The organism is Micromonospora sp. WMMD558 (assembly GCF_049315255.1).
Lineage (GTDB): Bacteria > Actinomycetota > Actinomycetes > Mycobacteriales > Micromonosporaceae > Micromonospora.
The window spans coordinates 2,144,545-2,257,839 of sequence record NZ_CP186061.1 but is presented as its reverse complement, the minus strand read 5'-3'; the positions used below and the strand labels follow the sequence as shown (position 1 = coordinate 2,257,839).

Sequence of the window (113,295 nt, the reverse complement as noted above, 5' to 3'; positions counted from 1 at the left end):
GAACATTGGCGGAGTGGCGATGTAGACGGCATCGACGCTCGAAGACTCCACAACCTCCTGTGCGCTGGCGGCAAACGAAACGTCCGGGTGCCTCGTCCGCGCACGGTCAACGGCGGCAGGGCTAACGTCGTACGCGCACACAACTGCGAAATCGGGAAGCGTGACCGCCGAGGCCATCATTTCGGTGCCCATCGCACCCAGTCCTAAGATACCGAGGCGGATCGCAGGTCGCTCGCCTGCCCAAGATTGCATGAATCTAGCCTCGACAGCATTACGCGTAACGTCAAGCTAAACTCTGCGAATGAAACCGTTAAGCGTCAACTTCATGGATGACCTGCGGCGACTTCGCGTACTACGAGAGTTCCGGGAACGCGGAAGCATCGCCGCCACCGCCGAAGCACTGCACCTCACCCCGTCCGCGGTGTCCCAGCAGGTCGCCAGGATCGCCCGAGACGTCGGCTTCGACGTACTCCAACCCGTCGGCCGGCGGGTGGTACTCACCCCGCGGGGGCAAGCGCTACTCGCTCACGCCGACACCGTCTTCGCTGCGATCGAGCGTGCACGCCACGAACTCGATTCGTGGAACGACAGCGATCGCGGCACCATCACGATCGGCGCGTTCTCCACCGCAATCACCGGACTTCTCCCATTCCTCCTCGACCGCGCCCGCCACGAGATTCCCAACGTCAGAATCCTGTTGTGCGAAGCCGAACCGCCGGCGCTGTTCGACGGGCTCGACGCGGGGCGCTACGACGTCGCGCTCGCCGTCAACTTCACCGGTTCTCCGGCCGCGGGCGACCCGCGCTACCACCGCATCGACCTCGGCCCAGACGAACTCGACCTCGCGCTCCCGCGGAACCACCCCATGTGCGCAGCGGAAACGCTGACGCTGAAGGACGTCGAAGAGGACGTCTGGATCACCGGTAACGGAGAAGGCTGCTGCGGCGCCATCACCACCACGGCCTGCGCGGCGGCGGGGTTCACCCCGAACGTCGCGCACCGGACGAATGACTGGCAGGCACTCGCTCAGCTGGTCGCGCACGGGCACGGCGTAGCGCTGATCCCCAGGCTCGCCCAGCGGGACCTGCCGGCCGCGGTCACCATCCGTGCACTCAGCGAGCCAAGGCCGCAACGACAAATCTTCGCCGCTGTACCCGAAGGCGCCCAGCATTCGCCTCTCCTCGTCACGATCCTCAGGCTCCTGACGACCTGTATCGATGAACAACGCCGCGACCGCCGCTGAGGACGCAACTATCACATTTCATCCTCCAGCCACCGCCAGTGCCGACCATCGCACTGAAATCACGTCGCCTTTGCTGCGTTGACCAACGGGGCCGGCGCGCCCACATCGCCAGAAGCGGATGCGCCGGGCCTCTCCGGCCGCTTCGCGACAGTGGGTAGCCATCGAGCCAGGGCATCGTGTCACGCATCAAGTGAAGCCCCGATGTGACGCATCAAGCGGAGTACGACACCGGCTGCCGGACACCATAGCCAGGTAGGTGTGCCCGGCCCCGGCCTGCTGGCGACCTTCGGCCGGCATCGGCCGGGCCGGCCGGCCACACTGGCGAGCGATCAGGACCAAGAAGACCTCGGGGGCTCCGCCCCGAACCCGGCCCTCCTCAGAGATCAGCCGCGGATCTCCTCGCCGGGCACCACAAGGGCTACCAGCCTCACCTGACGGGGCCAAGGTCGTTCGTCCAGCCGGACGCTCCACCTTGTCCCCGCCAGGGGAGGCTGGACGGTCTACGACTGCCCGACGAGGAGATCCGCTCAGGTGTCAGTCGCCAATCATCAAGTCATTGCGAATCGCCTTCACCAGCAACTCACTCGCACGCCCTACCTCGGCCTGTGACGATTCCAGGTGAGCCTTGCGCAACGCCGCAGCCGCCTCTGTGACCGGCCGAGGCGCCCAGATTCGGAGTGCGTCGACCAGCCGGACTAACTCCGCCGACAGCTCATACGCCTCGCGTGATTCCCGCGCAGCCCTGTCGAACGCTGCTTGGGCAGCGCGGCGTTCGTCGGGATCTTGAAGCCCTGCGACGTCCACGTCGTCGTACTGCTCAGCCGCTTTGATGGCAGCAGTAGCGGTGAGCTCCACGGCGGCGAGTTCCCCCTGCAAGGTCAGAACCCGGCTGTATACCCGTAGCTTCTCATCCACGAAGCGCATCGCTCGCTCGTGCCGCTCCTGCCGCCTCCGCAGGAGTAGCTGCGAACCAGAGCCAACGGCCGCGCCCAGCAGGGTACCGGCGACTGGGATTGCCAGTTCCCACCACTTCGCCAAGATGACCTCCAGGCCGTGCCCGTTGCGTGCCCGATCTGTCAGTCGATCAGGGGTAGGGGCGGTCAACTGCGACGGGAGACGACGAAGGCCCCTGACCTACGTTTCCGCAGGTCAAGGGCCTTGCCGTTCCCTGGTGGCGGGTAGAGGATTCGAACCTCTGTAGCTTTCGCGACGGATTTACAGTCCGCTCCCATTGGCCGCTCGGGCAACCCGCCAGGGCACCCGCCGCGTCGTGACGCGGCAGCGGAAGCAAGGATAGCGGCTCCCCCCGGCGCTGGTGCAACCGGGTACCGTCAGGGGTCGTACCGCTGGTCAGTGGTACACGGAACAGGACAGACCGCCCGGACAACAGGAGCATCAGCATGGCAGCCAACCCGTCGTTCGACATCGTGAGCAAGGTCGACCGCCAGGAGGTCGACAACGCCCTCCGGCAGGCCGAGAAGGAGCTCGCGACGCGGTTCGACTTCCGGGGCACCGGCGCCGAGATCTCCTGGTCGGGTGAGGAGGCGGTCAGTCTCCAGGCGGAGACCGAGGAGCGCGTGCGGGCGGCGCTCGACGTCTTCAAGGAGAAGCTGGTCAAGCGGAACATCTCGCTCAAGTCACTGGACGCCGGCGACCCGCGGCCGTCGGGCAAGGTCTTCAAGATCGACGCGAAGGTCATCCAGGGCATCGACTCGGACAAGGCCAAGGCGATCAGCAAGAAGATCCGCGACGAGGGCCCGAAGGGCGTGCAGGCGCAGATCCAGGGTGACCAGCTCCGGGTCACCGGAAAGAAGAAGGACGACCTGCAGGCGGTCATCGCCATGCTGAAGGGCGAGGACTTCGGAGTTGCGCTCCAGTTCACCAACTACCGGTAAGGACACTTCGCCAGCCTGGTGGTCTGGTCGAACACGCCTGGCCACCTGAGCAGATGTCGTCAGCTGTGGTCGTTGTTGGTCGTCACGACGGGCCTCTGCCGGCCTGGTGACGGCCAGCGCGACCGACTGCCGGGTGGGCTTGACGAGCAACCTCCGCTTTCCATCTTTCGAGATCGGCAAACAGCTCTTCGTAGCGTTCAGACGCGAGAGCCGTGCCGCCGTCGCGAAGGCGGTAGACGGTGGTGCGGCGTCTCCGAACCGGCGTCCGAACCTTGGTTCCGTCGCGGAGCCGCAGCCAGAGCCGTTCCGGAACCAGCCAATCGGGACCGCTGTGGAACCCTCGAATCTGCTCCCACGGGACGGTGCGCGTTCGCCACAGCCAGCGCACCCGAACCCCCGATCGGCTCACCACGAGGGCGGTGCGGTGAAGCCGCCATGCGAAGGTGAGCCATACCGCCGCAAATCCGGTGAAGGCCAACGCCACATCCGACGGAACCTGCCGCCAGCGGGCGGCCATCCCGAAGGCGATGAACGCGAAGAGCACCGTACCGAGCACCGCGAGTGTGCCGGTGAAGAGACGCATCCGATCGTCGTACGGCCGGGTCCAGGACAGCACATGACCATGATCGCAGCCCGGATCCAGCCGCCGACGCCCCGAGCTCAGTGGGCCTGACCTCGCCGCACGGGTCAGCGCTCACCACGCATGAGGTTTGTCCTTTTCGATCCAGGATCCGGCTGCGACTACCCCTTCCCGCATTACCCAGGCCGGGTGTGGAGTTGCCGCCACTCGGGGAGCAGCCCGCCGAGGACGACGACACCCACCCCCCACCCCGGGGGGCGCACCTGTCCGACCTCACGCGAGCCGCGGACGGCACAGCGCCCCCTACGGCCCGGCGCCCGGACGGCACGGCAATGGTCCCGCGCCCCCAGCCTGCAATGGGCGCCATACCGAGCGATCGCCCTGCGCTACGTCATCGGACCGGCAGCCGCGCTCGCACGGTTGCCGGGTGGCGTCGGTGCGGGGCCGGAGATGACCGGAGCCGGCTGAGCGGTCAGGCGCCGTCCGCGTGGCGGAGCCAGACGTACGGGACCGGCTGCCCGGCGTTCCACTCCGCGGCCTGCTCGGCGGGCACCGGCACGAACCCCGCGCCGGCGTAGCAGCGCAGCGCCGGCTCGTTGTCCGGGTGCACCCTCATGAACACGGCCGGGTGGTGGCGGAGGGCCGCCGCGGTCAGGCGGCCGACCAGTTCCCGGCCGAGCCCCCGACCGCGGTACGCGGGCGCGACGATCAGGCGCGCCAACTCGACCTCGGCCTCCTCGTCGTCGAGCCACAGCTCGCCGTACGCGACCGGCTCACCGTCGACGACGGCGACGTACGCGACCACGTCGGGGGCGGCGGACCAGCCGGCGACCACCTCGGGTGTCACCTCGTCCCGGGAGCACCAGCGCCGTGTCTCCTCGGCCGACCGGGCCCAGCCGGCCACGCTCGCCGCATGCGGCGATCCGAACGCCATCAGTTCCACCGCGCACCGCCTCCGCCGCCGTACCGGCGGTCGATGCTAATCGGGCCGGGCGGGGGTGCGCTCACATTTCCACCCGCACCTGTCAACACGGCCGGCCGTCACGGCGTCCTATGGGTGTGACGTTCGAGGAGTACGTGGCCAGCCGCGGGTCTGCGCTGGTCCGACTGGCCCGGTTGCTGACCGGCGACCCGCACCGGGCTGAAGACCTGGTTCAGGAGGTGCTGGCCAGGGCGTGGGCCCGCTGGCGTCGGATAAACCGTGTCGACGATCCGGACGTCTACATCCGCCGAATGCTGGTCAATGCGAACATCAGCTGGTGGCGCCGCCGGGCCAGCCACGAGGTCAGCGTCGCCGCTGTCACCGAGACGGCTCGGCGGGAGGACATCGGTGGCGACACCGCCGCCCGGGACGAGATCTGGCGACTGATCGTGGCGCTGCCCGACCGCCAGCGGGCTGTGCTGGTGCTGCGGTACTACGAGGACCTGGACGACACCCGGATCGCCGACATCCTCGACTGCTCGCCGGTGACCGTACGCACCCACGCCATGCGAGGAATCGCCAGCCTCCGCGCCCGCTTCGACGCCCTCCAGATCCCGAGGAGCCGGCCATGACCGACATCGAACAGCGCATCAGCGAGACCCTGCGGGAGCGCGCCACGGGGGAGGTGGACGTGGCGTCGTTGACCGCTAACGCGGTCGCTCGGGGACACGCCCGCCGTGCCCGCCGACGGGCCGCCGCCGGCGTGGGTTTGGCGGTGGCCGCGCTGGGGACGACCCTCGTCGCCGGACTCCGGCCGGACCGGTCCCCCGGGGTGCCCGCCACAACGCCTCCCGCGACACCGGCGGTGGCAGTGGACTGCGGCACGTTCGACCTCGGCCAGGGTGAGCACCTACCGGTGTCCGCCCTCAACTGTCTACGCGAGGCCGTCCTGGACGGGCGGCCGGCAAGGCTCGCCGAGACCCGTCCCACCACCGAAGGCGACCCCATCCGCAAGTCGTACACGACGGGCGGGGACGAGCATGTCACTGTCGTCGTCGACACGCGAGAGGACGATTTCGGCCCACGCGAGGTGTACCGCTTGGTTTGCACGGACCCGGTTCTCTCCGTTGCGGTCGTGATGTTCGACGAGTGCACCGAGCCGGAGGTCATCCAGGACTGACCGCTCAGGTGGCGAAGACGAGCAGCAGGATCACCGTGAGGACCGCGCTGATGAGCAGCGAGCCCAGGCAGCCGATCCGGTTCGAGAAGAAGACGAACATCCGGATGGTGTACCCGTACCGGCGCGGGTCACGCGGGGACGGGCTGCTCGGTGCGTACCGCGTCGGCCTCCGCGCGGGCGACGGGGCCGGCGGGCAGGCCCGCGACCACGGCCCCGACGGCGACGGCCGCCCCCGCGAACAGGAACGCCCAGGGCACGCCGCCGGCGTGGTCGACGATCAGGCCGGCGACCGCGCCACCGGCCGCGCTCGCGCCGACCGACATGGTCACCACCCAGGTGTACGCCTCGTTCAGCATGCTGGTCGGCGAGATCCGCCCGACCAGGGTGTTCTCCAGGGTGAGCGCGGGCGCGATGGTGGCCCCGCCGATCACCAGGGCGGTGCCCAGCGCGGCCGGGGTGGGCATCACCGCGAACACGGCGAAGCTGGCCGCGACGGCCGCGAGGAGCAGGGCGAACTGCCGGCTCATGGCGCTCGCCGGGCGGCGCGTGCCGAACCACAGGCCGCCGAGGGCGCTGCCGATGCCCCAGACGGCCAGGAGGAGGCCGGCGAGGCTGTCCGGGTCGTCGGCGGTGTAGTCGGTGGCGAAGGCCGGCACGATGACGCCCGCCGCGCCGAAGGCGATGCCGAGGCTCGCCACGCAGACCAGCAGGGCGGGGAAGCCGGCGACGCGCAGCGGGCCGAGCCCTCTGGTGCGGTGCTCGCTCGGGTGCGGCCGCCAGCCGCGCATGACCCGGCCGAGTGCCACGGCGGTGGTGCCGGCGAAGGTCACCACGGCAGCGCCGATCAGGGCGGCGCCGGCGTCGGCGAGCAGCACGAACCCGGCGACCAGCAGCGGGCCGAGCACGAAGACCAGCTCGAACAGGGTGGTCTCGGCCGCTAGGGCGGTGTTGCGCAGGTGCCACCGGCCGGTGGCCGGTGCGGTCAGGTCGTTCCAGGCGCCCCGGATCGCGGCCGTCAACGGGGGGTAGGTGGCGCCCGCCAGGCCGGCGGCGACGAAGACGACGGCGAGGCCGACCGACTCGGTGCGGGCCGCCCAGAGCAGCGCGAGCAGGGCCAGCGGGTGGGCGACGGCGGTACCGAGCAGCACCGGGCCCGGGCCGACCCGGTCGGCGATCCGCCCGGCGACCGGACTGAGCGCGGCACCGGACAGGGCGTAGATGCCGCCGGCGACGGCGGCGAGGGAGTAGCGGCCGGTGACCTGCTCGACGACGAGCAGCAGCGCCAGCGGCGTCATGCCGATCCCGAGCCGACCGAGGATGCCGGTGACCAGCAGCATCGGCGCACCGGGGATCCGCCAGACGCCCAGGTACTGGCGCAGTGCGGCCACGGTCGACCTCCGGAATGTAATGAGTGGGAGCCGTCTCGACCCTAACGCCGGCGAGCCTGACGAGAAACGTGTTATCGCCTACCCCGGACCCGGCCGCACCCCGCGCCCGGTGCGGACGCGGGGTGCGGAATGTCGGTGGATCAGCGGTACTGGACCGGGCCCGAACTGGCGGCCATCCGCTCCAGCCGGGCGACCCGCTCCTCCATCCGGGGGTGGGTGGAGAAGAGCGCCGCCACACCCCCGCCCTTGAACGGGTTGTCGATCATCAGGTGGGCGGTGCTGGTGAGCTGACCCTGCGGCGGCAGCGGTCGCAGCTGCGTCCCCCGGTGGATCTTCTTGAGGGCGCTGGCCAGCGCCAGGGGGTCCCGGGTGAGCTGGGCGCCGGAGGCGTCCGCCTGGAACTCCCGGCTGCGGCTGATCGCGAGCTGGATCAGCGTGGCCGCGATCGGGCCCAGGATGATGGTCAGCAGCAGGACCGCCGGGTTCGGGGCGTCCTCGTCGTCCCCGCCGCCGAGGGGGATGAAGAACGCCAGGTTCGCCAGCGCGGTGATGATGCCGGCCAGGCCGGCCGCCACGCTGGAGATGAGGATGTCGCGGTTGTAGACGTGCGACAGTTCGTGCCCGATCACACCGCGCAGCTCGCGGTAGTCGAGGATCTCGACGATCCCCTGCGTGACGCAGACAGCGGCGTTCTGCGGGTTACGACCGGTCGCGAACGCGTTGGGCTGGGACGTCGGGCTCACGTACAGGCGCGGCATCGGCTGCCGGGCCTCGGTGGCCAGTTCCCGCACCATCCGGTACAGCTCGGGGAACTGTGCCTCGCTGACCGGTTGCGCCCGCATCGCGCGCAACGCGAGCTTGTCGGAGAAGAAGTAGCTGACGCCGTTCATCACCAGCGAGAGGACGACGGCGATGACCAGGCCGCCACTGCCGCCGAACCAGTAGCCCACCGCCAGGATCAACGCGGTGAGCAGGCCGAGCAGCGCGGCGGTCTTCAGACGGTTGTGGTGCACGATCACTCCTTCGGTGCGCGGATCGAGGGGATCCGCTGACCGGTTCAACACCACCGGTACCCGTCAACCATCCGTCGTATGGCTGTGAAATGGCTGGGAGCGCGCCCGGTGCGGCCGCCGGCCGCGCCGGGTCAGCGGGCGGCGAGGTCGAGGACGAGCTGCGGCGCGACGCCGAGCACCAGGGCCGCCGCCGTCGCTACCGCCAGCACCGCCGCCACCGCCCAGGCCCGCCCGGCCGGTGCCGAATCGGCCGGCGAGGGGTCGGGCGTCACCCGCTCGCCGGGCGCCGACCCGGCCGACGGACCGGCGACGGGCACCGGCTCGGCCCAGAGCGCGGCGGCAACCTTCAGGTAGTAGGCGAGACCGATCACCGCGTTGACCGCCACCACCAGGGCGAGCCAGCCGGCGCCGCCGTCGAGCAGCGACCGGACCACGGTCACCTTCGCGAACAGCCCCGCCAGCCCCGGCGGCAGCCCGGCGAGGCCGACCAGCGCCAGCGCAAGCGCCACCGCCGGCCAGGGCCGCCGGCGGGCCGCGCCACGCAGGTCGTCGAGCGTGCCGCCGTCCGCGCCGGACGGGCGCAGCGCCACGACGGCCGCGAAGGCCCCCAGCTCCAGGACCACGAAGAAGACGGCGTACGCGACGGCGGCCGCGTACGCGACGGCCCGGGCGTCGTCGGTGCGGCCCGCGGCCAGGGCCAGCGCGCCGAGCGGGGCGAGGACGTAACCGGCCTGGGCCACCGACGACCAGGCGAGCAGCCGGACGGTGCGCCGCTGACGCAGCGCCACCAGGTTGCCCACGGTCATCGTGAGCACCGCGAGCAGGGCGAGCACCGGGCCGGTGACCTCCGCCGGCAGCGCGCGCTGCACCACGGCCAGCAGGGCCACCACCCCGCCGAGCTTCGAGGCCGTCGACAGGTACGCGGCCACCGGCAGCGGCGCGCCGTCGTACGTGGCGGGCGCCCAGGCGTGGAACGGCACCGCCGCCACCTTGAACGCCAGCCCCAGCACGACCAGGGCGACGGCGGCGGTGGTCAGCGGCAGGTCCAGCAGCTCCGGCCGCTCCGCGAACAGCGCCCCGAGCCGCCCGAGGTGCAGCGCCCCGGTGGCCGCGTAGAGCAGGGCCGCGCCGAGCAGCGTGAGCGTGGTCGCCACCACGCTCACCACGAAGAACGTCACCGCCGCCTCGATGCTGGCCAGGCTCCCCCACCGCAGCCCGACCAGGACGTACAGCGGCAGGGTCAGGGTCTCCAGGGCCACGACCAGGGTGATCAGGTCACCCGCCGCCCCGAGCACCACGCCCCCGGTCATCGACGCGGCGAGCAGGAAACAGTACTCCCCGGCCGGCGACGTCCCGGCCCGCAGCAGCGGCCCGGACAAGCCGAGCACCCCGAGGGTGAGCAGCGCGACGACCACGGCGACCAGGGCGGCCCGGCCGCCGAAGACGTACGAGCAGTCGGAGCCCACGCAGAACGTGCGGCGCTCACCACCGGACCCGACGAGCACGGCACCGACCACCGTGGCGGTGGCGCCCAGCGCGGCGGCCGCCACGGTGACCCGCGTGCGGGCGACCAGCAGGTCGGCGAGCAGCACCAGCACGGCGGTGCCGGCGGCCAGGTACGCCGGGAGCAGCGCCACGTTGTCGACGCTCTGCACCACGCTCACGGTCTCCGCGATGTTCGCCACCGCGGGGCTCGCGAGCTCAATCCTCGCGCTCACGGTGTCCGCGATGTTCGCGACTGCGGGGCTCGCGAGCTCACTCCTCGCGCTCACGGTGTCCGCGATGTTCGCGACTGCGGGGCTCGCGAGCTCACTCCTCGCGCTCACGGTGTCCGCGATGTTCGCGACTGCGGGGCTCGCGAGCTCACTCCTCGCGCTCACGGAAGGACCTCCAACAGGGCGGTGACCGGGGCCTCGGCGACGCCGAGCACCAGCGTCGGGGCGAGGCCGACGGCGAGCGCGAGAAGCACCAGCGGCGCCCAGGCGGCCAGCTCCGCGCCGGCCAGGCCCGGGGTGAGCCGCGCGACGGCGGGACTGGGCCGCCCGTGGGTGACCTGACGCAGCAACCGGAGGAAGTACGCGGCGGTGAGCGCCCCGCCGACCGCCGCGAGAGCGGCGAGCGTGGTCCACAGCGCCCCACCGACCTGCACCGCGGCCACCACGGCGAACGCCTCCCCCCAGAAGCCGGCGAGCCCGGGCAGCCCGAGCGAGGCGACGGCGGCGAAGCCGAGCAGCCCGGCCAGCCGGGGAGCGGTCTCCCGCAGCCCGGACAGGTCGCCCAGGTCGCCGGTGTGCGTACGGTCCTTGACGGCACCGGCCAGGAAGAACAACAGGCCGGTGATCACGCCGTGCGCGACGTTGCCGATCAGGGCCGCCTGGAGACCGGTGGCGGTGAGCGTGGCGATCCCGAGCAGCACGAAGCCCATGTGCCCGACGCTGGAGTACGCGATCAGCCGCTTCAGCTCGGTCTGCGCCAGGCAGACCAGCCCGCCGACCAGGATCGCCGCGACGGCGAGCACCCCGAGCACCGGCGCGGCCCAGCGGGCGCCCTCGGGCGCGACACCGACCGCGATGCGGATCAGCCCGTACGTGCCCATCTTCAGCAGGACCCCGGCGAGGATGACGCTGCCGACGGTGGGTGCCTGGGTGTGCGCGTCGGGCAGCCAGGAGTGCAGCGGCCACAGCGGACTCTTCACCGCGAAGGCGAGCGCCAGCAGCGTGAACGCGGCGAGCTGCGTGCCCCGGGACATCCCGGCGCTGCCGGTGAGCGCCAGGAGGTCCGCCGTGCCGGTGGCGGCGACCACCACGAAGACGCCGACCAGCAGCAGTACCGAACCGAACAGGGTGTAGAGGGCAAACTTCCGCGCCGCCCGCCGCCGGTCCGGCCCGCCCCAGCCGGCGATGACCGCGTACATGGGCAGGAGGACGACCTCGAAGAAGACGAAGAACAGCACCAGGTCGAAGGCGAGGAAGGTGCCGAGGATGCCGACCTCGATCACCAGCAGCAGCGCGACCAGGGCCCGGCCGCTGCCGCCCTCCGGCACCTTCCAGAGGGTGTAGTAGCAGCAGAGCAGGGTGAGCAGCGCGGTCAGCACCACCAGTGGCCAGGAGATCCCGTCGACGCCGAGGTGAAAGCGCAGGTCCAGACCGGGCACCCAGGGCGCGTCGACCTGGTGCCACGGGTGGATGGCCACCGCGGCCTCCGGCGAGGGCGGCAGCGGCGCGTAGGCGAACCAGCCGCGTTCGCGGCCGACGGGCAGCGGCACCGCCGCGAGCAGGGTCAGCGCGGCGGCCACCACGCCGACCACCCGGGCCGCCCGGTCGTGCGGGATCGCCGCCACCGCGGCCGCGCCGAGCGCCGGCACCGCCAGCACCGCGACCAGCAGGAACTCACCGAGGATCACCGCGCCACCTTCGTTCGCGACTGCGGGGCCCGCAACCCCGGCTCACTCCTCGCGCTCACGGTGCCACCTCAGTTCGCGACTGCGGGGCTCGCAACCCCGGCTCACTCCTCGCGCTCACGGTGCCACCTCAGTTCGCGACTGCGGGGCTCGCAACCCCGGCTCACTCCTCGCGCTCACGGTGCCACCTCAGTTCGCGACTGCGGGGCTCGCAACCCCGGCTCACTCCTCGCGCTCACGCCACGCCTCCGATCAGGGCGGCGGCCAGCCCGATCAGCAGCGCGCCGGCGAGCACGCCGGCGGCGGCCCGCGGCAGCGCGGCCCGGTGCAGCGCGGCCAGCCCGCCGCCGAGGCCGAGCACGGCCCGGCCGCTGCCGGTGACCGCGCCGTCCACCACCACCTCGTCGGCGGTACGCGTGGCCACGGCGAGCGCGGTCGCCGGCCGTACGACGAGGGTGTGCTGGACGTCGTCGAGCCGGAACGCGCGGGCGAACAGCGGCCGGAGCGGACCCAGCGTGGCGGCCGGGTCGCCGGCCGGGTTCCGCCGCCAGCGCGCCCAGGCGAGCCCCGCACCGAGCACCAGCAGGGCGAGCGGAAGCAGCACCGCCGGGCTGAAATGAACCAGCGGCTCGGCCGGCAGCAGGTCGGACGGCTCCCGGGTGGCCGGCGGCACCGGCCGGAGCCGCTCGGCGAACGCCCCGGCGAACCCGGCCAGGCCGAGCAGGGCGGCCGGGACGGCGAGCAGCAGCACCGGCCAGCGCATCACCGCGGGCGGGTCGTGCGGCTCGACCAGCGGGGTGCGGGCCTCGCCGAGGAACGTGCGCAGCAGGAGCCGCGTGGCGTACCAGGCGGTGACCGCGACGCCGACCAGCCCGGCGAGCCAGACCAGCCAGCCGACCCAAGCGGCGGTCGGGCCGGCGCCGTGCAGGGCGGCCTGCTCCGCCGCGTACAGGACGCCGTCCTTGCTGAAGAAACCGGCGAGCGGCGGCAGCCCGGCCAGCGCGCCCAGGCCGATCACCGTGCACCAGAAGGTCACCGGCGTCGTGCGCCGGAGGCCGCCCATCCGGGACATCAGGGTGGTGCCGACCGCGTGGATCACGGCGCCGGCGGCGAGGAAGAGCAGCGCCTTGAAGGCGGCGTGGGTGAGCAGGTGGAACAGCGCCGCCTCGGGCGCGCCGACCGCGAGGGCGCCGGTCATGTAGCCGATCTGGGAGACCGTCGACCAGGCGAGCACGCGTTTCAGGTCGTCCTGCGCGGTGGCGGCGAGCGCGCCGAGCAGGAGGGTCACCGAGGCCAGGACGCCGAGAACGGCCAGCGTGACCGGCGCCTGCGCGAAGAGCGGGTACAGGCGGGCGACCACGTACACGCCGGCCGCCACCATCGTCGCGGCGTGGATCAGCGCGGAGATCGGGGTGGGGCCGGCCATCGCGTCCGGCAACCAGGTGTGCAGCGGGAACTGGGCGCTCTTGCCGGCCACCCCGGCGAGCAGGAGCAGGCAGGCGGCGGTGAGCGTCCCGGTGGGGTGGTCGTGGTTGAGCACGTCGGCGATCCGGAAGCTGCCGGCGGAGACGCCGAGCAGCGCGATGCCGAGCAGAAAGCCGACGTCACCCACCCGGGTGACCAGGAACGCCTTCATCGCGGCGGCGGGCGCCTCCGGCAGCCGGCGGTCGTGGGCGATCAGCAGGTACGAGCAGATGCCCATCACCTCCCAGCCCACCAGCAGCAGGATCAGGTCGCCGGAGACCACCACCAGCAGCATCGCGGCGGTGAAGAGGCTGACCTGCGCCGCGTACGGCGGGTAGCGGTGGTCGACGTCGACGTCGTCGTGCGGGCCGCGCTTGAGGTAGCCGATCGAGTAGACCTGCACCGCGAGGGCCACGGCGGCGACCGCGACCGCCACCAGCGCCACCGCCCCGTCGAGCCGGACGCCCAGGGAGACGGTCAGCCCGCCGAGGTCGACCCAGGTCCAGGAGGCCTCGGTCTGCCGGTCGAGGGTGGCCAGCAGCGCCAGCGCCAGCAGCAGGGAGGTCGCGGCGCCGGCCACGCCGAGCGCGACGGCGACCCGCCGCGCCGGCGCCTCACCGGCCGCCACGCGACGCGGCGCGGGTGGGAGAAGCAGGCCGAGCAGGCCGGCCACCAGGGGTACGGCGGGCAGCAGCGCGCCGAGCAGGACGGGTGTGCTCACCGCTGCGCCCCGATCCGGCCGGCGCCGGCCGGGGCCGGCGGCTCGGTCAGCGGCACCTCGTCCACGGCGACGCTGGCCCGCAGCCGGTACAGCTGGAGCACGATGGCCAGCCCGACGCCCACCTCGGCGGCGGCCAGCACGATCACGAACAGCGCGAAGACCTGACCGCCGTGCGGCAGCTCCGACCGGACCGTGGTGTCGGCGGTGACCAGGACCAGGTTCACCGCGTTGAGCATCAGCTCGACCGCCATCAGCACCAGGACCGCGTTGCGGCGGCGGAGCACGCCGTACACGCCGAGACCGAACAGCAGCGCGGCGGTGACGTACGGGATGACCGGCCTCATCGCGACCGCCCGTCCCCGACGGCCGGTGCGGCGTCGGTGCGGCCGGACGGGACGCCGGAGCGGCCGCTGCCGGCGGCCCGGTCGCCCGGCGGGCGGCCGATGTCCGGCCGGGACAGGATGATCGCCCCCACCAGGGCCGCGAGCAGCAGCACCGACAGCACCTCGAACGGCAGCACCCAGCTGCGGAAGATCTGGTCGCCGATGCGGCCCGCGGTGCCCGGCGCGGGCAGCTCCACCGACGACCACCGGTACGCGTCGACCAGCAGCGCGGCGAGCCCGAGCCCGGTGCCGCCGCCGATCAGGGCGGCCGGCCAGCCCGGGCGGTCCAGGTCGTCGGAGGCGCCGATCGGGGCGCGGGTCAGCATCACCGCGAACAGCAGCAGCACCACCACGGCACCGACGTAGATCAGCACCTGCACCCAGGCCACCAGCTCGGCGGTGAGCACCAGGTAGATCCCGGCCACCGCACCGAGGCAGACCACCAGGTAGAGGCCGGCTCGGACCAGGTGTTTCGTGGCGACCACCAGGACACCGGAGCCGACCGCCACCGCGCCCAGGGCGAGCAGCAGCACGTCCGCGGCGGTCACGACGCGGCGCCTTCCCCGTCGCCGGTGGCGTCTCCGGCGGGACCGGGCTCGGGGCGTACCGCCGGGACGGCCGGACGGGCGGCGGGGCTCGCCGGGACCGCGGCCTTGCGCGCGGCGGCGCTCTCCTCCTTGGCCGGCTCACCGTTCGGATCGTGCGCGGGCGGCGGCGGCACGCTGCCCATCCACTGCCCGAGGTGGTCCTTGTCGTGCAGGAGATCCTTGATGTCGTACTCGGCGTACTCGAACTCCGGCGACCAGTAGAGCGCGTCGAACGGGCAGACCTCGACGCAGATGCCGCAGTACATGCAGAGCGAGAAGTCGATGTCGAACCGGTCGAGCACGTTGCGCTGGCGGGGGCGGGCGGCGCCGGGCACCGACACCTCCTCCTTGTGCGAGTCGATGTAGATGCACCAGTCCGGACACTCGCGCGCGCAGAGCATGCAGACCGTGCAGTTCTCCTCGAGCAGTGCGATCACCCCGCGGGAACGCGGCGGCAGCTCGGGGGCGACATCCGGGTACTGCTGGGTGGTCGAGCGGCGGGTCATCGTCTTCAACGTGACCGCGAGCCCCTTGACCAGGCCCGCCCCGGGCAGGCCGCGCTCGCCGGCGTCAGTGCGCTCGCTGGGGTCGCTCATGCCGACCATCCTGCCCTGTGCCCCCGGCGCGCGCGACCACCACCCGGGGGTCGGTGCCGTGATCCGGGGCGGGCGATCCGCGCGGTCGGCGCGCCCGCCGGCCCGGCGGCGGCCATGATGGGACGAGGACTCGCGGACATCGGAGGAGACGGCGTGACCGAGGGTACGGCGGCGGCCAGCAACGAAGAGGTGCTCATGCGCACCGGCGGGAAGTACGTCGAGCCGGGCGGCGAGTTCACCCGGGACCAGCGCTACATCGCCACCCGGATCACCGCCGACGGGCGCGACGGCTGGCCGGTGGAGCCGGGACGGTACCGGCTGGCCGCCAGCCGCGCCTGCCCGTGGGCCAACCGGCTGGTCATCGTCCGGCGGCTGCTCGGCCTCGAGGACGCCATCTCCCTGGCGCTGGCCGGCCCGACGCACGACAAGCGGAGCTGGACGTTCGACCTGGACCCGGGTGGGCGGGACCCGGTGCTCGGCATCGAACGGCTGGCGGACGCGTACTTCAAGCGCTTCCCCGGGTACGACCGGGGCATCACCGTGCCGGCGCTGGTCGACGTGCCGACCGGGCAGGTGGTGACCAACGACTACGCGCAGATGAGCCTGGACCTGTCGACGGAGTGGACGGCGTACCACCGTGACGGGGCACCCGCCCTCTACCCGGAGCGGCTGCGGGACGAGATCGACGAGGTCAACAAGGTGGTCTTCGCCGACGTCAACAACGGCGTCTACCGCTGCGGCTTCGCCGGCAGTCAGGAGGCGTACGACAAGGCGTACCGACGGCTGTTCGACCGGCTGGACTGGCTGAGCGACCGGCTGGCCGGGCAGCGCTACCTGGTGGGGGACACGATCACCGAGGCGGACGTGCGGCTGTTCACGACGCTGGCGCGCTTCGACCCGGTGTACCACGGCCACTTCAAGTGCAACCGGAGCAAGCTGACCGAGATGCCGGTGCTGTGGGCGTACGCGCGGGACCTGTTCCAGACGCCCGGCTTCGGCGACACGATCGACTTCGACGAGATCAAGCGGCACTACTACGAGGTGCACCGCGACATCAACCCGACCGGTGTGGTCCCGCTCGGCCCCGACCTGTCGAACTGGCTGACGCCGCACAACCGCGAGGAACTCGGCGGTCGCCCCTTCGGCGACGGCACTCCCCCGCCCCCGCCGCCGGTGACGGAACGCGTCGACCCCGCCCACACCCCGCTGCGCTGAGGTGTTGGGAAGGGACCCTTTCCCTACCGCAGGCGTTAACAGGGGGCCCTTCCTTACAGGGCGACGCGGACCGCCGCCGTCAGGACCAGCTGGGCCAGGGACGCGGGGACCAGGACCAGCCAGCACAGGCGCTGGAGCTGGTCCTCGCGCAGGCGCGGGTAGCTCACCCGGAGCCAGATGATGACGAAGCTGACGGCGAAGACCTTCAGCAGCGTCCAGAGCCAGCCGAGCTGCGCGTCGGCGAACGGGCCCTGCCAGCCGCCGAGGAACAGCACCGTGGTCAACGCGGCGATCACCACGATCCCCACGTACTCGGCGAGCAGGAAGAACGCGAACCGCAGCCCGGTGTACTCGGTCAGGTAGCCGAAGACCAGCTCCGAGTCGGCGATCGGCATGTCGAAGGGCGGCCGCCGGATCTCGGCGAGCCCGGCCACGAAGAAGATGATCATGGCGGGGGCCTGCCAGAGCAGCCACCACGGCTGCCACGCCTCGACGATGCCGGGCAGGCTGAGCGTGCCGGCCGCCATCGCCACCGACGCGGCGGCGAGCACCAGCGGCAGCTCGTAGCCGAGCAGCTGGGCGGCACCGCGCAGCCCGCCGAGCAGGCTGTACTTGTTGGCCGACGCCCACGCGGACATCAGCACCGCCACCACGCCGACGCCGACCACGGCCAGGACGAAGAAGAGCCCGATGTCCAGCGGCTGCCCGACCAGGTCGCCCGGCCCGAGCGGGATGACCAGCAGCACCAGCAGGTACGGCACCAGGGCGACGACCGGGGCGAGCCGGAACACCGGCCGGTCCGCCTCGCGGGGCGTCACGTCCTCCTTCTGCACGAACTTCACGCCGTCGGCGACGAGCTGCGCCCAGCCGTGGAAGGCGCCGGCGTACATCGGGCCGAGGCGCCCCTGCATGTGGGCCATCACCTTGTGCTCGGCCTGACCGACGAGCAGCGGCAGGGTGAGGAAGGCGACCACCACCCCGCCCACCCGTAGCAGCAGCTCAACCCAGAGCGGCATCAGGTCGTACCTCCGTCGTCGTCGGCCCGCTCGGTCGCCGCCGGTCCGCTCGGCGACGGGCGGTCGGCCGGCGGGCCCGAGCGCGCCGGACCGTCGCCGGGCCCACCCGTGGCGCCGGGCAGCGGACCGGTGTCGGTCCCGGCCGGCCGGTCACCCCGCGCGGCCGGGGAAGCGCCGGCCTCGGCGGGTGGCTCCGCGGCGGCGCCGGGCGCGCGCGGGTCGGCGGGCGCCGGGCCGTCGGGCCGAGGGGTACGCGCCGGGCGGGCGCCCGGCGCGGGTCGCGCGGGTCGTTCCCGGGCCGGCCGGGCCGGCACCCCGCCGCGCGGCCCCTCACCGACGCCGGCCGCCCCGGCGGGCGCGGGCGTGGTGCCCCACTCGCCCGGGGCGGGTACGCCCGGCGGGCGGATCGGGCGGCGGCCCCCGCCGGCCTCCGACTCGCCCGGTTCCTTCGCACCCGGCCAGGGCTTGGCGACCCGGGAGGCGAGGACGAACTCCTTGCGCAGCGGGTGCCCCTCGAACTCCGGCGGCAGCAGCAGCGGCTTCAGATCGGCATGGCCCCCGAAGTCGATGCCGAACATCTCGTGCGTCTCGCGCTCGTGCCAGGCCGCCCCCGGGTAGACGGGGACCACCGAGGGGACCGCCGGCGCGTCCCGGGGCACCCGGGTGCGCAGCAGGAGGCCGTGCCGGCGGGTGGTGGACCACAGGTGGGCGACCACGTCGAACCCGCCCGCGAGCTCGTCAACGGCGGAGAGCCAGTCGAAGAAGTCGCAGGCCAGTTCGGTGTCGTCGCGGGCCGCGCGCAGCGCGTCGGGCCAGCTCGCCGGCGGCACGTCGACCGTGGCACGGGCGTGCTCCTGGCCGCCGGAGACCGACGTGGTGACCTCGGCCGGCGCGAGCAGCGCGGCCAGCCGCTGGCCGACCTCCTCCGGAGTCATGCCGCTGATCCTATGACCGGAGCCGACGCGGCGCGTCGGGCCGCCCGCCCCGGCGGCTTCTGCCGCATTCCGGAGGCGCACCGCCGCCGCCCGGGGAAAGATGAGGGCCGTGCGCGCTGTGACTGTGGCTCCCGGGGTCCCCGACTCGCTGCGCCTCCTGGACGACTGGCCCGAGCCGGCCCCCGAGGAGGGAGCGATCCTGGTCGAGGCGCTCGCGGTGGGCATCTGCGGCACCGACCTGGAGATCATCGCCGGGCACTACGGCGAGGCCCCACCGGGCCAGGAACGGCTGGTCATCGGGCACGAGGCGCTGGGCCGGGTGCTGGAGGACCCGACGGGTTCCCTGGAACCCGGCGACCTGGTGGCCGGCGTGGTGCGGCACCCCGACCCGGTGCCCTGCCCCAACTGCGCGGTCGACGAGTGGGACATGTGCCGCAACGGGCGGTACACCGAGCACGGCATCAAGGGGCTGCCCGGCTTCGCCCGGGAGCGGTGGCGGGTGCAGCCGAAGTTCGCCGTGGGGCTCGACCCCGTCCTCGCTCCGGTGGGGATGCTCCTGGAGCCGGCCAGCGTGGTCGCCAAGGCGTGGGACCACATCGAACGGATCGGCAACCGCGCCGAGTGGAACCCGCAGACCGTGCTGATCACCGGCGCCGGACCGATCGGCCTGCTGGCGGCGCTGCTCGGGACCCAACGCGGACTGACCGTGCACGTGCTCGACCGGAACACCACGGGACCGAAGCCGGACCTGGTCCGGGCGCTGGGCGCCACGTACCACACGACGCCCGTGAACGAGCTGGACTTCAACCCGGACGTGCTGGTGGAGTGCACCGGCGCGCCCGTGGTGGTGCTGGACGCGATGTGCAAGGTCGGACCGAACGGCATCGTGTGCCTGACCGGCGTCTCCAGCGGCGGCCGCACCATCGACTTCGACGCCGGCGCCCTGAACCGGGAGCTGGTGCTGGAGAACAACGTCGTCTTCGGCTCGGTCAACGCCAACCGCCGGCACTGGGACCAGGCCGCCGAGGCGTTGGCCCGGGCCGACCAGTCGTGGCTCAACTCGCTGATCACCCGCCGGGTGCCGATGTCCGACTTCGCCGTGGCGTACGAGCACACCGGTGAGGACATCAAGGTGATGCTGGACTTCACCTCCTGAGCGGCGCCGGCCGGCCGCGCCGGACGGCCGGCACGCCCCCGCTCAGATGCCGGGCAGCCGGCCGTTGCGGAACACGTCCACGAAGAGCTGGTGGTCCTGCCGCGTGCGGACGCCGTACCGGTGGGCGAACTCGACCAGGTGCGCGACGAACCCGTCGGTGTCGTCACCCACCGCGGCCACGATCGCCTCCTCGGTGGAGTAGTCGACCAGGTCGTGGCTGGACTCGTCGTCGGCGACCGAGTGCATCCGGGCGACCGCGTGGCCCAGGTGACCGAGGACGTTGGCCAGTTCCTCCGGCTCGTTGACGTCGGCCCAGTCGAGGTCCGCCGCGTACGGGGAGACCTCGGCGACGAGCTGACCGACCCCGTCCAGCTCGGTGAAGCCCAGCCACGGGTCCGCGTACGCCTGCAGGGCCCGCTGGGACTCGGCCGTGCGGTGCCCCTGGTGCCGGAAGTAGCCGCGCACCGTCTCGTCGGTGATGTGCCGCGCCACCGCCGGCACCTGCGCCTGCTTCATGTAGAGGACGACGTCGTTCTCCAGAGCCTGGGTGTGCCCCTCCAGCAGCAGGTTGTACGACGGCAGCCCGGCCGACCCGATGCCCACCCCCTTGCGCAGCACCACGTCCTTGATCTGCGCGGCGACCGGCCGCAGCTTCGCCGCCGACGGCGGCCGGGTGTCCAGGTAGTCCTCGTAGGCGGCGCAGACCTTGTCCCGGGTGTCCCGGTCGATCTCGAAGACCCCGTCGCCGAGGGAGAACCGCCGCTCGTAGTTGTCGATGGTGGTCTGCCCGGCCAGCAGCTCGACCCGGGTGTTGAGCCGGGCCTGCTGGAGCACCCGCAGCAGCACCCCGTCGGCGGTGGCCAGGGTGATCGAGCCGATCGCGTCGTCCCCGCCGGTGGCGATGCCGCGCAGCTCGGCGAGGTACGACCGGGCGAAGACGCCGACCAGGTCGCTGATCACGTCGTCGGAGAGCGCCTTGGCGTACCCGAGGAGCGCCACGCTCGCCGCGAAGCGCTTCACGTCCCAGGAGAAGGGCCCGACGTACGCCTCGTCGAAGTCGTTGACGTTGAACACGAGCTGCCCGGAGGCGTTCATGTACGTGCCGAAGTTCTCCGCGTGCAGGTCGCCGTGGATCCACACCCGGCTGGTCCGCCCGTCCAGGAACGCGTCGTCGGCGAAGTCGCCACGCTGGTCGGCGTAGAAGAGGGCGGCGCTGCCCCGGTAGAAGGCGAACGGCGAGGCCGCCATCTTGCGGAACTTGCGGCGGAACGCCGCCGGGTCGAGCGCCATCGACTCCCCGAACTCCTCGGTGAGCACGTCGACGATGAAGGCGGAACGCCGGTCCGCGGAGTCGGTCATGGTGCGCACGCTAGCGCCCACCGACCACCCCGAGCCGTCGGCCGACCGCCCAGTCCGCCTCACCGGATCGGTCACCGGCCTTCCCGCTGCGGCCGGCGCGGGCTCCGGGCCGCCAGGGCCGGTGTCGACGTTGTCGGTCGAGCCGGGCGGAGCCGCAGGCCCGCCCGGGACTCGACGCGGGGCCTGGGGCGTCAGGCCGACGCGGGCGGGCGGACCGGCGGGGCGGTGAGGGACTCGGCCGAGCGCGGCCCGGTGCCGTCGCGGGGCGGGGCGGGGACCGGCGGGGCGAGCGCGTCCGGGCGGGCGACACCGCCCACGCCGGAACTCTCGGCGGCGATCTTCTCCTGGAGGCGCAGGATGCCGTGCAGCAGCGCCTCCGGCCGGGGCGGGCAGCCCGGCACGTAGACGTCGACCGGGATGAGCTGGTCGACACCCTTGGTCACCGAGTACGAGTCCCAGTACGGCCCGCCGCAGTTCGAGCAGGCGCCGAACGAGATGACGTACTTCGGCTCGGGCATCTGGTCGTACAGCCGCTTGATCGCGGGCGCCATCTTGTCGGTGACGGTGCCGGAGACCACCATGAGATCCGCCTGGCGGGGACCGTGGGCGAACGGGATCACCCCGAGGCGCATGAAGTCGTGCCGGCTCATGCTGGTGGCGATGAACTCGATGGCGCAGCAGGCGAGGCCGAAGTTGAAGACCCAGAGCGAGTAGCGGCGGCCCCAGTTCAGGACGAACCGGATCGGCTCCCCGAGCACCGCCGGCAACTGCACCTCGGGCCTCCCCTCGCCTGTCCCCGATCTGACAGTCAACCACAACTGGCCGGCGGCAACCGACGCAACCGGCGCCGGCGTCGAGGCGTGTGACGAGCGTGCCGCGACGCGGCCGCCACACGGGGAGGACCAGGTGACGGTGACGAGGGAGCAACGGGTCGACGAGCCACCCCCCGACCGGACGACCATCCGGCCGCCGCGCGGTGGACGACGTGACGGCGTCGACTTCGACGAGCTGTACCACGCCCACTTCCGGTCGCTGACGGTTCAGCTCGCCGCGTACTGCGGCGACCTGCAACAGGCTCAGGACGTCGTGCAGGAGGCCTTCTGCCGGGCCTTCGCCCGGTGGTCCCGGGTCGCCCGCTACGACGACCCGGTCGCCTGGGTACGCCGGGTCGCCTGGAACCTCGCGACCAGCCGGTGGCGCCGGTTGCGGACGGCCCAGTCCTGGCTGCGGCGCCAGCGGGAGGAACACGTGGCCGGGCCGAGCCCGGACCGGGTCGCGTTGACCGCCGCGCTTGCGCACCTGCCCCCCGCCCAACGCCGGGCGGTGGTGCTGCACTACCTGGCGGACCTGTCGGTGACGCAGATCGCCCAGCAGGAGGAGGTGCCCGAGGGCACCGTCAAGTCGTGGCTGCACCGGGGCCGGGCGGCGCTGGCCGCACAGCTGAGTGGCGTCGGAGGTGGCGACGATGAGTGAGGTCGAGGACATCCTGCTCGGCGCGGAGTTCGCGACGTACCGGGAGGCCGCCGTGACGGCGGTGCACCCGGCGGGCCCGCAGGCGGTACGGGAGACGGTCCGCCGACGGCACCGGCGGGCGGCGGTCACCGTCGCGGCGGCCGTGGCGCTCGCGGTGGCGGTCCCGGTAGCCGCGCACGCCACGCTGGACCGCCGCGGCGGCGCGCCGCCCGTGCCCGGAGAGACACCGGCGCCCACCTCGTCCGCGCCAGGTCCCTCGCCGATTGCGCCCACGCCGACGCCGAGCACCGCCGGCCCGCCCCTCGGGCCTCCGGACGGTCGGATCACACGTCCCCAGCTGCTGGCCGCGAAGCTGAGCCTGCCCGCCTGGCGGGCCGGCCCCGGCTGTCCGACCGAGGGGATCCGGCTGACCGCCGACGCCCGCGAGGAGACCAACACGCTGCTGGCACTGGACCACGGCGACGCCGACGGTGACGGCGCGCCGGAGACCGTGGCGCTGGTGCAGTGCGTGCTCGGTACCGGCGGCCCGATGCAGGTGGTGGCGTTCGACCGGGACGAGCGCGGCGAGATCGTCACCGTCGGCCAGGTCACCCGCACCGTACGCTCGGGTCCGCAATGGATCCTGGGGCTCGAGGTGACCGGCGCCGGGGTCGTCCGGGTGGAGGTGGCGGACCTGGCGCCCGGCGGTGGCTGGCCGCTGGACTGGTCGCAGCGCCAGTGGCGGGGCTACCGCTGGACCGGTGACCGCTTCACGCAGGTGGCCGGTCCCACGTCCTTCGGGCCGAACCCGCACCTCTCCGAGGCCCCGGCCGAGCGCGCCGACGCGTCGATCACCACGCCCGCCACGGCGACGCTGATCCGGCAGGACGACGGCAGCTTTCTCGGGCGGCTGACGGTGACGGTCCGGTGGAACGGCGACGCCGCGCACGAGTACCTCTACGTCGAGGCCATCAACCTGCCGAAGGGGGTGGTGATCCGGGGAGTCGAGCCGCCAGACCTGCCCAGCTTCCACACCTGGTTCACGGTGCCGGGTGGCGCGTTCCGGAAGGGCGAGGAGCGGACGGTCGACGTGCTGCTGCGGGCCGAGCCGGGAACCGCGCCGGGGGCGCTGGGAGTGACGACGGTCCAGGTAGCCACCCGACAGGGCGGGGAACTCGTCGCCGATGCCCACCCCACGGACAACACCGCGTCGTTCTCCATGTCCGCCGTGGACGGCGGCTGAGACCGCCTGACCTTCCCGGGTACGGCCCGTCGGACAGCACCGACGGGCCGTACCGCATTCCGGGTGGGCCTGCCGGGCGAAAGTGTCGGATCGCGGACCGTCAGGCGTGCAACCGGCGTCCCGGGCTGAGCGTGCTACCGGCGATGCGCGACGGGAACACACCCGCGCGCCAACGGGGATCACGGGAGGATTTCATGACCACACGCACGGGCCACCGCGCGGCGATCGCCCTGCTCGGTGCGGCGACCGCGCTGTTCGCCCTCGCCGCGCCCGCCGTCGCGGCACCCGACCGGAAGGCCGCCTCGCTGGACGTGGGCCGGCTGGTACTCGACCCGACCGACCGCGGTTACCGGGGCAGCCTGCCGGTCACCGTGACCAACCTCGGCACCACCGCGACCTACTACAGCGTCACGTTCGTCGAGCCGGTCGGCGGCTCGTTCGAGGGGCTGACGCCGGAGGAGGCCTGCGTCTTCAACGGGCTGGTGGACAACCGGCGGCAGATCAACTGCATGGTGCCGGGGTCGCTCCTCGAGCCGGGTGAGCGGCGGAGGTTCACGGTGAACTTCCACGCGCTCACCCCCACCCGGGACGTCGCGATGACCATCAAGGGTGGCCTGATCTCGGTGAACAGCGGCGACGGTCGTGACGACGTCGCCGACCGGGAGCGGTTCACCACGTTGTTCCGGTCCACCACCGGTTCGCTGCGCAACCCGGTCCCGTACGTCCAGGACCAGCAGGCCGACGTGTCGATCACCACGGCCGGCGCGGTCACCCTGACCCCGCAGGAGGACGGCAGCTACCTCGGGCGGCTGCCGGTCACCGTCACCTGGGACGGGGACGCGGCGCACGAGCACCTCTCGGTCGAGGCCATCGGCCTGCCCGCGGGGGTCATGATCTGGGGGACCGACCCGCAGGACCTGCCGAGCTTCTTCACCTGGTTCGCGGTACCGGGTGAGCAGTTCATCGACGGTGAGACCCGCACCTTCGACGTGCTCCTGCGCGCCGAGCCGGGGACCGCGCCCGGCGCGCTGGGCACGGTGACGTTCGACCTCGACACGATGTGGGACGGGAACGTCGTCCCCGACCCGGACCCGGCGGACAACACGGCCTCGTTCACCGTGACGGTGGCCGCCGCGAGCTGAGACCGCGATGGTGGAGCCGGGGGGCCGTGCGGCCACCCCGGCTCCGTCCTGTCGGGGTATCCCCCAGCCTCGACGGTGTCACCAGGTCGGCCGCTGGAGCAGCCCGACGAACTCCACCAGCAGCCGCTCACGCAGCGCCGGCGGTGCGGCGTCGAGCAGGGTGTTCACGGTCGCCATCCGGTCCGGCACCGGAGCGGCGCCGGCCCCGAGTCCGAGCCCGGCCGCCAGGCCGGCCACCAGGTCCGCCGTGAGTGTCTCCGGCGTCAGCGCCCCGGCGAGGGCGAGCAGCTCCGACGGGAGCCGGACCGGCCCGGCCGCTCGGGTCGCCGCCACGGCGTCGGCCAGGTCCGGGCCGAAGCCGGCCACCTGCGGCGCCACCGACGCGGTCACCGTGAGGTGCACGCTCACCGGCAGCCCGGCGTACGACAGCTGCGGCTGGGTGTGCCAGCCCCGGGCGGCCAGCTCGTCGACGAGCACGAAGAGGTCCAGCTCCGGCCCGGTGCTGGTGAAGCACACGACGGTGGACTCGGGCTCGGCCATCAGCCGCAGCCCCTCGACCCCGCGCACGGCGTCGGCCAGGCCGGCGACCGCGTCCCGGGTCAGCGACGCGAGCCGCAGGTACCCGTCCTCCCCCAGGTGCCGGAGGGTGGCGTACGCGGCGGCGATCGGCCCGCCGGAGCGGGTGGAGGCGATCACCGGGTTGACCATCGTGTAGCCGGGCCAGTCGGCGTACGCGAAGTACTGCGGTGCCCGCAGCGCCGCCTCCCGGTGCAGCAGCACCGACACGCCCTTCGGGGTGTACGCGTACTTGTGCAGGTCGACGGAGATCGAGGTGACGCCCGGCACGGTGAAGTCGAACGGCGGCACCGGCTCGCCGAGACGGCGCAGCCAGGGCAGGGTCCAGCCGCCGAAGCACGCGTCCACGTGGCAACGCACCCCGGCGCGGGCGGCGGTCTCCGCGACCTCGGCGACCGGGTCGACGACGCCGTGCGCGTACGACGGCGCGGAGGCGGCGACCAGCACGGTCTCCGGCCGGATCGCGGCGGCGACGGCGGCCGGGTCGGGACGCAGCGTCTCCGCCGGCACCGGCACGATGTCCAGGGCCACCCGCAGGTAGTGGGCCGCCTTGGCGAAGGCGGCGTGGGCGGTGGCCGGAACCACGATCCGGGGCTCGGTGAGGTCCGGGCGGGCGTCCCGCGCGGCCTTCACCGCCAGGATCAGCGACTCGGTGCCGCCGCTGGTCACGTTGCCGACGACGTCCGGCGCGCCGGCGCCCGGGCCGCCGCCGAGCAGCCGGGCCGCCGCGCCGACCAGCGCGTTCTCCATCGCGAGCAGGGACGGGAACGCGGTCGGGTCGAGCCCGTTGACGTGGGCGCTCTCGGCGTGCGCGGCGGCGGTCAGGGCTTCCAGCCCGTCCACCGCCGGGTCGTAGACGTACGCGAACAGCCGCCCTCCGTGCGTCGGCCGGTCGGCGTCGCGCAGTGCCCGGATCTCCTGGAGAACCCGCTCGGCGGGCAACCCGCGCGCGGGCAGCCCGCTCTCGTCGATCATAGAGTTGTGGTGCCCTCTCTGTGGTGGTGAGCGGCCTCCGTCGCCAGCACGACTCCGCGATCGCCGGAGTCGGGCGCGGCGGCGGCGAGCGCTGCCGGAGTCAGGTCGTAGGGGCGCAGGAGGAGGGTGGCCGCCGCCACCAGGAGCGCGGGGAGGACCGTGAAGCCGAGGAGGATGCCCAGGCGGGCGCTGTCCGGCTGGGCGGCCGCCGCGCCGGTGTCCGAGGGAACGTAGCCGGAGAACTCCAGCACCAGCCCGAAGATGCCCGGACCGAGCGCCAGGCCGAAGGTCTCCCCCGCGGTCCACAGGCCGGTGAACACGCCCGCCTGCCGCCGCCCCGTGCGCGCCTCGTCGTACGCGATGCAGTCCGGCAGCATGGCGAGCGCGAAGACCTGCTGGCCCGCGTACCCGACGCCGATCAGCGCGACCAGCAGGTAGATGCCGACGACCGGGAGCACAGGAGCGGCGACGAGCGCCAGCGCGCCGGCGGCGAAGATCAGGGACGCGGCGACCAGCCCGGCGAGCTTGCCGAACCGCCGCCCGACCCGGCTCCACAGCGGCATCACCAGCAGGGCCGGCCCGACGAAGCAGACGAACAGGACCGTCGGCCCGCCCTCCGGGTCGCGCAGGATCTGCGTGGCGAAGTAGTCCACGCCGGCCAGGATCGTCGCCACCCCGGCGGACTGGATCACGAAGCAGACCAGCAGTGCCCGGAACGCCCGGTTGCGACCGGCCACCGCGAGCTGCGCGCGCAGCGTCGGCTCGCTTCCCGCGGCCGTGCCGGCGGGCGCGGAACGGGTGCCGAGGAAGGCGCCGACCGCACCGAGCACGATCAGGCCGGCGACGAAGACTCCCATCCAGCGGTGCCCGGCCAGGCCGCCGCCGCCCGCGTCCCGGACCAGCGGCGCCACCGCGCCGGAGACCAGGATGGCCAGCGCCAGCACCGCGATCCGCCAGGTCATCAGCCGGGTACGTTCGGTGTAGTCGCCGGTCAGCTCGGCCGGCATCGCCACGTACGGCACCTGGAAGAAGGCGAACGCGGTGGCGGTGGCGAGGAAGGCGAGAGCCACGTACGGGCCGGCCGCCGCCCCGGTCCCGAACGGCGCGGCGAAGATCGCGGCGAAGAGCACGCCGAGGGCGATGCCGGCGCCCAGCAGGTACGGCCGGCGGGGGCCCCACCGGGAGCGGGTGCGGTCGGAGATCCGCCCGGCGACCGGGTTGACCAGCACGTCCCACGCCTTCGGCAGCAGCACGAGCAGGGCGGCCACGCCCGCCGCGACGCCGAGCGTGTCGGTCAGGTACGGCAGCAGGAGCAGCCCGGGCACCGTGCCGAACGCGCCGGTGGCGAGCGAGCCGAGCGCGTACCCGGCGTGCACCCGCCGCGGCAGCACCCCGCCGGCGGGCGAGCCTGTCCCAGCCGGCGGCGCGTCCATGACGCCGAATGTTACTCACGTTATGACGGCGGTCACATCCCCTCTTCCGGGGACCAGCTCGCCGCCCGCATGTCCACGCCGGCACCCCGCAGCGGCGCCCCCTCGGCGAGCAGCCGGGCCCGCGCCTCCCGCTCGTGACCGGGCGGCAGCCGCCCGGACGAGGTCACGACCCGGTGCCACGGCACCCCACCACCGTGCCGCGCCATGATCGACCCGACCAGCCGCGCCGACGACCGGCCCGACCGCTCGGCGAGCGCGTCGGCCACCGCCCCGTACGACATCACCCGGCCGGGCGGGATGCGCTCGACCAGTTCCAGCACCGCCTCGACGTACTCCTCCGGTCCCACGACGCGCCACGATATGGGAACGCGGCGGGGCGGCGCGGGACCGACCACGCAGAATGGGCGGGTGCGCGACATGGTGACGACGGCCCGGCGGGTGGTCGTCAAGATCGGATCCTCCTCGTTGACCACCGCCACGGGCGGCCTGGACGACCGGCGGGTCGAGGTGCTCGTGGACACCCTCGCCGCCCTCGCCGGTCAGGGCCGGGAGGTCGTGCTGGTCTCCTCCGGCGCGATCGCCGCCGGGCTCGCCCCGCTCGGGCTGGCCCGCCGCCCGCGCGACCTGGCCACCCAGCAGGCCGCCGCCAGCGTCGGGCAGGGGCAGCTGATCGGGCGGTACGCGGCGGCCTTCGCCCGGCACCGGCTCACCGTCGGGCAGGTGCTGCTCACCGTCGACGACGTGACCCGGCGGGCGCACTACCGCAACGCGTACCGGACCCTGCGCAAGCTGCTCGACCTGCGCGCGGTGCCGATCGTCAACGAGAACGACACCGTCGCCACCGAGGAGATCAAGTTCGGCGACAACGACCGGCTGGCCGCCCTGGTGGCCGCCCTCGTCCACGCCGACCTGCTGGTCCTGCTCTCCGACGTCGACGCGCTCTGGACCGGTGACCCGACCCGCCCGGGTTCGGCGCGGATCGCCGAGGTGCGCGACGACCGGGACCTGTCCGGGGTGACGATCGGCGGCGCCGGCCGGGCCGGGGTCGGCACCGGTGGCATGGTGACAAAGGTGGAGGCGGCCCGGATCGCCACCGGCTTCGGCATCCCGGTGGTGCTCACCGCCGCCGGCCTGGCCACCGAGGCGCTGGCCGGGGATCCCGTCGGCACCCTCTTCCACCCCAGCCGGCGGCGGCCGGCCGCCCGGCTGTTCTGGCTCGCCCACGCCACCTCGCCCCGGGGCCGGCTGCACCTGGACCCGGGAGCGGTGCAGGCGGTCGTGGGGCGGCGCAAGTCACTGCTGCCGGCCGGCATCACCGCCGTCGACGGCGCGTTCACCGCCGGCGACCCCGTGGACCTGGTCGACACCGAGGGCGCGGCGGTGGCCCGAGGGCTGGTCAACTACGACGCGGTGGAGCTGCCCGGCCTGCTCGGGCGCTCCACGTCCGAACTCGCCGCGGCCCTCGGCCCGGCGTACGAGCGGGAGGTCGTCCACCGCGACGACCTGGTGCTGTTGTAAGCAAGGGCCCCTTGTTAACTCCTGGCGTTGTACAAGGGACCCCTCCTAACACCGAGGAGTACAGGATGAGCGTCGTCGAGCAGGCGCGGCGGGCCCGGACGGCGGCGGAGGCCCTCGCGGTCGCCACGCGTACCGTCAAGGACGCCGCGCTGCACGCGATGGCCGACGCGCTGGTGGCGCGTACGCCGGAGATCCTGGCCGCGAACGCCGCGGACCTGGCCGCCGGGCGCGCGGCCGGGCTGAGCGCGGCCGTGCTGGACCGGCTCGCGCTCGACGAGGGGCGCGTGGCGGGCATCGCGGACGCGCTGCGCCAGATGGCCGCGCTGCCGGACCCGGTCGGCGAGGTCGTCCGGGGCTCCACCCTGCCGAACGGCCTGGAACTGCGGCAGGTCCGGGTGCCGTTCGGGGTCGTCGGCATCATCTACGAGGCCCGGCCGAACGTCACCGTCGACGCCGCCGGCATCTGCCTGAAATCCGGCAACGCCGCGCTGCTGCGCGGCTCCTCCTCCGCCATGCACTCGAACGCCGCGCTGGTCGCGGTGCTGCGGGACGCGGTGGCCGGCGCCGGCCTGCCGGCGGACGCGGTGCAGCTGCTCGACGCCGCCTCCCGCGACTCGGTCAAGGAGCTGATGCGCGCCCGAGGCCTGGTCGACGTGCTCATCCCGCGTGGCGGGGCGTCGCTGATCCGCACGGTGGTCGAGGAGTCGACCGTGCCGGTGATCGAGACCGGCGTCGGCAACTGCCACGTCTACGTGGACGCCGCGGCGGACGTGCCGAAGGCCGTGGCGATCACGCTGAACGCGAAGACGCAGCGCCTCTCCACCTGCAACACCGCCGAATCGCTGCTGGTGCACGCCGACGTCGCCGACGCCTTCCTGCCGCCGATGCTGGCCGCGTTCGCCGAGGCGGGGGTGACCGTGCACGGCGACAGCCGGGTGGCCGCGTTCTCCGCCGCGGTGGTGCCGGCCACCGACGAGGACTTCGCCACCGAGTACCTGTCGGCGGACATCTCCGTCACCGTCGTCGACACGCTGGAGGCGGCGGTCACGCACATCCGGCGGTACGGCACCGGGCACACCGAGGCGATCGTCACCGACTCGCAGGCGGCGGCGCGGGAGTTCGTCGCCCGGGTGGACGCGGCGGCCGTGATGGTGAACGCGTCCACCCGCTTCACCGACGGCGGTGAGTTCGGCTTCGGCGCGGAGATCGGCATCTCCACCCAGAAGCTGCACGCCCGCGGCCCGATGGGGCTGCCGGAGCTGACCAGCACAAAATACGTCGTCACCGGGACCGGTCACCTGCGGTGAAAGGAAGGGCCCCTTCTTAACGTCTGGTGTAGAGGAGGGGTCCCCTTTAACGCCGCGCGCCGCACGCCGCGTGTCAGCGGCAGGCGCGGATCGCCGTCAGGGTCGCATGCACGTCGAACTGGTGCCCGTCGTCGCTCTCCCAGCCGCCGTCGCTACGCTGCGTCTCGGCCAGCCGGCGGCGGGCCCGCACCAGGATCCAGTCCTGCTCGTCGACGCCCACCCGGCGCAGGGACGCGGCCAGCCAGGCGACGTTGGCCGGGGACATGTCGGCGATCCGCTCGGCGAGCGCCACCTGGATTCGCGCGGACTCCTGGAACATCTCCTGGCGGAACAGCACCCCCGCGCTCAGCCACCCGGCGGCGAGGAAGGACGGCCAGCTGCCGTCCGGGTTGAGCCGCGCGACCAGCGACAGCGCCGCGGCGTGCACGACGCCCGCGTACACCCCGCCGACCCGGTGGTCCAACGGCCCGGCGGCACGCGCGTCCAGCCCGGCGACGGTCAGCCAGAACGCGGCGTTCGCCGTCAGGTAGAACCCGGCCTCCGGGTCTCCCGGCCGGGCCCACTCCGGCGCGGTGTCAGCCAGCGCGGCGTCCTCCTCCCAGCCGCCGTCGGGCAACTGGCGGAACGCGAGCCAGTCCAGCGCGCGCCGGGCGGCCGGCCGGCCGATGGCGCCCAGGTCGTCCAGCTCGGCGAGCCGGAAGCAGGTGGCGTCGACGGACGCCACCTTGCCCTCGAGGTACGCGGGCCAGCCGCCGTCCGGCAGTTGGCCGCCCTCGGCCACGTCGAGCACGTCCGGCCCGGGCGGCGTGCCGGTACGCAACCGGGACAGCCGGGCACGGTCCACCACGTCCCCGTGAGCCACCACGAAGCCGATCGCGGCGTCGATATCCACCACGGCGGTCACGCTACCTGTGCAAACGCGACTCCGCCTCGGTGAATCGGCCACCCGACGCGGGCCCACCGCACCGAGGCCCCGCGTGTTAAGAAGGGGCCCCTCCTCTACGCCAGGCGTTAAGAAGGGGCCCTTCCTTACGTCAGTACGCCGGCAGCGACGGGTCGATCTGCTTGATCCAGGAGAGGACGCCGCCCTGGACGTGCACCGCGTCCCGGAATCCGGCGGCCTTCAGGGCGGCGAGCGCCTCGGCCGAGCGGACACCGGACTTGCAGTGCAGCACGATCTGCCTGTCCTGCGGGAACTCCGCCAGCGCCTCCCCGGAGACGATCTCGCCCTTGGGGATCAGGCGCGCGCCGGGGATCCGCACGATCTCGTACTCGGCCGGCTCCCGGACGTCGACCAGGAACACGTCCTTGCCGGCGTCCTGCCATTCCTTGAGCTCCAGGGCGGTGATGGTCGAGTCGACCACCGCCTCCTGCGCCTCGACCGACACCGCGCCGCAGAAGTCCTCGTAGTCCTCGAGCAGGTCGGTGACCGTCGGGTTCTCGCCGCACAGAACGCAGTTCGGGTCCTTCCGGACCTTGATCTTGCGGTAGGTCATCTCCAGGGCGTCGTACACCATCAGCCGGCCCACCAGCGGCTCGCCGATGCCGGCGAGCAGCTTGATCGCCTCGTTGACCTGGATCGAGCCGATCGACGCGCAGAGCACGCCGAGGACGCCGCCCTCGGCGCAGGACGGGACCATGCCGGGCGGCGGGGGCTCCGGGTAGAGGCAGCGGTAGCAGGGGCCGTGCTCGGCCCAGAACACCGACGCCTGGCCGTCGAACCGGTAGATCGACCCCCACACGTACGGCTTGCCGAGCAGCACCGCCGCGTCGTTGACCATGTACCGGGTCGCGAAGTTGTCGGTGCCGTCGACGATCAGGTCGTACTGGGCGAAGATCTCGCGGACGTTGTCCCGGTCCAGCGCGGTGTTGTGGATCTCCACGTTGACCAGCGGGTTGATCTCCCGGATGGAGGCCGCGGCGGACTCGGCCTTGGAGCGGCCGACGTCCGAGACGCCGTGGATGATCTGGCGCTGGAGGTTGGACTCGTCGACGGTGTCGAAGTCGATGATGCCGAGCGTCCCCACCCCGGCGGCGGCCAGGTACATCAGGGCCGGGGAGCCGAGGCCACCCGCGCCGACGCAGAGCACCCGGGCGTTCTTCAGCCGCTTCTGGCCCTCGACACCGACATCCGGAATGATCAGGTGGCGGGAGTAGCGGCGGATCTCGTCAACGGTCAGCTCGGCGGCGGGCTCGACGAGCGGGGGCAGCGACACGGTGGACTCCCCGGGATCGGCGGTGGCGAACCGGGCCATTGTCGCTCGCCGGGCGGCCGGTCGGCCATGAGGAGCGACACTCGTCCGCACTGCGGGAGCGGGAATAACTCATGTGCCCGGCACCGGCTCGCCCGCGTGCCGCCGGCCGTCCAGGTACGGCCAGGGGTTGGCGACGCAGCCGTCCAGCCCGTACGTCTGCTGCTGCATCACCGGTGCCGGCGCCCCGGGGCCCGGGCAGGCCTCGTGCCACTCCCCGAACTCGTGCCCGACCTCGTGGTTGATGACGTAGCTGCGGTACACGGCGAGCGGCGCCCCGTAGTCGGGTACCCCCTCCACCCAGCGGGCCAGGTTGATGATCACCTGGCCGGGCAGTCGGCAGGAGGTGTAGCCCTCGGTGCTGAGGCCGCCCTCGGCGCACATCCGCTCCGACGTGTCCGGGGTGGCGAGGTAGACGGTGAAGTCCGCGAGGTCCGCGTCCTCGACCCGCTGCACACGCAGCTCACTCGAGCCGATCCAGCTGCGGGAGTCGCCGAGCACCTCGTCGACCGTCGCCGCGAAGGTGCCGGCGTCGTGGCCGATGTCGCGCTCCACGGCCACCCGGTAGCGGCGCAGCGGCCCGTCGGCGCCCCGGACGTCGGTGTCGCCGGTCGCGGTGACGAAGCTGCCCGCCCCGACGCGCGGGTAGCCGCCCGGCTGCGGCCGCTCGGCGGCAGCCCCGTACGAGGTGCGGTCGGGCGGGCTGCCCGCCGGCGGTTCGGCGGCCCGGACCAGCGCCACCGACGCCGCCGCGGCGAGCAGCAGGACCACGCCGAGCCGCAGGGCACGGCGGCGCCGGCGCCGCATGCGGACCCGGCCCGGCCGGGGCGGGCGAGCGGACGGGCCGGAAGAGGACGGCGCGGTCATGACGCCAGCGTCGCAGAATAATCGGGCAATTCCCCACAAATGCGCGCTAACGCCTTTGATGTGTCGACGTCAGACCGGCGGGCCGGTGTACCGCCGCCCATCCACGTACGGCCAGGGATTCGCGACGCAGCCGTCGAGGAAGAGGGTCTGCTGCATCATCACCGGGGCCGGCCGGCCCGCACCGGGGCAGCGCTCGTGCCGGTTGCCCAGCTGGTGCCCGACCTCGTGGTTCACCACGTACAGCCGGTAGACCGGCAGCGGCACCTTCATCGCGACGAAGTGCGGGACGGACAGTCGCCACCGGTCCAGGTTGATGATGACCTTCCCGGGTGCCCGGCAGGACGTGTACGGGCGCCCACCGATCCGGATGTCCACCCCACCCGCGAGACACATCCGGCCGGCCGTCTGCGCGGTGGCCAGGTAGACGGTGAAGTCGGCGGCGGCGTCGCCCGGCACCTGCTGCAGCCGCAGCCGGCCACCGTCGACCCAGCTCCCCGGCCCGGCGAGCGCCTCCCCGACGGTGGCGGCGAACTCTGCCACGTCCTCCTGCGCCCCGTTCTCCACGGCGACCCGGTACCGGCGCAGCGTGCCCGCCTCGCCGAGCAGCGGCCCGGTGCGATCGTCGTACCCGAAGGTGCCCTGCCCGGCCGACGGCACCGGCCCCGGGATCTGGAACACCGGACGCGCCGTCGGCTCCGCCGCCACCGTCGTCGGTGCCGGGCTGGGTGCCGCCGACGTGGGTGCCACCGACGGGACCGGCGTCGGCGCGGCGACCACCTCCGCGCCGACATCGGCACCGCGCTGGTCGGTGACCACCGCCACCGCCGCGACGACCGCCAGCACGAGAACCATCGCCTCCAGCACCCGCCGGGCCCGCCTGCTCCGGCGCCGGTGCCGGCCACGGACCGCGCCGGCCGGCGGGCGGGACGGCGTACGGCCTCCGGCACCCGCCGAGGTCCCGGCACGACCACCGGCGCGCTGGGCGGGCGGACGCCCGGTCCGGCCCGCAGCCGGGATCCCCCGACCACCGGCCGATGTCACCCGGCCCTCAGCCGGGGTCGCCCGGCCACCAGCCGGCGGGGGCGTCCGGCGGCCGGCCGGCCCGGTCGCGCGACCGCCGGTCGACACCGGGGGCGGCACGGCGGCCCGGCCGCCCCGAGTGCCCGGCTGGACGGCGGGGGCACGAGCGTGCGTCGATGAGCTGGCGGTACCACGGGCGGAGGGCATCCCGCTCAGCCTGCCATGTCGGGCCGCTTCGCGGAGTCCCCCGTTTCGGCGAGCAGCGGCAGGACAGCGCGGGCGACCAGGCGCGGCACCTCGAGCTGGGCGACGTGACCGACCCCGTCCAGCATGAGCAGCCGGCTGTCCGGGATGGCGCGGGCGGCCTGCGGCGCGACCCGCACGTCCACCAGGCGGTCGTGCCGGCCACCGATGACCAGCGTCGGCGCCCGCACCATGCCGGCCAGCCGCCACATCGACCCGGAGCCGGGCAGGTAGGACCGCAGGAAGCAGGAGACCAGCCCTCGGAACGTCCGGACGTACGCGGCGGCGTAGTGGGCGGCCTCGTAGCGGACCCGGATCTCCTCCAGCGCCTCCCGGCGGCGCTGCTCGCTGATCCGGCTCACATCGGCGACGCACGCCTCGATCACCTGCTGGGCCATCACCTCGGGCGCCAGCTGCGCCAGCCGCCAGGCGGCCAGCCGCTCGCCCCGGGGGATCGCCAACAGCGGCAGCATCCGGCCCTGCAACGATCGCCGGAAGTCGAGGAACGGCAGGGCGGGTGAGATCAGGGTCAGCGTCCGGACCAGGTCCGGGCGTGCCGCCGCCACCTGCACCGAGATCGCGCCGCCCAGCGAGTTGCCGAACAGGTGCACCGGGCCACGGCCGGAGTGCTCGATCCAGCGGACCACCCGCTGCGCGAACGAGGGAACCGTGTAGCGACGGCCCGGCTCGCTGCGGCCGAAGCCCGGCAGGTCGATGGCCTGCCCGTCCAGCCGGTGGGCGAGCAGGCCGGCCAGGTCGGTCCAGTTCTGCGAGGAGCCGCCGAGGCCGTGGACGTACAGCGCCGGCTCCGCACCGGGCGCGGTCGCCGGAGTCTCCCGGACGTACGTGACGGTGCCGTCGAGGCGTACCTCGCGACCGGGCCAGGGGGGCGGGACGGAGTGCTCGGGAAGCACGTCGTCCGGCCAGAGGGTGGCGCGCTTCATCGCTCCAGTCTGCCCGTGGTCACGGCGACCGGCAGCGCATCCGGCGGCGGTCAGGCGAGCAGCGCCTCGAGGCGGCGGTTCACCGCGGCCAGGGTCGCCCGGACGACGGCCTGGCGCGGGTCGCCGGCGACCAGCGCTGAGCCGGCGAGCTGCTCGACCCAGCCGTCGCAGACGAGCAGCACCACCACCGTGGCCACCTCGCAGTTGCCGAACGGCACCACGGCCGCGTGCTCCACGAAGCAGCGCCCCGGGCCCGACTCGGGCCCGGACCCGCGCAGCAGCTCGTCGACCGCCGCGGCGGCGGCCACCGCGCACAGGCGCAGCACGTACCCGTCGACGGCCGGGCCGGTCGCGTACCCGGCAGCGGGCGCGCCGGCGGTCGTCAGCCGCACCTCCACCGTGGCGTCGAGCCCGAACGTGCTGACCTGCACGTGGTCGATGACCACCCGCGGGCCCGGCCGGCCGCCGGTGTCCAGCGGCCGGGACGGCGCCGCCTCCGTCGTGGTGACCTGGCCTCCGGTGTACGACGTCCCGACGGTCGCCGGGCTGCCGGTGGGCGCGGCCGGCGCGGCGACCGAACCCGGCTCGTCGACGGTGGCCCGGCCCCGGTGCGGCCCGCTGGACTGCCGGCGTCGGCGCGGGGTTTCCGGCAGGGCCGCCTCCGGCCGCTCGGACCGCGACGGCAGGGCGTCCCGCCCGGCCGGCGGGCGGGGCACCCGCGACTCGGCGGTCCGGGGCTCGGCGGCGGACCGCTCGGCGGACCGCCGGCGGACCGGAGGTGCCGGCTCGGCGGGCACCCCGGGCACGTTCTGCGGGGCGGCGGCGAGGCCCATCCGCTCCTGGAGGAGCCGGGCGACGTGCCGGCTCACCTCGGCGGGGTCGGCACCGTCGGCGAGGTCGAGGCGGAGGCTGTGCGCGCCGGCCTGGGTGCGGCGCAACTCGGCGTCGCGGACGCCCGCCACTCCGCGCACGGCGTCGAGGATGGCGTCCACGTCGAAGCCCTCGGGCCGGTCGCGCAGCGGGGCCGGCTCGTCGTCGCGGCGGAGGTGGGTGGCGATGCGGGCGAGTTCCGGGGTCTCGGCGGGTGGCTCCACGGCTGGCGGCTCCGGCACGACGGGCACGTCCGGCTCGGCGGGGACGCGCTGCGGCAACACCGCCGACGCAGGGTCCGGCAGCCGGTCGTCGCCGACCGGCCCGGCCGTCGGTGCCGGCTCCGGGGCGGATCGGCGGGCCGCGTAGGGGGGTGCGCTCGTCGGGGCGGGCGCGGTGGGGATGCGGTCGCGGCCACCGGCGCCGCTCGTGGCGGGCTCGGCGGCGGGACTCGTGGCGGGGCCGGCGGCCTTCGGTGCGGTGGCGGGCTGATCCGCCGGCGCGGGGGCTTCCGGGCGGAGGCGGAACGGCCGGCGGCTCTCCAGCGTGGCGTCATCCCCGTCAGGGGTGCCCGCGGCCGCGGCGGCGGGGGGCGCGCTGGCCGGCCGCTCCGGCGCCCAGGCGGACCGGTCGGCCGGTGGGGCCGGGGGGGTCGCCGGCGCCCGGCCGGCGGGCGGCTCGTACACCGGCCGGATGTCGGGGCCGCGGCCCGATTCGGCGGGTGCGGGGTACGCGTCGGCACGGACCGGTTCGTACGCCCGCTGCGGCTCGGCAGCCCAGGCGGGCCGCTCGTCGCGCGCGCGGCGACCGGCGCCGGGCTCCGCGTCGCGGGTCTCGGGTTCCGGGCGGGCCCGCCGGCCGGACGACTCCGGACCTGGGCGGAACGGCACCGGCTCAGCCTGGTCCCGGGCCCGGCGGCCGGGCGCCTCGGGAGCCGACGTCTCGGCTTCGTCCCGGGCCCGGCGGCCGGGCGTCCCGGGAGCCGACGACAACGTCTCGGCCTCGTCGCGGATTCGGCGACCGGACGGCTCCCAGCGGTCACCCGGCTCGTCGTGTCCGGCCGGCTCGGAGCGGTCGCGGGCCCGGCGACCGGCCGCCTCCGGTTCCACCCGTGCCCACGGGGGCGCCCACTCGTTCCCCCAGCTCGGCTGGTTCCAGCTCGGACCGGACCACTCCGGCTCGGCGAGCGGTGCCCGGCGGTCCGTCACCGGGGCCGATCCCGGCTCCGCCGGGCGGGCCGGCGCGCCGAACGGTGAGCTGGTCGGACCTGCGTCGGCGTCGCTGCCGGGCCCGCGGTCGATGCCGGACACCCGGTCGCCGGACTCCCAGCCGGCCCGCGCGCGGTCGGCGTCGTAGGCCGGTCCCCCGCCGGCGGCCGGACCGTCGGCCGCGGCGCGGCTCGCCGGACCCTCGCCGAAGGCGCGGTCACCGGTGGGCGGCTGCTCGGCGCGGTCGCCGGGCCGGGGCTCGGTGGGCGGCGGGAACGCACGCGGGTCGTGCGGCGCCGGCCCGGGCGGGTACGCCGGGTCCCAGCCGCGCGCCTCGTCCCGGGTGGACGGCGGCTCCGGTGACCGGTCGGCCGTCGGCGCGTGGAGGCCGGGCGGCACCTCGAAGCCGCTGGCGGCCGTGCCGACCGGCGGGACCTGCACGGCGGGCGGCGCCGACGTCGGCAGCCCGGGCTCGGCCCACCGGGACGCGCGCGTCGTCGGCGGCTCCTCGGTGGCGTGCCGTGCCGGATTGGGCTCCGGCTCGGCCGGCCCGGAGGACTGCTCGACGGCGGGCGCGGGACGCGGGGCCGGCACCACCAGACGGTCCCCGTCGGTGTCCCGGCGTGGGTCGCCGGAGAGGCCGGGCGGGGCGCTGACCGGGGACTGGCGGGCGGACGGCGCCTCGGCGGGGGCGTGCGGGTAGCCGTTGGCCCGGTGGCCGTTGGCGTGCGGGCGCGGCGCGGCACCGGACGTGCCGGGCACCGGAGCGGGCAGGTCACCGTGTTGGGGGGAGGAGGTGGCCCATCCCGGGGTCGGGTCGGACCGACGCCAGGGCGCGGCCGGTTCCGGGGGCCAACCGGCCGCCGGGGGCACCCATCCGCCGCCGGAGCGGGACTGGTCCTCCTGCGGACCGGTCCCGTCGCCGTGCTCTCCCGGGGTGGCGGCACCGGGTTGCCCTGCTTCACTCACCGCGCGCTCCTTGGTCGCCCCCGCTGAGGCTACCGTGTGGTGAGAGTGGCGATAAGTTACAGCGGCGGGCCAATTCCGCGACGGGCGAACAGCCCCGACCGGTTCGGGTGAAATGCCGGCTCGTACGAAGAACTCGGAGGCTCCCATGACCGCTGTGGGGAACAGTGCACAGACCGCCGGCCGGCCCACCCGCCTGCCCCGTTCCGCGCGCCGCAAGCAGCTGCTCGCCGCCGCGCAGGAGGTGTTCGTCGCGCAGGGCTACCACGCGGCCGCGATGGACGACATCGCCGAGCGCGCGGGGGTCTCCAAGCCGGTGCTCTACCAGCACTTCCCCGGCAAGATGGAGCTCTACCTGGCGCTGCTCGACACGCACTGCGACGCCATCGTGGCGAAGGTGCAGGACGCGATGCGCGGCACCACCGACAACAAGGAGCGGGTCAGCGCCTCGGTCCGCGCGTACTTCGACTTCGTCGACCACGAGAGCGAGGCGTTCCGCCTCGTCTTCGAGTCGGACCTGCGCAACGACCCGGCCGTGCGCCAGCGGGTCGAGCGGGTCGAGCAGGGCTGCATCGCGGCCATCACCGACACGATCATCTCGGACACCGGTGTGAGCCGGTCGCACGCCGAGCTGCTCGCGTCCGGGCTGGTCGGTGCGGCCGAGACCGCCGCGCAGTTCTGGCTGGCCAGCGGCCGGCAGGTGGCCAAGGCGGAGGCCGAGGCGCTGGTCGCCGCGCTCTCCTGGCGGGGCATCGCGAGCTTCCCGCTGCAAGGTGAGTCAGCCTGACCGCCGCCCGCGTGATCGGATAGCCTTCGCAGGGCGGCATATTCGCCCCAGTTGAGGAGGCACTGTGGAGGTCAAGATCGGCGTGCAGTACGCGCCGCGCGAGCTGGTTCTGGAGAGCGCGCAGTCGCCGGCCGAGATCGAGCAGATCGTGACCGACGCCATCGCCGGCAACGGCGGCACGCTCTCCCTCACCGACGAGAAGGGCCGGCGGGTCATCGTGCCGGTAGACAAGGTCGCCTACGTGGAGATCGCCGAGGCGTCCCCCCGGGCCGTCGGGTTCACCGTCCGCTGAGCCGCGGGCGCACCCGCCCCACACCCGTCGACGCGGTCCGACGCCGCGGCACGTGCCGGTCACCTGCCGCGGCGTCCCCGGTCAGTTGTTGAGTCCGACGGCGCCCATGCGGGCGGTGTGGGCGGCGGTCAACCTGCGGAACAGGCCCTGCACGTCCACCTGCTCCCCCCGCGCGATGAGCGCGGTCAACGCCCCCCGGTCGGCGGACGCGACCCGACCGGCCTGCGACAGCGCCTCACCGACCAGCCGACGCGCCCACATGGAGAGCCGGTTGGCGACCCGGGGGTCGGCCTCGATGGCCGCGCGGATCTCGGCGGCGGCGAAGTCCGCGTAGCGCGACTCGTGCAGCACCTCCAGCACGAGCCCCCGGTCCGGCTCGGCCAGCGCCCCGGCGATCTCCCGGATGAAGTCGTCGGTGATGCCGTCTCCGACGTACGCCTTGGTCACCGCCTCGGCCCAGTCCCTCGGCTCGGTCGAGTCGTGGTACGCCTGCAACGGCTCCACGTAGACCGCCATCGCGTCGTCGGGCAGCACGCTGAGGTCGCCCAGCCGGTCGGCGAGCCGCCGGTAGTTGCGGATCTCCGCGGCGGCCATCTCGCCCAACGCCGCCCGTCGGCGCAGGTCGGGAGCCAGCCGGGCGTCGGCGGCCATCCGCTCGAAGGCGAGCAGCTCACCGAAGGCCACCAGGCCGAGCAGGTCGACGAGCGCGGGATCGGTCACGACGCCGCCGGCCGGGCCGGTCGGAGTCGGTGCGGGTTCGCTTGGGGCGGACACCAGCGCAGGGTACCGCCCGGCGGCGAATCGCCGTTGATGTGAGTGCCGTCACAGGTGTCCGTTTCGGCAGGCGGCACGGCCGCCGAGGAATCAGGACGGGGTCAACGCTGTTCAGGTAGACTGGAGCAGTTGCCGTGGGCGCCGACCGATGTTCGATCTGGTCGCAGCCGGTCCACGGCGCGCGTGCGGCCCGGTCCCGCGCGGCAGATCCGCCGCCGACCGTGTGGCCCGCGCCATACCGTCCGCGCCCTGAGGACTAAACGGGGCGCACCCACGAGAGGGCACCCCCACATCCATATGAGCGAGCTGACGCAAGAACTGATGGACGGCCACGAGTTGGCCCCCACCGCCCCGGTACGCCCGGAGGCACCCACTTTCGCCGAGCTGGGCGCGCGTCAGGAGACCGTCGACGCGCTGGCCGCGGCCGGCATCACCCGCGCCTTCGCCATCCAGGAGTACGCGCTGCCGATCGCGCTGCGCGGCGCCGACCTGATCGGCCAGGCGCCCACCGGCACCGGCAAGACCCTCGGCTTCGGCGTACCACTGCTGGAGCGCGTGTTCGCGCCCACCGAGGGCGGCGACGGCGTCCCGCAGGCACTCGTCGTGGTCCCGACCCGCGAGCTGGGCATCCAGGTCGCCAAGGATCTCCAGGCCGCCGGCAGCAGCCGGGGCGTCCGCGTGCTGCCGATCTACGGTGGTGTGGCGTACGAGCCGCAGATCGACGCGCTCCGCAAGGGCGTGGAGATCCTCGTCGGCACCCCCGGTCGCCTGATGGACCTGCAGAAGCAGAAGCACCTGCGGCTCGACCGGGTGCGCGCGCTGGTCCTCGACGAGGCCGACCGGATGCTCGACCTGGGCTTCCTCGACGACGTCGAGAAGATCCTGGCGATGCTGCCGGAGGACCGGCAGACGATGCTCTTCTCGGCCACCATGCCGGACCCGATCGTCGCGCTGTCCCGGCGCTTCCTGCGCCGTCCGGTGACGATCCACGCCGGGCACACCGCCGAGACCGGCCCGTCGCCGCAGACCCAGCAGCTGGCGTACCGCACCCACTCGATGAACAAGATCGAGATCGTGGCGCGGATCCTCCAGGCCGAGGGTCGCGGGCTGACCATGATCTTCACCCGCACCAAGCGGGCCGCCGACCGGGTCGCGGAGGATCTGGACTTCCGTGGCTTCGCCGTTGCCGCCGTGCACGGCGACCTCGGGCAGGGCGCCCGCGAGCGGGCGCTGCGCGCCTTCCGCGCCGGCAAGATCGACACGCTGGTCGCCACCGACGTCGCGGCCCGGGGCATCGACGTCACCGGCGTCACCCACGTCATCAACTACGACTGCCCCGAGGACCAGGACACCTACACCCACCGGATCGGTCGGACCGGCCGGGCAGGTGCGACCGGCGTCGCGGTGACCTTCGTCGACTGGGACGACATGCCCCGCTGGCGGATCATCGACAAGACGCTGGGCCTGGACATGGCCGAGCCGCCGGAGACGTACCACACCTCTGCGCACCTCTACACCGACCTGGGCATCTCCACCGACGTCACCGGCACCCTGCCGACCGCCGAGCGCACCCGCGCGGGGCTCGCGGCCGAGGTCGAGGAGGACCTCGGCGGCCGGTCCCGCCGGGGCGACGGCCGGGGCTCGCGGCGCGGCGAGGGCCGCGGCCGGGAGCCCCGCCGCGGCCGGGGCGGGGAGGCAGCCGTCGCGTCGACCACGGACGCGCCGGCCGACGACGCCGCCGAGGAGCGCAGCCCGCGTCGCCGCCGGCGCCGCCGGGCGGGCGAGGTGGTCGCGGGCGAGCCGACCGCGGTGATCTCCACCGAGGGCGGCACCGAGCCGGAGACGGCCGCCGCCGAGGGCAGCGCGTCGGCGAAGCCGCGCCGCCGCCGGCGCCGCCGCGGTGGCGGTGGTTCCGGCGGGGGTACGCCGGCCGAGGCGACCGCCGACTGACACGCGCACGTCCGACGTCCCCCGCCTCGTTCGCCGAGCGGGGGACGTCGCGCGCTCAGGAAGACACAGCCCGGGCCGCCGTCGACCACCCGGTCGGCCTCCTTTGCTCTGCTTCAACCCACGCACCGGAACGCGCCGCTTTCCGGTGCGTCCGTTGAAGCAGAGCAAAGGGCAGTGCGGGGCACATCAGTGCGTCGCCGCCGGGCACGACCGGGAAGGATCAACCCATGCCGGAGCCACTGGACGCCGCGCTCGCCGAGGTGCGGGCGCTGCTGCTCGACCCCGGGCTGACGCGGGCGGTGGCCGCGGGCCGGCGGCGCGGGCAGCGCCCCTCGGTGGTCCGGGCGGAGCTGCGGCCCGTCACCCTCAAGGCCGGTCCACGCCTCCAGATCGCCACCTCCGACGGCAGCCGGCCCTACACCCGCAACGTCGCGCCCGGCGGCGACGCGGACGCGGCCGTGGACGCGCTGCTCGCCGAGCCGTTCGGCAACTGGCACGTGGAGACCGTGCGGACGACATTGCAACTGCGGGTCACGAAGTCCGGGGAGGCGCAGGTGCACCGCGCGGCCAACTCCGGCTCGCCGACCGAGCCGGCCGGACACGACCGGGCGAAGGACTACCTGCTGGACCCCGGTGACCCCATCTTCGCCGAGATCGGCGGATCGGCGGCGAAGCGACGTCAGGTGGACGCCTTCCTGCGGGCGCTCGCCGCGACGCTGCCCGACGATCTGCCCGGCCCGCTGCGGGTGGTGGACCTGGGGTGCGGGAACGCGTACCTGACATTCGCCGCGTACCGGTGGCTGACCCGGCGGGGGCTCGACGTGCACCTGGTCGGCGTGGACGTCCGCGAGGACCAGCGGCAGCGCAACACCGCGCTGGCACAGCGGCTGGGCTGGGCGGACCGGGTGCGTTTCGTCGCGGGCACAATCGCCGACGCGGCGGTCGAGCCCGCTCCGGATCTGGTGCTGGCGCTGCACGCCTGCGACACGGCCACCGACGAGGCGCTCGCGAGGGCGGTGCGTTGGGGAGCCCGCTGGGTGCTCGCGGCGCCGTGCTGCCACCACGACGTCGCGGCGCAGTTGCGCTCCCGGCCGGCACCGCCGCCGTACGACCTCCTGACCCGGCAGGGCATCCTCCGGGAGCGCTTCGCGGACGTGCTGACCGACGCGGTGCGGGCGGGGCTGCTGCGGTTGCACGGCTACCGGGCCGAGGTGGTGGAGTTCGTCGACTCGCGGCACACGCCGCGGAACCTGCTGATCCGGGCACGCCGCACCGGCGCGGCACCGACCGGCGCGCAGCGGGCGGAGTACCGGGCGCTGGTCGACCAGTGGGGCGTCACGCCGAGGCTGGCGACCCTGCTCGGCGGCCCGGGGGGCGACGCCACCGGCGGCACCGCCGGGGTGGCCGCGGGCTGACGCCCGGACGAACTCCGCGCCGCGGGTACGGTCCCGTCCACGGGACGGTCTGGTCGATCAGTCAATTGCTTCCGCCGCGAGCCGTACTACCCTCGAACCACGCACCGTCAGGTGCCCGGCCGGGAGGGAAGACCCGCTGGAATGGCTTCGGTAGAGGTATCGCCGCAGGCGGCGTTCGCGCGCTTCGTGCGGCGCGCCATCGACGACGCCCGGGAGGAGCGGGGGTGGACCGTCACCGACCTGGCGTCCCACACGGGTGTCGGTCGCTCGACCGTCTTCCGCTGGCTCGCCGGTGACTGGCAGGACTACCCCGAGCTGGCCAAGGTGCGCGGGTTCTGCGCCGCGCTCGACCTGCCGGTCGCGGCCGCCTTCCGTGCGCTCGGCCTGCCGGACGCCGGCCCCGCGCCCCGCCGCCGCAGCGACGACGGGCCGGTCGAGGCGGACGTCCGGGTGATCCTCCAGCGACTTGCCGACCCGACCGTGCCGGCCGAGGAGAAGCACCACATCCGGGACCTGCTGCGGTACCTGGCCCGCCGCCCGATCCGCCGGGTCGGCTGACGGACCGGCGGGGCCGCGCCCCCGGTCAGGCGTCGAGCGTGAACTCGGCGGTCCGCACCACTCCGGCCACCTGGAAGTCCAGGTAGAGGCGGTACCGCCCGGCGCCGGGCACGGTCACCCAGAACCGCACCGCCCCGTCGACCAGGGCCGGCTCCGGGTGGACGTGCAGGTATCCGAGGTCTCCCTCGCGGAGCGCGACCAGGTGCCCGTACGCGCCGAGGTACCGCTCCAGCGTCGCGGGTCGGCCACCCTCACCGGTGATCCGGAAGGTCAGCGGCACCGACACGGTGGACTGCGGGGTGCCCTGGTAGGCGACGGTGAACCCGCCCACGGTGGTCGACGTGGTCGCCGCCGGGAGTGGGCGCGGCTCGTAGTCACCGGCGGCGACCAGGTCGGTCCCCAGGGTCACCGCCGTCTGTCGTCCGTCGTCGGCGAGGGCGGTGAAGTCGGCGTACGCGCGCCAGACGCCCGGCTGCGGCAGCGTCAGCGGCACCGACCAGGTGCCGTCGGCCGCCATCGCGGGGTGCAGGTGCTGGTAACCGGTGAGGTCACGGCGCACCACGATGAGGTGCAGCGGCTTGTCGTGCACCACGGCGAAGCGGGTCACCGGGCGGCGCTGCGCGTCGCGGATCTGGAACCTCAGCTCGCCGGGACGGCCGGCGACGAGGTCCACGGCCGACGGGGCGATGGTGTAGCCGGCGGCGCTGACCGACAACCCGGTGGCCTCCGCCGCCAGGCCCTGGTCGGCGCCGTGTTCGTGCGCCCCGGTGCCGGGTGCGTGGGTGTGGTCGGCCAGCGCGCTGCCGTAGCCGACCGCCGCGGTGGGGTCGCCGCCGCCGGCCCGGCCGAGGCCGAACCCGAGCAGGACGGCGAGGATCAGCCCGCCCACCACCAGCGCCAGCCGCAGGGTGCTCCGGTCGGGAAGGGCGGAGACGCGGTCAGCGCGCGGGGCGTCGGGCGGCGGCTGACCGGTCATACCGCCCACGCTACCGTCGGCGACGCGCGCCGGCGGGCGGGTGCCCGCCGGGCGTGGCGACCGTCGCAATCCGCCGGGCCCGGGAACTTCCCAGCCTCCTCGACCGACCGCCGGCCGGCGGCTCAGCCCGCGACGGCCAGGGCGAGCGGCAGCACGTCCGGGGCTCCGGCGCGGCGCAGTTCGCGGGCGACCATGGTCAGCGTCCAACCCGAGTCGACCAGGTCGTCGACGAGCAGCACCGGCCCGTCCAGCCCGGCGAGGGCGCCGGCCAGATCCGGCGGCACGGTCACCGCGCCGTGCAGGGCGCGTACCCGCTGGGCGCTGTTCCCGCGCGGGCCTCCCGGCGCGGTCACGGCGACGCTGCCGAGCAGCGGCAGCCGCCCCACCGTGGCGATCCGGCCGGCGAGCGAGCCGACCAGCCGGGGCCGGCGGCGCGATCCGACCGCGACCACCGCCGCCGGCCGGCGCGGCCAGGGAGCGTCGCCGTGCGCCCACGCCTTCAGCACCTCGACCACGGCGGCGGCCACGTCCTCCGGGACGTCGACGTCCACGGCGTCCGGCCCGACCAGTTCGCGCAGGCGGCCACCCCAGCCGAGGTCGGACAGGCGCCCGACCGCCCGGCCCGGCAGCGCCTGCTCCGCGGGGGCGATGCGGCCCTTGACGGGTACGCCGACCGCCTCCAGCCCGGTCGGCCAGAGCTTCTTCGGCGGGACCTCGACGCCGGGGCGGCCGAGGAAAGCCTGCGCGGCGCTCAGCGCGGGCCCGGAGACGTCGACGGAGAAGATCGGTTCCGCGCACCGGTCGCACCGGCCACAGTCGGACGCGCCGGCATCGTCCAGGCATTCCCGCAGGTAGCGCAGGCGGCAGCCGGGTGTGGTCGCGTACTCCCGCATCGCCGCCTGCTCGGCGGTGCGCGCGGCGGCGACGCGCCGCAACCGGGCCTCGTCGTAGCTCCACGGCTCGCCGGTGGCGAGCCACCCGCCGCGCACCCGGCGGACCGCGCCGTCGACGTCCAGAACCTTGAGCATCAGCTCCAGCCGCGCCCGGCGCAGGTCGACGACCGGCTCCAGGGCCTGCGTGGAGAGCGGCCGGTCGGTGGACAGGGCGGCGAGCACGGACCGCACCTGGTCCTCCGGCGGGAAGGCGAGCGAGGCGAAGTACCGCCAGATGGCCGCGTCCTCGGCGCCGGGGAGCAGCAGCACCTCCGCGTGCGCGACGGCGCGGCCGGCGCGGCCGACCTGCTGGTAGTACGCGATGGGCGACGGTGGTGCGCCGAGGTGCACGACGAAGCCGAGGTCCGGCTTGTCGAAGCCCATTCCCAGCGCGCTGGTGGCGACCAGCGCCTTGATCTTGTTGTCGAGCAGGTCCTGCTCGGCGGCGCGGCGGTCCGCGTCCTCGGCCTGCCCGGTGTACGAGGCCACCGGGTAGCCCCGGGAGCGCAGGAAGTCGGCGGTCTCCCCCGCCGCCGCGACGGTCAGCGTGTAGACGATGCCGGAGCCGGGCAGCTCGTCGAGGTGGTCGGCGAGCCAGGCCAGCCGGTGCGCCGGGCCGGGCAGGTCGACCACACCGAGCCGCAGCGACTCCCGGTCCAGGCTGCCCCGCAGAACCAGGGCGTCGCCGAGTTGCTCGGCGACGTCCTGGGTCACCCGGGCGTTGGCGGTCGCCGTCGTCGCCAGTACCGGCGTGCCGGACGGCAGGTTGCCGAGGAAGGTCCGCAGCCGCCGGTAGTCCGGGCGGAAGTCGTGCCCCCAGTCGGAGACGCAGTGCGCCTCGTCCACGACCAGCAGCCCGGTGGTGGCCGCCAGCTTCGGGAGCACCGTGTCCCGGAAGTCGGGGTTGTTCAGCCGTTCCGGGCTGATCAGCAGGACGTCCACCGTCCCCGCGTGGATCTCGGCGACGATCTCGTCCCACTCGTCGAGGTTCGCGGAGTTGATCGTCCGGGCGCGGATGCCGGCCCGGGCGGCCGACTCGACCTGGTTGCGCATCAACGCCAGCAGCGGGGACACGATCACCGTGGGACCGTGCTCACCGGTCTCCCGCAGCAGCGCGGTGGCCACGAAGTAGACGGCCGACTTGCCCCACCCGGTGCGCTGGACGCAGAGCACCCGCCGCCGGTCGACGACCAGCGCCTCGATCGCCCGCCACTGGTCCTCCCGGAGCCGGGCGTGCTCCCCGGCAAGCTGCCGCAGCACCGCCTCGGCCCGCTCGCGTACCGCCGTCCGCTCCTGGCTCATCCGGCATTTCTACCAGCGTCGGGTGATCGGGGCGTACGGCGTCACGGCGCGGCCGGCTGGTGCTGCGCGGGGTTCGGCGGAAGGAACAGCAGGACGTCGCGAAGCCGTTCGGTGGACGCCGGCGGCAGCATGCACCGGCCGGCCAGCTCCTCGACCGAGCCGTACGGACCCCGCAGCCAGCGGTCCACCGCGACCTGCCGGCACTGGTCCGTCGTCAGGCCCGGCAGGTCGGCGAGCACCGCCTCGGACACCGAGTTGACGTCGATCAGCCCGCCGTCGTCGAAGGTCCGCGGCAGGTCCGGCCGGCCGATGCGCAGCTCGTCGCGGGCCGCCGGATGGTAGTGGAGCAGGAGACGGGCGTGTTCCCGGCGGAGCCGGCGTTTCTCGGCGGCCCGGCCGGCCCGGCTGCCGCCGGTGACCAGCGCCCACACCCGCCGGTTGAGCAGGACCACGTGCAAGGCACCGGCAGCCCAGCAGGAGAGCAGGAACCCCAGGATGTAGAAGCCCTCGAAGTCGGTGAGCTCGGCCTCGGGATCCGGGTTCATGTTCTCCAGCACCACGATGAAACCGACGAGGACGACGAGGTAGCCGACCCCGGCGAGTGCGAGTCGCCCGCTCTGCCGCCACACCGCGTACACGAACACGATCAGCCAGGTGATGAACCCGAGTGACACCAGGACGAGCAGCGTTCCGAGGGTGGTCGCCAGGTTGGCCAGCCACCGGGGAGCCGGCTCAGCCGGCCAGCGCCTCCGCCGGGGCGGCAGGATCGGCGGAGGCGGGAGGAGTCCCGGCGGCCCGTACCCCGGCAGCGGTGGTGCGGGACCGGTGCCGGACGGGATAGCGGCGGATGCCGGCGGCGGAGCAGGGGGTGCGTTGCGGGCGGGCGGCTCGGCTGGCGCGGTGGCGGCGGGTGGCGCGGCCACGGTTTCGGCCGGCGGGGCCGGAGCGTCCGCCGCGACCGGCCCGGGGTCCGGCGCCGGCAGCAGCGCCGGGTCCGCGGACAGGACGCGCCGGTGCAGCTCCCGCAACTGCTCGCCCGGCTCGATGCCGTACCCGTCCCGGAGCAGTTCGTCGAAGTCGCGGTACGCCGCGAGCGCCTCGGCCTGCCGGCCGCTGCGGTACAGGGCCAGCATCAGCTGCCGGCGCAGCCGCTCCCGCACCGGGAACTCCCCCGCCAGCTCCACGAGCGGGCCGACCAGCTCCCGGTGCCGGCCCTGGTCCAGTTCCAGCTCGGCCCAGCTCTCCAGGGCGGTCGCCCGCAGTTCGACGTACCGCTGCCGTGCCGCCTCGAAGAACGGCCCGGCGAAGCCGGTGAAGGGCTCGCCCCGCCACAGCTCCAGGGCGGCGCTCAGCTCGGCCAGCGCGTCCGTCGGCCGGCCCGCCTCCCGGTGCCGCTCCGCCCGGCGTACGGCCTGCTCGAAGCGGACGGCGTCGAGCGAATCCGGGGACACGTGCAGGACGTAGCCGGCGTCGGTCAGCGCGAGCACCTGCCCGGGGGTGCGGGGCGACCGCTCCGGCTCCAGGATCCGGCGCAGCCCGGCGACGTACTTCTGCACCACGTTCGGGCCGTTCGCGGGCGGATCGTCCGGCCAGACGGCATCGACGATCTGCGTCGTGGACACGGGCCGGCCGGCGGCGAGCAGGAGCACAGCCAGCACCGCACGCCGCTTGCTCGGACCGAGGTCGAGCTCGCGGTCGGCGTACCAGGCCCGTTGAGGGCCGAGAAGCGCGAAGCGCAGCGCCCCTGACATGCGAGTCCCCGCTCCTGACCACCCCGGCCGCGCGCCTGATGACAGCGTGCGGCAGTCGGACGGCAGCATAGCGGCAGTGGCCCGGCAGCGGAGTCGTGCCAGTATCGGCCCTGGCAACGGCCCCGTACGAGAAAGAGATCATCTGATGACGCAGCGAACCGGCACCGCGGCCCTGGCCCGGCGGGCCGTCACCGGCGCGACCGCCATGCTGGCCGCCACGGCTCTGCTGGCCGGGTGCACCGGCAAGGACGGGGGTTCGGCGGCGCCGTCCCCGTCGCCCGACCCCAAGGCCGACCTGCTGGCCGCCGTGCCCGACGAGAAGGACCCGGCGTTCCTCTTCAGCGGCACCGACGCGGACGGCACGGTCACCGGCTCCGTCGACCCGGCCAGCAAGGGCATCGAACTGAATGTCACCGAGAAGGACGCCGAGGCCGGCTTCACGATGAAGATGTCCTTCCGCTTCGTCGACCAGCAGTCCTGGGTGAAGGTGGACTTCGGTGGGTCGGAGGAGCTGCACACCCTGCTCAAGCTCCCGAAGAACTGGATGGAGCTGGACAAGGCGAAGCTCACCGACTCGGAGGCCGTGCCCGGCTACGAGGGCGCGGACCCGGGCAACGCCCGCCCGATCCTCGCCACCGCCACCACCGTCGAGAAGCAGGCCGACGGGACGTACACCGGGACGGTCGACCTGTCCGGCCAGGAGGCGGCCGACGCCATGGACAGCGTCGACGTCGCCGCGCTCGGGGACGCCGCGAAGGCCGTGCCGTTCACCGCGGTGGTGGGGCCGGACGGCAACCTGAATTCGCTCACCCTCGACATTCCGGCCGCCGGCAAGCAGAAGGCGCTGAAGTTCGTCGTGAAGTACTACGACTTCGGCAAGGCGCCGGCGATCACCGCGCCCGAGGGCGCGAAGGCGGCGCCGGCGTCGGCCTACGAGATGTTCAACAGCTGACCCACGGCGCACCGGGCCGCGGCCACACGGGGGGCCGCGGGCGTACGGGGCCGCGGCCGAACGGGGCCGCGGCCCTCGTCCGTCCCGCCTCAGCGGCCGAGGACGGACCCGCCGTTGACGCCGAGGACCTGACCGGTGACGTAGCCGGCGGCGGGGCCGGCCAGGTAGCGGACCGCCTCGGCGATGTCGTCGGGCGTGCCCGCCCGGCCGACCAGGGTGGCCGCCACCCGCTTGGCGTGCCCCTCCGGGGTCATCCGGTCGCCGAAGAACTCGGTGTCGGCGACGTAACCGGGGCTGACCACGTTGACCGTGATCTGGTCCGGCCCGAGTTGCGCCGCCAGGTCGTACGCCCAGCCGTGCAGCGCCGCCTTCGCCGCCGAGTACGGCCCGCCGCCGCCCCGCTGTGCGGCGATCGAGCTGACCAGGACCACCCGCCCGCCCGGGCGGCGCAGGGCCGGCCGCAGCGCCTCGGTGAGCAGGACCGCGGTGAGCACGTTGGCGTCGAGGTTCGCCCGCCAGTGCGCGGCGGTCCCGGCCAGGCCGCCGGTGTCGCCGCCGAGGTATCCCCCGGCGTTGTTGACGACCGCGTCCACCGCCCGGTCGGCGACCGCCTCGACCACCCCGGACACCTGCGCCGGGTCGGTCAGGTCGGCGACCACGGGCCGGACGGCACGGGGACGACCGATGTCCCAGGAGATCCGCTCGGCGGTGTCCGTCAGCACGTCCTTCCGCCGCCCGACGACAACCACGTCAAACCCGTCGGTGGCCAGGACCCGGGCAACGGCGGCCCCGATCCCGGTCCCGCCACCGCTGACGACCGCAAGCCGCTCACCCATACGTCACCCTCCCCACCCGCCGAAACCCGCCGATCATGAAGTTATCGCCCAGACACACGGCGTGGCGCAACAATAACTTCATGATCGACGGGTGGTCCCGGTGCGCTGTTCGGGTCAGCGGCGCCGGGAGGGCATCCGGAGGGAGGTGCGCAGGAGGGCCAGGCGGGGGGCGAGGCTGGCCAGGCCGCCGGGGAAGAAGTACACGGCCAGGATGAACACCGTGCCCAGCACGAACAGCGGCTGGGACAGGGGCCGGCTGAGGAACGCCGGGAGGGCGTCCACCGCCTCGCTGGTGCCGAAGGCGACCAGCCGGTGGTCCAGGTACATGTAGAGGATGCCGCCGAGCACCGGCCCCCACCGGGTGCCCGGCCCGCCGAGCACCACCATGACCAGCAGCGACAGGGTCAGCTCGCTGGACGTGATGTGCGGGGAGGCGCCGCCGACGATCAGGCAGTAGACCACGCCGCCGGCCGCCGCGAGCCCGCCGGCCAGCGTGAACGCCACCAGCTTGAACCGGTACGGGTCGAGCCCGAGCACACCGACCCGCCGCTCGTCGTCACGCAGCCCGGCGAGCACCCGCCCGGTCGGCGAGCCGCTCACCCGGTGCACCACGAACACCACGACGGCCAGGTACGCCAGCGCCAGCCAGTACAGGTTGGCCGTGTTCGTCACCCCGACCAGCGCCTCCGGCACCCCGGAGACGTCCAGCGGCAGGCCCTCCTCGCCGCCGGTCAGCCCGCCGAAGTCGCGGGCCACCAGGATCGCGCCGACCTGGGCGAAGGCCAGCGTGACCATGGCGAACGCGATGCCGACGGTCCGCAGCGCCACCGCGCCGATCAGCGCGGCGAGGATCGTGCCGCCGGCGATCGTGAACAGCGCGGCCTGCCACAGCGGCAGCCCGGCCTTGGTGACCAGGATGTCGGTGCCGTAGACACCGGCGGCGAAGTAGAGGGCGTGCCCGAAGGAGAGCATCCCGGTCCGCCCGAACAGCAGGTCGTAGCCGGCGGCGAGCCCGCCGAAGACCAGGCAGAGGGCGAGCAGTTGCAGGGTGCCCGGCTCGTTCAGCGCGCCCTCGAAGATCCCGGGCAGGTGCAGCGTCGAGTACGGCAGGGTCAGCGCCACGGCCAGCGCGACCAGCGGCAGGAACGGGCGTACCCGACTCCAGCGGCCGCCGGTGGGTGTCAGCTCGGACGGCACCGCCGCCGGGGGCGCCGGAACCTCCGGACTCTTGACCTCGGTCATGCCGTTGCCACCTTTCCGGCGATGCCCTGCGGGCGCAGCAGCAGCACCACGGCGAGCAGCCCGACCACGCAGATGTCGCCCAGCCCGGAGGTGCCGTAGTAGTTGACGAACTGTTGCAGCAGCCCCACCGCGACGGCCGCGTACGCGGACCCGACGACCGAGCCCATGCCGCCGATCACCACCACGATGAACGCGAAGATCAGCAGCGAGCCGCCCTGCCCGGGTGAGACGGTGCCGAAGTAGACGCTGCCGAGCGCACCGGCCAGCGCGGCGGCCGCCCCGCCGATCGCGAAGACCAGCGTGAACGCCTTCCGTACGTCGATGCCGAGCGCGGTGACCATTTCCCGGTTCTCCACGCCGGCCCGGATCACCAGGCCGTAGCGGGTCCAGCGGAGGAAGGCCAGGATCGCGCCGAGGACCAGCACCGCCGCGATGATCAGCAGGAGGCCGCCGTTGGGGACGTTGGCCCCGAGCACGTTGGTGACCTGCCGGGTCCACTCGGGGCGCGGGAAGGTGCGCGGGTCGGCACCCCACGTCGCCTGGAGCAGTGCCACCCCGGCCAGCGAGAGGCCGACGGTGACCAGGACCTGCTCGATGGTGCGGGAGTACAGCGGCCGGATCAGCACCAGCTCGACCAGGACCGCGACCAGGGTGCCGGCGGCCACGCCGAAGGCGACCGCGACGACGAAGCCGAACCCGTCCCCGCCGGCGCCGGGCAGGTTGCCGGCCGCCCACCAGGTCGCGTACGCGCCGACGCCGAGGAACAGCCCGTGCGCGAAGTTGAGCACGTCGGCCAGGCCGAAGACCAGGGACAGGCCGGAGGCGACCAGGAAGTAGAGCGCCGCCAGGCCGAGCCCGGTCAGCGTCAACAGGATGATCGTGTCCACTAGTGATGCACCTCCGCGGAGCCGACCCCGAGCAGGGACTTCGTCAGGCCGGTCTCCATCAGCAGTTCCTGGGCGTCGCCGGTCCAGGCCACCTTGCCGGCGGCGAGCACCACCGCGTCCCGGGCGAGCCGGCGCACCACGGCCAGGTTCTGCTCGACCAGCAGCACCGGCACCGACTCGGCGACCCGTTCCAGCACCTCGGCCACCTCGGTCACGACCTTCGGCGCGAGGCCCTTGGTCGGTTCGTCGATCAGCAGCAGCCCGTTGTCGTTGAGCAGCACACGGCCGATCGCCAGCATCTGCTGCTGCCCGCCGGAGAGCGAGCCGGCCCGCTGCCGGCCGCGCCGGTCCAGCTCGGGGAAGAGCGCGTACACCCGGTCGTACGCCGGGGTGGTGCCCCGCCGCTCGGCGAGCCGCAGGTTCTCGGCGACCGTGAGTCCGGCGAAGACGCAGCGGTCCTCCGGCACGTAGCCGAGCCCACCGCGGACCAGCCGGTGGGTGGGCCGGGCCAGCAGGCTCTGCGCGCCCATCCGGATGGTGCCGCGCACCTCGCCCGCCCGCGGGGTGAGCCCGACGACGGCGCGGAGCGTGGTGGTCTTGCCGACGCCGTTCCGCCCGAGCAGCACCGTGACGCCGGTCGGGGCGACCGTGAAGGACACCCCTTGGAGGATGTGCAGCCCGGAGATCCGGACCGACAGGTTCTCCACGCTGAGGATCGGCTCGGTCACAGCGACTCCCCCAGGTAGGCCTCTTGCACCGTCGGGTTGGCCATGACCGTCTCCGGGGTGTCGCAGGCCAGCAGCGCGCCGTGGTGCATCACGGCGATCCGGTCGGCCAGTTCCAGGATCACGTCCATGTGGTGCTCGACCATCAGCACCGAGCGGCCGCTGTCGCCGGTCAGCGACCGGATCACCTGCACCAGCTCGGGCACGTCCTCGGCGCTGACCCCGGCCATCGGCTCGTCGAGCAGCATCACCCGGGGTTCACCGGCGAGCAGCAGGGCGATCTCCAGCTTGCGCTTCTCGCCGTGGGCGAGGGTGCCGGCGAGCGCCGTACCCCGGTGGGCGAGGCCCACCCGGTCGAGCGCCGCGTCGGCGGCGGCGGCGACCTCCCGGTCGGCCGCCGCCCGCCGCCACAGCTTCATCGAGCCCCCGCGGTACGCCTGCACGGCGAGCCGGACGTTCTCCCGCACGCTGAGCGAACCGAAGACCGAGGACGCCTGGAAGGTACGGCCGAGCCCGAGGCGGGCCCGCTTGTACGGCGGGAGGGTGCTGATGTCCTGCCCGTCGAGGGTGACCCGACCTTCCGTGGCCCGGCGCAGGCCGGTGATCAGGTTGAACAGTGAGGTCTTGCCGGCGCCGTTGGGCCCGATGACGCCGAGGAACTCCCCGGGCGCCAGGTCGAGGTAGACGCCGTCGACGATGGCGACCTCACCGATCCGCCAGGTCAGACCGCGGGTGGCGAGCATTCCGGTCAGCCCTTCATCGCCACGACCGGCGGCGCGGTCTCGTCACCGGTGAGGCTCTTCTGCGCGGTGGCGGTGAACGCCTGGCCGCTGCCGGAGAGCTTCGCCTGGAACATCGGCTGGAGCAGGGCGTGGTCCTCCTTGCGGATGGTCAGCTGCCCCTTGACGCCCTCGAAGCTCCACCCCTCCAGGGCGGTGACCATCTTCTCGACGTCGTCGCCGCCCTCTTCGATGGCGCGGACGACCATCTGCGCGGCGTGGAACCCGTCCGGGTGGAACAGGTCCAGGGTGCCGCCGGGGATCTTCGCCTTGGCGGCCTTGGTGGCCTCGTTGTCGGTGGCCCCGTCGAAGTAGTGCGACAGGAAGGAGATCTTGCTGCCGGCGGCACCGAAGGTGGGCCACGAGGCGCGGATGTCCAGACCGGTGACGACCGTGGTGGAGGTCAGCACGCCCTGCTGGTCGAGGGTCTGCCACATCGCCGGGGCGGTGGTGCCGGCCCAGGCGACGAAGAGCAGGTCCGGCTTGGCGGCCTTGATCTGGCTGGCGAACGGCGTGAACTCGGTCGCGCTGGCGGGGGCCCGTACGCTGCTGACGGTGGCGCCGGCGCCGCCGATGACCGCCTTGACGGCCGCCTCGTTGGCGTCGCCGAACGCGCCGTCCTGCGCGAAGACGACCACCTTCTTGCCCGCCGGGTCGCCGATGAACGACTTCGCGGTCACCACGTCCTGGTACGACTGCCGGCCCGAGCGGAACGTGTACTTGTTCGCGCCGGTCACGCCGTCGGTGGCGGCGGGCCCGGAGATGAACAGCACCTTGTTCTGGGCGGCGATCGGGGCGACCTGGAGGGCCACGCCGGACGCGGTCGACCCGGCGATGATCTTGTGTCCCTTGCCGATCAGGTCCTTGGCGGCGTTGACGGCCTTCGCCGGGTCACCGGCGTCGTCGACCTCGGTCAGCTCGACGGCCCGGTCACCGACCTTGTTGGTGCCCTTGGTGGCGAAGTCGAGACCGGCCTTGAACCCCTCGATGTACTGCTTTCCGTAGCTGGCCAGCGCTCCCGACTGGGAGTACACCAGGCCAACCTTCACCGGCGCGGCGCTGTCGCCGCCACCGGAGGCGGTTTCCTGCGGGCTACCACAGGCCGTGGCGGCGAGCGCCGCCGCCATCATCGTGGCGGCGGAGAGGAACACCCGCCGCGTCGTCCGGACCGTCATTGCGACTCCACGTGAGGACTCGGAGGAAGGGGAACTTGTTTGTCGGCTCACGCTAGAAGTGACGTCACCCACGGGCTATGTGGCGGAAACACACAAGTAACAGGGGATGGATGGCCCCCGGTGACAGCGCCGCCCGACCGGCAGTGACGGCCCGCCGGGGCGATGGCCGCCACCGCCACGGTGTCGGTCGGCCCTGTGTCGCCCCCCGCCACCAAGCTTCGCGTTCCGGCCTCGCGTTCCGGCTTCGCGTCCCTGGTCCTGGCGCGCCGGAGCATTCGCGGGTGGTGCGCTGTCGAGCTGCCCCACCGGTGCGACCCACCGGCAGCTGTGGAGCTGACGTCGTCGGTGGATCAGCCAGGATCGTGCCGCTTCCCGGCCATGCGTGGCGCCGGGCACGTCATCCGCCGCAGGCTGCCGCCCGGTCACCGAAGCGTCGCCGCTCGCCCCCGCCAGCCGGCCGGGCGGGCAGCGGGTCACTGCCGTGGCGGGGCGCAGGGGCCGTCGTGGTCGGCCGGGCGCGCGCAGCGGCCGGCGCCGTCGAGCCGGGCGTCGCAGAAGACCCGATGGCGTACGAACTGCGCGTCCTCCTCCGACACCGTCGTCTCGGCCGGGTCGATGTCGGGCAGGAAGCCGAGCGAGCGGGTGATCGTGCGGGCGAAGCGCTTCGCGGCGGCCAGGTCGGTGGCGAGCACCGGCAGGTGCACCACGAAGCGGTCCCGGCTCACCGCCGTGCCCCCGGCGCGAACCGGGCCTGCCAGCTCCGCAGCGCCCGCTTGATCCGGACGTTCTCCTCGGTGACCGTCACGAGGTCGCGCCGGGTGGCGGCCAGTTCGCCAGCCACCCGGTGCAGGAACGCGTGCACCTCGGCCGGGTCGAGCCCTCGCCGTACCGACCGGAACCGCCGGTCCCGCACCTGCCCGGCGGTCAACGGCCGGCACGACTCCGACCGGTACCACCCGCCGTTCGGGGATCGCCCCGGCCGCTGGCGTCTGTTCCGGCGGAACAGGTTGAGCACGGTGCGCAATCCGGACCTCCTCGATGGACGTGACCTGGAGGGCGGCCCGGCCCGCCGATAGGGGACGCGGACCGGACCGCCGGCCCCGCGACCGCAGCCCTGATCGGCGGTACGACCCCGGAGCCCACTTTCGGGCCCGACCCCGAGGTTTGCCGAACCAACCGGAGCCGGACACCGAAAACCTACACCAGTAACTTGCGCTGGTCGAGCCCTGAGTCACCGCCGCGTCGACAACCTGTTGCAGTTACTTGTGTAGGTAGGGCAGGATCGAAGTCGCCGAACCAACCGGAGTCTTCGTCATGCCCACAGCGCCTGCGCCCTACAAAGTGATCGCCAACGACTTCACTGCGAAGATCAAGAGCGGCGAGCTGAAACCTGGCGACAAACTGCCATCGACCCGGCAGATCGCCGACCAATACGGCGTCAGCATGAACACGGCCTACCGGGCCATGTCGCTCCTGCACGATCGGGAACTGATCACCGGCCAACCGGGCCGGGGCACCTACGTCGCCGAGCAGCCCGGGCGGTGACCCGTCCCGCCGGGTGGCCGAGGGAAGCTCGGCTGATCGCCGCCATGCCGGCGGCATCGCGGTATCCGCTCGCCCCGGACACCCCCATGCCGCCGGCACTGAGTTGATCAAATAGAAAACTGGGCTGATCCATCCAGGTCATCAGGTCCACAGGACGGCGATCGCCCACCCCACCCCACCCCCAGGCGCCGACCGCCCCAGGCTCGTCGCCGGGTCGTTCGTGCGGCACCGCCAGAGAGGGCCCGCGCCCGGCACGCCACCGGGGTGTCAGGCGCGCCACGGGCGCGAAGTCGAGGCGGGCGTGCCGTGGACAGACGGTGTCGGCCCGCCACCCGGAACCGGGGTGGCGGGCCGACAGGGCGGGAAGCGGGGTCAGCGGCGGGGCAGGCCGGCGCGGGCGGCGACCGCCGTGTCCGGGTGGTCGGTGAAGACCCCGTCCAGGCCCAGGCCGTAGAAGAGTTCGTACTCGGCCTGGATGTCACCGCGCGCGTTCGGGTCGGCGCCGATCCGGAGGTCGGCCGGGAGGAACTGGTTCTCCGCCCGGAACGTCCAGGCGTGCACGATCAGCTTCTCCCGGTGCGCGTCCCGGACGAGCGTGGTCGGGGCGAGCAGCTTGCCGGTGGCGTCGCGGGGAACGATCAGGTCCTTGTTGACGCCGACGCCGTCGGCGTACCCGGCGATCCACTCCAGCCCGGCCGGCGTGGCGAGGTCCCGGTAGGTGCGGGTGTCGCCGGCGACGGTGAAGTCGTACGGGCGGCCGCTGGCGTTCAGCAGCTGGGCCAGCTTGACGTCGATGACCTTGTTGAGCTGGCGCAGGTTGGCGGTCTCGAAGGACTGGATGATGACCGGCGAGTTCCGGTGGGTCAGCTTGTTGCGCCGCAGCACCTCGACCAGCGGCTTCTCCAGCGGCAGCCCGATCGAGGCGAAGTACGTCGGGTGCTTGGTCTCGGGGTAGATGCCGATGGTCCGGCCCCGGGCCCGGCCCTCGGCGCGGGCCAGGTCGACGACCTCCTGGAGCGTGGGCACCTCGAACTGCCCGTCGAAGGCGGTGTTCTGCGTCCGGACCTGCGGCAGCCGCTCCTTGGCGCGCAGGGTCTTCAGCTCGGCGAGGGTGAAGTCCTCGGTGAACCAGCCGGTCACCGCCACGCCGTCGATGGTCCTGGTGGTCCTGCGGGCGGCGAACTCCGGCCGGGCCGCCACGTCGGTCGTACCGCCGATCTCGTTCTCGTGCCGCGCGACCAGCACGCCGTCGCGGGTGGCGACCAGGTCCGGCTCGATGTAGTCGGCGCCCTGCCGGATCGCCAGCCGGTACGCCTCCAGGGTGTGCTCGGGCCGGTAGCCGCTCGCGCCGCGATGGCCGATCACGATCGGGCGGTCGTCGGCGCGGGACCGGTCGGCGGCCGGTGCCGGGTCGGCGGAGGCGGTCACGGCCGGGACGGCCACCGTGGCCGCGAGCAGGGCACCGGCCAGGCCGAGGGCGGAAAGGGTGCGTCGTCGCAACGCCGTCTCCTGTCGTTCGTCAGGGGCAACCGCCTCAGCAGAACCGTCGACGTTGACGGCTGGGTGGTCGGTTCCTGGCCGGCGGATGAACCCTCCGGGATGCCGTTTCCGCCACCACCACCTGGAGGGAAAAGTGAAGATTGTCGGGTGCGCTGGCTGCTGCGTCGCCCCGTCCGCCTGGTGCCGATCGGGTTCGGCCTGGCGATCCTGGTCGGCACGCTGCTGCTCATGCTGCCGTGGGCGACCGGCCAGCAGCGGTACACCCCCTTCATGATCGCGCTGTTCACCGCGACGTCGGCGATCTCGGTGACCGGCCTGACGGTGGTGGACACCCCGAACTACTGGACCGAGTTCGGCCTGGCGATGATCACCGTGCTCACGCAGATCGGCGGGCTCGGCATCCTCACCGGCGCGACGCTGGTCATCCTCGCGGTGGCCCGCCGGCTCGGGCTGCGAAACCGGCTGCTCGTGCAGGCCGAGACCGCCGAGTTCGGAATCGGCGACATCCGGCGCCTGCTGCTGCGCATCGCCGCCACCTCACTGGGCTGCCAACTGATCATCATGGCGATCCTGACGCTGCGACTGTCGGGCCGCTACGACTACGAGCTCGGCAGGGCGCTCTGGATCGGCGTCTTCCACGCCGTCCAGTCCTTCAACAACGGCGGCTTCGCCCTCTACACCGACAACCTCATCGGCTTCTCCCAGGACCCGTGGATCACTCTGCCGCTCGCCTTCGGAAGTATCGTCGGCGGGCTCGGCTTCCCGGCCCTCTTCGAGGCCGTCCGCGAGTGGCGGCACCCGGCGGGCTGGGCGGTGGCCACCAAGCTCACCGTCTGGGGCAGCCTCGTGCTGCTGGTGCTCGGCTCCGGCGCCCTGCTCCTGTTCGACTGGTCCAACCCGTACACGTTGGGCATCCACTCCTGGCCGCAGAAGACGCTGATCGCGTTCACCCAGAACGCCTTCATCCGCACCGGCGGGTTCAACGTCGTCGACATCGACGCGCTCGGCGAGGAGAGCATTCCGTTGATCATCGCGTTGATGTTCATCGGTGGTGGCAGTGCGAGCACGGCCGGCGGCATCAAGGTCAGCACGTTCTTTCTGCTCGCCTTCGTCATCTGGGCCGAGCTACGCGGCGAGCCGGACGTCACGGTCGGGCACCGGCGGGTCGCCACCGCCAGCCAGCGCCAGGCCATCACGGTGGCGCTGCTCGGGGTGGCGCTGGTGGTCGCCGGCACCGTGGCCCTGATCCTGCTCACCGAGGGAGTGCCGTACCACGCCGCGCTGTTCGAGACGACCTCGGCGTTCACCACCACCGGCCTGTCCCTCGGCATCGCCGCGGAACTGCCCCACGGCGGGCAGCTCGTCCTGATCGTCCTCATGTACATCGGCCGGGTCGGGCCGCTGACCCTCGGGTCGGCGATCGCGTTGAACACCCGGCGCAGGCTGTACCGCTACCCGGAGGAGCAACCCATTGTCGGCTAACACTTCCGAACCCAGTGGCATCGTGGTGATCGGACTGGGCCGGTTCGGGTCGCACCTGGCCGGCTCCCTGATCCAGCAGAAACACCAGGTCCTGGCGATCGACCGGGACGCCGCCCCGGTGCAGCGCTGGTCGGCCCAGCTCGACCGGGTGGTGCAGGCCGACGCGACGGACGAGAGCGTCCTCCGGCAGCTCGGCGTGGAGGACGTCGAGCGGGCCGTGGTGGCGATCGGCGACTCGGTCGAGGCGAGCGTGCTCACCGTGCTCGCGCTGGTCGAGCTGGGCGTGCCGCAGGTGTGGGCCCGCGCGACGTCGAGCAAGCACGCCAAGATCCTGTCGTCGGTCGGCGCCCACCACGTGATTTTTCCCGAGCGGGAGACCGGTGAGCGGGTGGCGCACCTGATCGTCAGCAAGATGCTCGACTTCATCGAGTTCGGCGACGACTTCGCGATCGCCAAGGTGCTCGCCCCACCGAGCATGACCGGGCGTCCCCTCGCCGAGTTGCGGCCGGCGGACCAATACAACGTCCGGGTCGTCGGGGTCAAGCTCCCGGACGAGCGGTTCCGGTACGCCACCGACGCCACCGTGCCGGCACCCGGAAGCATGCTGATCGTGGAGGGGAGCATCGACGCGGTACAGCGGTTCGCGGCGCTCAGCTGAGCGCCGCGCGCTCAGTCGTCGTCGCCCTCATCGTCGTCGTCATCGTCGTCATCGTCGTCGTCCCGCTCCACGACGTTCATCCCGCCACCCTTGCCAGCGCCGCCGCGCTTGGCCTTGGTCGCGGACGAGCCGGAATCCCGGGACGTCGCCGCCTTCTTCGTCGCCGCCTTCTTCGCCGGCGCTTTCTTCGCCGGCGCCTTCTTCACCGGCGCCTTCGTGGCGGGGGCTGTGCTGGGGACCGTTCCCGCCACCCCGGAGACCTGGACGCCGCACAGTTCGTCGGCGATGCGGAACTCCACCGGCAGCGGATTCACCCCGGTGTAGCGACCGGTGAGCGTGAACTTCTCGGTCCCGCCGGGGGCCAGCGCGGCCCGCTCGGGCGCGGGCCGCACGTGGACGTTCCGACCCTCCTGGCGGACCGGCACCGGCGACGCCTTGGTCACCGTCTGCTGGGCGGGGAAGGCGAAGGCGAGCCGCCAGTCGCGCAGTTCCCGGCCACCGGTGTTGGTGAGCGACACCTCCGCCGCGAAGTCCTTACCCGAATCGGTACGCAGCGCGTACGTCACCCGGCAGGAGATTTCCTCATCCGCGCCCATCCGCACCTCGGTCGGCTGGTCGACGCCGCCGCTCGCCGAACTGCCGGAGGTCACCCCCCACATCGTGGCCGTCACCGCGACCAGCCCCGCGGCGGCCACCCCGGCCTCCACCCGCCGCCGCCGGGCCAGCGCCCGCCGGTTGCGCTTGCGGGAGAAGGGCAGCGCGTCGGTCGACGCCGACCAGGGCAGGATCGTGGTGCCGAGGTTCGCCACGGTGGTCGCGTCGACGAGGCCACCGGGAGCCGGGGAGACCGGCACGGCGGCGACCATGCCGGCGGCCGCCGCGAGCGTACGCGCGACCTCGGCGGTGACCGGCCGGTCCTCGGGGCGCTTCGCCAGGCAGCGGCGCACCAGGTCGGCGACCTCGTCGGGGAGCCCCGGCACCGGCGGCATCGGCTCGGGGTCGTTGTACATGTGCGCGCGCAGCATCTGCGTGGTGGTGCTCGCCTCCCAGGGGAGCCGGCCGGTGAGCATGCGGTAGAGCAGCAGCCCCACCGCGTACACGTCGGTGGCCGGTGACACGTCACCGTTGTCGAGCCGCTCCGGGGCCAGGTACGCGGGGGTGCCGAGCAGCGCCCCGTCCGGGCCCTTCTCCTTCTCCCCCACCAGCGCCGAGATGCCGAAGTCGACGACCTTGACGCCGGTCGCCGTCAGCATGATGTTGCCGGGCGTGACGTCCCGGTGCACCACCCCGCGCGCGTGGGCGGTGGCCAGTGCGGACGCCACCTCCGCACCGACCGTCACCGCCTCCCGCCAGGGCAGCCGTCCCCGCCGCAGCCGCCCGGTCAGGGACTCGCCGTCGATCAGTTCCATGACCACGTACGGCACGGTCAGCCCGACCTGCTCGGACTCGCCGTAGTCGTACACGTTGGTGATGTTGGGGTGGCACAGCCGGGCGGCGGCCTGGGCCTCGACCCGGATCCGGTGCCGGAAGGCCCGGTCGCTGGCGAGCCGGGAGGCGAGCACCTTGACCGCCACCTGGCGGCCGAGCACCTCGTCGTAGCCCCGCCAGACCACCGACATGCCGCCGGCACCGAGCTGCTCGATCAGCCGGTACCGCTCACCGAGCAGTTGCGCGCCGTCGCGGACCCCTCCCATGGGGATCGTTGTTGCCCCGGACCGGCCGGGCTACACCTCCGAACCGGATTCGGTTCGCGAAGTCACCCGATCAGGCGGTGGCGAGCAGTTGGTCCACCGGGGCGTAGTCGTCGGTCAGCACCAGCGCGTCGCCGACGAAATCGCCCAGCGCCTCGTCGTCGAGCACGGTCACCGACGGGTCGACCCGGTCGAGCCGGGTGCGGACCGCCTCCAGCGGCAGCGGGGCGTCCGAGGCGACGATGAGGAAGTTCGAGCCCTTGTCGCCGGCGAGCGCGGCGGGCGGGGCGATCAGGGCGACGTGCCGGAACTCGGCGGCCACGGTGGCGACCTCGCTGCGGATGAACCGCATCGGCGGGTAGTCGATGACGTTCTGCACGTACACCCCGCCGGGGCGGGTCACCCGGCGGATCTCGGCGGCCATCTCGCGGGTGGCGAGGTGCCAGGGCACCACCAGGTGCCCGAACGCGTCCCCCACCACCAGGTCACGACTGCCCGCGGGCTCGTCGGCCACCAGCATCCGGGCGTCGCCCACCACCGCGCGCAGGTCCGGTCCCTGGCGTACGCCGAGCTTCTCCTCGCCCAGCGTGACCAGCCCGCCGTCGATCTCGAACACGACGTTGCCGGTGCCCGGGCGGGTGGCGGTCAGGTACCGCGGCACGGTGAACCCGCCCCCACCGAGGTGCAGCGCGTCGAGCCGCCGCCCGGCCGGTGCCGCCACGTCCGCCACCGCGCCGATCCACTTCGTGTACGCGTACTCCAGGTGGGTCGGGTCGGCCAGGTCCACGTACGAGTGCTCCGCCGAGTTGAGCAGCAGCGTGCGCCCGCCCTCCCGGCGGGGGTCGGCCTCGACCCGGGCGCAGTGGTACGCGGTCTCGATGTCGCACGGGTTCGGCGCGACGGCGGTCAGGCCGGCGCCGACCAGGCCGAGCACCGCGAGGCTCGCCGACACCCGGGCCGGGCCGGTCAGCTGCGCGCCGGCGCTCCGGCGCAGCCACCCGCCGAGGGCCAGCCCGGTGACCCCGAGGGACACCGCCAGGCCGAGCAGGATCACCGTGCTGGGCAGGGCCGCCACCAGCACGAAGCCGGTGACCAGGGTGGCCGTGACGGCGCCCAGCGTGCCGATCGAGGAGAGCCGGCCGACGACCTGGCCGGTGCGGCGCAGGTCGGCGAGCTGGAGCTTGACCACCATCGGGGTGACCGCCGACAGCAGCATCGCCGGAATGAACACGGCGAGCGCGACGAGCAGGAGGATCGCGCTGGCGGCGCCACCGCGCAGCACCTCACCGGCGTAGCGGACCGCGGGCAGGGTCACCGCGGTGGCGATGCCGGCCAGCACCAGGGCCGGCGCCAGCAGGGTACGCGGGTCCCGCCGGTCGGCCAGCCACCCGCCGGCCCACGCCCCGTACGCGATGGCGGCCAGCGCGATGCCGATGACCGAACTGGTCACCTGGAGCGTCACCCCGACGTACGGGCCGACCAGGCGCAGCGCGGCGGTCTCCAGCACCAGGACCGCGCCGCTGGAGAAGAAGACCAGGAACGCGGCGAGCCCGGTGGGCAGGGCCCGGCCGGTCGCCGGCGCGGGTCGGGCCGGCGGGACCGTGACGTCGGACGATGCAGGGTTCACCCGCGCGATGGTACGCAGCGAACCTGACCGCCCGGGTCAGTACATCGAAACGTGAACATGGTTTGTGTGGTCGGCGGCGGGGCTGCCCCCACCGCTGTACGACCGCCATCCGGTGCTCGGCATCCAGATCTGCCGGTACCAGATCACGTACATCACGCCGAGGCGGCTCGCGTTGTTCTTCAGGTACGCGGCCAGGCGATCACCGTACGTCTTGTCGCCGCCGGTCGCGGAGACGTTCTCGAAGCCGCCCGTGGCGGCGGAGAAGTCACAGGCCCGCCCCTTCGGGTGCTCGCCGTCGCCGCCGCTGCGGTGGCAGGAGGAGTGCCGCGTGAAGCCGGCCGCCTTGGACTGCTGGAGCATGTGCAGCGTGCGCGGGGTGATGCAGCCCGAGGTGGTCGGGTCGTCCACCGAGCAGGACTCCGACGGCCACGAGCCGTCCGAGTTGCGTGGGGCCGGCCTGGCGCTGGCCGACGAACCGCTGAAGCCGGAGCTGCCCCCGGAGCTGACCGACGCGAGTGCCGCCTCGGCCGCCTTCTTGTTCTTGGCCAGCACGGCGACCTGCTTCGTCTGCTCGCGGACCTCGACGTCGATGGCGATCTTGGCGTCCCGCGCCGCCTGCCGGGCCTCAGTCAGCTCCCGCACCTTCCGGCCGTCGCGCTGGGCCATCGTGTCCAGGCTCGCCACCCGCTCCAGGAACGCCTCCGGCGACGAGCTCTCCAGCAGCATCGCCGCCGAGGTGAGCCGGCCCAGCCGGTACGACTGCGCCGCCACCTCCGCCACCTGGGCGGTCAGGTCGACCAGGCGCACCTCGAGCGCCTGGACCTCGGCGGTCAGCGCCTTCTGCCGCCGCTTGGAGTTCTCCAGCTTGGTGGTCGCCTCGATGTGCGCCTTGGCGGTGGCCGCCAGGGCGTCCCGCAGCTTCTTCGTCCCGCCCTCGTTGGGCTCCGCGTACGCGGGCACCGCACCGACGCCGAGGAGCAGCGCCACGGCGGCGAGGAGGGCGATCAGCGGGCCGCGACGCCCGCGGGGCAGGGTCGTACGCACGTCCATCCTTCCGTCGGCCGCCGGCCCCCGGTCGGTGCCACTGCGCGGCGGCGGCCCCGCCGGGCGCCGGTGGCGGCCTGCGGGCGGAGACCGCCGGACACGATACCGGACCGCTCGCCGCTGACCAGGCCCGCGACCCGGCAGACCATCGAACATCGACGCTCCGTCGCGGTTCCGGTCACGCTCCGCCGAGCAGCGCGTCCCGTACCGCGGTCCACACCCGCTCGTTCGCGGCGACGAGCAACCCGTGCCCCTCGTCGGCCGGGTGGTACTCGGTGCCGTCGAACCGCCGGGCGACACCGCCGGCCGCCCGCACCAGGAGGGTGCCGGGGGCGTGATCCCACGGCAGGGTGCGCCAGAAGAGCACGAACTGCTGGTCGCCGGTGAGCACGTCCAGGTACTCCCGGCCGGCGCAGTGCTGGCCGGGGAGCAGCTCGCCCAGCCGCGCGCCGCCGGCCTCCACCCGCGCCCGGGCCGGGGACGGCAGGAAGCGGAACATCGCGGCGCCACGCAGGTCACCGGGCGCGGAGGGCGCGTCGTCCGTCCGCACCGGCCGCCCGCCGAGGTACGTCCCGGCATCGGCCCGAGCCATGGCCAGGGTGTCCGCCAGCGGGTCGAGCACCCACGCGGCGGCCGGCTCCCCGTCGGTCAGCAGCGCCACCATCAGCGCGAAGGGGCGGCGGCCGGCCGCGAAGTTCCCGGTGCCGTCGATCGGGTCCACCAGCCACACGTCACCTGAGCCGCGCAGGTGCCGCAGCAGGCCCGGATCGTCGGCGACCGCCTCCTCGCCGACCACCACCGACCCCGGCCGCAGGCGGCGCAGGCCCGCCGAGATCAGCTCCTCGGCCGCCCGGTCGGCGACGGTGACCAGGTCGCCCGGGGCCTTCTCCGCGACGTCGTCGTCGTCGAGCTTGCGGAACAACGGCAGCACGGCCTGGTCGGCCGCCTCGCGCAGCAGCCCACCGACGTCGTCGAGCAGGGTGTCAGCCACGCGGCGGGAGCTTGACCACGCTGACGAAGAACTCGTCGATCTGACGCACCACCGAGATGAACCGCTCGAAGTCCACCGGCTTGGTCACGTACGCGTTCGCGTGGAGTTGGTAGCTGCGCAGGATGTCCTCGTCGGCCTGCGAGGTGGTGAGGACCACGACCGGGATCCGGCACAGCTGCTCGTCCTTCTTGATCTCTTCGAGCACCTCGCGCCCGTCCCGGCGGGGCAGGTTCAGGTCGAGCAGGATCAGGTCCGGCTGGACCGCGTCCGCGTACGGCCCCTCACGCCGCAGGTACGCCAGGGCCTCGGCACCGTCGGACACCACGGTCAGGCGGTTGCGGAGCTTGTGCTCCTCGAACGCCTCCTGGGTCATCAGCACGTCGCCCGGGTCGTCCTCGACCAGCAGCACCTCGATCGGGCTGTTGCCGTCCGCCGGCACGGTCATCCCACCGTCTCCCTCATGTCACCCGTTCTACCGCTTCCCCGCTCGCCGCCGGGGCCGTCCGCCGTTCCGGCGCCGTCCGCGTCGCCGTCCGTCGGCCCGGCACCGGTCATCGGGTCTCCCGCCGGTCCACCGTCCACGCGACCGCCCGACCCGTCGTCCGTCGGCCCGTCGGTCGTGCCGGCGGTCGTGCCGGCAGTCGCGGCCTCCCCGGTGTCGTCGCCCTCGGCGGCGCGCACGTCCTCGGGCAGCGCGGGCAGCGTGAAACGGATCGCCGTCCCCTCGGCGAGGCTGGTGTCGACCCAGACCCGACCGCCGTGGTACTCGGCGATCTTCTTGACGATGGCCAGCCCGATGCCGGTCCCCGGGTACGCGTCCTTCGCGTGCAGCCGCTGGAAGATGACGAAGATCTTGTCGGCGAACTCCGGCTCGATCCCGATGCCGTTGTCCGCGCAGCTGATCTCCCACTCGTCGCCGACCAGCCGGGCCGACACGTGCACCTTCGGCGGGACGTCCGGGCGCCGGAACTTGATCGAGTTGCTGACGAGGTTGGCCAGCAGGTTCGTCAGCAGCGGCTCCTCGCCCCGGATCACCGGCAGCTCGCCCCAGGTCAGCTCCGCGTCGGTGTACTGGCGGGCGGCCTCGGTCTGCGCCGCCACGTCACCCATCACCTTGTTGAGGTCGACCTCGGTGAAGCCGGTGGTGAGCCGGCCGATCCGGGAGAAGGCGAGCAGGTCGTTGATGAGCCGCTGCATCCGCTGCGCCCCGTCCACGGCGAACGCGATGTACTGGTCGGCGCGCTCGTCGAGTTGACCCGCGTACCGGCGCTGCAGCAGCTGGCAGAAGCTCGCCACCTTGCGCAGCGGCTCCTGCAGGTCGTGGGAGGCGACGTACGCGAACTGCTCCAGGTCACGGTTCGAGCGGGTCAGCTCCTCGGCCTGCTTCTGGAGTTGGCTGTTGACCCATTCGATCCGCTCACGGGCCTCGCGTACCTCGTCGAGGTCCTTCGCGATCTTCTGCCGCATGGCGTCCACGTCGGTCGCGACCATGAGGAACTCCGGGGGGCCGGAGCCGGCGATCCGGTGCCGGTAGTCACCCTCGGCGACCTCCCGGACCTGCCCGGCCAGGTCGGTCAGCGGACGGACCACGATCCGGTCCAGCGAGACCAGCAGCACCCCACCGGCGACGACGACCACCAGCGCGGCCACGATCAGCAGCACGACCACCAGCGTGCTGGTCCGGTAGATGTTCTGTGCGCCCTCCTCGCGCTCGGCCAGGATGCCCTCCTGGAGCGCGGCGAGCGAGGCGCGGATGCCGTCGAAGCGTTGCCGGCTCTCGTCGCCGATCAGCGCCTGACCGGCCGCCGTCCCGCCCTGCGTGGTGGCCTGGATGACCGGTTCGGCGACCGCGCCCCGCCAGGCGGCGGCGCGCGACTCCACCGTGTCCAACTGCCGCGCCAGGTCCGGGTACGTGCCGACCAACGACCGCATCCCCCGGTAGAGGTCCTGCTCGCGGTCCAGGCTCTCGGTGTACGGCGTCAGGTTCGCCCGGTCACCGGTGACCGCGTAGCCGCGGACCGCGGTCTCCTGGTTGACCAGGACCGCGAGCAGTTCCTGGGACTGCGCCCGCAGCGGGCCCCAGCGGTCCAGCACCTCGTGGGTGTACTGGCGGTTCTGGGCGGCCGCCCCGATGACGGCGGCGACCAGGATGCTCAGCAGGACGCCGACCACCGCGAGCAGCGCGACCACGCGGCGGCGGAGCGTCCAGCCCTGGGCCCCGGTCGTCACCGGCCACCGCCGCGGGTGACCAGCAGCATGGCGACGTCGTCGGCCAGTGGGCCGCCGTTGAGCTGCTCAGCCCGGCCGACCAGCCAGGCCGGCAGCTCGGGCAGGGGCACCCCGGCGGTGGCCGGGTCGGCGAGCAGGCCCGCCAGGCCGTCGACGTCCAGGCGCTCGTCGCCCTCGCCCACACGCCCCTCGATCAGACCGTCGGTGTACATCAACAGGGACCAGTCCTCGGTGTCGAACTGCAGGTCGTACGCGACCGGCCGCCGGGGCCGTACGCCCAGCAGCAGCCCGCCGGTCGCCGGGACGGGTGCGACCCGCCCCCCGCGAAGCAGCAGCGGCGGCGGGTGCCCGGCCAGCCGCACGGTGGCCCGGTTGGCGTCCAGGTGCAGCCGGGTGGTGGCGACGGTCGCGAAGATCTCCTGGAGCCGGCGCTCGCTCATCAACACCTGCTCCAGCGCCGGCAGCACCTCGTCGTCCGGCACCCCGGCCAGGATCAGCGCCCGCCAGGCGACCCGCAGCTCGACGCCGAGCGCCGCCTCGTCCACACCGTGCCCGCAGACGTCGCCGACGATCAGGTCGAGGCGGTCGGGGCGGGTCTGCACCACGTCGAAGAAGTCGCCGCCGATCAGGGCGGCGTGCCGGCCCGGCCGGTAGAAGGTGTGCACCGCGACCTGGTCGGTCGTCATCAGCGGCTGCGGCAGCAGGCCGCGCTCCAGGCGGGCCGACTCGGCCTGGCGCAGCTCCACCTCGCGCAGCCGGCGGGCGTTCTCGTCGGCCCGCTTGCGCTCCACCGCGTACCGCAGGGCACGGGTCAGCAGCACCCCGTCGACCTGGCCCTTGACCAGGTAGTCCTGTGCGCCTTCGGCGACCGCGACGATGCCGAGGTGCTCGTCGGACCGGCCGGTGAGGACACACACCGCCGCGCCGCTGGCCATCTCCAGCACCTGGCGCAGCCCGTCGATGCCCTGCGCGTCCGGCAGGCCGAGGTCGAGCAGGACGCAGTCCACACCCATCACCCGCTTGCGGGCGTCGCGCAGGCTGGTCGCCACCAGCAGGTCGATGCCCGAGTTGGTCTCGGCGAGCAGCTCGCCGACCAGGAAGGCGTCGCCCTCGTCGTCCTCGACCAGCAGCACGCGCAGCCGCTCGCCGGGTGGCACGGTGCCGTGGTGCCCGAGAGCGCCGACCGGTTCGGCCCGGCCCACGACGGAAGGGCCGGCCAGGCCGGCCCCCCGGTGCGGCCGGGTCACCGCCGCGAGACGCGGAAGTTCGCTGGTGATGTCGGGGCTCCTTCCGAGTGCCCTGCTGATCCTGTATTAGACAACGGTCCCACACAACACGACGGCCTCGGCTCGACGCCCGATGCCCCCGATCACGGGACGGGCCGGCGCAGAGGGGATGAATCCGGCAAGCCGTCGTCGAGACCGGCCGCACCGGCAGTCCCGCCGGCGCCCGGCGGGGTGCAGGATGGTGCCACCCGCACCCCGAGGAGTCCCCGTGGGCGTACCTCCCCTTCCGACCACGAAGCGCCGGTCCGCCGCCGCCACCGCGCTGGTCCGCTCCGCCGACCGCGCCCTGGCCCGACCCCGCCGGCGCCTCGCCGCCGCCGTGGCCGCGCTGGTCGCGCTCGTCGCGGTCGGCGCCGTCACCCTGCTCGACCTGCGCGCCCCCGAGCCGCGCCCGGCCGACACGGCGCCCGGCGAGTTCAGCGCGGCGCGGGCGTACGAGCACGTGCGGGTCGTCGCGGCCCGCACCCACGTGGCCGGCAGCCCGGCCAACGACCAGGTCCGCGAACACCTGGTCGGGGTGCTGCGCGGCCTCGGCCTGGAGACCGAGGTGCAGGACACGGTCGCCCCCGAGGCCGGCCAGCTCAGCGGCGCGGCCGGGGGCGCGACCCTGGCCCGGGTACGCAACGTGGTGGCCCGCCTTCCCGGCACCGACCCGACCGGGAAGGTCTTCCTCGTCGCGCACTACGACTCCGTCCAGGTGGGGCCGGGCGGCAACGACGACGCCGCCGGCACCTCGACCATCCTGGAGGTGGCCCGGGCGCTCACCGCCGGACCGCGGCCCCGCAACGACGTCATCTTCGTGCTCACCGACGCCGAGGAGGCGTGCCTGTGCGGCGCGGCCGCGTTCGCGTCGGCCCACCCCCTCGCCGCGGACGGCGGGGTCGTGCTGAACCTGGAGGCGCGGGGCTCGACCGGGCCGGTGATCATGTTCGAGACGTCCGAACGGAACGCCGCCCTGGTCGACGCCTTCGGCCGGGCCGCGCCGCACCCCGTGGGCACCTCGTTCGCGGTCGAGATCTACCGCGCCCTGCCGAACGACACCGACTTCACCGCCTTCCTCGACGAGGCCGGCTTCGTCGGGCTGAACTCGGCGTACATCGACGGCGGGGCGATCTACCACACCCCGCTGGACACGCCGGCCGCGATGGACCGGGCCAGCCTCCAGCACCACGGCGACAACACGCTCGGCCTGGCCCGCGAGTTCGGCCGGGTCGACCTGGCGACGCTCGACGCCGGGCACGACGCCACGTACTTCCCCGTCCCCGGTGGGCTGGTCCGCTACCCGGGCTGGCTGGTGCTGCCGCTGGCGCTGCTCGCGCTCGCCGGCGTGGTCGCGCTCGGCTGGCTCGCCCGGCGCCGGGGGCGGGTGACCACCGGCCGGTTGGCCGCCGGCTTCGGCCTGGCGCTCGTGCCGCTGGTGGCCGCCCCGGTCGGCGCGACCCTGCTCTGGGCGGGGATCACCGCGGCACGCCCCGGCTACGCCGAACTGCTCGACCCGTACCGGCCCACCTGGTACCGGCTCGCCGTGCTGGCGCTCGCCGCGGCGCTCCTGTTCACCTGGTACGCCCTCACCCGCCGGCGGATCGGCCCGGCCGCGCTGGCCGTCGGCGCGCTCGGGTGGCTGGCCCTGCTCGGGGTGCTGCTGGCCGTGCTGGTGCCCGGTGGCGCGTACCTGGTGACCCTGCCCGCCCTGGCCGGCGCCCTCGCCGGGCTCGTCGCGCTCGCCACGCGGATCGACGGGCCGTGGCCGGTGGTCGCGGTGACGCTGGCCGGCGCGGTGGCCGTGGTGGTGCTGCTGCCCACCGTCGTGCTGCTCTTCCCCGCGCTCGGCATGGCGATGGGTGGTGTCGCCGCGCTCGTGGCGGTGCTGCTCGGCCTGGCGGCGCTGCCCGTGGTCGACCTGCTGCACCCGCAGGCCGGCGGGCAGCGCGGGACGGTCGCCCTCCAGGCCCGCCGGCTCGGCGCGCTGCCGGCCGCCGCCGCGACGCTCGCGGCCGTGGTGTTCGCCGGCGTCGGGCTCGGCGTCGACCGGTTCGACGCCGCGCACCCCGTGCCGACCCACCTGATGTACGCGCTCGACGCCGGCACCGGCCAGGCCCGTTGGCTCAGCCACGAGGCCGAGCCGCGGCCGTGGACCGACGGGTACGTGGACGGCGACCCCGTCTCCGTGGCCGACGAGTTCCCGGCCTTCGGGCACGAGCGGCTGCTGGCCGGTCCGGCCCAGGCGGCGGGCCTGCCCGCGCCGAGGCTGGACGTCCTCGCCGACACCACCGCCGGTGCGGAACGCACCCTGCGGCTACGGCTCACGCCGCAGCGGCCGGCCCGCCTGGCCGCCCTGCACGTCGACGCCGGCACGGCGACCGTGCTGCGCGCGGAGGTGGCCGGCCGGTCGGTGCCGGTCGAGCCGCGCGAGGGCCGCTGGGGCTTCGGGGTGGTCGTCCACGCTCCGCCGGCCGAGGGCATCGAGGTGACGCTGACGGTGGCACCGAAGGCGGGCCAGGTGGCGTTCCGCGCGATGGACGCCAGCGACGGCCTGGACGCGCTCCCCGGCTTCCGCCCCCGCCCACCGGACGTCGGCGTCGTCGGCTCACACAGCTCGGAGCTGCTCGCGGTGGCCCGCACGTACCCGCTCTGAATCCGGTCACCCGAGGAAACCTGGTAGCCGGGACGACGAGTGGTCCCGGCCGGGGCGAACCCTCCCGGCCGGGATCAGCAGCCGGTGCCGCTCAGCGGAGCACCTCGCGCCAGGCCGGGTCGGCCCCGCGCCAGGCCCCCGCAAGGATGGCCGCCGAACTACGGCTGTGGCACTCCAGCACCTTCGACCGGCCGTTCGCACCACCGATCTGCGCCTGCACCTCCCAGCGCCGACCGTCGGTGCGGATATAGACGTCACGACGTCCTCGCGCCGTCGCGTCCCCGTTCCACCAGTGCTCCTCGACGATCACCTGGCGACCGTACAACAGCTGCCCGGACGGCCGGTAGCGGTAGCCACCAGGCCACCGTCGCTACTTCCAGCGGAAATGGATGAAGAGGCGGCCGAAGTTCTTCGAGTCCTTCTCGACCCGGTGGTAGAGCGCCTTGACGTCCTTCTGGTCGAGGAACCGCAGCACCCGCTTCTTGAGCTGGCCGGAACCCTTGCCGGGGATGATCTCCACGAGGGTGGCCTTCTTCGCCACCGCCTCGTCCATGATCCCGCGCAGGGCACGGTCGATGTCGGTGCCCTTGTTGTAGATGTCGTGCAGGTCCAGCTTGAGCTTCACGGCCGGGCCTCCACCGGGTCGGGTTCCATGGCAGCCCCATCGTAGGCGGCCCGCCGCTCGGCGGCCCCGGGCACCGGCCCTGCCGGGCGGCGCCGCCCGCCGGAAATCGGTCGACATCGCCGCCGCCGACGACCACCGTCGGGGGATGCGACAGGAGGACCTCTGGGACGCCGACGCCGCGTCCCGCTACGACACCCCGGGCACGGGCATGTTCGCCCCCGATGTGCTCGGGCCGACGGTGGACCGGCTCGTCGAGCTGGCCGGGGACGGCCGCGCCCTCGAGTTCGCCGTCGGCACCGGCCGGGTGGCCGTTCCGCTCGCCGAGCGGGGCGTACCCGTCACCGGGATCGAGCTGTCCCGCCCGATGATCGAGCGGCTGCGGACGAAGGTGGACGAGGAGACGGTCCCGGTGGTCCGGGGCGACATGGCGGTCACCGCCGCCCCGGGGACGTACACGCTGGTCTACCTCGTCTTCAACACGATCTCCAACCTGTACACCCAGGCGGAGCAGGTCGCCTGCTTCCGCAACGCGGCCCGGCACCTCGAACCCGGTGGCCGGTTCGTGATCGAACTGTGGGTACCGGAGCTCCGCAAGCTTCCACCGGGCCAGCCGGCCGTGGTCTGGCACTGCGAGCCCGGCTACCTCGGCCTGGACACGTACGACGTGCTGCACCAGCGGGCCGTGTCGCACCACGTCCGGTACGACGAGGACGGCCAGGCCCGGGTCACCCTGAGCCCGCACCGCTACATCTGGCCGGCGGAGCTGGACCTGATGGCTCAGCTGGCCGGGTTCGAGCTGGAGAGCCGGCACGCCGACTGGGCCGGGGCGGAGTTCACCGCCGACTCGCGGTCCCACGTGTCCGTCTACCGCCTCCCGGCCTGACCGGGGGCGGAGACGACGACGGGGCGGCCCCCGGGAAAGGGACCGCCCCGTCGTCGCCGCTCAGCGGCCGAACCGGGTCTCCACCCGGCGCAGTGCCGCCTGGTAGTCGTCGTTCGCGTGGTGCATCGCCGCCGCGATGCGCAGGTGCCGCAGCGCGTCGGCCGGCCGGTTCAGCCGCTCCAGCGTCCGGCCCAGCACGTGGTGGGCGTAGTGGTCGCTGGGGTCCCGGTCGACCAGCTCGCGGAGCTGCTCCTCGGCCCGGTTGAGCTGGGCCGACTGGAAGTACGCGCGGGCCAGCAGCTGCCGGACGGCGGAGTTGCCGGGCTCGGCCTCGACGATCGGCTCGAGCAGCCGGGCCGCTGCGGTCGGGTCACCGGCTTCGAAGAACAGAGTCGCCCGCCGGTACTCGGCCAGAAGATCCATCCGACCCACCCCCTCGTGTCACATCGCCACTGAACCGACGCTGGCACAACACCAGCCGTACCGCGACTGTTCCCCGCTGGGAATTGCGCCGCCTGGCGGCGCCGGGCGGCGCGTCAGACCGACCGGGCGGTGGCGAGGTCCCAGGCGCGGACGCCGCCGACGATGCCGGCCGTGTTCGGCACCACCACCACGTCGTCACCCATCCGGGTCAGTTGCTCGGGGCGGATCAGCCGCGAGTTGCCCCCGCCGAGGTAGAGCCGGTCCCAGCGGAAGACGGGCCGTAGGCCCTCCACCACCTGCCGTACCCGTCGCGACCAGAAGGCGTCCCCGAGCCGCCGCCGCTCGACCTCCCCGACGTACGTGTCGTAGGTGGTGCCCCAGCGCACGGGGGCGTGGGACAGCTCCAGGTGCGGGGCGAGCACGCCCCCGTCGAAGAGGGCGCTGCCCAGCCCGGTGCCGAGGGTCAGCACCAGCTCACAACCCGTGCCGGCGACCACCCCGGCCCCGTGCACCTCGGCGTCGTTGAGCACCAGCGCCGGCACCCCGAAGGCGTCGGCGAGGGCGCTGCGCGCGTCGTACCCCGACCACTCGGCGACCAGCTCGGGGTCCACCCGGCTGCGCGGGCCGGAGCGGGTGACGTAGTGCGGCGTGGCCACCACCACCCCGTGCCGGATCATGCCCGGCATCCCCACGGTCAGGCGGTCCGCCGGCGGCAGCCGCGACCCCAGGTCCCGCAGGGTCTTGACGAAGAGCGCGGGCGGCAGCGGGTACGGCGTCGGCACGCGTACCGGCCGCGCCCGCATGGTCCCGGCGGCGTCGAGAACCGACGCCTTGAGCCCACCGCCGCCGCAGTCGATCGCGAGAGTCGTCACCACGCCGAGAAGTGTGCCCGGTCCGTGGCGGACCACCCTCGCCGATCATGCATTTCCGGCCCACCGTATGCCAGCTTTGCCCCGTTGCGTCCGGACGCGAAGTGAAGATCGCGGGGTAGGTGGGGTGCGGATAGGGTTGCGGGCTGATGAGTGGGACGTTGGTTGTCAAAGGCCTGAGCGCGGGGCACGGGGAGCGGGAGCTCTTCGCCGGGCTCGATCTTGTCGTTGCGCCCGGGGACGTCGTCGGGCTCGTGGGGCCGAACGGTGCGGGCAAGTCGACGTTGCTGCGTACGCTCGCCGGGTTGTCACCCGTCGAGGCCGGGAGCGTCACGATCAGCCCGCCCACCGCGAACGTCGGGCACCTGCCGCAGGAACCGGAGCGGCGGGCCGGCGAGCGGGTCCGCGACTTCCTGGCCCGGCGCACCGGGGTCGCCGGGGCACAGGCGACGCTGGACGCGGCCACCGAGGCGCTGACCGCGGGGGCGCCCGGCGCCGACGACGCGTACGCCGAAGCACTGGACCGCTGGCTCGCCCTCGGCGGCGCCGACCTGGACGAACGCGCCGAGCAGGTCGCCGCCGACCTCGGCCTCGCCGTCTCCCTCGACCTGGAGATGACCGGCCTCTCCGGCGGCCAGGCCGCCCGCGCCGGGCTGGCGTCGCTGCTGCTCAGCCGGTACGACGTCTTCCTCCTCGACGAGCCCACCAACGACCTGGACCTGGCCGGGCTGGAGCGGCTGGAGGAGTTCGTCACCGGCCTTCGCGCCGGGACCGTCCTGGTCAGCCACGACCGCGAGTTCCTCACCCGCACCGTGACCCGCGTCCTCGAACTGGACCTGCACCAGCGGCAGGTCAACCACTACGGCGGCGGCTACGCGGCCTACCTGGAGGAGCGGAAGGTGGCGCGGCGGCACGCCCGCGCCGACTACGAGGAGTACGCCGAGACCCGCGCCGACCTGGAGGGGCGAGCCCGCATGCAGCGGGGATGGATGGAGAAGGGCGTGCGCAACGCCCGGCGCAAGGCCACCGACAACGACAAGATCGGCCGCAGGTTCCGCTCCGAGTCGAGCGAGAAGCAGGCGGCCAAGGCCCGGCAGACCGAGCGGCTCATCGAACGGCTGGAGGTGGTCGAGGAGCCGCGCAAGGAGTGGGAGCTGCGCATGGAGATCGCTGCCGCGCCCCGCGCCGGCGCCGTCGTGGCCACGCTCCGCGACGCCGTGGTACGCCGCGGCGCCTTCACCCTCGGCCCGGTGAACCTCCAGATCGACTGGGCGGACCGGGTAGCCGTCACCGGGGCGAACGGGTCCGGCAAGTCCACCCTGCTCGCCGCCCTGCTCGGCCGGCTGCCGCTGGACGCCGGACGGTCCTCGCTCGGGCCCGGTGTCGTCGTCGGCGAGGTGGACCAGGCCCGCAAGCTGTTCCTCGGCGACCCGCCGCTGCTCGACGCCTTCCGGCTGGCCGTACCCGACCTGTCACCGGCCGACGCGCGGACCCTGCTGGCCAAGTACGGCCTGCGCGCGGCGCACGTGCTGCGGCCCGCGGCGACCCTCTCCCCCGGTGAGCGCACCCGGGCGGCGCTGGCGCTGTTGCAGGGGCGCGGGGTGAACCTGCTGGTGCTCGACGAGCCGACCAACCACCTCGACCTGCCGGCCATCGAACAGCTGGAGTCCGCGCTGGCCGGCTACCCCGGCACGCTGCTGCTGGTCACCCACGACCGGCGGATGCTCGGCGCGGTGAGCGTCAACCGGCGGCTCCGGGTGGACGCCGGACGGATCGCCGAGGACTGATCCGTGCCGACCCGGTCGCGACGGGTGAGAATGAGCCCATGCTCAAGTGGGAGTACGCGCTGCTGGTCCGCCGTCGGCAGGCGGCCACCACCGACGTCGGCTGGGAGGTCGTCTTCGTCTGGTACGGCCCGGACGGCACGATGGTCGACGTCACGCCGTACGGGGACACCGCGCTGGCCCATCTGAACCGGGCCGGCGACCAGGGCTGGGAGCTGGTCGCGATGAGCGAGGACCCGTCCCTGCCCGGCAACAACGAGCTGCACCGCTACCACCTGAAGCGGCCCAAGCCGGCGGCTCCCCAGCCGCGTGCCCGGATGCGTACGGTGGGCCGGCCCCGCCGCACGATCTCCGGCTGACGCCCACCGCACTACCGGCCGGGCGCCGGAGCTCACGTCGGCCGCGATGCCGCCGGCGTGGCGGTGTCGACGACGCCGGGACCGCCCGATGCCGCCGCCCTCGGGTCGATCGCGGGCGGGCGGGCGACCCGAGTGTTGTCCCGGGGCCCGGGGCAGGTCCACCGAAGGGCAGGGCATACCAGGCGGCGATGTGGGTAACGGGCGGCCGGAGGTGGGCCGATGGTCGCGCTGGCACTGACCCCGCCCTCGGCCGAGCGGCTGCGGGCGGTCGACGAGTTCCTCGCCGAAGCCTGGACGGACCAGGCGCGGCACGACGACCGCCTGCGGGACCTCGCCGTCGAGGTGCGCTTCGACCGGGGGGTGGCTCACCTGACCGGGGAGGTCGGCGAGCCGGACGACCTGCGTCTGGTGCGGGACCGCGTCGGCCGGCTCGCCGGGGTCCTGGCCGTCTGGTGCCGGGTCCGCGTCGGCGGACGGGACCCCGTCGTGGTGGACCTGGGCTGCGGGCCGACCAAGCAGTGGCCGGGCAACCTGGGACTGGACATCTTCCCGGCGCCGGGAGTGGACGCGGTCGCGGACCTGTCGAGCACGCTGCCCCTTGCCGACGACTCGGTGGACGTGCTCTTCACCGTCCACATCCTGGAGCACCTGATCGACTTCCTGCCGCTGGTCGACGAGGCGCACCGGGTGCTGCGCCCGGGCGGCGTCCTGCACGTGATGAGCCCCTGGTGGGGGCACGTCAACGCGGTCGCCGACCCCACCCATGTCCGGCTGCTCGACGTCCAGACCATCAAGGGGATCTGCATGCAACGCCCACCGGGCACCCCGCGCTGGTACCCGCTGCACGCCGGCTGCGACGGTGCCAGCATCTTCGCCGACCTGACCCCGCTCCCGCCCGACGCCGACGGCCCGTCCCCCTCCCACCTGGCCCGCTTCTTCGCCTAACCCACCCACCCCACCCACCCCACCCACCGCAGGGGACGTGTCGATCATGGGGTTAGCGGGTGAATTGGAGATCAAACCACCCGCTAACTCCATGATCGACCAGGACGGCCCGGGGGGTGGGGGGTTAGGGGTGGGTGGTGGATTCGCGGGGGAGGAGGGTCCAGGGGGCGGGGAGTTTGCGTGGGGGGGCTGTGCGGTCGCCCACGAGGCGGTTGGCGAGGAGGTCGACCGCCAGGCGCGCGATGCGTTCCTTGTCCGGGGCGATGGTGGTCAGGGTGGGGACCGAGAAACGGCCGTCCTCGATGTCGTCGAAGCCGGCCACCGCGACGTCCTCCGGCACGCGCAGGCCGGCCTCGTGCAGGGCGCGCAGCGCGCCGAGCGCGAGGGTGTCGTTGAAGCAGAAGACGGCGTCGGGGCGTACCCCCGAGGTCAGCAGGGACCGCATCGCGGCCGCGCCCTCCGCGCGGTGCCAGGCCGGCGCGGGCGCCACGAGCGACTCGTCGTACGCGATGCCGGCGTCGGCGAGCGCGGCGGTGTAACCGGCGAGCCGGAGCCGCGCGCTCGCGCCCTCGGGGGTGCGCTGCGACCCGATCGCGGCGACCCGGCGGCGGCCGAGCCCGATGAGGTGGGCGGTCATCGTCCGGGCGGCGGCGGCGTTGTCGATCCCCACCTGGTCGGCGGGGCCGTGGTCGACGCGTTCGCCGAGCAGCACCATCGGGGTGCCGTCCAGGCCGGCCAGGTCGTCGGCGGTGAGCGCGAGCGGGCTGAAGATCAGACCGTCGATCAGGTGGTCGCCGATGCCCGCGGCGGCGACCCGTTCCTGCTCCCGGCCGCCGCCGGTCTGGTCGATCAGGACCGTCCAGCCCAGCTCGGCGGCGGCGGTGACGACGTGCCGGGCCAGCTCGGCGAAGTACGGGATGTCCAGTTCCGGCACGGCCAGGGCGATCACCCCGGTGCGCCCCTTGCGCAGGTTGCGGGCGGACAGGTTGGGCCGGTAGTTCAGCTCGGCGATGGCCTCCTCGACCCGCGCCCGGGTGTCCGGCCGGACGTGCACGTAGCCGTTGACCACGTTGGAGACGGTCTTGACCGACACTCCGGCCCGCTCCGCGACGTCCTTGAGCCTGTGCCGCACCGCTTCCTCCCCCCACTGCTGGCCCGCACTCTACGGTGGCGGTCAAGGAAGGAAGGGCCCCTTGTTAACGCCTGGCGTTGTACAAGGGGCCCTTCTTGACACCTGCGTCGGCGCAACCGGGCGGCGACAGGGGGTGGGGAGATGGTCACCGTGGGCACGGTGACGGGGGCCACTCGACGGATCCGGAAAGCGACGGACGGATCGATCGGGCGCAGACCCTTGCGCGGAGCACGCACGGTGTGAAAATTTTCTACCAGCGGCACTTACTCAACGGCGGATGTTGCCGGGAGGGCCGCGTCGAACCCTGTCACGGGGGCCCAACGAAGGGACACACCGTATGAAGGCAACTCGGCTCGGCGCCGCCGGGCTCGCTGCCGCGCTGCTGGGGGCGCTCGTCGCCGCCACCCCGGCCGCCGCGGCGCCCGACACGGCCAGCGCCGCCTCCACCACGACCTGCACCACCGACCCGGCCACCCCGAAGCGGCAGTTCCGTGCCATGTGGATCGCGTCGGTCACCAACATCGACTGGCCCACCAAGGGCTCCTGGACCGCGCCGGACCAGGTCGCGGCGCAGAAGGCCGAGTACCTGGGCTGGCTCGACCTCGCCGAGCGGCTCAACCACAACGCCGTCGTCGTCCAGATCCGCCCGACCGCCGACGCGTTCTGGCCCTCGCCGCACGAGCCGTGGTCGGAGTACCTGACCGGGGAGCGCGGCAAGGACCCGGGCTGGGACCCGCTGGCCTTCGTCGTCGAGGAGGCGCACAAGCGCAACCTCGAGTTCCACGCCTGGTTCAACCCGTACCGCGTCTCGATGCCCGCACCGAGCGGCGCCGGCGCCGACATCAGCAAGCTGGCGCCCGACCACCCGGTCCGCGAGCACCCGGACTGGGTCTTCGCGTACCCGCCGGCCGGCGTCGCCGGCAGCCGGCTCTACTACAACCCCGGCATCCCGGCGGTCCGCGAGTTCGTCCAGACCGCGATGCTCGACGCGGTGAAGCGGTACGACATCGACGGCGTCCACTTCGACGACTACTTCTACCCGTACCCGAGCGGCACCCACCAGGTGCCGGACGACGCGACGTTCGCGGAGTTCAACCGGGGCTTCACCGACAAGGCCGACTGGCGGCGGGACAACATCAACCTGCTGATCCAGGAGATGAACGCCAAGATCAAGGCCGAGAAGCCGTGGGTGAAGTTCGGCGTCAGCCCGTTCGGCATCTGGCGCAACAAGTCCGTCGACCCGCTGGGCTCGGACACCACCGGCAGCCAGTCGTACGACATCATCTCCGCCGACACCCGCAAGTGGATCAAGGAGGAATGGATCGACTACGTGGTGCCGCAGCTGTACTGGTACATCGGCCAGTACCCGGCCGCCGACTACGCGCGTCTGGTCCCGTGGTGGGCCGAGCAGGTGCGCGGCACCCGCGTGCAGCTCTACATCGGGCAGGCCGACTACAAGAGCGGCGAGCCGGCGTACGGCTCGTTCTGGATGAACCCGCGCGAGCTGTCCGACCACCTGACGCTCAACCGGCAGTACCCCGAGGTGCTCGGCAACGTGCACTTCTCGGCCGTCCAGGTGCGGGCCAACCGCCTCGGCGCGACCGACATCTACGCCGCCGAGCACTACTCCCGCCCGGCCCTGGTGCCGGCGATGCCGCACCTGCCCGCCAAGCCGCTACTCATGCCGGTGGTCACCGGTAAGGAACGGCAGGACGACGGCGTCAAGTTGACCTGGCGGCAGCCGGCCGACGGGAGGGGCCCGCTGGGCACCGCCACGTCGTACGCGATCTACCGCCTCGACGGGTTCGACCTGGCCGGCCGGTGCGACTTCGCCGACGCGGCGCACCTGGTCGACACGGTCCGGGCGACCGGTGGGGTCGAGTCCTGGGTGGACACCACCGCGGAGGCGGGCCACTCGTACACGTACTACGTGCGGGCGGTCGACCGGGTGGCCAACGAGGGACCGGCCAGCCCGCCGGCCTTCGTGCGCTGACCCTGCGCTGAATGCCCCGGGCGCCCCTGGCGCCCGGGGCATTCGTCTGTTTAGGCGCCGGACACGAAATGTTGAGACCGCCGCGAGGTCGCCGCGAGGTACGGCATCGACACTGATCTACACCCGGTAACCCGCCGGTAACATGCCGTCCCGCTCACCCTCGCGGAGGTAATCGTGTCCAGACGCCTCGCCACCCTCCTCGCCTCGCTCACGGTCACCCTGCTCGTCGCCCTCGGCCTCGCCTCCCCCGCCGCGGCCGTCACCCGGGAGCAGAAGCTCTCCGTCCTGTCCGGCTGGACCCAGACCAGCGCCACCAGCTACAACGCCTGGAACGCCGGCCGGTTGAACAAGGCCGCCTGGTCCGAGTACGCCTTCGACTGGTCCACCGACTACTGCTCGTCGAGCCCGGACAACCCACTCGGGTTCAACTTCAGCCTCTCCTGCTACCGCCACGACTTCGGGTACCGCAACTACAAGGCGATGGGCCTGTTCTCGTCGAACAAGGCCCGCCTGGACAGCGCCTTCTACGAGGACCTGAAGCGGGTCTGCGCCACGTACAGCTCGGTCGTCCGGCCCGCCTGCTACAGCCTGGCCTGGACCTACTACCAGGCGGTCAGCATCTTCGGCTCGGTCGCCGCCGTCCAGCAGTCCGACATCGACCGCGCCGCGAAGATGAAGGCCGACGCCGAACGCCGCGCCCGCACCTGACCCACACCCCCGCACCCAGGGGTATCGCCAAGTTGATCATGGGGTTAGCGGGTGAAATGGAGATCGAACCGCCCGCTAACTTCATGATCAACGCGGTGAGGGTCAGGCGTGTTCGGTGTGGGGGGTGGGCGTTGGGGTGGGGGTGGGGGTGGCGGTGGGTTGGCGGGGGTTGGGGGTGGGGGTGGGGGTGCCCGTGGCGAAGCGGGTCGAGTCGGCGGCCAGGTCGGGGTGCTCGATGCTGAGCGCCAGTGCGGCCGCCTCCTCCAGACCCAACTCCGCACCCACGGCGTACGCGTCGTCGAAGGCGGCGTCACCCAACGCCTCGCGGAGCTCCATCTGGCGCTGCGCCCAGTACGCCCCGTAGATGCCCGGCGTGGAGCGCAGGCTCGCCCGCGTCGCCTGCGCCGCCCCGAACAGCCGCGCGGCGGCCAGCGGGTCACCCCCGGCGGCGCAGCGCACGGCGATCGCGTGCAGCGTGTCGCAGGCGCGACCGTGGAAACCGTGCGCCATGCGGGAGCGGAGCGCCACCAGCAGGTGCTCGTGCGCGGCGATCAGGTCCCCCCGGGCCAGCGCGACCAGGCCGAGCAGCATGTCCACCGAGCGCCGGCCGCGCTCCACCGGGCGGGCCGCCTCCACCGGGCGGGCCGCCCCGAGCAGCTCGGCCGCCTCGTCCAGCGCGCCCCGGCGCCAGAGCAGCTCGGCCAGGCTGAACACGGCGAACAGGGCGTCACCCACCACGTCCTGCCGGTGCGCCCAGTCGATCACCTCGCGGCACACCCGCTCCGCCTCGGCGAACTGTCCCATGTCGACCAGCGGCGCCGCCCGACCGGCCAGGACCCGGGCGAGCAGGCCCGCGTCACCGGCCTGCCGCGCCGCCTCCTCCGCGCGCTGGGAGAAGCGCAGCTCCTCGGCGAACTCGCCGTCGGCGCCGGCATGCAGCGAGTGCATGTGGTACGCCGCCGCCAGCTCCGCCTCCGGGATGCGCTCCCCGGTCTCGGCGATCCGGCCGTACAGCCGGGACAGCCAGAGCCGCCCCTCCCGGGCCAGCCCCCGCTCCCGCCACCACTGGTCCAGCCCACCGGCCAGTTCCAGCCCCGCCCGGGCGCTGCCACCCGTGGCGCACCAGCGCAGCGCGGCGCGCAGCTCGCCGGCGAGCGGATCGAGCGCGTACAGCGAGAGGGTCGCCGGCCGGCCGTCCGGACCGAGGTGCACCCGTTGGAGGGCGTGGGCGGACCAGGCCACGTGCCGGTCCCGGGCGGTCTGCTCCTCCCCCGCCTCCACCAGCCGCCGCGCCGCGTACGCGCGGATCGGGTCGAGCATCCGGTACGTGCTGCCCGACGCGTGCGGCTCGGCCAGCACCATCGACTTGTCCACCAGTACCGACAGCGGGTCGAGCGGGTCGTCCCCGAGCAGCCACTCCACCGTCGGCAGGTCCACCGGCCCGGCGAACACGGCCAGCCACCGCAGCAGCCGGGCCGCGCGCGGCCCGAGCGTCCGGTACGACCACGTGACGGTGGCCTGCATGGTGACGTGCCGTTCGGTCGCCGACCGCTGCACCGCCCGGGTCGCCGGGCTGGGCGGGCTGATCCCGGCCGCCGCCGCGACGAGATCCACCGTGTCCTGCTGGTTACCCGTCCAGCCGCCATCGGCCGGCGGCGGCTCCGGGTCGTCCCGGCCGGCGTCCAGGGTGCCCAGCACATCGTCGAGTCGTTCGGCGAGCTGGCCGACGGAGAGCACCCGCAGCCGGGCGGCGGCCAGCTCGATGGCGAGCGGAAGGCCGTCCAGCCGCTGCACGACCCGGCGCAGGTCGGCCGACTCGGCCGGATCCGGCTGCCGGCCGCCCCGGGCCGCGGCCGTCCGGTCGAGCAGCAGCGCGACCGCGTCGCTCTCCGCGCCGTCCGGGGGCCGGTCCACCGACAGCGGAGGGATCCGCCACACCACCTCGCCGGGCAGCCCGAACGACTCCCGGCTGGTGGCGAGGACCCGCACGCCCGTCCCGCCGGCGAGCAGCCGGGAGATCACCTCGGCCGACGCGGCCGGCTGGGCGTCGCAGGTGTCCAGGAGGACGAGCATCCGGCGGGCGGCCGCGTACTCCACCAGGGTGTCCACCATCGGGCGGCCCGGCTCCGGGCGGAGACCGAGCACGGCGGCGATGGCGAACGCCACCAGACCCGGGTCGGTGACGGTGGCGATGTCGACGAACCAGGCCCCGTCCGGATAGGACTCCACCAGGTCGCCGGCGAGTTCCACGGCGAGGCGCGTCTTGCCGGTGCCGCCCGCACCGAGCACGGTGACCAGCCGGTGCCCCTCCACCAGCCGCCGCAGCTCGGCGCGCTCGCTCTGCCGGCCCACGAACGAGGTGACCTGGGTCGGCAGGTTGTGCGCCACCGCGTCGGCGGTACGCGGGCGCGGGAACTGGCGCTCCAACCCGGGGGCGACGAGCTGGAACAGGCGCTCCCGGTCGTCGAAGCCGCGCAGCCGGTGCAGGCCGAGGTCGAGCAGCGACGCGCCGGACGGCAGCGGGTCGGCGTGCCTCGCCGTGGCCGCGGAACAGAGCACCTGCCCGCCGTGCGCGGCCGCGGCGACCCGGGCCGCGCGGTGGACCTCGGGGCTCGCGTACTCGCCGTCGCGCGGCTCGGCCCACCCGGTGTGCAGGCCCATCCGCACCCGGGGCACGGCCTCCTGCGTCGGCCAGTCGTGACTGGCCAGGGCCCGCTGGGCGGTCAGGCAGGCGGTCAGCGCGGCGGTCGCGTCACCGAAGGCCAGGAAGAACGAGTCCCCCTCGGTGAGCAGCTCCGCGCCCTCGGTGGCGGCGATGGTCCGGCGCAGCAGCCGCCGGTGCTCCCGCAGCACCGGCCGGTAGTCGGGCCCGAGCAGCTGGGCCAGCCGGGTCGAGCCCTCGATGTCGGTGAAGACGAAGGTCACCAACCCGGTCGGGAGGTGGATCCGTGGCGACATGCGTGGAACCTCCGCCCCGTGACGTCGGGTTCATGCTGCCTGAAAGCAAGCCGTCACGCATCGTGAGAACGGCCGCCCCGGCTCCGCCCCAACGTGCCACTAGGACCTCGTGCGGGCAAGCGCGACAGCCGTACCGACGGACTCCGAGTGCGGCTCAGCAGCCGCAGCCACCGCCGCAGCAGCCGCCACCGCTCGGTGCCGGGGCGGGCGCGCCCGCCCCACCGCGGCCGGTCACCGCGACCGTGGACAGCAGCTTCACCGTGTCGTCGTGCCCCTGCGGGCAGGACGCCGGCTCGGCGGCCCGCGCCATGGGACGGTTGACCTCGAAGGTGTCGCCGCAGGCGCGGCAGCGGAACTCGTACCGGGGCATGGCATCAGCGTACGACCGGTCCTGACGTCGCGCGGAACATGGGTGATACTCGACGGGTGGTGGACGGCGAGGACAGGACGACCCTTCGACCCCTCCGGCCGGCCGCGCCGCCCGACGGCCCGTTCGCCGGCTCCGGCGCCGCCCCGGACGAGCCGTTCGCCTCGGTGCCCCGTCCACGCCGGCCGTGGCTGCGCTCGGCGACACCCTCCGCCGACGACAAGGCGGCGCACACCGACGACGACCCGCCGCACGCCGACGACACGGCGGCACGGACCGACGACACGGCGGCACGGACCGACGACACGGCGGCACGGACCGACGACACGGCGGCACGGACCGACGGCCCTGCCGGGACGGCGCCGCCGCGCACCGGCGACGACCTCACCGTCACCCGGGTCGACCCGCTGCCCCCGGTCGACCCGGCCGCCCCGGACCGGCCCGCGGCAGCCCGGCGGCGCCGGGTCCCCTTCGCGCACGCCGTACGGATCCCGCCGGGACGGTTGGCGGCGGGTGCGACCCGGGCGGTCCGCGACTGGTCGCGGCGCCCCAGCGGGCGGCTCACCCTGCCCGGCGTCTTCCTGCTCTTCCTGGTGGCGGCGACCGCCGCGGCCGGCGCCCTGCTGGTACCCGCGGCCGTGCGCTCCCGGCCGGTCGCGGTCGACGCCAGCGCGGGAGCGCCGACGACCGCTGCCGACCCGACCCTGGCGGCGGGCGCACCGCTGCCGGCCACGACGCTGCCGCCGCTCGGCGGACCCACGGCCGTGGCGCCAACCGGCGGCACGGTCGTCCCGGCGCCCGGCACCGGCCGGCCCGCCGACGCCCTCGCCGCCTGGGCCGCTCAGATCGGCCCGAAGGTGGGCATCGCCCCGGTGGCCATGCAGGCGTACGGGTACGCCGAGCTGGTGCTCGCCCAGACCAACCGGAGCTGCGGGCTGAGCTGGACCACGCTGGCCGCGATCGGGCACGTCGAGTCCGCGCACGGGCAGGCCAACGGCGCCCGGCTCGGCACGGACGGCCGGGCCGCCCCCGAGATCATCGGCCTCCCGCTGGACGGGCGCGACAACCGGATGCTGATCCGCGACACCGACCGCGGGGTGCTCGACCGGGACACGACCTACGACCGGGCGATCGGGCCAATGCAGTTCATCCCGACCACGTGGCAGGAGGTCGGCGCCGACGCGGACAACGACGGCCGCAAGGACCCGCACGACATCGACGACGCCGCCCTGGCCGCCGCGAACTACCTGTGCAAGGGGAGCCGCAACCTGACCATCGCCGGTGACTGGTGGAACGCCATCCTGTCGTACAACGACGTCCGGGCGTACGCGCAGGACGTGTTCGACCGGGCCAACCAGTACGGGCAGGCCAGCCGCACGTGACGTGATCGTCCGCATACATTGGAGAACTGGACACTTCCCCCGGGCAGCCGTTAGCGGCAAGCTAGACGGGTGATGGTGCGCGAGTGGGACCCCAGGACCGCGTCGTCCGCCGAGATCGCGTCGCTGCTGGACACGCTGAACGCGGTCCTGGCGGCCGATCTGCCGCAGGATCCGCCGTGGCAGGAGAATTCCCTGCGGGAATACCTGGCCGAGGTGATGCCCGGTGAGCGCCGGATCTCCTGGGTCGCCCAGGCGGAGCCGGCCTCGAACGGCGTCCCCGGGGCGATCATGGGTCAGGTCCACGTGCTGCTGCTCGGTGACATCGGCGTGCTGGAGGTGCTGGTGCACCCGTCCGCGCGCCGCACCGGCCTCGGCCGCGACCTGGTGCTGACCGCCGCCCGCCGGGTCTACCACGAGGGGTTCCAGTCGATCGGCGTCGAGGTGGTCGGCGACACCCCGGCGGTCGGCTTCTACGAGGCGCTCGGCTTCGCCAAGGAGTACGTGGAGACCCGCAGCGTGCTCGACCTCGCCACGGTGGACTGGGCCGAGCTGACCGAGATGGCCTCCGGCATCGGCGCGGGCTACCACCTGGAGTTCCACCCCGGTGGGCCCCCGGACGAGCTGATCGAGGCGTACGCGCGGGCCAAGGCCGAGGTGCGCGACGTCGAGGACGGCGAACTGCGCCCCAGCTCGTACGATCCGCAGCGGCTGCGCGACAGCCTGGACTGCCTGCACCGGCGGGGCATGAAGCCGTACATCGTGCTCGCCCTGCACGAGCAATCCGGCGAGGTGGCCGGCCTGACCGAGGTGGTGGTGCCGGCCCAGCACCCGACCCGCGCCGACCAGTACGACACGATCGTCGTCCAGGACCACCGCGGGTACGGCATCGACCGGGCGATCAAGGCACGCATGCTGCTGGAGCTGCGCTCCGCCGAACCGCAGCTCGTCGAGGTGCAGACCTGGAACGCCCAGGCCAACGAGGCGATGCTCAAGGTCAACGCCGAGCTGGGGTACCGCCCCGACCGCGAGTGGTGCGAGTACAGCGTGGACGTCGCCGACCTGGTGCACCGGCTCGACCCGGGGCGCTGAGAAGTTTCACGAAAGCGTCCGTCGGGGGATGGACGGCGGTCAACCACGCCACTTAACGTGCGTTAGTTCATGCCCACCCACCGTGGAGGCTCCATGCGCCCGCGCCGCACAATCGCCGCGCTCGCGACCGCCACCGCCGCCGTCACCGTCACGGCCGTCGGAGTCGCACCCACCGCGGCCAGCGCCGCGCCCACCGACCTGTTCATCTCGGAGTACGTCGAAGGCTCGTCCAACAACAAGGCGATCGAGCTCTTCAACGGCACCGGCGCGCCGATCGACCTGAGCGCCGGCGGTTACCAGCTGCTGCTGTACTTCAACGGCTCCACCACTCCGACGGCCTTCCCCCTGACCGGCACGGTGGCGGCGGGTGACGTCCACGTCTTCGCCCACTCCTCGGCGAACGCCGCGATCCTCGCCCAGGCCGACCAGACCACCGGCAGCGGCCTGTTCAACGGCGACGACGCGGTCGTGCTCCGCCGGGGCGACACCGTGCTCGACTCGATCGGCCAGGTGGGCGTGGACCCGGGCACCGAATGGGGTGCCGGGGCGACCAGCACCGCCGACAACACGCTGCGCCGCCTGGGCGGCGTCACCGCCGGCGACACCGATCCCGCCGACGCCTTCGACCCGGCCGCCCAGTGGGCGGGCTTCGCCGTCGACACGGTCGACGGGCTCGGCGCGCACACGACCGACGGCGGCGGCCCGGTCGACGCGCCGGCCACCGTCACGTGTGGCGGCACGCTCGCCACGTCGGCCGGCACCGCCGCGACCCGCGAGGTCACCGCCACCGACCCGGACGACCGGATCGTCGACCTGGCCGTCACCTCGGTCAGCCCGACGCCGACCACCGGTTCCATCAGCCGTACCGCGGTCACCCCCGCTGAGGCGGCCGGCGGCACCGCCCGGGCCACCGTCACCGCGAGCGCCGACCTGGCCGCCGGGGCGTACTCGGTGCTCCTGACCGCGACCGACGCGGACGGCACCACCGCCACCTGCACCCTGACCGTGCAGGTCACCCGGGAGCTGACCGTCGGGGAGGTGCAGGGCCCGACCACCGACGCCGAGTCCGGCCCGGCCGACCGCTCGCCGCTCGCGCCGGCCAGCGGCAACGGCACCAGCAGCACGCTCCACGACGTCCGCGGGGTCGTCACCCAGCGCGCCCTGGCCCGGGACTCGTCCGGCCGGGACCAGCACGGCTTCTTCCTCCAGAGCCGCTCCGACGCCACCGACGGCGACCCGACCAGCTCCGACGGCATCTTCGTCTTCATGGGCTCGTTCACGTCGCTCATCGGCGGTTACGTGCCGACCGTCGGCGACGAGGTGGTGCTGCGGGCCCGCGTCTCCGAGTACTTCAACATGACCCAGCTCTCCAGCGCGTCGCTGGTCCGCAAGGTCGCCTCCGGGCTGGACGTGAACGCGGTGGTCGCGGTGACCGACGCGGTTCCGCCGGTAGACCTGGCGGACGCGCAGCGCTTCTGGGAGCGGCACGAGGGCGCGCGGCTCCGGGTACGCGCCGGGAGCGCCGCGGTGAGCGGACGGAACGTCTTCGCCTCCACGGCCGACGCCGAGACCTTCGTCATCGACCGGGACGACCCGCTGCTCGACCGCGCGGACCCGTACACCCGCCGGGTCTTCCGGGACACCCACCCGCTCGACAACGACCCGACGCGCACCTTCGACGACGGCAACGGTCAGCGGATCATGCTGGGCAGCATGGGCGTCAAGGCGGTGGCCGGGGACAACGCTGCCCTGCTGCCGCCGGCGCACACCTTCGACACGCTGACCGGTGACGCCGTCGGCGGCCTCTACTACTCCTTCGAGAAGTACGGCGTCCAGGTCGAGTCGGCCGCCTTCGCCGCCGGGGCCGACCCGTCGAAGAACAACCCGCCGCAGCCGGCCAGGCGGTCGGAGGAGTTCGCGGTCGCGACGTACAACGTGGAGAACCTGTACGACTTCCGCGACGACCCGTTCGACGGCTGCGACTTCGCCGGCAACGCCGGCTGCACCGGCGTCCGCCCGCCGTTCGACTACGTGCCGGGCAGTGACGAGGAGTACCGGGAGCAGCTCGCCGCGCTGGCCGACCAGATCACCACCGACCTGCACTCCCCCGACCTGATCCTCGTGCAGGAGGCGGAGGACCAGGACATCTGCACGGTCAGCGGCAGTGAGCTGGTCTGCGGTACCATGAACGACGCCGACGGCGCCCCGGACACCCTCCAGGAGCTGGCGCTGACCATCGCCGCGAAGGGCGGCCCCGCCTACGCGGCCGCGTACGACCGCACCGGCGCGGACGACCGGGGCATCACCTCGGCGTTCCTCTTCCGCACCGACCGGGTCTCGCTGGCCGAGGCGACCGCCGGTGACCCGCTGCTGGGTTCGTCGCCGACGGTGCAGTACCGCTCGGCGGGGCTGCCGACGAACGCGGACGTGCAGAACCCGAAGGCGCTCAACGCGGTGCTGCCGTCCGACGTGGACACCTCGACCGGCAAGGACGGGAACAACGTCTTCACCCGGGCGCCGCAGCTCGGCAAGTTCTCCGTGGCCGCCGCGCCCGGGTCGAGCGAGCGGTTCACGGTGTGGGCGGCGAGCAACCACTACTCGTCCACGCCGGACGCCCGGGTGGGGCAGCGCCGGGAGCAGGCCGCCTACGGCGCCGCGATCGTGTCGGCGATCGAGGCGTCCGACCCGAACGCGCGCGTGGTGTACGGCGGTGACCTGAACGTCTTCCCGCGCCCCGACGACCCGATCGCGACCGGGGCGGACCTGACGCCGTCGGACCAGCTCGGTCCGCTGTACGAGGCGGGGCTGCGCAACCTCTGGGAGGACCTGCTCGCCGACGCACCGTCGTCCGCCTACTCGTACAGCTTCGAGGGGCAGGCGCAGACGCTGGACCACCTGTTCGTGAACGGGGCGCTGCACCGCGACCTGGTGCAGATGCGCGCCGCGCACATCAACGCCGACTGGCCGGCCGAGCACGCCGGTGACGGCACGCGCGGCTCCAGCGACCACGACCCGCAGGTGGCGCGGTTCCGCTCCCGCGCGTCGCTCAGCGTGGCCGACGCGTCGGTGGTCGAGGGCGATCGGGGCAACGTCCGGCTCGACTTCACCGTCACCGTCTCGCGACCGCTGTCCCAGCCGGTGCTGGTGTGCGCCGCGACCTACGGGACGACCGCCCGGTCCGGCTCGGACTACGAGTCGTACGTCGGGTGCAGGACCCTCGCGGCCGGTCAGACGACCCTCACCTTCCCGGTGACCGTGCGCGGTGACCGGAAGCGCGAGGCCGACGAGAAGCTGACGTTGCTCGTGGCCGGCATACCGGGTCTGCGCCTCGCCGACCCGCTCGGCACCGGCACCATCGTCGACGACGACTGATCCGGGTCCGCTCGCTGACGGCCCGCCGGCCAGGCCCTTCGCCTGGCCGGCGGGCCGTCAGCCGTACCGGTCCGGATCAGGCGGTCGAGGGGCGGACCGGTTCTGGGCGACGCGTACCTCCCACACGCTGAGGCGGCGCCGCATCTCCCGCTCGACGGGGCAGCGGTGGAACGTCTCCGGCGGCCGCGCCAGCCCGTAGATGTCCGCCCACCACTCGCCCGGCTTCGGGTCGAGGATCGTGTCGAGGTGCGCCGGATAGCGACGGCCGGCGCCGTCGCGCGTGTCGTCCCACACTTCCATCGGACGGACGAGGCGGCCTTCCTGGTCGACCACGACGAGATAGAGCCCCGCCGCGCCGAGGAGCCGTTCCAGCACCGCCAGGCTCGGCGTCAGGGTGCCGGCCTCCACCCGGGCGACGGTCGACGGTGCCACCTTGGCGAACCGTGCCATGCGGATCTGGCTGAGGCCGACGATGCGGCGCGCCCGGCGGACGATTCCCTCGACGGGGAACGGTCCCAGGGTCGGCCCCGTGTCGGGCGGGTCGAAGGCGGAGGTCATGTCGAAACTGTCCTGGCTCGGCGGCCGGCGCGGCAACCCCTGTGGACAAGCCTGTGGACAACGGCTCGCCGGGGGTCACACCCTGCCCATTCGCCTCCTTTGCTCTGCTTCAACCCACGCATCAGAAATCAACGAGATCTGTTGCGTCCGTTGAAGCAGAGCAAAGGGGGCGGAACAGAGGTTCGTCCCACCCGCCGACTGTTCGCAGAGTCGGCGCGGACGGGTGGGAACCGATCCCGGGTGGGAAGCGTGTACCTGGCATGGGAAGCGACGTCGCCTCGCCGGTCCGGCCGTCCGACGAGCTCGGTCCGGGTGGGCCCGACGCCGACCCGGCCGTGCCGTTCGAGCGGTTCTACCGGGCGCACGTCGACCGGATCCACCGGGCACTGGCCCTCGCCACGGGGGACGTCGGACTGGCCCGCGAGGCCGCCGACGAGGCGATGGCAAGGGCGTACGCACGGTGGGACCGGGTCCGGCAGCTCGACAACCCCGCCGGATGGGTGTTCCGGGTCGGGCTGAACTGGGCGACCTCGTGGTGGCGGAAGGTCCGCCGGGAACGCCCACCCGCACCGGGCGACCGGGGTGCGGCCGTGTCCGGGCCGGACCCGGCCGGGATGGCCGCCCGGTCGGCGTTGGACCGGCTCCCCACCGCCCAGCGGGCGGTGATCGTCTGTCGTGTCCTGCTGGACCTGTCCACCGCCGAGACCGCAGCGGTGCTCGACCTGACCGAGGGCACGGTGAAGAGCCGGCTCTCCCGAGGTCTCGCCGGACTGCGAGCGGCGCTGGCCGAGAAGGAGTGACGATGGACGACGTACCCGAGGATCTGGCCAAGGCGGTGCACCGCGCCGCGCGGACGACCCCGTCGCACACCTCAGATCTGGCCGCCGTTCTCCGCCGGGCACGGGCTCGACGGCGTCGGCGGAGCGCAACGACGGCAGGTGGGCTGGCCCTGCTGGTGGCGCTCACCAGCGGGGCGGTACCGCTGCTGGCCCGGAGCCCGTCGGCCTCGACGAGCGGGCCAGCGGGGACGACGAGCCGGCCGACGATGACCGCCACCGCGTCACCGCCGGCGCGGTGGCCGGAACCAGCGCAGCGGTTGATGGTCACCGTGGACCGCGACAGCCCGCCCGGCGTCGTCGAGGAGGTGCTGCCGGGCGGGTCCATACGCCGGCACCGCGTACCGGAGGACTTCTCGCTGGGCGCGGCGCTGCCCGACGGGCGGCTGGTCGGACTCGTGTACACCGACCTGACGCCGGGTGTCGCGCGCACCGACGGCCCGGACGTCGAGGGGCTGTCGATCAGGCTGGTGGTGCTGCGTTCGGACGGTGCTGTGGAACGCAGCCGCGAGGTGCGGGTCAAGGGTCAGGGGATCGAACTGCTGGGCGCCGACACGACGGTCGCCTACCTCGCCCGGGACGCCGGAATCGTGACGCACGACCTCCTCACCGGTCGGGAGAAGTTGCTCCTCCGGTCGTCGACCGCCGGCGTCGACCTGCTCGCGGCGAGCCAGACCGACGTACGCCCGGACCGGCTCGTCGAGCAGCGGGACGACCACGGCTGCCACACCGACGTGCGGCGGACCACCGACGGGAAGCGGATCGCCCGGCTGACCGTCAGCGGCCTATGCGTGAACGGCCTGCGCCTCTCACCGGACGGCGCCCGGGTCGCGGTCCCCTACCGCCCCCTCGACACCTCAGGCGACCGACGGGAGCAACGGCTGGCCGTGTTCGACACCGCCACGGGAGCGCTACGGGCCGACCAGCTGATCGCCGATCCGGCCTTCGTGCTAGGCCCGATCACGGGCGTCGCCTGGGCCGACGACGCGACGGTCCGGGTCGCCTGGGCCGGGCTGCCGGTGCACCTGGGCCGGGACGCCTCCGTGGACGATCTGGCGCAGAACGTGACGACCGTCCGCGTTCAGTAGCGCTGGCGGAGCAGCCCGGCCGCCTCGACCGCCCAGTAGGTGAGGATGATCTGGGCGCCGGCCCGACGGATCGCGGTGAGCGACTCCAGCATCACCCGCTCACGGTCGATCCAGCCGTTCGCGGCGGCCGCCTCGACCATCGCGTACTCGCCGGAGACCTGGTAGGCGGCGACCGGGACGTCCACCGCCGCCCGGACCGCCGCGACCACGTCGAGGTACGGCAGCGCCGGCTTGACCATCACCATGTCGGCGCCCTCGGCGACGTCCAACTCGACCTCGCGCAGCGACTCGCGGAGGTTCGCCGGGTCCTGCTGGTAGCTGCGACGGTCGCCCTCCAGCGCCGACTCCACCGCGTCGCGGAAGGGGCCGTAGAACGCCGACGCGTACTTCACGGCGTACGCCAGGATGCTCACGTCCTGGTGCCCGGCGGCGTCCAGGGCCCGGCGGACCACGCCGACCTGGCCGTCCATCATGCCGGACGGCCCGACCACGTGGACCCCGGCGGCGGCCTGGGCCACCGCCATCTCGCCGTACGCGGCCAGGGTGGCGTCGTTGTCCACCCCGCCGTCGGGAGTGAGCAGGCCGCAGTGCCCGTGCGAGGTGAACTCGTCCAGGCACAGGTCGCTCATCACGACCGTGGCGTCGCCCACCTCGGAGATCACGTCCCGGATGGCGACGTTGAGGATGCCGTCCGGGTCGATCCCGCCCGAGCCGCGCTCGTCCCGCGACTCCGGTACCCCGAAGAGCATGATCCCGCCGACCCCGGCCTGGACCGCCTCGACGGCGGCCTTGCGCAGCGAGTCCCGGGAGTGCTGGAGCACGCCCGGGAGCGACGCGACGGCCCGCGGCTCGGTCAGCCCCTCCTTGACGAACATCGGTACGACCAGTTCGGCCGGGTCGACGCGGGTCTCGGAGACCAGCCGCCGCACGGCGGCGTTGCGGCGCAGCCGGCGGGGCCGGATCTCGGGGTACGGCACGGAACCCTCCAGGGTCAGCGGAACCTCAGGGCGGTCGGCCCCTGCACCTTCGAACCGCGCCGCTGCTTCGCCGGCATGGCGGCGAGCTTCTCACGCAGCTCGACGGCGTAGGCGGCCAGCGCCTCCACCAGGTCGGGCACCGAGGCGTGCTGAGGCTGCACGTCGACCCGCAGGCCGAACTCCGTGGCGGTCTCCGCCGTCTTGGGCCCGATGACAGCAACAACGGTACGCGCGTGCGGCTTCCCGGCGATGCCGACCAGGTTCCGGACCGTGGACGACGACGTGAAGAGCACGGCGTCGAACCCACCGGACTTGATGGCGTCGCGGATCTCGGCCGGCGGGGGCGCCGCCCGGACCGTCCGGTACGCGGTCACGTCGTCGACCTCCCAGCCGCGCTCGGTGAGCCCGGCGGCGAGCGTCTCGGTGGCGATGTCGGCGCGCGGCAGCAGCACCCGGCCGACCGGGTCGAGCACCTCGTCGTGCGGCGAGAACTCGGCCAGCAGGCCCTCCGAGGACTGCTCCCCGGACGGGATCAGCTCCGGCTGGATGCCGAACGCGCGGACGGCGTCGGCGGTCGCCTCACCGATGCAGGCGATCTTGACGCCACCGAAGTGCCGGGCGTCGAGACCGTGCTCGGCGAACTTCTCCCACACCGCGCGGACCGCGTTCACCGAGGTGAAGATCACCCAGGCGTACCGGCCGTCGACCAGGCCCTTGACCGCGCGCTCCATCTGGGCGGGGGTGCGCGGCGGCTCGACGGCGATGGTCGGCACCTCGCACGGGATGGCGCCGTACGCCCGCAGCCGCGCGCTCATCGCACCGGCCTGCTCCTTGGTCCGGGGGACGAGCACCTTCCAGCCGTACAGCGGGCGGTTCTCCCACCAGCTGAGCTTGTCCCGCTGGCCGACGCCGTCGCCGACGGTGAGCACCACCCGGCCGGTGAAGCCGAGCGCCGCCGCGACGAAGGAGTCCACGGTCGACGTGGTGGTGTACTGCGTCTCGCCGGTGCCGTCGCCGGTCACACCGACGGCTGTGGCCCCGTCGACACCGGCGGCGAGCAGCCCGTCCCGGACCGCGGCGAGGTCGCCCGCGTCCACCGCGAGCGCCAGCGAGCCGCGGGAGACGGCTGCGGCCAGCGCGTCGAAGTCCAGCAGGGTGACGTCTTCCGCGTCGGCCACCGTGCGGACGCCCGGCAGCGGCACGCCCGCGTAGGTGGCCACCCCCTCGGCCTGCCCGACACCCGGGACGACCTCGAAGTGCGCGGCGGTACGCGCGACCGCCTGCACCTCCTTGACCACCGACTCGTGGCCGAACGGGTCCCCGGCGACCAGGTGCACCGCGTTCAGCCCGGAACGGGCCGCCGAGATCAGCACCTTCGCCACGTCACCCGGCGCGCCCTCGGCCGGAGTGAACTGGGCGTCCTCCTTCGCCTCCGCGCGGACGACGTCGAGCAGCGACTCGGGGACTCCCCGGTCGTACACCACCTGGTCGGCGTCGACCAGGGCGTCGTGCGCCCGGCGGGTCAGCAGGCCCGGGTCGCCGGGACCGGCCCCGACGAACGCGATACGGCCTACGGGCTTACGGGTGCGGGTCATTCTGTGCTCCCAAATTGCTGGGTCCCCGGGCCGGTGTGTCCGTTCTGGCCGAGGATCGAGTCGGCGCCGAGGTCGAGGAGTTCGGCGGCGAGTGCCTTGCCGATCTCCGCCGCGTCGGCGGGCGTTCCGGTGCGGGACAGCCGGAGGTCACGGGTGCCGTCCGGGCTGATCACCGCCCCGCGCAGGTAGATCTCTTCACCGGCGTCGCCCTCGGCGAGCTCGGCGTAGGCGGCGACCGGTGCGCTGCACCCGGCCTCCAGGGTGGCGAGCAGCGCCCGCTCCGCGACGACGGCGGCGCGGGACGGTGCGTGGTCGAGCACGGCGAGCAGCTCCACCAGGTCCGGATCGTCGATCCGGCACTCCACGGCCAGCGCCCCCTGGGCGGGCGCGGGCAGCATCAGCATCGGGTCGAGCGTCTCGGTGATCACATCGGTGCGGCCGATCCGGGCCAGCCCCGCCCGGGCCAGGACGACGGCGTCCAGGTCGGCCTCGGGGCCGAGCACCCGCGCCACGCGGGTGTCGATGTTGCCCCGGATCGGCTGGACCTCCAGTTGCAGCCCGAGGGCGTGCAGCTGGGCGATCCGGCGCAGGGCGCCGGTGCCGATCCGCGCGCCGGGCGGCAGCTCGGCGAGCGTACGGCCGTCCCGGGCGACGAGCGCGTCACGCGGGTCCTGCCGGGGCGGGACGGCCGCGATGTGCAGGCCGGGCGCCGCCGCGGTGGGCAGGTCCTTGTACGAGTGGACCGCGAAGTCGATGGTGCGGGCAGCGAGGGCGTCACGCAGCGCCGACACGAACACCCCGACGCCGAGCCGGTGCACCGGGGCGTTGGACCGGTCGCCGGCGGTCACCACCTCGACCAGTTCCACCGGGCGGCCGGTGGCAGCGGTCAGTGCCTCGGCGACGTGCCCGGACTGGGCCATCGCCAGGGCGCTGCCGCGGGTGCCGAGGCGCAGGGGGGCGGTGCTCATCGCTCACCTCCGGTGGGTGGGACGTCGGCGACATGGCCGCGCGGCGTGAAGCCGGCGGCGCCGTCGAGCGGTGAAAGGCCGGCGGCGCCGTCGAGCGGTGGAACGGCCTCGGGCTCCACCACGTCGGGAACGGTGTCGACCGGTGAGGTCTGCGGCACCTGGAGGTCGAACAGCTCGCGCAGCAGGGCAGCGTACTGGTCGCCGCCGGGTTCGGCGGCGAGCTGGCGGACCCGCACGGTCGGCTGGTGCAGCAGGCGCTGGACGACGCGGTGCACCGTCCGGGCCACCTCGGCGCGCTGGTCGTCGGTGAGGTCGGGGCGGCGCTGGGCGAGCCGGCGCAGCTCGGCGCTGACCACGTCGTCGGCGCGGCCCCGCAGGGCGGCCACGGTCGGCGCGACGTCGGCGCCCCGCAGCCAGGTGAGGAAGGCGTCGACCTCGCCGCCGACGATCCGCTCGACGGCGGCGGCGTCGGCGGCGGCCGGCCCGTCGGCGATCACGGCGGCCATCCGGTCGATGTCGATCACCTCGACGCCGGGCAGGTCGGCGACGCCGACCTCGACGTCACGCGGGACGGCCAGGTCGAGCAGGACCAGCGGGCCGCGGGCCGGGTCCCGGTCGGCGAGCGCCCGGGTCACGACCTCGCGGGTGAGGACCGGCTCGGTGGCGGCGGTGGCGGCCACCACGATGTCCACCGTGGAGAGCGTCGCGGTCAGCTCGGCCAGCGGCGCGGCGGTGGCGCCGTACGACTCGGCCAGCCGGACCGCCCGGTCGGCGCCGCGGTTGGTCACGGTGATCGGCCCGGCACCCAGCCGGGAGAGGGTCGCCACGCCGAGTGACCCCATGGCCCCCGCCCCGACGACCAGCGCCGGACGGCCGGTCAGGTCGCCGTCGAGCAGTTCGGCGGCGAGGTCGAGCGCAGCGGTGACGACGCTCTGCCCGGCCCGGTCGATGCCGGTCTCGGAGTGGGCGCGCTTACCCACCCGCAGCGCCTGCTGCATCAGCTCGTGCATCAGCCGGCCGGTCGTGTCGGCACCGGACGCCCAGTGGTACGCGTCACGGAGCTGGCCGAGGATCTGCGCCTCGCCCACCACCATCGAGTCGAGACCGGTGGCCACCCGGAAGGCATGGTCGACGGCGGCGGCGTCGAAGTGCACGTACAGGTGGTTGGCGAGCGCCGCCGGCTGGCAGCCGGCCTGCTCGGCCAGGACGGCGCAGATGTCGCCGAGGCCGCCGTGGAAGCCGGACACCGCGGCGTAGACCTCCACCCGGTTGCAGGTGGAGACGAGCACGGCCTCGCTCACGTACGGCTGGGCGACCAGCCGGTCCAGGGTGCGGGTGAGGTCGGCGGGGGCGACCGCGAGCTGCTCCAGCGTGGCGACCGGAGCGGTGCGGTAGGACGCGCCGACGACGAGCAGTTTCACGTGCCGATCGCCTCCTGGGAGTCGGTGACCGCGAGACCGCCGGCAAGGGCGGTGAGGGTGGACCCGCCGGTGGCGGGGAGCGCGGTCAGGGACGCCTTGCGGTGCTCGTGGAAGGACAGGATCTGCAGCTCGATGGCGAGGTCGACCTTGCGCACGTCGACGCCGTCGGGCACCGAGAGCACGCAGGGCGCGAAGTTCAGGATGCTGGTGACGCCGCCGGCGACGAGCTGGTCGGCGACGCGCTGCGCGGCGGCGGCGGGGGTGGCGATCACGCCGATCGCGATCGACTCCTCGGCGGCGATCCGGGGCAGCTCGTCGACGTGCTGGACGACCAGGCCGTTGATCTCCTCGCCGACGCGGGACGGGTCGGCGTCGAAGAGGGCGGCGATGCGGAAGCCACGGGTGGCGAAGCCGTCGTAACCGGCCAGGGCGTGACCGAGGTTACCCACCCCGACCAGGGCGACCGACCGCCGTTGGGTGAGCCCGAGCACGTACTCGATCTGGTCGATCAGCAGGGCCACGTCGTAGCCCACGCCCCGGGTGCCGTACGACCCCAGGTGCGACAGGTCCTTGCGGAGCTTGGCGGAGTTCACCCCGGCGGCGCTGGCGAGCCCCTCGCTGGACACCGTCTCGTGGCCGCTCTCGGCGAGGTTGTGCAGGGCACGGAGGTACTCGGGGAGCCGCGCGACGGTCGCCTCGGGCAGGTCCGGCAGCGCGGGGACGGCGCCGGGGCGGTCGGGCGCGCCCGGGTGGCGGTGCTGACTCATGAGACTCCGTGCGGTGCGATCCTGGGCCAACTCCGCCGGTCGGCCGCTTCGGGACTCCCGCTGGCGACCGAGGTTGCCGGCTGTGCTAGCAGGGCGCGTCGGAACTACAGGGTAGGCGCTTGTGAAGACACGCACAAATCGCGATCTTGATCGCGCCCGACGCGGCTCCACCAGGCCCTCCATTCCGCAAGATCGATCCGGCGGCCTCCGGCCGGCGCCGCCCGCCGATTATTGCTCAATTGCGACTTCTCTGACCAATCGCGCGCGGCGCGTCACACCCGGGGTCGAACGTGGTAGGGCCAGCCCCACCACCCGGAGGGCGGTGTACGGGATGGGCCGGACGGCCACCGGCCCATAGCCTCGCTGCATGACCGCCGTACCAGTGGGCAGCGCGCCGGCCCCCGCCACGCCCGTCCACAGCCTCGCCCGCCAGGTCCTGCGCGACTCGGGCTACGTGCTGTTCGGCCTGCCGCTCGCGCTGGTCGGCTTCGTGCTGACCGTGGCCGGGATCTCACTCACCGCCGCCCTGCTGGTCACCACGCTCGGCCTGCCGGTCCTCGCCGGCACCCTGTACGCGGCCCGGGCCCTGGCCGACCTCGAACGGCTCCGGCTTCCCGCCGTGCTGCACCTTCCCCGCGTCCGCCCGGACTACCTGACGCCCACCCCGGACGCGCGGTTCTGGCGCCGCGTCGTGGTGCCGCTGCGTGATCTCCAGTCCTGGCTCGACCTGCTGCACGCCTTCGGCAAGCTGCTGGTGGCGCTGCCGACCGTGGTCGTGCTGATCGTCTGGTGGGCGGTCGGCGTCGCCGGCACGCTCTACGGGGCGTACGACTGGGCGATCCCGCGGGGCCCGGACGACCAGGACCTCAGCCAGCTCCTCGGGATGGGCGACGGCACCGCCGCACGGATCTTCCTGAACACCGCCATCGGCGTGTTCTTCCTGTTCACGTTGCCACTGGTCGCCCGCGCCTGCGCCCGGCTCCAGGCCGGCCTGGCCCGTTCCCTGCTGACCGGCGTCGCCGAGATGCGCAACCGGATCACCACGCTCGAGGAGCAGAAGCGCGCCGCGGTGTCCGCCGAGGCGAGCGCGCTGCGCCGGTTGGAACGCGACATCCACGACGGGCCGCAGCAGCGCCTGGTCCGCCTCGCCATGGACCTCAGCCGGGCCCGCGAGCAGCTCGCCTCCGATCCGGAGGCGGCCCGCCGGACGCTGGACGAGGCGGTCGGCCAGACCCGCGAGACCCTCGCCGAACTGCGCGCCCTGTCCCGGGGTATCGCGCCGCCCATCCTGGTCGACCGGGGCCTGCCCAGCGCCCTCGCCGCGCTCGCCGGGCGCGGGCTGATCCCGATCGAGCTGCGGGTCGACCCGGCGCTCGGCGCGTTCGGCGGTCGGCTCGACCCGGCGGTCGAGAGCACGGCGTACTTCGTCGTCGCGGAGGCCCTGACCAACGTGGCGAAGCACAGCCGGGCCACCGAGTGCCGCGTCACCGTGGAACGGGACGGCCCGCTGCTGCGGGTCGCGGTGGCGGACGACGGCGACGGCGGCGCGCACCTGGCCAAGGGCCACGGGCTGGCCGGGATCGCCGACCGCGTCCGGGCGGCCGGGGGCCGGTTCACCGTGACCAGCCCGCCCGGCGGCCCCACCGAGGTACGCGCGGACCTCCCGCGGTGAGCCGCGGTGTCGACCGGCGGACGACGAGCGGGCCGGGTCCGGCACCGACGTGGTAGACAACAGGTCCATGCGGATCGTGATCGCCGACGACGCCGTCCTGCTCCGGGAGGGGCTGGTCCGGCTGCTCACTGAGCGCGGGCACCAGGTGGTGTCCGCCGTCGGCGACGGTGACGCCCTGGTGGCGGCGGTGGTGGCGCACCGCCCGGACGTGTCGATCGTCGACGTCCGGATGCCCCCGTCGCACACCGACGAGGGGTTGCGGGCGGCGGTGGAGGCCCGCCGGCTGGTGCCCCGGACCCCGATCCTGGTGCTGTCCCAGTACGTCGAGGTGTCGTACGCCGACGACCTGCTCGCCACCGGGGCCGGGATCGGTTACCTGCTCAAGGACCGGGTGGCCGCGATCGGTGAGTTCCTCGACGCGCTGGAGCGGGTCTCCCGCGGCGGCACCGTGCTCGACCCCGAGGTGATCGGCCAGCTCTTCGCCCGGCGCCGCCGCGACGACCCGCTGCGCGGCCTGACGCCGCGGGAGCGGGAGGTGCTCGCCCTGATGGCCGAGGGCCACTCCAACACCGCCATCGCCCGCGCCCTGGTGGTGACGGACGGTGCGGTGGAGAAGCACGTCCGCAACATCTTCACCAAGCTCGACCTGCCGCCCGACACGGAACAGCACCGCCGGGTCCGGGCCGTCCTGACCTACCTCCGGACCTGACGCCCCCCGCGGGCGGGTTACAGGGTGCGGGCCAGGGTCACCGCTTCGGTGAGGGTGTCGGCCACCGGGTGGCCGGAGGACCTCAGCCGGGCCGGATCGGTGAAGCCGCCGGTGTAGAGGACCGCGCGGCCACCCACGGACAAGGCGGCGTCGGCGTCGTCCAGGGAGTCGCCGACCAGCACCACGTCCCGGCCGTCGATTCCCAGCTCGGCAAGGTGCCGGCCCAGCGACTCGGCCTTGCGGTCACCGCCGACCGTCGCCCGCAGCCCGTCGACCCGCAGGAAGCGGCCGGTCAACCCGTACGTGTGGACGGCCGGCACCAGCTCGTCGTGGAACCACATGGACAGCAGCGACTGCCCGCCCGGCCAGGACGACATCGCCTCGACCGCGTCGTGGGCCAGCGCGCAGGTAATCAGCCCGTCCCGGTACGCGTCGTGGAAGATCCTGTCGAGCCGGCCGAACGCGTCCTCGTCGACCGCCTGCCCGAGCACCTCCGCGTAGTAGTCCGCGATCGGCCGGCGGAACCGGACCCGGTGCTCGTCGGCGGTGACCGCCGGCCCGCCGACGCTGGCGAACGCCGCGTTGGTGGACGCCACGACCAGGTCCAGGTCGTTGAGCAGGGTGCCGTTCCAGTCCCATACCAGGTGGGGGTGCGCAGGGGTCATGAACCGAACCCTATCGACCCGGCCACGGCCGGCGTGGGTTCGCTACCGCGCGCCGACGGTCAGAGCTGCGGGGTGGTGAGGTCGCGCAGCAGGCGCTCCTCCTCGACGCGCCAGTAGCCGTGCTCCTTGCCGTCGAGCAGCACCACCGGCAACCGGTCGCCGTACTCCCGCTCCAGCTCGATGTCGCCGGTCACGTCCTTCTCGATCCACCGGTCCCCGGTGACCGACACCACCCGGTCCAGCGCGGCCTTCGCGTCCTCGCAGAGGTGGCAGTCCGGCCGGGTGATCAGGGTGAGGCGGGGTTCACGCATCGGTCTCCTCCGTCGCGCCGGTCCGGACCGGCGGGTGGCTGGCCGGCGCCGTCGGGGCCGGCGGCGCGGGCGTCGCCCCGGCCGGTGGCCGGAGCAGCGTCTTGCGGACCTTCCCGATCGCCGAGTACGGCAACTCGTCGACGAACTCGACGGCGGTCGGGCACTTGAAGCGGGCGAGGTTGCGGGCGCAGTGGGCGAGCACGTCCTGCACCGTCACCGCCCGCCCCGGCTCCGGCACCACGTACGCCTGGACAGTCTCGCCGGTCCGCGGGTGCGGCACACCCAGTACCGCCGACTCCGCCACGCCCGGGTGCGCGGCGAGCACCAGCTCGACCTCGTGCGGGTAGACGTTGAAGCCGTTGACCAGGATCAGCTCGCCGATCCGGTCGACCAGGAACAGGTCGCCGTCGTCGTCGGCGTACGCCACGTCCCCGGTCGCCCACCAGCCCTCGGCGTCGGGCCCGCCTCGCCCGTCCGGCCAGTAGCCGGAGAACAGGTTGGCCCCGCGCACCACGATCTGGCCCGGGTCGGTGCCGGGTGCGGTGTCGGCAATGTCCAGCTCGTCGGCGTCGTCGTCGGGCACCGCCACACCGTCCCGCCACAGGTCGGTGCCGTCCGGGGCGACCAGGCGCAGGTCGACGCCGGGCAGCGGACGGCCGATCGAGCCGGGCTTCGGCTCCCCGCCCACGAGGGTGGAGGTGAGCACCGGAGCGGTCTCGGTCAGCCCGTACCCGACGTGCACCGGCAGCCCGGTGACCTCGCTGAAGCGTGCCGCGGCGGCCGGCTCCAGCGGCGCCGCGCCGCAGACCGCCACCCGCACCGACGCCAGCGCCGCCGTGGCGGTCCCGGCGTCCGCCGTGGACCAGGCCGCGACCATGGACGGTACGCCGACCAGCACGGTCACCCGGTGCCGGGCGATCTCCGCCAGCCCCGCGTCGCCGCCGAGGTCGTCGACGAGCACACCGGTGGCGCCATGGTGGACGACCGCACCGAGCCCGGAGTTGAGCCCGTACGCGTGGAACAGCGGCAAGGCGAGCAGCAGCGTGTCGTCCGGGCCCACGACGGGCGGCTCGATGCGGTCGACCTGCTCGTGGTTGGCCGCCAGGGCGCGGTGCGACAGCATCGCCCCCTTCGGCCGTCCCTCGGTGCCGGAGGTGTACAGCAGCACGGCGAGGTCGTCACCGCCCCGGGTGGGAAAGCCGCCGTCGCCGTCCCCCGTCGGGGGCGCGGTGTGCACGGCGGCGAGGGCCGGCAGCTCACCGGCCACGTCGGCGACCCGGTCGCGGACCGGCGGGGTGCCGATCAGCACGGACGCACCGGAGTCAGCCAGAACGTGGGTCAGTTCGCGGGCGGTGAAGGCGGGGTTGACCGGCACCGCGACCAGGCCGGCGCGGAGCGTGGCCAGGTAGCTGACCACGAAGTCCGGCGTGTTGCCGAGCGCGATCGCGACCCGGGGCGGGTGCCGGTCGGCGGCGACCGCCTGGGTGGCCAGCGCGTGCGCGACGGCGGTCACGGCGGCGTCCAGTTCGGACCAGGTCAGGGTCTCGTCGCGCCAGTGCAGCGCGGGACGGTCGCCGCGGGTGGTGGCCGCCCGGCGGAGCCGGTCGGCGAGGGTCGACACGGTGTTTCCTGCTGCGTCCTGCACGGTCGCTGAGTCTGGCACAGCCGGGGTCGGCCGGCCATGCCACGCCGGCCAGCCACGCCGGGTGTCGGCCCGTCGGACAGTCACCATCGACCGTCCTCGACGGCCACCCCGGCCCGGTCCCGCCGACGGGACCGACGCTTCACACCACCTGTGACGTCCCCCGGTCCCGTCTACAGGACAACACCAGACCGGCCGACACACCGACCCACCCTCGGCCGACCGGGTCGAGCGGACCGCCGAGTCGGCTCGCCGCAACCCTCTCCACCTGGGAATCCACTGCGGACCACCGGCAAATCCGAAAGTCAACCGCACACGACGGACAACCGGTCCGCCATCCGTGCGACACAGCGGGAAATACTTTGGCCCTGTGTAACGGACTTGCCACGCGCGGGTGACGTTGGCCCTATCATCACTCGGGTCGGCTCACCCCATTTGCCGTGAGTCGACACCCCTCAGCCCGAGGAGGCCCCCGTGCCCGTGAGCGCATTGGACCAGCACCTCAAGGGGATCTGCCGCCCGTCGGCACACCCCCGACCCGCCCTGCCCGACCCCCGCGTACCGGTCGCACCCGGCACGCGGCGCGTGACCGGCGGGACGGAGGTGGCCCGATGACGACCTTCGGCTACGCGGACCGCCCGCTCGGTCTGACCGGTCCGGGCCCGCGCCCCGTGATGAACGAACGGCCGGTCGCCCGCGGCCCGGTGGAGGACACCGGAAGCCTCACCACGCGTGGCGACGGGGCGTCGAGCCGCGTGCGCAACCGACCACACCACAACGAGGCGCCGGCGAGACCGGCCACACCGGGCGGGAACGCCAAGCCGATCGGGGGCCGGGTCGCGACACCGGCCCGACCGACGATGCCGGTGCAGGGCCGACGGGCCGCCGACCCGCCGGCCACGGCCGACCCGTCCACCACCGAGACCGCGGTGCTGCCGGCGGTGTCCGCCGCCACGCCGGGAACCACGACCGGCTTCCCCAGCCGCCCCGACCCGTCCGACCCGGCCACCGAGGTCTGGGCGCTGGTCGAGCGGGCGCAGGCCGGTGAGGCCGAGGCCTTCGGTCTGATCTACGACCGGTACGTCGACACGGTCTTCCGGTTCGTCTACTTCCGGGTCGGCAACCGCCAGTTGGCGGAGGACCTGACGTCCGACACCTTCCTGCGCGCGCTGAAACGGATCGGCAGCTTCACCTGGCAGGGCCGGGACCTCGGGGCGTGGCTGGTGACCATCGCCCGCAACCTGGTCGCGGACCACTTCAAGTCCGGCCGGTACCGGCTGGAGGTGACCACCGGGGACGTCCTCGACGCCGACCGTGAGGACCGGGGGCCGGAAGGCAGCCCGGAGGCGGCGGTGGTCGAGCACATCACGAACGTCGCCCTGCTCAGCGCCGTCAAGCAGCTCAACCCCGAGCAGCAGGAGTGCATCGTGCTCCGCTTTCTCCAGGGCTTCTCGGTCGCGGAGACGGCCCGGGCGATGGGCAAGAACGAGGGCGCGATCAAGGCCTTGCAGTACCGAGCGGTACGCGCGCTGGCGCGGCTGCTGCCCGACGGCTTCCAACCGTGACCCCCGGGCGTCCCGAGCAACGTCGGCGCAGCTCGGCGGCGGTAACCGCCCGGTGAGAACCATCACTTTCCGTGATTTCTCCCCCGGCCGCCCCGTAACCCTTACCCTGCGCGGCGCGTTTCTCCGGGTGCGACCGTTGGCAGTCCCGGCGTCCCCCCGGGCTCCTCAGATCCGGCATTCCCGCCGGCCACGAGCCTCCCTGTGGTGTGCCGCCGTCACCGGTCGCCGGTGACGACCGCGGCCGACCGGCCGTGACCAGCGAGAGGAGGTGCCCAACGGTGGACAGCGACCTCTTCTCCCGTCGGCGCGCCGAACGCTTCGCTCAGCTTCTCGACGAGGCCAACGGCGGCCGGCGGCACCACAAGCGGTCCCGTCTGGACGACGAACTCATCGCCCTCGTCGCGGTCGGACAGCGGCTCAGCGCCGGCCCCCCGGCCGTCGACGTGGACCCGGAGTTCCGTACCGGCCTGCGGGCGATGCTGCTGGCCACCGCCGAACGCGAGGGCATCGGCGCACCCGCCGCCGACACCGCGACCGGCCCGACGACGCGCCGCACCAGGGCGTTCCGCCCGTCACTGCTGCCGCCGGTCACCGCCCGACGGGCCCGCGCCCGGGGCGCCATCCTCGTCGGCATCGCGGCCGGGGCCGTGGCCGTCTCCGGCATCTCGGCCGCCAGCGAGAACGCCGTACCGGGCGACGCGCTGTACGGCATGAAGCGCTCGACCGAGCGCGCTCAGCTCGCGCTCACCAGCTCGGACGTGAGCCGCGGGCAGCTCTTCCTGGGCTTCGCCCGCACCCGGCTGAGCGAGGCGGCGGAACTCCGGGGCGACCGGGCCGGGTACAGCGGCGTCCTGGACGACATGGACGCCGACACCCGCCAGGGCGTACGCCTGCTGACCGGAGCCGCCGCGCAGCGCTCCGACCCGGCGCCGCTGGACGCGGTCAACACCTTCGTCACCGCGCAGCAGCAGGCGGTCAGCGCCCTGCTCGACGAAGGGACACGCGCCGAGCGGGACCGCACCCGCCGCTCGCTCGCCCTGCTGGACGCCGTCCGCAAGCGCTCGGACGCGCTGCGCGCCGCGATCACCTGCGGCCTGCCCGCCCCGCTCGGCAGTGACGCCCTCGGCCCGGCCCCGGCCACCTGCCCCGCCGACCGCTAGGAGCCACGGTGCGTGGGAGCCGTACACGCCACAGCTGACCCGAGGTACGCCCGGACCGGCCACGCTCCCGGCTACCCTCGCGAGGTGGCGCACCGCGCGCCGGTCGAGCGGAGGGAGGGCGGGTGGCCCGCAGCCGTAAGGTGACGGTCAGCACCGACACCCACGGTCACACGTCCGGCTGGGCCGAGACGGACGCCGCGCCCCCGGCGCCGGATCCGACGGCCGCCGCCTTCTTCGACGTGGACAACACGATGATGCAGGGCGCCTCGATCTACTGGTTCGCCCGTGGGCTGGCCGCGCGCAACTACTTCACCACCGGGGACCTGCTCCGGTTCGCCTGGCAGCAGCTCCGGTTCCGGGTGCTGGCCACCGAGCACGCGGGTGACATGTCCCAGGCCAAGGAGACCGCCCTCGCGTTCATCGAGGGCTGGCGGGTGGACGACGTGGAGCGGCTCGCGGAGGAGATCTTCGACGAGCTGATGGCCCCCCGGATCTGGGCCGGCACCCGCCGCCTCGCCCAGGGCCACCTCGACGCCGACGAGCGGGTCTGGCTGGTCAGCGCGGCACCCGTGGAGATCGGCCGGATCATCGCCGCCCGGCTCGGGCTGTCCGGCGCCATCGGCACCGTTGCCGAGGTGGCCGACGGGGCGTACACGGGGCGGCTGGTGGGCGACCTGATGCACGGGCCGGCGAAGGCCGAGGCGGTCACCCAACTCGCCGCGGTGGAGGGCCTGGACCTGTCCCGCTGCACGGCGTACAGCGACTCGTCCAACGACCTGCCCATGCTCAGCACGGTCGGTCGGGGGGTCGCGGTCAACCCGGACAGCGTGCTGCTGCGGGAAGCCCGCCAGCGCGGCTGGGAGGTGCGGGACTTCCGCACCGGTCGCCGGGCGGTGAAGATCGCCGTCCCGTCGACGGCCGCCGCCGGGCTCGTCGCCGGTGCCGTCACCGCCGGGCTGGCGCTGCACCGACGCCGCCACCGCGGCTCCTGACGCCCGGCGGCTGTCAGCCGGTCACCACGGCCGGCGCCGGAGCCGGCTCGTCCTCGTGCGCGATGCGGGTGAACTCCCGCCACAGCAGGGCGACGAGGACCGCCGAGCCGGCGAACGCGAACCAGAACGGCGCGGTCACCCCGAACGGGGTCACCAGCAGACCACCCACCGCCGAACCGACGACCAGACCGCCGTACGTGCTCATGGTGTTGATGCTGTTGACCCGCCCCTGGAGCTGGGCGGGGACGGCCCGCTGCCGGACGGTCAGCGAGGTGGTCCCCCAGACGAAGGCGTGCGCGCCGAAGACGAAGAGGATCGCCGAGGCGACCCACGACGACGTCGTGACGGCGAGACCGAGGTGGGTGAGGGTCTCGATGATCAGCCCGATCCGCATGATCTGGCCCAGGCTCACCCGGCGGGTCAGCCACCCGTACCCGACGGTCCCGAGCAGCCCGCCGACCGCCGTCACCGTGCTGAGCAGGCCGAAGCCGACGGCGCCCAGGTCGAGGCGGTCGCTCGCGTAGAGCACCAGGACCGACCAGGCCGCGCCGTACGTGATGTTGAAGACCAGGATGGTGAGGCAGAGCGTCCGGACGGCCGGGTGGCGGACGGTCCAACGGAGTCCCTCGACGATGTCCCGCCGCACGCTGCGGGTCCCCTCCGTCGGGGCCGCGTCGCGGGGCGGCAACGACACCCGGGACACCAGCAGCAGTCCGGCGGCCGCGAGGAGGGCCTCGGCGGCGAACGGCCAGGCCCGGCCGGCCGCGAAGAGCGCCGCACCGACCGCCGGGCCGGCCATCTGGTTGAGCGTGATGAACCCGGCGAGGACGCGGGCGTTGGCGATCGCCAGGTCCTCCCGGCGTACCAGCATGGGCGTCAGCGTTCCGGTGGTGTTGTCGGCGAAGACCTCGCCGGTGGCGAGCAGCGCCAGCGCCAGCAGCGCCCCGAACACCGAGAGCCGGTCGGTGACCAGGGCCAGGGTCAGCACGCCCAGGACGCCGACCCGGACGGCGTTCGCCACGATCACGATCCGGCGCCGGTCGAGCCGGTCGGAGAGCACGCCCGCGTACAGGCCGAACAGCATCGGCGGGGCCCACCGCAGCAGCGCCGCCAGCGAGACCAGGAACGGGTTGTCGGTCAACGACGCGATCAGCAGCGGCCCGGCCGCCACCGCCACCCCGTCGCCGAGGTTCGTCGCCCACGACGACGCCAGCAACCAGCGGAAACCGCGCCCCAACCGGGCCGGTACGACGGCCTCGACCACCCTGCTCACAAACCCAGGACCGTACGACGCCCGGAGGTGGTGGCGCACCCGCATTACCGGCGGGGTGTCCCCCGTCTCCTACGGGCCGAACGGATCGGGCCGGCGTTCCAGCAGCTTGTGCAGGGTCTGCTGGATGGTCTCCCGCACCTGGTCGGCGAGGTTGAACACGACCAGCGGATCGTCGGCCGAGTCGGTCAGGTGCGCGGTGGGGATCGGCGGGCAGAACTCGATCAGCCACTTGCTGGGCAGCGGCACCATGCCCAGCGGGCCGAGCCACGGGAAGGTCGGGGTGATCGGGAAGTACGGGAGCTTGAGCAGCCGGGCGAGCGGCTTGACGTCGGCGAGCATCGGGTAGATCTCCTCGCCCCCGACGATCGCCACCGGCACGATGGGCGTGCCGGTGCGCAGCGCCGCCGACACGAAGCCGCCCCGGCCGAAGCGTTGCAGCTTGTAGCGCTCCGCGTACAGCTTGCCGATGCCCTTGAAGCCCTCGGGGAAGACGCCGACCAGCTCCCCGGTGCCGAGCAGGCGCTCGGCGTCCGGATTGCAGGCCACCGTGCCACCCGTCTTGCGGGCGATCTCCGACACCACCGGCATCCGGAAGACCAGGTCCGCCCCGAGCAGGCGGAGGAACCGGTGCGCCGGGTGCCGGTCGTGCAGCACGGCCGAGAGGATCAGCGCGTCGAGGGCGACGGTGCCGGAGTGGTTGCCCACGACCAGGCCGGCGCCGTCGGCGGGCACGTTCTCCAGGCCGCTGACCTCGGTACGGAACCAGTCCCGGTAGAGCAGTCGCAGCAGCGGGTGGAACACCGCCTCGGTGATCTGCGGGTCGAAGCCGAACTCGTCGACCTCGTACTCCCCGGCGAGCCGCCGGCGCAGGAACGCCAGCCCGTTGGCCACCTTGCGGTCCCAGTGGTCGCCCGGGCGGTCCGGCACCGCCGGCCCACCCGGCACCGCGGCGGCGCGCTCGTCGGCACCGGTGCTCCCGGCACCGGCCGGGTCGCCGGCCGCGGTCACGGCCGGCTCGTCGGTCGCCGCCGTGTCCAGCTCGTCCGGCACCGCCGCCGGCTCGTCCGTCGCCAGCGGCTCGTCCGTTGTCACCAGGGGCTCGTCGGTCGCGGCCGGGTCCAGCTCGTCGGGCACGGCCATCGAGCCGGTCGCCGCGACGGGCCGGTGGCCGTTGGTCCGCGCCGGCTCCGCCGCCGGGTCCGGCACGGCCAGTGGTACGTCGTACCGGCCGTCGCCGCCGGCGGGCTCGCGCCGGGGCCGGCCGGTCACGACCGCTCCCGGGCGGCGGCCCGGACCTGCCGGATCCCGTCCAGCACCAGCCGCTCGGCGGCGACGAGCTGGTCCCGGGTCACCACGACCCCGCCCCGGTGCGCCCGGATGAAGTCGTCGAACGCGGCGGCGGTGGAGCGCGGCGTGAAGCCGTACTCCCGCTCCAGCCGGCCGGTGTCGACGACCCGGCCGTGCACGAAGAGGTCGACCTGGTCGAGCCCGATGCGACCGAAGCCGAGGCTGCGCGCGAGCGCCGCCGCCCCGGACAGGCCCGGTTCGAGAACCGGCATCGCGACGCGGCCGGCCCGCCGGATCGCCTGGGAGAGGGCCAGCACGCCGGGACCGGCGACGTTGTACGTCCCGGGATGGTCCTCGACGATCGACCGGTGCAGCACCTCCAGCGCGTCGTCGAAGTGCAGGAACTGCAGGCGCGGGTCGCGGCCGAAGACGGTGGGCACCACCGGCTGCGAGAAGTAGCGGGTCAGCGTGGTGTCGGCGGTCGAGCCGATGAACGGCGCGAAACGCAGGACGGTGGCGGTCACGTCGGGCCGGCGGCGGCGGAAACCTCGCACGTACCCCTCGATGTCCAGGATGTCGCGGCCGAAACCACCGCGCGGAACCTCGCGCGGCTCGGTCTCCTCGGTGAAGACGGCCGGGTCACGGAACGAGGCCCCGTACGCGGCGGTCGACGAGCGGACGACGAGCTTGCGCAGCCGGGGAGCGCGCTGGGCTGCGGCGAGCAGCTGCATCGTGCCGATGACGTTCTGCTCTTTCATGGCCGCCCGGCCGCCGTGTTGCGGGTCCGGTGCGCTGACCAGCGCGAGGTGCACGACGGCGTCCACGTCGAGGTCGGCGAGCAGGCCACCGATCGAGCCGGCGTCCACGCGGACACGCTCGACGCGGTCGAGCAGGTCGGCCAGGTCCGCGCCGGGCTCGGGCGGGTCGACGCCGATGACGCGTTCGATCCGCGGGTCGGCGGCGAGCCGGGCCGCGACGTGGGCGCCGAGGTAGCGGCTCACCCCGGTCACGACGACGACCCCCGGAGCACCAGGGGTGCCACCGGGGGTCATGTCTCGCACCTCCCCCGGCAGGCGGGATCGAGCCGGGACGTCCACGGCCTGATCACCTGAGCCTCCGAGGGTCGACAGTTGGCGGGTGACGACGGTGCCGGGCCGGGCCCGGCACCGGTCACTTGCCGAGACGGCGACGCTGGACGCGGGTCTTGCGCAGCAGCTTGCGGTGCTTCTTCTTAGCCATGCGCTTGCGGCGCTTCTTGACCACCGAGCCCATACGACAGCCTTTCGATGCAACGTGCGGGGCGGACCGGATGACGCCACGGGTGACACCGGCGACCGCTTGCGGACAACGGACCGGACCAGCGGGAGAGGCGGCGGAGCGCACCTGCGGTCACGGTCGGGGTCCAGGGTAGCCGGAGAGCCTCAGCAGGACCAACGCGGCCCCTCGATGCCCGTCACGCCGGCTGGTCCGCCTGCGCCGGCGGCGGCTCAGGCGGTTTCCTGAAAGGCACCGCGCAGGTATTCGTGCACGGCGTGCTCGGGGACGCGGAACGACCGGCCGACCCGGACCGCGGTGAGTTCACCGCTGTGCACCAGGCGGTAGACCGTCATCTTCGACACCCGCATGACCGTCGCCACCTCGGCGACGGTCAGGAACTTGACCTCCGACAGCCGACCGTCGGACTGCGACCCGGCCATGGCTCACCGACCCATCCCATGCCCGGCGCGCCCCATCCGGCGGGGAGCCTCCGACCGGACCGGCGACGCGCGTGTTACCAGTACGGTAGCGGGGCCGCTGTGACCGGCGCGATCCCTTCGTACAACTGATCAT

Annotated in this window: 101 protein-coding genes, 1 tRNA gene and 3 pseudogenes (1 of these 105 only partly in view); 38 read left to right on the top strand and 67 right to left on the bottom strand. The window is 73.7% G+C overall.

Annotation, left to right across the window (positions count from 1 at the left end; all coding sequences use genetic code 11):
• Positions 1-252, bottom strand: partial view of a Gfo/Idh/MocA family protein gene (locus ACN26Y_RS11015; protein ID WP_422734684.1) — the 5' portion only. Its footprint begins 762 nt before the window's first position; only the first 252 of its 1,014 coding nucleotides appear in the window; it begins with the start codon at positions 250-252; its stop codon lies beyond the left edge, outside the window.
• A 73-nt stretch (positions 253-325) separates the two neighbouring features.
• On the opposite strand from ACN26Y_RS11015, the gene ACN26Y_RS11010 reads away from it, so the two are divergent.
• Entirely contained in the window at positions 326-1,243 is a 918-nt protein-coding gene (locus tag ACN26Y_RS11010) for a LysR family transcriptional regulator (protein ID WP_230688957.1), read from the top strand.
• A gap of 534 nt (positions 1,244-1,777) precedes the next feature.
• On the opposite strand, the gene ACN26Y_RS11005 is transcribed toward ACN26Y_RS11010, so the two are convergent.
• A complete protein-coding gene (locus tag ACN26Y_RS11005; RefSeq protein ID WP_155330205.1) occupies positions 1,778-2,167 on the bottom strand; it encodes a hypothetical protein in 390 nt (129 codons plus the stop codon).
• Positions 2,168-2,412: 245 nt separating this feature from the next.
• A tRNA-Tyr gene (locus ACN26Y_RS11000) sits at positions 2,413-2,496 on the bottom strand.
• A gap of 147 nt (positions 2,497-2,643) precedes the next feature.
• Between ACN26Y_RS11000 and ACN26Y_RS10995 the strand changes: the two genes are divergently transcribed.
• Entirely contained in the window at positions 2,644-3,138 is a 495-nt protein-coding gene (locus ACN26Y_RS10995; RefSeq protein ID WP_155330204.1) for a YajQ family cyclic di-GMP-binding protein, read from the top strand.
• Positions 3,139-3,220: 82 nt separating this feature from the next.
• Here ACN26Y_RS10995 and ACN26Y_RS10990 read toward each other — a convergent pair whose 3' ends face one another.
• Together ACN26Y_RS10990 and ACN26Y_RS10985 are read right to left on the bottom strand one after the other, a co-directional pair.
• Entirely contained in the window at positions 3,221-3,721 is a 501-nt protein-coding gene (locus ACN26Y_RS10990) for a PH domain-containing protein (protein WP_230688956.1), read from the bottom strand.
• Between the two features lie 469 nt (positions 3,722-4,190).
• The gene (locus ACN26Y_RS10985; RefSeq protein WP_230688955.1) at positions 4,191-4,652 is read right to left on the bottom strand and encodes a GNAT family N-acetyltransferase; all 462 of its coding nucleotides are present in this window, start codon (positions 4,650-4,652) and stop codon (positions 4,191-4,193) included.
• Positions 4,653-4,777: 125 nt separating this feature from the next.
• On the opposite strand from ACN26Y_RS10985, the gene ACN26Y_RS10980 reads away from it, so the two are divergent.
• The 3 genes and pseudogenes from ACN26Y_RS10980 to ACN26Y_RS10970 all read left to right on the top strand — a co-directional run.
• Positions 4,778-5,272, top strand: a complete 495-nt coding sequence (locus ACN26Y_RS10980; RefSeq protein WP_155330202.1) for a SigE family RNA polymerase sigma factor — start codon at positions 4,778-4,780, stop codon at positions 5,270-5,272.
• Positions 5,269-5,820 (top strand): hypothetical protein, encoded by a 552-nt coding sequence (locus tag ACN26Y_RS10975; RefSeq protein WP_155330201.1) that lies wholly within the window; start codon positions 5,269-5,271, stop codon positions 5,818-5,820. Before ACN26Y_RS10980 ends, ACN26Y_RS10975 begins: the two co-directional genes overlap by 4 nt.
• 1 nt (position 5,821) lies before the next feature.
• A pseudogene (locus ACN26Y_RS10970) lies at positions 5,822-5,920 on the top strand (DUF1275 domain-containing protein); the annotation flags it as partial.
• 28 nt (positions 5,921-5,948) lie between these two features.
• Here ACN26Y_RS10970 and ACN26Y_RS10965 read toward each other — a convergent pair.
• The 8 genes from ACN26Y_RS10965 to ACN26Y_RS10930 all read right to left on the bottom strand — a co-directional run bounded on the left by ACN26Y_RS10965 (position 5,949) and on the right by ACN26Y_RS10930 (position 15,381).
• On the bottom strand, positions 5,949-7,208 hold the full coding sequence (locus ACN26Y_RS10965) for an MFS transporter (RefSeq protein ID WP_155330200.1): 1,260 nt from the start codon (positions 7,206-7,208) through the stop codon (positions 5,949-5,951).
• Between the two features lie 140 nt (positions 7,209-7,348).
• Positions 7,349-8,221, bottom strand: a complete 873-nt coding sequence (gene htpX, locus ACN26Y_RS10960) for a zinc metalloprotease HtpX (RefSeq protein WP_366598232.1) — start codon at positions 8,219-8,221, stop codon at positions 7,349-7,351.
• Between the two features lie 131 nt (positions 8,222-8,352).
• Positions 8,353-9,885: an NADH-quinone oxidoreductase subunit N gene (locus ACN26Y_RS10955; RefSeq protein ID WP_155334030.1), complete on the bottom strand. Its 1,533-nt coding sequence runs from the start codon at positions 9,883-9,885 to the stop codon at positions 8,353-8,355.
• A gap of 212 nt (positions 9,886-10,097) precedes the next feature.
• Positions 10,098-11,624, bottom strand: coding sequence for a complex I subunit 4 family protein (locus ACN26Y_RS10950; protein WP_366598231.1), 1,527 nt, complete (start codon positions 11,622-11,624; stop codon positions 10,098-10,100).
• A gap of 232 nt (positions 11,625-11,856) precedes the next feature.
• Positions 11,857-13,806 (bottom strand): NADH-quinone oxidoreductase subunit L, encoded by a 1,950-nt coding sequence (locus tag ACN26Y_RS10945; protein WP_422734683.1) that lies wholly within the window; start codon positions 13,804-13,806, stop codon positions 11,857-11,859.
• Complete coding sequence (gene nuoK, locus ACN26Y_RS10940) at positions 13,803-14,150, bottom strand: NADH-quinone oxidoreductase subunit NuoK (protein WP_155330196.1); 348 nt, start codon at positions 14,148-14,150, stop codon at positions 13,803-13,805. Before nuoK ends, ACN26Y_RS10945 begins: the two co-directional genes overlap by 4 nt.
• Complete coding sequence (locus ACN26Y_RS10935) at positions 14,147-14,737, bottom strand: NADH-quinone oxidoreductase subunit J (protein WP_155330195.1); 591 nt, start codon at positions 14,735-14,737, stop codon at positions 14,147-14,149. Before ACN26Y_RS10935 ends, nuoK begins: the two co-directional genes overlap by 4 nt.
• Positions 14,734-15,381 (bottom strand): NuoI/complex I 23 kDa subunit family protein, encoded by a 648-nt coding sequence (locus ACN26Y_RS10930; RefSeq protein WP_155330194.1) that lies wholly within the window; start codon positions 15,379-15,381, stop codon positions 14,734-14,736. Before ACN26Y_RS10930 ends, ACN26Y_RS10935 begins: the two co-directional genes overlap by 4 nt.
• Before the next feature lie 144 nt (positions 15,382-15,525).
• On the opposite strand from ACN26Y_RS10930, the gene ACN26Y_RS10925 reads away from it, so the two are divergent.
• Complete coding sequence (locus tag ACN26Y_RS10925) at positions 15,526-16,587, top strand: glutathione S-transferase family protein (protein WP_370463320.1); 1,062 nt, start codon at positions 15,526-15,528, stop codon at positions 16,585-16,587.
• 53 nt (positions 16,588-16,640) lie between these two features.
• Here ACN26Y_RS10925 and ACN26Y_RS10920 read toward each other — a convergent pair whose 3' ends face one another.
• Both ACN26Y_RS10920 and ACN26Y_RS10915 read right to left on the bottom strand, forming a co-directional pair.
• The gene (locus ACN26Y_RS10920; RefSeq protein WP_155330193.1) at positions 16,641-17,603 is read right to left on the bottom strand and encodes a complex I subunit 1/NuoH family protein; all 963 of its coding nucleotides are present in this window, start codon (positions 17,601-17,603) and stop codon (positions 16,641-16,643) included.
• A gap of 263 nt (positions 17,604-17,866) precedes the next feature.
• Positions 17,867-18,538, bottom strand: a pseudogene (locus ACN26Y_RS10915) (NADH-quinone oxidoreductase subunit C); the annotation flags it as partial.
• 109 nt (positions 18,539-18,647) lie between these two features.
• Here ACN26Y_RS10915 and ACN26Y_RS10910 point away from each other — a divergent pair.
• Positions 18,648-19,694: a glucose 1-dehydrogenase gene (locus ACN26Y_RS10910; protein WP_196255834.1), complete on the top strand. Its 1,047-nt coding sequence runs from the start codon at positions 18,648-18,650 to the stop codon at positions 19,692-19,694.
• A 42-nt stretch (positions 19,695-19,736) separates the two neighbouring features.
• On the opposite strand, the gene ACN26Y_RS10905 is transcribed toward ACN26Y_RS10910, so the two are convergent.
• Complete coding sequence (locus ACN26Y_RS10905; protein WP_155330190.1) at positions 19,737-21,053, bottom strand: DUF2252 domain-containing protein; 1,317 nt, start codon at positions 21,051-21,053, stop codon at positions 19,737-19,739.
• 191 nt (positions 21,054-21,244) lie between these two features.
• Entirely contained in the window at positions 21,245-21,826 is a 582-nt protein-coding gene (locus tag ACN26Y_RS10900) for an NADH-quinone oxidoreductase subunit B (RefSeq protein ID WP_155330189.1), read from the bottom strand.
• A 133-nt stretch (positions 21,827-21,959) separates the two neighbouring features.
• On the opposite strand from ACN26Y_RS10900, the gene ACN26Y_RS10895 reads away from it, so the two are divergent.
• The 3 genes from ACN26Y_RS10895 (at position 21,960) to ACN26Y_RS10885 (ending at position 24,890) form a co-directional block, all read left to right on the top strand.
• Positions 21,960-22,526, top strand: coding sequence for an RNA polymerase sigma factor (locus ACN26Y_RS10895; protein WP_155330188.1), 567 nt, complete (start codon positions 21,960-21,962; stop codon positions 22,524-22,526).
• On the top strand, positions 22,519-23,748 hold the full coding sequence (locus tag ACN26Y_RS10890; RefSeq protein WP_155330187.1) for a hypothetical protein: 1,230 nt from the start codon (positions 22,519-22,521) through the stop codon (positions 23,746-23,748). Before ACN26Y_RS10895 ends, ACN26Y_RS10890 begins: the two co-directional genes overlap by 8 nt.
• Before the next feature lie 194 nt (positions 23,749-23,942).
• Positions 23,943-24,890 carry a hypothetical protein gene (locus ACN26Y_RS10885; RefSeq protein ID WP_155330186.1) on the top strand — a complete coding sequence of 316 codons (948 nt, stop codon included), beginning with the start codon at positions 23,943-23,945 and terminating at the stop codon, positions 24,888-24,890.
• A gap of 78 nt (positions 24,891-24,968) precedes the next feature.
• Here ACN26Y_RS10885 and ACN26Y_RS10880 read toward each other — a convergent pair whose 3' ends face one another.
• The 3 genes from ACN26Y_RS10880 to ACN26Y_RS10870 are packed head-to-tail and all read right to left on the bottom strand — an operon-like array spanning position 24,969 to position 28,221.
• Complete coding sequence (locus tag ACN26Y_RS10880; RefSeq protein WP_155330185.1) at positions 24,969-26,441, bottom strand: pyridoxal phosphate-dependent decarboxylase family protein; 1,473 nt, start codon at positions 26,439-26,441, stop codon at positions 24,969-24,971.
• The gene (locus ACN26Y_RS10875; protein ID WP_155330184.1) at positions 26,438-27,874 is read right to left on the bottom strand and encodes an MFS transporter; all 1,437 of its coding nucleotides are present in this window, start codon (positions 27,872-27,874) and stop codon (positions 26,438-26,440) included. Before ACN26Y_RS10875 ends, ACN26Y_RS10880 begins: the two co-directional genes overlap by 4 nt.
• 32 nt (positions 27,875-27,906) lie before the next feature.
• Entirely contained in the window at positions 27,907-28,221 is a 315-nt protein-coding gene (locus ACN26Y_RS10870; RefSeq protein WP_155330183.1) for an MGMT family protein, read from the bottom strand.
• A 13-nt stretch (positions 28,222-28,234) separates the two neighbouring features.
• On the opposite strand from ACN26Y_RS10870, the gene proB reads away from it, so the two are divergent.
• Entirely contained in the window at positions 28,235-29,392 is a 1,158-nt protein-coding gene (gene proB, locus ACN26Y_RS10865; RefSeq protein ID WP_155330182.1) for a glutamate 5-kinase, read from the top strand.
• 65 nt (positions 29,393-29,457) lie between these two features.
• Positions 29,458-30,699 (top strand): glutamate-5-semialdehyde dehydrogenase, encoded by a 1,242-nt coding sequence (locus tag ACN26Y_RS10860; RefSeq protein WP_422734682.1) that lies wholly within the window; start codon positions 29,458-29,460, stop codon positions 30,697-30,699.
• Between the two features lie 73 nt (positions 30,700-30,772).
• Here ACN26Y_RS10860 and ACN26Y_RS10855 read toward each other — a convergent pair whose 3' ends face one another.
• The 6 genes and pseudogenes from ACN26Y_RS10855 to ACN26Y_RS10830 all read right to left on the bottom strand — a co-directional run.
• The gene (locus tag ACN26Y_RS10855; protein ID WP_155330180.1) at positions 30,773-31,603 is read right to left on the bottom strand and encodes a prenyltransferase/squalene oxidase repeat-containing protein; all 831 of its coding nucleotides are present in this window, start codon (positions 31,601-31,603) and stop codon (positions 30,773-30,775) included.
• Positions 31,604-31,733: 130 nt separating this feature from the next.
• Positions 31,734-32,954, bottom strand: coding sequence for an adenylyltransferase/sulfurtransferase MoeZ (moeZ, locus tag ACN26Y_RS10850; protein ID WP_196255833.1), 1,221 nt, complete (start codon positions 32,952-32,954; stop codon positions 31,734-31,736).
• Positions 32,955-33,023: 69 nt separating this feature from the next.
• Positions 33,024-33,818, bottom strand: a complete 795-nt coding sequence (locus ACN26Y_RS10845) for a DUF3152 domain-containing protein (protein ID WP_155330178.1) — start codon at positions 33,816-33,818, stop codon at positions 33,024-33,026.
• 69 nt (positions 33,819-33,887) lie between these two features.
• Positions 33,888-34,670: a DUF3152 domain-containing protein gene (locus ACN26Y_RS10840; RefSeq protein ID WP_155330177.1), complete on the bottom strand. Its 783-nt coding sequence runs from the start codon at positions 34,668-34,670 to the stop codon at positions 33,888-33,890.
• Positions 34,671-35,050: 380 nt separating this feature from the next.
• Entirely contained in the window at positions 35,051-36,025 is a 975-nt protein-coding gene (locus ACN26Y_RS10835; protein WP_155330176.1) for an alpha/beta fold hydrolase, read from the bottom strand.
• A 50-nt stretch (positions 36,026-36,075) separates the two neighbouring features.
• Positions 36,076-37,764, bottom strand: a pseudogene (locus ACN26Y_RS10830) (hypothetical protein); the annotation flags it as partial.
• Between the two features lie 1,453 nt (positions 37,765-39,217).
• Here ACN26Y_RS10830 and ACN26Y_RS10825 point away from each other — a divergent pair.
• Positions 39,218-39,856 (top strand): TetR/AcrR family transcriptional regulator, encoded by a 639-nt coding sequence (locus ACN26Y_RS10825; protein WP_155330174.1) that lies wholly within the window; start codon positions 39,218-39,220, stop codon positions 39,854-39,856.
• Positions 39,857-39,920: 64 nt separating this feature from the next.
• Positions 39,921-40,148 (top strand): DUF3107 domain-containing protein, encoded by a 228-nt coding sequence (locus ACN26Y_RS10820; protein ID WP_155330173.1) that lies wholly within the window; start codon positions 39,921-39,923, stop codon positions 40,146-40,148.
• Between the two features lie 81 nt (positions 40,149-40,229).
• Here ACN26Y_RS10820 and ACN26Y_RS10815 read toward each other — a convergent pair whose 3' ends face one another.
• Positions 40,230-40,922 carry a ferritin-like fold-containing protein gene (locus ACN26Y_RS10815; RefSeq protein ID WP_230688953.1) on the bottom strand — a complete coding sequence of 231 codons (693 nt, stop codon included), beginning with the start codon at positions 40,920-40,922 and terminating at the stop codon, positions 40,230-40,232.
• 297 nt (positions 40,923-41,219) lie between these two features.
• Here ACN26Y_RS10815 and ACN26Y_RS10810 point away from each other — a divergent pair, with 297 nt between their 5' ends.
• From ACN26Y_RS10810 to ACN26Y_RS10800, 3 genes are all read left to right on the top strand, one after another.
• Positions 41,220-42,872, top strand: a complete 1,653-nt coding sequence (locus ACN26Y_RS10810; RefSeq protein WP_155330172.1) for a DEAD/DEAH box helicase — start codon at positions 41,220-41,222, stop codon at positions 42,870-42,872.
• A 227-nt stretch (positions 42,873-43,099) separates the two neighbouring features.
• Entirely contained in the window at positions 43,100-44,287 is a 1,188-nt protein-coding gene (locus ACN26Y_RS10805) for a class I SAM-dependent methyltransferase (protein WP_155330171.1), read from the top strand.
• A gap of 141 nt (positions 44,288-44,428) precedes the next feature.
• On the top strand, positions 44,429-44,845 hold the full coding sequence (locus ACN26Y_RS10800) for a helix-turn-helix domain-containing protein (protein WP_155330170.1): 417 nt from the start codon (positions 44,429-44,431) through the stop codon (positions 44,843-44,845).
• A 25-nt stretch (positions 44,846-44,870) separates the two neighbouring features.
• On the opposite strand, the gene ACN26Y_RS10795 is transcribed toward ACN26Y_RS10800, so the two are convergent.
• From ACN26Y_RS10795 to ACN26Y_RS10785, 3 genes are all read right to left on the bottom strand, one after another.
• A complete protein-coding gene (locus ACN26Y_RS10795) occupies positions 44,871-45,821 on the bottom strand; it encodes a hypothetical protein (RefSeq protein ID WP_155330169.1) in 951 nt (316 codons plus the stop codon).
• A gap of 122 nt (positions 45,822-45,943) precedes the next feature.
• Positions 45,944-48,055 carry a DEAD/DEAH box helicase gene (locus ACN26Y_RS10790; RefSeq protein WP_422734680.1) on the bottom strand — a complete coding sequence of 704 codons (2,112 nt, stop codon included), beginning with the start codon at positions 48,053-48,055 and terminating at the stop codon, positions 45,944-45,946.
• Positions 48,056-48,096: 41 nt separating this feature from the next.
• The gene (locus ACN26Y_RS10785; RefSeq protein ID WP_155330167.1) at positions 48,097-49,806 is read right to left on the bottom strand and encodes an AfsR/SARP family transcriptional regulator; all 1,710 of its coding nucleotides are present in this window, start codon (positions 49,804-49,806) and stop codon (positions 48,097-48,099) included.
• 145 nt (positions 49,807-49,951) lie between these two features.
• Here ACN26Y_RS10785 and ACN26Y_RS10780 point away from each other — a divergent pair, with 145 nt between their 5' ends.
• A complete protein-coding gene (locus tag ACN26Y_RS10780) occupies positions 49,952-50,758 on the top strand; it encodes a hypothetical protein (RefSeq protein WP_155330166.1) in 807 nt (268 codons plus the stop codon).
• 89 nt (positions 50,759-50,847) lie between these two features.
• Here ACN26Y_RS10780 and ACN26Y_RS10775 read toward each other — a convergent pair whose 3' ends face one another.
• The 8 genes from ACN26Y_RS10775 to ACN26Y_RS10740 all read right to left on the bottom strand — a co-directional run bounded on the left by ACN26Y_RS10775 (position 50,848) and on the right by ACN26Y_RS10740 (position 57,417).
• Positions 50,848-51,594 carry an SDR family NAD(P)-dependent oxidoreductase gene (locus ACN26Y_RS10775; protein ID WP_422734679.1) on the bottom strand — a complete coding sequence of 249 codons (747 nt, stop codon included), beginning with the start codon at positions 51,592-51,594 and terminating at the stop codon, positions 50,848-50,850.
• Positions 51,595-51,708: 114 nt separating this feature from the next.
• Entirely contained in the window at positions 51,709-52,836 is a 1,128-nt protein-coding gene (locus ACN26Y_RS10770; RefSeq protein WP_422734678.1) for a branched-chain amino acid ABC transporter permease, read from the bottom strand.
• A complete protein-coding gene (locus ACN26Y_RS10765) occupies positions 52,833-53,723 on the bottom strand; it encodes a branched-chain amino acid ABC transporter permease (protein ID WP_155330163.1) in 891 nt (296 codons plus the stop codon). Before ACN26Y_RS10765 ends, ACN26Y_RS10770 begins: the two co-directional genes overlap by 4 nt.
• Entirely contained in the window at positions 53,723-54,451 is a 729-nt protein-coding gene (locus ACN26Y_RS10760) for an ABC transporter ATP-binding protein (protein ID WP_155330162.1), read from the bottom strand. The genes ACN26Y_RS10765 and ACN26Y_RS10760 overlap by 1 nt, the downstream gene beginning before the upstream one ends.
• Positions 54,448-55,191, bottom strand: a complete 744-nt coding sequence (locus ACN26Y_RS10755; protein WP_155330161.1) for an ABC transporter ATP-binding protein — start codon at positions 55,189-55,191, stop codon at positions 54,448-54,450. The genes ACN26Y_RS10760 and ACN26Y_RS10755 overlap by 4 nt, the downstream gene beginning before the upstream one ends.
• A gap of 5 nt (positions 55,192-55,196) precedes the next feature.
• Entirely contained in the window at positions 55,197-56,402 is a 1,206-nt protein-coding gene (locus ACN26Y_RS10750; RefSeq protein ID WP_155330160.1) for a substrate-binding domain-containing protein, read from the bottom strand.
• Between the two features lie 473 nt (positions 56,403-56,875).
• Positions 56,876-57,127 (bottom strand): hypothetical protein, encoded by a 252-nt coding sequence (locus tag ACN26Y_RS10745; RefSeq protein ID WP_422734677.1) that lies wholly within the window; start codon positions 57,125-57,127, stop codon positions 56,876-56,878.
• The gene (locus tag ACN26Y_RS10740; RefSeq protein ID WP_422734918.1) at positions 57,124-57,417 is read right to left on the bottom strand and encodes a DivIVA domain-containing protein; all 294 of its coding nucleotides are present in this window, start codon (positions 57,415-57,417) and stop codon (positions 57,124-57,126) included. The genes ACN26Y_RS10745 and ACN26Y_RS10740 overlap by 4 nt, the downstream gene beginning before the upstream one ends.
• 326 nt (positions 57,418-57,743) lie before the next feature.
• Between ACN26Y_RS10740 and ACN26Y_RS10735 the strand changes: the two genes are divergently transcribed.
• Positions 57,744-57,947: a winged helix-turn-helix domain-containing protein gene (locus tag ACN26Y_RS10735; RefSeq protein WP_422734676.1), complete on the top strand. Its 204-nt coding sequence runs from the start codon at positions 57,744-57,746 to the stop codon at positions 57,945-57,947.
• A 372-nt stretch (positions 57,948-58,319) separates the two neighbouring features.
• Here the strand turns inward: ACN26Y_RS10735 and ACN26Y_RS10730 are convergent, their stop codons facing one another.
• Positions 58,320-59,447, bottom strand: a complete 1,128-nt coding sequence (locus ACN26Y_RS10730) for a glycerophosphodiester phosphodiesterase (RefSeq protein WP_230688952.1) — start codon at positions 59,445-59,447, stop codon at positions 58,320-58,322.
• A gap of 147 nt (positions 59,448-59,594) precedes the next feature.
• Between ACN26Y_RS10730 and ACN26Y_RS10725 the strand changes: the two genes are divergently transcribed.
• Both ACN26Y_RS10725 and ACN26Y_RS10720 read left to right on the top strand, forming a co-directional pair.
• On the top strand, positions 59,595-60,929 hold the full coding sequence (locus ACN26Y_RS10725) for a TrkH family potassium uptake protein (RefSeq protein WP_155330156.1): 1,335 nt from the start codon (positions 59,595-59,597) through the stop codon (positions 60,927-60,929).
• A 25-nt stretch (positions 60,930-60,954) separates the two neighbouring features.
• Positions 60,955-61,587, top strand: a complete 633-nt coding sequence (locus tag ACN26Y_RS10720; RefSeq protein WP_366598294.1) for a potassium channel family protein — start codon at positions 60,955-60,957, stop codon at positions 61,585-61,587.
• Positions 61,588-61,598: 11 nt separating this feature from the next.
• Here the strand turns inward: ACN26Y_RS10720 and ACN26Y_RS10715 are convergent, their stop codons facing one another.
• The 7 genes from ACN26Y_RS10715 to ACN26Y_RS10685 form a co-directional block, all read right to left on the bottom strand.
• The gene (locus ACN26Y_RS10715; RefSeq protein ID WP_422734675.1) at positions 61,599-63,281 is read right to left on the bottom strand and encodes a serine/threonine-protein kinase; all 1,683 of its coding nucleotides are present in this window, start codon (positions 63,279-63,281) and stop codon (positions 61,599-61,601) included.
• 70 nt (positions 63,282-63,351) lie between these two features.
• A complete protein-coding gene (locus ACN26Y_RS10710) occupies positions 63,352-64,905 on the bottom strand; it encodes a fused MFS/spermidine synthase (RefSeq protein WP_155330153.1) in 1,554 nt (517 codons plus the stop codon).
• A 36-nt stretch (positions 64,906-64,941) separates the two neighbouring features.
• The gene (locus ACN26Y_RS10705) at positions 64,942-65,949 is read right to left on the bottom strand and encodes a coiled-coil domain-containing protein (protein WP_155330152.1); all 1,008 of its coding nucleotides are present in this window, start codon (positions 65,947-65,949) and stop codon (positions 64,942-64,944) included.
• 178 nt (positions 65,950-66,127) lie between these two features.
• On the bottom strand, positions 66,128-66,940 hold the full coding sequence (locus ACN26Y_RS10700; protein ID WP_155330151.1) for an inositol monophosphatase family protein: 813 nt from the start codon (positions 66,938-66,940) through the stop codon (positions 66,128-66,130).
• Positions 66,933-67,385 (bottom strand): response regulator, encoded by a 453-nt coding sequence (locus ACN26Y_RS10695; RefSeq protein ID WP_155330150.1) that lies wholly within the window; start codon positions 67,383-67,385, stop codon positions 66,933-66,935. Before ACN26Y_RS10695 ends, ACN26Y_RS10700 begins: the two co-directional genes overlap by 8 nt.
• Positions 67,382-69,169 (bottom strand): sensor histidine kinase, encoded by a 1,788-nt coding sequence (locus ACN26Y_RS10690; protein WP_155330149.1) that lies wholly within the window; start codon positions 69,167-69,169, stop codon positions 67,382-67,384. The genes ACN26Y_RS10695 and ACN26Y_RS10690 overlap by 4 nt, the downstream gene beginning before the upstream one ends.
• On the bottom strand, positions 69,166-70,371 hold the full coding sequence (locus tag ACN26Y_RS10685; protein ID WP_155330148.1) for a PP2C family protein-serine/threonine phosphatase: 1,206 nt from the start codon (positions 70,369-70,371) through the stop codon (positions 69,166-69,168). Before ACN26Y_RS10685 ends, ACN26Y_RS10690 begins: the two co-directional genes overlap by 4 nt.
• Positions 70,372-70,663: 292 nt before the next feature.
• Here ACN26Y_RS10685 and ACN26Y_RS10680 point away from each other — a divergent pair, with 292 nt between their 5' ends.
• A complete protein-coding gene (locus ACN26Y_RS10680; protein WP_422734674.1) occupies positions 70,664-73,090 on the top strand; it encodes a M28 family peptidase in 2,427 nt (808 codons plus the stop codon).
• A 91-nt stretch (positions 73,091-73,181) separates the two neighbouring features.
• On the opposite strand, the gene ACN26Y_RS10675 is transcribed toward ACN26Y_RS10680, so the two are convergent.
• Together ACN26Y_RS10675 and ACN26Y_RS10670 are read right to left on the bottom strand one after the other, a co-directional pair.
• Positions 73,182-73,400, bottom strand: coding sequence for a hypothetical protein (locus ACN26Y_RS10675; RefSeq protein WP_155330146.1), 219 nt, complete (start codon positions 73,398-73,400; stop codon positions 73,182-73,184).
• Between the two features lie 60 nt (positions 73,401-73,460).
• Positions 73,461-73,715 carry a Smr/MutS family protein gene (locus tag ACN26Y_RS10670; protein ID WP_155330145.1) on the bottom strand — a complete coding sequence of 85 codons (255 nt, stop codon included), beginning with the start codon at positions 73,713-73,715 and terminating at the stop codon, positions 73,461-73,463.
• A 145-nt stretch (positions 73,716-73,860) separates the two neighbouring features.
• Between ACN26Y_RS10670 and ACN26Y_RS10665 the strand changes: the two genes are divergently transcribed.
• Complete coding sequence (locus tag ACN26Y_RS10665; RefSeq protein WP_422734673.1) at positions 73,861-74,598, top strand: class I SAM-dependent methyltransferase; 738 nt, start codon at positions 73,861-73,863, stop codon at positions 74,596-74,598.
• Between the two features lie 60 nt (positions 74,599-74,658).
• Here the strand turns inward: ACN26Y_RS10665 and ACN26Y_RS10660 are convergent, their stop codons facing one another.
• Both ACN26Y_RS10660 and ACN26Y_RS10655 read right to left on the bottom strand, forming a co-directional pair.
• The gene (locus ACN26Y_RS10660; RefSeq protein ID WP_155330143.1) at positions 74,659-75,021 is read right to left on the bottom strand and encodes a tetratricopeptide repeat protein; all 363 of its coding nucleotides are present in this window, start codon (positions 75,019-75,021) and stop codon (positions 74,659-74,661) included.
• Positions 75,022-75,134: 113 nt separating this feature from the next.
• The gene (locus ACN26Y_RS10655) at positions 75,135-75,896 is read right to left on the bottom strand and encodes an ROK family protein (protein WP_155330142.1); all 762 of its coding nucleotides are present in this window, start codon (positions 75,894-75,896) and stop codon (positions 75,135-75,137) included.
• 143 nt (positions 75,897-76,039) lie between these two features.
• On the opposite strand from ACN26Y_RS10655, the gene ACN26Y_RS10650 reads away from it, so the two are divergent.
• The 3 genes from ACN26Y_RS10650 to ACN26Y_RS10640 all read left to right on the top strand — a co-directional run bounded on the left by ACN26Y_RS10650 (position 76,040) and on the right by ACN26Y_RS10640 (position 78,978).
• Positions 76,040-77,677, top strand: a complete 1,638-nt coding sequence (locus tag ACN26Y_RS10650) for an ABC-F family ATP-binding cassette domain-containing protein (RefSeq protein ID WP_422734672.1) — start codon at positions 76,040-76,042, stop codon at positions 77,675-77,677.
• Between the two features lie 38 nt (positions 77,678-77,715).
• Positions 77,716-78,033, top strand: a complete 318-nt coding sequence (locus ACN26Y_RS10645; RefSeq protein ID WP_155330140.1) for a hypothetical protein — start codon at positions 77,716-77,718, stop codon at positions 78,031-78,033.
• Between the two features lie 219 nt (positions 78,034-78,252).
• The gene (locus ACN26Y_RS10640; protein ID WP_155330139.1) at positions 78,253-78,978 is read left to right on the top strand and encodes a methyltransferase domain-containing protein; all 726 of its coding nucleotides are present in this window, start codon (positions 78,253-78,255) and stop codon (positions 78,976-78,978) included.
• 124 nt (positions 78,979-79,102) lie between these two features.
• Here the strand turns inward: ACN26Y_RS10640 and ACN26Y_RS10635 are convergent, their stop codons facing one another.
• Complete coding sequence (locus ACN26Y_RS10635; RefSeq protein WP_422734671.1) at positions 79,103-80,110, bottom strand: LacI family DNA-binding transcriptional regulator; 1,008 nt, start codon at positions 80,108-80,110, stop codon at positions 79,103-79,105.
• Positions 80,111-80,447: 337 nt separating this feature from the next.
• Between ACN26Y_RS10635 and ACN26Y_RS10630 the strand changes: the two genes are divergently transcribed.
• Both ACN26Y_RS10630 and ACN26Y_RS10625 read left to right on the top strand, forming a co-directional pair.
• Positions 80,448-82,103, top strand: a complete 1,656-nt coding sequence (locus ACN26Y_RS10630; protein ID WP_155330137.1) for a glycoside hydrolase family 10 protein — start codon at positions 80,448-80,450, stop codon at positions 82,101-82,103.
• A 174-nt stretch (positions 82,104-82,277) separates the two neighbouring features.
• Positions 82,278-82,811: a phospholipase gene (locus tag ACN26Y_RS10625; protein ID WP_155330136.1), complete on the top strand. Its 534-nt coding sequence runs from the start codon at positions 82,278-82,280 to the stop codon at positions 82,809-82,811.
• A gap of 102 nt (positions 82,812-82,913) precedes the next feature.
• Here ACN26Y_RS10625 and ACN26Y_RS10620 read toward each other — a convergent pair whose 3' ends face one another.
• Both ACN26Y_RS10620 and ACN26Y_RS10615 read right to left on the bottom strand, forming a co-directional pair.
• Positions 82,914-85,769: an ATP-binding protein gene (locus ACN26Y_RS10620; RefSeq protein WP_422734669.1), complete on the bottom strand. Its 2,856-nt coding sequence runs from the start codon at positions 85,767-85,769 to the stop codon at positions 82,914-82,916.
• Between the two features lie 154 nt (positions 85,770-85,923).
• The gene (locus ACN26Y_RS10615) at positions 85,924-86,139 is read right to left on the bottom strand and encodes an FmdB family zinc ribbon protein (RefSeq protein WP_155330135.1); all 216 of its coding nucleotides are present in this window, start codon (positions 86,137-86,139) and stop codon (positions 85,924-85,926) included.
• 56 nt (positions 86,140-86,195) lie between these two features.
• Here ACN26Y_RS10615 and ACN26Y_RS10610 point away from each other — a divergent pair, with 56 nt between their 5' ends.
• The 3 genes from ACN26Y_RS10610 to ACN26Y_RS10600 all read left to right on the top strand — a co-directional run bounded on the left by ACN26Y_RS10610 (position 86,196) and on the right by ACN26Y_RS10600 (position 91,979).
• Positions 86,196-87,518: a lytic murein transglycosylase gene (locus tag ACN26Y_RS10610; RefSeq protein ID WP_155330134.1), complete on the top strand. Its 1,323-nt coding sequence runs from the start codon at positions 86,196-86,198 to the stop codon at positions 87,516-87,518.
• Between the two features lie 72 nt (positions 87,519-87,590).
• On the top strand, positions 87,591-88,607 hold the full coding sequence (locus tag ACN26Y_RS10605) for a GNAT family N-acetyltransferase (RefSeq protein ID WP_155334026.1): 1,017 nt from the start codon (positions 87,591-87,593) through the stop codon (positions 88,605-88,607).
• A gap of 93 nt (positions 88,608-88,700) precedes the next feature.
• Positions 88,701-91,979, top strand: a complete 3,279-nt coding sequence (locus ACN26Y_RS10600) for a lamin tail domain-containing protein (RefSeq protein ID WP_422734668.1) — start codon at positions 88,701-88,703, stop codon at positions 91,977-91,979.
• A 57-nt stretch (positions 91,980-92,036) separates the two neighbouring features.
• Here the strand turns inward: ACN26Y_RS10600 and ACN26Y_RS10595 are convergent, their stop codons facing one another.
• Entirely contained in the window at positions 92,037-92,537 is a 501-nt protein-coding gene (locus ACN26Y_RS10595; RefSeq protein ID WP_155330132.1) for a helix-turn-helix domain-containing protein, read from the bottom strand.
• A gap of 260 nt (positions 92,538-92,797) precedes the next feature.
• On the opposite strand from ACN26Y_RS10595, the gene ACN26Y_RS10590 reads away from it, so the two are divergent.
• Positions 92,798-93,337: an RNA polymerase sigma factor gene (locus ACN26Y_RS10590; RefSeq protein WP_155330131.1), complete on the top strand. Its 540-nt coding sequence runs from the start codon at positions 92,798-92,800 to the stop codon at positions 93,335-93,337.
• Positions 93,338-93,339: 2 nt separating this feature from the next.
• Positions 93,340-94,461: a hypothetical protein gene (locus ACN26Y_RS10585; RefSeq protein WP_155330130.1), complete on the top strand. Its 1,122-nt coding sequence runs from the start codon at positions 93,340-93,342 to the stop codon at positions 94,459-94,461.
• Here ACN26Y_RS10585 and hemB read toward each other — a convergent pair.
• The 5 genes from hemB to ACN26Y_RS10560 are packed head-to-tail and all read right to left on the bottom strand — an operon-like array spanning position 94,455 to position 100,189.
• A complete protein-coding gene (gene hemB / locus ACN26Y_RS10580; protein WP_155330129.1) occupies positions 94,455-95,438 on the bottom strand; it encodes a porphobilinogen synthase in 984 nt (327 codons plus the stop codon). The genes ACN26Y_RS10585 and hemB overlap by 7 nt on opposite strands.
• 14 nt (positions 95,439-95,452) lie before the next feature.
• Positions 95,453-97,033 (bottom strand): uroporphyrinogen-III synthase, encoded by a 1,581-nt coding sequence (locus ACN26Y_RS10575; RefSeq protein WP_155330128.1) that lies wholly within the window; start codon positions 97,031-97,033, stop codon positions 95,453-95,455.
• Complete coding sequence (hemC, locus tag ACN26Y_RS10570; RefSeq protein ID WP_155330127.1) at positions 97,030-98,001, bottom strand: hydroxymethylbilane synthase; 972 nt, start codon at positions 97,999-98,001, stop codon at positions 97,030-97,032. The genes ACN26Y_RS10575 and hemC overlap by 4 nt, the downstream gene beginning before the upstream one ends.
• A complete protein-coding gene (locus tag ACN26Y_RS10565) occupies positions 97,998-99,422 on the bottom strand; it encodes a glutamyl-tRNA reductase (protein WP_155330126.1) in 1,425 nt (474 codons plus the stop codon). The genes hemC and ACN26Y_RS10565 overlap by 4 nt, the downstream gene beginning before the upstream one ends.
• Positions 99,419-100,189, bottom strand: coding sequence for a redox-sensing transcriptional repressor Rex (locus ACN26Y_RS10560; RefSeq protein ID WP_155330125.1), 771 nt, complete (start codon positions 100,187-100,189; stop codon positions 99,419-99,421). Before ACN26Y_RS10560 ends, ACN26Y_RS10565 begins: the two co-directional genes overlap by 4 nt.
• A 367-nt stretch (positions 100,190-100,556) precedes the next feature.
• Here ACN26Y_RS10560 and ACN26Y_RS10555 point away from each other — a divergent pair, with 367 nt between their 5' ends.
• Together ACN26Y_RS10555 and ACN26Y_RS10550 are read left to right on the top strand one after the other, a co-directional pair.
• Positions 100,557-101,861: a sensor histidine kinase gene (locus ACN26Y_RS10555; RefSeq protein ID WP_155330124.1), complete on the top strand. Its 1,305-nt coding sequence runs from the start codon at positions 100,557-100,559 to the stop codon at positions 101,859-101,861.
• A 67-nt stretch (positions 101,862-101,928) separates the two neighbouring features.
• The gene (locus ACN26Y_RS10550; protein WP_155330123.1) at positions 101,929-102,570 is read left to right on the top strand and encodes a response regulator transcription factor; all 642 of its coding nucleotides are present in this window, start codon (positions 101,929-101,931) and stop codon (positions 102,568-102,570) included.
• Positions 102,571-102,587: 17 nt separating this feature from the next.
• On the opposite strand, the gene ACN26Y_RS10545 is transcribed toward ACN26Y_RS10550, so the two are convergent.
• The 3 genes from ACN26Y_RS10545 to ACN26Y_RS10535 are packed head-to-tail and all read right to left on the bottom strand — an operon-like array spanning position 102,588 to position 105,278.
• A complete protein-coding gene (locus tag ACN26Y_RS10545; protein ID WP_155330122.1) occupies positions 102,588-103,235 on the bottom strand; it encodes an HAD family hydrolase in 648 nt (215 codons plus the stop codon).
• A gap of 59 nt (positions 103,236-103,294) precedes the next feature.
• Positions 103,295-103,546 (bottom strand): glutaredoxin family protein, encoded by a 252-nt coding sequence (locus tag ACN26Y_RS10540; protein ID WP_155330121.1) that lies wholly within the window; start codon positions 103,544-103,546, stop codon positions 103,295-103,297.
• Positions 103,539-105,278 (bottom strand): AMP-binding protein, encoded by a 1,740-nt coding sequence (locus tag ACN26Y_RS10535; protein WP_155330120.1) that lies wholly within the window; start codon positions 105,276-105,278, stop codon positions 103,539-103,541. The genes ACN26Y_RS10540 and ACN26Y_RS10535 overlap by 8 nt, the downstream gene beginning before the upstream one ends.
• Positions 105,279-105,799: 521 nt before the next feature.
• Between ACN26Y_RS10535 and ACN26Y_RS10530 the strand changes: the two genes are divergently transcribed.
• The 3 genes from ACN26Y_RS10530 (at position 105,800) to ACN26Y_RS10520 (ending at position 108,905) form a co-directional block, all read left to right on the top strand.
• Entirely contained in the window at positions 105,800-106,753 is a 954-nt protein-coding gene (locus tag ACN26Y_RS10530; RefSeq protein ID WP_155330119.1) for an ECF subfamily RNA polymerase sigma factor, BldN family, read from the top strand.
• Between the two features lie 278 nt (positions 106,754-107,031).
• Entirely contained in the window at positions 107,032-107,913 is an 882-nt protein-coding gene (locus ACN26Y_RS10525; protein ID WP_155330118.1) for a DUF5667 domain-containing protein, read from the top strand.
• Positions 107,914-108,035: 122 nt separating this feature from the next.
• Positions 108,036-108,905: an HAD family hydrolase gene (locus ACN26Y_RS10520; RefSeq protein WP_422734666.1), complete on the top strand. Its 870-nt coding sequence runs from the start codon at positions 108,036-108,038 to the stop codon at positions 108,903-108,905.
• Positions 108,906-108,918: 13 nt separating this feature from the next.
• On the opposite strand, the gene ACN26Y_RS10515 is transcribed toward ACN26Y_RS10520, so the two are convergent.
• The 5 genes from ACN26Y_RS10515 to ACN26Y_RS10495 all read right to left on the bottom strand — a co-directional run bounded on the left by ACN26Y_RS10515 (position 108,919) and on the right by ACN26Y_RS10495 (position 113,162).
• A complete protein-coding gene (locus tag ACN26Y_RS10515; protein ID WP_155330116.1) occupies positions 108,919-110,178 on the bottom strand; it encodes an MFS transporter in 1,260 nt (419 codons plus the stop codon).
• A 69-nt stretch (positions 110,179-110,247) separates the two neighbouring features.
• A complete protein-coding gene (locus ACN26Y_RS10510) occupies positions 110,248-111,123 on the bottom strand; it encodes a lysophospholipid acyltransferase family protein (RefSeq protein WP_366598290.1) in 876 nt (291 codons plus the stop codon).
• Positions 111,124-111,443: 320 nt separating this feature from the next.
• Positions 111,444-112,517 carry an NAD-dependent epimerase/dehydratase family protein gene (locus ACN26Y_RS10505; protein WP_155330115.1) on the bottom strand — a complete coding sequence of 358 codons (1,074 nt, stop codon included), beginning with the start codon at positions 112,515-112,517 and terminating at the stop codon, positions 111,444-111,446.
• A 118-nt stretch (positions 112,518-112,635) separates the two neighbouring features.
• Positions 112,636-112,737 (bottom strand): 30S ribosomal protein bS22, encoded by a 102-nt coding sequence (locus ACN26Y_RS10500; RefSeq protein WP_007465623.1) that lies wholly within the window; start codon positions 112,735-112,737, stop codon positions 112,636-112,638.
• 215 nt (positions 112,738-112,952) lie between these two features.
• Positions 112,953-113,162 carry a helix-turn-helix domain-containing protein gene (locus ACN26Y_RS10495; protein ID WP_007465625.1) on the bottom strand — a complete coding sequence of 70 codons (210 nt, stop codon included), beginning with the start codon at positions 113,160-113,162 and terminating at the stop codon, positions 112,953-112,955.
• Positions 113,163-113,295: the final 133 nt, after the last annotated feature.

Coding starts and splice junctions, on each gene's coding strand:
- ACN26Y_RS10875 (WP_155330184.1), bottom strand. CDS start 27,874: ATGGACGCGCCGCCGGCTGGGACAGGCTCGCCCGCCGGCGGGGTGCTG.
- ACN26Y_RS10780 (WP_155330166.1), top strand. CDS start 49,952: ATGACGCAGCGAACCGGCACCGCGGCCCTGGCCCGGCGGGCCGTCACC.
- ACN26Y_RS10585 (WP_155330130.1), top strand. CDS start 93,340: ATGGACGACGTACCCGAGGATCTGGCCAAGGCGGTGCACCGCGCCGCG.
- ACN26Y_RS10810 (WP_155330172.1), top strand. CDS start 41,220: ATGAGCGAGCTGACGCAAGAACTGATGGACGGCCACGAGTTGGCCCCC.
- ACN26Y_RS10530 (WP_155330119.1), top strand. CDS start 105,800: ATGACGACCTTCGGCTACGCGGACCGCCCGCTCGGTCTGACCGGTCCG.
- ACN26Y_RS10785 (WP_155330167.1), bottom strand. CDS start 49,806: ATGTCAGGGGCGCTGCGCTTCGCGCTTCTCGGCCCTCAACGGGCCTGG.
- ACN26Y_RS10665 (WP_422734673.1), top strand. CDS start 73,861: ATGCGACAGGAGGACCTCTGGGACGCCGACGCCGCGTCCCGCTACGAC.
- ACN26Y_RS10595 (WP_155330132.1), bottom strand. CDS start 92,537: ATGACCTCCGCCTTCGACCCGCCCGACACGGGGCCGACCCTGGGACCG.
- ACN26Y_RS10505 (WP_155330115.1), bottom strand. CDS start 112,517: ATGACCCCCGGTGGCACCCCTGGTGCTCCGGGGGTCGTCGTCGTGACC.
- ACN26Y_RS10550 (WP_155330123.1), top strand. CDS start 101,929: ATGCGGATCGTGATCGCCGACGACGCCGTCCTGCTCCGGGAGGGGCTG.
- ACN26Y_RS10975 (WP_155330201.1), top strand. CDS start 5,269: ATGACCGACATCGAACAGCGCATCAGCGAGACCCTGCGGGAGCGCGCC.
- ACN26Y_RS10545 (WP_155330122.1), bottom strand. CDS start 103,235: ATGACCCCTGCGCACCCCCACCTGGTATGGGACTGGAACGGCACCCTG.
- ACN26Y_RS10890 (WP_155330187.1), top strand. CDS start 22,519: ATGAGTGAGGTCGAGGACATCCTGCTCGGCGCGGAGTTCGCGACGTAC.
- ACN26Y_RS10540 (WP_155330121.1), bottom strand. CDS start 103,546: ATGCGTGAACCCCGCCTCACCCTGATCACCCGGCCGGACTGCCACCTC.
- ACN26Y_RS10805 (WP_155330171.1), top strand. CDS start 43,100: ATGCCGGAGCCACTGGACGCCGCGCTCGCCGAGGTGCGGGCGCTGCTG.
- nuoK (WP_155330196.1), bottom strand. CDS start 14,150: ATGAGGCCGGTCATCCCGTACGTCACCGCCGCGCTGCTGTTCGGTCTC.
- ACN26Y_RS10845 (WP_155330178.1), bottom strand. CDS start 33,818: ATGACCGCGCCGTCCTCTTCCGGCCCGTCCGCTCGCCCGCCCCGGCCG.
- ACN26Y_RS10790 (WP_422734680.1), bottom strand. CDS start 48,055: ATGAGCCAGGAGCGGACGGCGGTACGCGAGCGGGCCGAGGCGGTGCTG.
- ACN26Y_RS10930 (WP_155330194.1), bottom strand. CDS start 15,381: ATGGTCGGCATGAGCGACCCCAGCGAGCGCACTGACGCCGGCGAGCGC.
- ACN26Y_RS10600 (WP_422734668.1), top strand. CDS start 88,701: ATGCGCCCGCGCCGCACAATCGCCGCGCTCGCGACCGCCACCGCCGCC.
- ACN26Y_RS10995 (WP_155330204.1), top strand. CDS start 2,644: ATGGCAGCCAACCCGTCGTTCGACATCGTGAGCAAGGTCGACCGCCAG.
- ACN26Y_RS10920 (WP_155330193.1), bottom strand. CDS start 17,603: ATGCCGCTCTGGGTTGAGCTGCTGCTACGGGTGGGCGGGGTGGTGGTC.
- proB (WP_155330182.1), top strand. CDS start 28,235: ATGGGAACGCGGCGGGGCGGCGCGGGACCGACCACGCAGAATGGGCGG.
- ACN26Y_RS10500 (WP_007465623.1), bottom strand. CDS start 112,737: ATGGGCTCGGTGGTCAAGAAGCGCCGCAAGCGCATGGCTAAGAAGAAG.
- ACN26Y_RS10605 (WP_155334026.1), top strand. CDS start 87,591: ATGGTGCGCGAGTGGGACCCCAGGACCGCGTCGTCCGCCGAGATCGCG.
- ACN26Y_RS10495 (WP_007465625.1), bottom strand. CDS start 113,162: ATGGCCGGGTCGCAGTCCGACGGTCGGCTGTCGGAGGTCAAGTTCCTG.
- ACN26Y_RS10885 (WP_155330186.1), top strand. CDS start 23,943: ATGACCACACGCACGGGCCACCGCGCGGCGATCGCCCTGCTCGGTGCG.
- ACN26Y_RS10775 (WP_422734679.1), bottom strand. CDS start 51,594: ATGGGTGAGCGGCTTGCGGTCGTCAGCGGTGGCGGGACCGGGATCGGG.
- ACN26Y_RS10880 (WP_155330185.1), bottom strand. CDS start 26,441: ATGATCGACGAGAGCGGGCTGCCCGCGCGCGGGTTGCCCGCCGAGCGG.
- ACN26Y_RS11005 (WP_155330205.1), bottom strand. CDS start 2,167: ATGCGCTTCGTGGATGAGAAGCTACGGGTATACAGCCGGGTTCTGACC.
- ACN26Y_RS10835 (WP_155330176.1), bottom strand. CDS start 36,025: ATGAAGCGCGCCACCCTCTGGCCGGACGACGTGCTTCCCGAGCACTCC.
- ACN26Y_RS10615 (WP_155330135.1), bottom strand. CDS start 86,139: ATGCCCCGGTACGAGTTCCGCTGCCGCGCCTGCGGCGACACCTTCGAG.
- ACN26Y_RS10990 (WP_230688956.1), bottom strand. CDS start 3,721: ATGCGTCTCTTCACCGGCACACTCGCGGTGCTCGGTACGGTGCTCTTC.
- ACN26Y_RS10560 (WP_155330125.1), bottom strand. CDS start 100,189: ATGAGTCAGCACCGCCACCCGGGCGCGCCCGACCGCCCCGGCGCCGTC.
- ACN26Y_RS10535 (WP_155330120.1), bottom strand. CDS start 105,278: ATGGTGACTGTCCGACGGGCCGACACCCGGCGTGGCTGGCCGGCGTGG.
- ACN26Y_RS11010 (WP_230688957.1), top strand. CDS start 326: ATGGATGACCTGCGGCGACTTCGCGTACTACGAGAGTTCCGGGAACGC.
- ACN26Y_RS10825 (WP_155330174.1), top strand. CDS start 39,218: ATGACCGCTGTGGGGAACAGTGCACAGACCGCCGGCCGGCCCACCCGC.
- ACN26Y_RS10630 (WP_155330137.1), top strand. CDS start 80,448: ATGAAGGCAACTCGGCTCGGCGCCGCCGGGCTCGCTGCCGCGCTGCTG.
- ACN26Y_RS10640 (WP_155330139.1), top strand. CDS start 78,253: ATGGTCGCGCTGGCACTGACCCCGCCCTCGGCCGAGCGGCTGCGGGCG.
- moeZ (WP_196255833.1), bottom strand. CDS start 32,954: ATGGCCCGGTTCGCCACCGCCGATCCCGGGGAGTCCACCGTGTCGCTG.
- ACN26Y_RS10800 (WP_155330170.1), top strand. CDS start 44,429: ATGGCTTCGGTAGAGGTATCGCCGCAGGCGGCGTTCGCGCGCTTCGTG.
- ACN26Y_RS10645 (WP_155330140.1), top strand. CDS start 77,716: ATGCTCAAGTGGGAGTACGCGCTGCTGGTCCGCCGTCGGCAGGCGGCC.
- hemC (WP_155330127.1), bottom strand. CDS start 98,001: ATGAGCACCGCCCCCCTGCGCCTCGGCACCCGCGGCAGCGCCCTGGCG.
- ACN26Y_RS10590 (WP_155330131.1), top strand. CDS start 92,798: ATGGGAAGCGACGTCGCCTCGCCGGTCCGGCCGTCCGACGAGCTCGGT.
- ACN26Y_RS10620 (WP_422734669.1), bottom strand. CDS start 85,769: ATGTCGCCACGGATCCACCTCCCGACCGGGTTGGTGACCTTCGTCTTC.
- ACN26Y_RS10985 (WP_230688955.1), bottom strand. CDS start 4,652: ATGGCGTTCGGATCGCCGCATGCGGCGAGCGTGGCCGGCTGGGCCCGG.
- ACN26Y_RS10650 (WP_422734672.1), top strand. CDS start 76,040: ATGAGTGGGACGTTGGTTGTCAAAGGCCTGAGCGCGGGGCACGGGGAG.
- ACN26Y_RS10840 (WP_155330177.1), bottom strand. CDS start 34,670: ATGGTTCTCGTGCTGGCGGTCGTCGCGGCGGTGGCGGTGGTCACCGAC.
- ACN26Y_RS10770 (WP_422734678.1), bottom strand. CDS start 52,836: ATGACCGAGGTCAAGAGTCCGGAGGTTCCGGCGCCCCCGGCGGCGGTG.
- ACN26Y_RS10575 (WP_155330128.1), bottom strand. CDS start 97,033: ATGACCCGCACCCGTAAGCCCGTAGGCCGTATCGCGTTCGTCGGGGCC.
- ACN26Y_RS10715 (WP_422734675.1), bottom strand. CDS start 63,281: ATGGGAGGGGTCCGCGACGGCGCGCAACTGCTCGGTGAGCGGTACCGG.
- ACN26Y_RS10555 (WP_155330124.1), top strand. CDS start 100,557: ATGACCGCCGTACCAGTGGGCAGCGCGCCGGCCCCCGCCACGCCCGTC.
- ACN26Y_RS10755 (WP_155330161.1), bottom strand. CDS start 55,191: ATGCTCGCCACCCGCGGTCTGACCTGGCGGATCGGTGAGGTCGCCATC.
- ACN26Y_RS10660 (WP_155330143.1), bottom strand. CDS start 75,021: ATGGATCTTCTGGCCGAGTACCGGCGGGCGACTCTGTTCTTCGAAGCC.
- ACN26Y_RS10795 (WP_155330169.1), bottom strand. CDS start 45,821: ATGACCGGTCAGCCGCCGCCCGACGCCCCGCGCGCTGACCGCGTCTCC.
- ACN26Y_RS10750 (WP_155330160.1), bottom strand. CDS start 56,402: ATGACGGTCCGGACGACGCGGCGGGTGTTCCTCTCCGCCGCCACGATG.
- ACN26Y_RS10860 (WP_422734682.1), top strand. CDS start 29,458: ATGAGCGTCGTCGAGCAGGCGCGGCGGGCCCGGACGGCGGCGGAGGCC.
- ACN26Y_RS10695 (WP_155330150.1), bottom strand. CDS start 67,385: ATGACCGTGCCGGCGGACGGCAACAGCCCGATCGAGGTGCTGCTGGTC.
- ACN26Y_RS10905 (WP_155330190.1), bottom strand. CDS start 21,053: ATGACCGACTCCGCGGACCGGCGTTCCGCCTTCATCGTCGACGTGCTC.